This window comes from Hwangdonia sp. (assembly GCF_048381975.1).
In the GTDB taxonomy this organism is placed as follows: Bacteria; Bacteroidota; Bacteroidia; order Flavobacteriales; family Flavobacteriaceae; genus Hwangdonia; species Hwangdonia seohaensis.
Genome location: NZ_JBLWYT010000001.1, coordinates 519,042 through 634,384, shown reverse-complemented (window position 1 = coordinate 634,384; position 115,343 = coordinate 519,042). Strand labels below are relative to the sequence as shown.

The window sequence follows — 115,343 nt, the reverse complement described above, 5'->3', positions numbered from 1 at the left end:
TTGCGTTGAATAGTAATCTTTTAAAATAGCCGTTTTTTTGTAGTACTCCGTAATTCTATTTCTAATAATGGATTCATCGGCGTCGTCTGCTCTTCCGCTAGTTTTACCTCTTTTAAGTAAACGCTCTACCAAAACTTCATCATCTACTTCTAAAGCTACCATGGCATTAATTTGCGAATCTTTACTATCCATTAATTTATCCAATGCTTCGGCTTGTGCATCTGTTCTTGGAAATCCATCAAAAATAAAACCATGTGCATCGGCATTTTTTTCAACCTCGGCCTCCAACATATCTATGGTAATTTGATCTGGAACCAATTCGCCTTTATCCATATAAGATTTGGCAAGCATACCTAAAGCGGTTTCGTTTTTGATATTAAATCTAAAAACATCGCCTGTTGAAATATGTACCAATTGATATTTCTCTTTTAAAAATTCTGCTTGCGTCCCTTTTCCTGCTCCCGGTGGGCCAAATAGCACTAAATTTGTCATGTGTTGGGTTTCTTTTATTTGATATACTTCTGGTATGTCTCTCCCTAATCCATCGTAATCGAGCCCATAGCCCACTATAAATTTATTGGGTATTTCTATACCAACATAATGTAATTTAAAATCCTTTTTATACGCTTCGGGTTTATAAAATAACGTCGCTATTTTAAGTGTCTTTACGTTTTCGTTTTTAAAAATGCGGTGCACTTCTGCCAAGGTGTTTCCCGAGTCAATTATATCTTCTAAAATAACCACGGTTCGTCCCGACAAATCTTGGGTTAACCCAATTAAACGCTGAATATCTTCGGTAGATTTAACACCTTCGTAAGACGCCAATTTTATAAACGTAACCTCGCAGGGTTTCGGGTATTTTTTTACAAAATCGCTCACTACCATAAACGAGCCATTTAAAATACCCACAAATACAGGGATTTCGTCTCCTAAATCATTAGAAATCTCGTCGACTAAACGCGCAATAGCAGCATCAATTTCTTTCGCAGAAATAAACGGTTTAAAATATTTATCGTGTAACTTTATCACGGTTATTTTATTTTGAAAGGTGCAAAGATAATCAATAGATTACCGATTACCGATTTTTTGATTTACGATTTGCAAAGTAATTTGATATTAAAATGTATTTTTGCCTAAATTGAATGCATTATAAGAAATAAAACAACATGAATTATTTTTCTTCAAATTTCAAACTCGGCATTCTTGGTGGCGGACAATTAGGTAAAATGCTGCTCAACGATACCCGAAAGTTTGATATTTACACTTGTGTTTTAGATGCGAGCGACGAAGCGCCTTGTAAAATTGCCAGTAACGAGTTCCATTTGGGCGATTTAATGGATTATAATGCTGTTTATAATTTTGGAAAGCAAGTTGATGTTTTAACCATTGAAATTGAAAACGTAAATATTGATGCGCTTGAAACGCTTGAAAAAGAAGGCGTAACGGTATATCCATCTTCAAAAACATTGCGCACTATTCAAAATAAAGCCGTACAAAAATTGTTTTATGTAGATAACGATTTACCAACGGCGACGTTTTCCCGTTTTGCCTATCTCTCAGAAATTGAAGATGCCATTAGTAATGGCGGTTTAGATTTTCCGTTTGTTTGGAAAGCGGCTCAATTTGGTTATGATGGCAATGGCGTAAAAGTAGTGAGAACACTATCCGATTTAGAAGGCCTGCCCAAAGGGGAATGCATTGTAGAAACCTTAGTGCCTTTTAAAAACGAATTGGCGGTTATTGTGGCCAGAAACGCATCGGGCGAAACCAAAACATTTCCGGTGGTTGAAATGGAATTCCACCCCGAAGCCAATCAGGTTGAATACGTAATTTGCCCCGCAAGAATCGATGGGCACGTTGCAAAAAAAGCAGAAGATGTTGCTTTAAAAGTATCAAAAGCTTTTAACCACGTAGGGCTTTTAGCCGTTGAAATGTTTCAAACCAAAAACGACGAAATTTTAATCAACGAAGTAGCTCCGAGGCCGCACAATTCAGGGCATCAAACCATTGAGGCAAGCTACACATCGCAATTTGAACAGCATCTCAGGGCGATTTTAAATTTACCTTTGGGAAGAACCGATAGTAAAGTAGGTGGCGTTATGGTGAATTTGGTTGGTGCCGAAGGACATACGGGTAACGTGATTTACCAAAACATTGAAACCATTATGCAAATGGATGGTGTTACACCCCATATATACGGTAAAAAACAAACCAGACCATTCCGAAAAATGGGACATGTAACCATTGTTAACGCAGATTTAAGTGAAGCACGTAGAGTTGCCGAAAACGTTAAGAAAACGATTAAAGTAATTTCAGAATAAGTTTTGTATTTTTGATTTAAACATCATTATTATGTCTGTTATAGAAAAAAAGAAGCGAATAAAACAATTGATTGATAAGATTTCTGATGACAATTTAGATGAAGTATTTGCTGCAATTCAAGAGTTGGCTTCTAAAGATGATAAGCGGAAAAATATCCTTTCGGACTTATTAAAAAATGAAAAAGCTTTATTTGAAAAGTTAGCTCAATGATTTCAAAAAATTTAGCAATTGAACTTAATAAAATTATTTCTGAAGCTTCTGGAGGCACAAGCGGATTAAGAGACGAATCTCTATTACTTTCTGCATTAAACAGACCGTTTCAAACCTTTGACGATAAAGAATTATATCCATCTATTATAGTTAAAGCGTCGGCACTTTTCCAAAGCATAATAATAAACCATCCTTTTATTGATGGAAATAAAAGAATGGCATACGCATTTATGCGAATTTTATTAAGTGAAGAAGGTTTTACAATAACAGCAAACGAAGACGAAAAATACAACTTTGTTATAGAAGCCTCCAGAGGAAACATGGACTTTGAGGCCATAAAAAATTGGATTTTAAAATATTTGAAAACAATAGAACAATGAATAAAGTAGGAATAATTATGGGAAGCAAAAGCGACCTTCCTGTTATGCAGCAAGCCATTGATATTTTAAAAGGATTCGATATAGAAATTGAAGTCGATATTGTTTCGGCACACCGCACGCCCGAAAAACTATTCGATTATGGCAAAAATGCACACACCAAAGGATTTGCCGTAATAATTGCCGGTGCTGGTGGAGCCGCACATTTACCCGGAATGATAGCATCTTTATCGCCACTTCCCGTTATTGGCGTTCCTATTAAAAGCAGTAACTCTATTGATGGTTGGGACTCTGTGTTGTCCATTCTTCAAATGCCCGGTGGCGTACCCGTGGCAACGGTAGCTTTAAATGGTGCCAAAAATGCTGGCATACTGGCCGCTCAAATAATAGGCTCTAACGATACCTGTGTTTTAGATAAAATTATAGCCTACAAAGAAGGATTAAAACAAATGGTTCACGAATCTGCCAAAGGTTTAAAGTAAAAAAACCTCGAATAAATCCGAGGTTTTTACAGCTATTAACAATAATTCTTACGAGTTAAAGATAACTCACTTGAAAAATCTGGTGCAAACATATAAAAATTTTATTATGTATGCATAATAATTCTTACTTTTTAACATAAAATTAAAGAATGCGTAAAAATATACTAAACAACGTTTTTGACACCCCGTATAATACAGCTCCTTTTTCTAAAATAAACGACCACGATTTTCTTCCAGCTTTTAAAACAGCCATTAAAAATGCTAAAGCAGAAATTGATGCGATTACTAAAAACTCAGAAGCTCCCAATTTTAAAAACACCATTGAAGCTCTCGATTTTTCCGGTGAACAATTAGATAGAATTTCGAGCCTTTTTTTTAATTTGAATTCTGCCGAAACCAACGACGATATTCAAAAAATAGCCCAAGAAGTATCGCCATTATTGTCTGAGTTTAGCAACGACATTACTTTAAACGAAGCGTTATTCAAACGTGTAAAAACGGTTTATAATAAAAAAGACGAACTCGATTTAAACGTTGAACAGCAAACACTTTTAGAAAAAAAATACAAAAGTTTTTCGCGCAATGGCGCTAATTTGTCAGAAGACAAAAAAGAAAAACTTCGAGATATTGACAAGCAATTAAGTCAGTTAAAATTAAAATTCGGAGAAAATGTTTTAGCCGAAACCAATACCTTCGAAATGCTAATTGCCAACGAAGATGATTTGTCCGGATTGCCGGAAGGCGCAAAAGAAGCTGCTGCTCAATTGGCGGAATCCAAAAACAAAAAAGGTTGGTTGTTTACTTTAGATTACCCCAGTTATATCCCCTTTATGACGTATGCCGACAACCGAAAACTCAGAAAAAAACTGGCCATTGCTTCGGGTGCCAGAGCCTTTAAAAATGATGCTTTAGACAATCAAAATAACGTTTTAAAAATCACAAGATTAAGGCACGAACGCGCTAATCTTTTAGGATACAAAACCCATGCCCATTTTGTTTTAGAAGAACGCATGGCAGAAACACCGGAAAAGGTAGAACAATTTTTAAACGAACTTTTAGAAAAAGCTAAACCTGCTGCCAAAAGTGAGTTTGAAAATCTTGAAGATTTTGCTAAAAAACTAGACGCTATTGATAAATTGCAAAAATGGGATTCCTCATATTATTCAGAAAAACTAAAACAAAAATTGTTTGATTTAGATGATGAAAAACTAAAACCGTATTTCAAATTAGAAAATGTTATAAACGGCGCTTTTACAGTGGCCAATAAATTATTCGATTTACATTTTGAAGAAATCCATAACATCGACACTTATCACGACGATGTTTTAACCTACAAAGTAACCGATAACAAAGGCGATTTAGTCTCCATATTTTATGCCGATTTCTTCCCAAGAAAAGGAAAACGCAACGGTGCGTGGATGACATCCTTTAAACCCCAGTCTATAAAAGATGGTGTTAATGAAAGACCGCACATATCCATAGTTTGTAACTTTACAAAACCTACCAAAAGCAAACCATCGCTGTTAACTTTTAACGAAGTCACCACGCTGTTCCATGAGTTTGGGCACGCGCTACACGGCATGCTTGCCAACACAACCTACCCTAGTTTATCGGGTACCAGTGTGTATTGGGATTTTGTTGAATTACCAAGCCAGATTTTAGAAAATTGGTGCTACCAAAAAGAAGCTTTAGAGTTATTTGCAAAACATTATGAAACGGGCGAAGTGATTCCGATGGATTTAATTGAAAAAATAAAAGCATCGGCAACCTTTCACGAAGGTATGCAAACGCTGCGCCAAATTAGTTTTGGTTTATTGGATATGAGTTGGCATGCTAGCGATTCGCCAGAGACCATAAAGGATGTAAAAGCCCACGAAACTAAAGCTTTTAAAAACACCCATTTGTTTCCTGACGTTGCAGAAAACTGTATGAGCACATCGTTTTCGCATATTTTTCAAGGTGGTTATTCTTCAGGTTATTACAGTTACAAATGGGCAGAAGTTTTAGATGCCGATGCTTTTGAGTATTTTGAAGAAGCCGGTATTTTCAATAAAACGGTGGCTACCAAATTTAAAGACCATGTGTTGAGCAAAGGTGGAACCGAAAGCCCCATGACACTTTACAAACGCTTTCGCGGAAAAGCACCGGAACCCGAAGCGTTATTAAGACGCGCTGGATTGTTAAAATAAGTTGATTTTATTCCCGTTTAGATGTTTATGAAGTTTATTAAGCTTTTTGGGCATCTAATAACCATTTTAGTATTAACCGTTTTAACCCAAGTTGGTGGTTTAATTTGGGTGTTGACTTTGTTAATTTCATTTAAATTCAGAAAGAAGAAGCGGTTTGTTTTCCCCTTTCTGTATTTGGCTTTTAATATTTTAATCATTCCTCCTATCGCCAAAAACTTTGGAAGAGAACAATTACCCATTTTCAATGATTATTTAAAACCAAAAAACTGGGTTTATCCTTTATTTTTTAGAAATTATGTAACGTCCGATTTAAAAAAAGTTTTAAAAGATTCTGCAAAAAACTTAAAATCTTCTAATATTTCCATCACTTATTTAGACGCCAACTTTCCATTTTACAATGGCTTTCCGTTGTTGCCACATTTAAGTCATAATGATGGAAAAAAGATTGATATTTCGTTTATGTATACAGATAAATACGGAAAATCAACAAACAAAAAACCTTCTGTTTCTGGTTATGGCGCATTTGTTAGTTCAAAAAACAAAACAGCGGAATACTGTTTAAACAAAGGTTATTGGCAATACGACTATACCAAATATGTAACCTTCGGAATAATCAATGATTTAAAATTTGACAAATCGAAGACAAGTCTTTTAATTGAAGAGTTATCAAATTCCAGACTCACCCAAAAAATATTCATTGAACCTTATTTAAAAGCATCATTAAACCTAAAAAACGAAACCAAAATTCGTTTTCATGGTTGTGGTGCTGTTCGTCACGATGATCACATTCATTTGCAAATAAAATAAACTTTCAATAATTATTGAAAGTTTGAAAATATTTATATATTTGCACTATGGATTACGAAGAAGCCAAAATAAAATTTATAAGCACTTGGGGAAGTTTGGGCACACTTTGGGGCATAAATAAAGCGATGGCTCAAATACAGGCGCTGCTTTTTATTTCTACCAAACCACTTTCAATGGAAGACATCATGGAAGATTTAAAAATTTCTCGCGGTAATACAAGTATGAATCTTCGTCAGTTAATAGATTGGGGAATAGTTACCAAAGAATTAATTCCTGGAGAGCGGAAAGAGTATTTTTCAACCGAAAAAGATGTACAAGAATTAGCGCGACATATTGCAAAAGAACGCAGTCGAAGAGAAATAAAACCCGTTATAAAAATTTTAAAAGATGTGAGTACTATTAAAGACGATGGCACCGAAAAAACCAAAGAACTCATTAAACAAACCCAAGCCTTACATGATTTGGCAGAAACAGCCGATGCGATGCTAAATAAAATTGTCAACCAAGAACAAAACTGGATTACCAAATCTTTACTTAAACTCATCAAATAAAAAAATTTAAAATATACTTTCAATATTTTCTGAAAGTTTAAAATAATTAAAAAATGAAAACACTACACTATATTAACTGCTTTTTTTATTTGATTACAATAGTCCCTTATATAACTATACATTACTTTCTATATGGCATGTATGCTCAATTTATTCTTGGTATAGCACAAATAGTTATTGCCTTAATCATTTCACTTTACTTTAAAAAACATAGTAGAATTAATAAAAAACATGTTTCAAATTATTGGATAGCGACTTTCACCAATCTGTTGGCAATCCCTATTCTTTTTAAAACAAACTTTACTAACAACTACACGATAACCATACTGTTTCTATTTATAATTCCTATGCTAATTGCAAGCTACTTTGATTATATAACTTATTCAATTCAAAAACAATGAAAAAAATTATTATCGCCGGAGGAAGCGGATTTCTAGGTCAGGTTTTAGAAAATTATTTTAACGCAAAAGAATACAAAATCAAAATACTTACAAGACATCCTAAAAGGGAAAACGATGTGTTTTGGAATGCTAAAGATTTGGGTAATTGGACAAATGAACTCGAAAATGCAGAAGTTTTAATAAACCTAACGGGGAAATCTGTTGATTGCAGATATAATGAAAAGAACAAAAAACTCATTTATCACTCACGAATAGATGCTACAAATATTCTGGGTTTGGCGATTAATCGCTCTGAAAATCCACCTCATATTTGGATTAACGCTTCAACGGCAACTATTTATAAACATTCCTTAAATAAAGAAATGACAGAAGATGATGGAGAAACTGGGAACGATTTTTCTATGAATATTGCTAAATCTTGGGAAGAAGCATTCTATGGCATTTCAAATATCAAAACCCGAAAAATAGCATTGAGAACCTCGATTGTTTTGGGCAGACATGGTGGCGCTTTAATTCCGCTTAAAAATTTAACCAAATTTGGATTAGGCGGTAAACAAGGTCATGGCAATCAGAAAGTAAGTTGGATACACGAATTGGATTTTGCAAGAGCTGTTGAGTTTTTAATTATAAACGAAAATTTAAAAGGAGACTTTAATTTATCTGTCCCAAAACCAACAGACAACAAGACGCTAATGAAAACATTGAGGGAAATAATGAAAATACCCATTGGAATGCCCCACCCAAAATGGTTACTCTGCTTTGGCGCAAAATTAATAGGAACAGAAACCGAATTGGTTTTAAAAAGCAGAAACGTTATCCCAAAAAGACTGTTAGATTCCGGCTTTGGTTTTAAGTATAAAAATATTAGCAATGCTTTACAGGATTTAATTAAAAATTAATTATTCGTTTTTTTACCTTATTTTTGGTATTCAAAAAAAACAATTGCATCAATAATGCCCAACCACCAAATAGATCCGAATAAGTGGATTGACTTATACGCAGACTACTTATTTAACTACACCATTACTAGAGTTAGCGACCGGGAAATTGCTCAAGACTTGGTGCAGGATACTTTTTTGGCAGCTTTAAAATCGATGAAAAACTTTAAAGGTGAAGCGAGCGAGCGCACATGGCTAATTTCAATTTTAAAACGAAAAATTATTGATCACTATCGTAAAATAAATTCTAAAAAAGGAAAGGCCGAAGTGCGTATTACCTATAACGACGACTCCGAAACCGAAGGCGATTGGTTAGAAGAACGCGTAGCCGACCCTTATGATAAAACGGCCGAAGACACCCTGCAAAATGCCGAATTGGGCAATGCGATACACAACTGTTTGGGCAAGTTGCCACCAAAACAAGCCGAAGTTTTTAAAATGAAAACCATTCAGGGTTTTGAAACTGAAGTTATTTGTAATGAACTTAACATTACAGCGTCTAACCTTTGGGTAATCATTCATAGAGCACGTACGGCTATGGCAGATTGCTTAAAAGAAAATTGGTTTTAAATATGAGTACTAAGAAGATGAAGATTATGATGCCTTGCGAGGAGGCAAACCACGTGTGTGACAAAACACAATATAAAGAGGCTACCTTATGGGAAAAGATAATACTTAATATCCATTTAATATATTGCAGAGCCTGTAGAAAATACACAAAAAATAATAGCAAACTTACCAAAAAAATCAAAGAATCGAAGGTAGAGTGCTTGGACAGAAAATGTAAAGAATCCATGAAAAAAGAGTTAAACAACGCTATAAACCAAGATTTAAACTAGGTATTTAAGAGCATGAGTATGAGCCATAAAATAGGCACAGCTTCAACCCAAAAAGCACTGTAATACGGTTTTTGTTCTACTTTCGAGCATACTAAAAAAACGCCGGTAATTATGGTTATTACCAGTAGTATAATCGTATTTACTGAAGCGATTTCATCTTTAAAAAACTCTATAAAAAAGAATGCAAGCAACAGCAAAACACCGATGGCTTTAGTTTGTTTTACTCCTATTTTTTGCGGGATGGTGGAGAGTTTCAAACTATCGTATTGCAAATCCCTAATTTCAAAAGGCAACATTAAAACAATAATGAACATATAGCGCTGAATGCCTGTTAACACCACATTGATATCAATCGTGAAATGCTGATTTACTAACGGCAAAAAAACAGTTACGCCAGCCCAAACCAATGCTATTAAATAAATTTTTAAACCCCCAATACTTCTTAGGTTTTGGTGTTTATCCAAAAACAAGTGTCTGGGTAAAAAAGGAATAGCGTACAAAAACGTTATCCCGCCAAAAACAGCGATGCAAATCAATGTGTTTTCTTCTAACTGAAACGCGTAATAGCACATTAAAATAAAGCAGAAAAACGAGAGTATTTCGATGGCTTTTAGCTTCCTGATAGCTTTCGGGAATACCAAACTCCAATGATGAAATTTCGCAAGCCCAAAATACTTAACAAAATTGTAGCCTACAATGCTAGCAAAAAACACAAAGCACAATACCTGTTTATCAAACAAAACCTGATGTTCAATTAAGGTAATCCATGTTAACGAAAACACCGATAATGCCACATGAATACTGCTATTAAGATAAAAATTAAAAAGTTGCTTTGCCAGCTTCATGGCACAAAAATAAGCAAACTGTTAATAACGTTTTTAAATGGTTAAAAACTTTCGGTTTTAACCATTTATCCATCCTTTTTATTACGTATTTTTGCATTTTATATTTTCAAAATTCTTTCAATGAATACAAAAGCTTTTGCACTGCGCCATATTGGTCCGAGAGAAGACGACCAAAACTTGATGTTAAAAACTATAGGTGTCGACTCTTTAGACCAATTAATTTACGAAACGGTTCCAGACGATATCCGATTAAAAATCGGACTAAATCTAGACGAACCTATGACCGAACATGAGTATTTACTTCATATTCACGATTTATCTAAATTAAACAAAGCGCGCAAAACCTATATTGGTTTGGGCTATCACCCTACGGTTATGCCAGCGGTTATTCAACGAAATATTCTTGAAAATCCAGGTTGGTACACAGCATACACGCCGTATCAAGCCGAAATTGCCCAAGGCAGATTGGAAGCCCTTTTAAACTTCCAAACCATGGTTATCGACTTAACGGGCATGGAAATTGCAAACGCTTCTTTATTGGACGAAAGCACTGCAGCTGCGGAAGCGATGAGTTTATTATTTGCCGTTCGCGAACGCAGTCAGAAAAAAGATGGTATTAACAAGTTTTTTGTTTCTGAAAATATACTGCCCCAAACCTTATCATTATTACAAACAAGATCTGCCCCAATTGGTATTGAATTAGTAGTTGGGAATGAAGACACCTTCGATTTTTCAAAGGAATTTTTCGGGGCTTTATTGCAGTATCCCGGTAAAGATGGTCAAATTACAGACATCAAAACTTTTATCCACAAAGCCAATAATGCCGATATTAAAGTGGCAGTAGCTGCCGATATTTTAAGTTTGGTAAAATTAGAAGCTCCAGGTAAGTTTGGTGCCGATGTCGTGGTTGGAACGACACAACGATTTGGAATACCAATGGGTTATGGCGGTCCTCATGCAGCATTTTTCGCTACCAAAGAAGCTTACAAACGTGATCTTCCTGGGCGTATTATTGGCGTAACAAAAGATGCCAACGGCAACAGAGCCTTACGTATGGCATTGCAAACACGCGAGCAGCATATTAAACGAGACAAAGCCACATCAAATATTTGCACAGCGCAAGTTCTTTTAGCCGTAATGGCTAGTATGTACGCGGTGTATCACGGGCCAAAAGGCTTAAAGTTTATTGCTAATAATGTACATAACAAAGCGGCAACTTTAGCCAATGCCTTAACAAAATTAGGCTACGAACAAGTAAATACTTCCTATTTTGACACGCTTCAAATTAAAACGAAAGCCAAAAAAATAAAGAAAATTGCTTCGGAGAAAAAAGTAAATCTATATTACCCGGATAAAAACACCGTTACCATTTCCATCAACGAAACTACAGCCACTAGGGATATTAACTATTTAATTTCCATTTTTGCTGAAGCGGCTCAAAAAGAAACTATTGAAATTTCTTCGGTTGAAAAAGCCAATAATATCGAGCAATCAGTTCAAAGAGATTCAGAGTTTTTAACCGATGTCGTGTTTAACACCTATCATTCTGAAACCGAATTGATGCGTTACATAAAATCCTTAGAACGCAAAGATTTATCATTAAACCACTCCATGATTTCTTTAGGGTCTTGTACCATGAAGCTAAACGCTGCTGCGGAATTGTTGCCATTAAGTTGGTTTAAATGGGGGAATATCCATCCGTTTGCACCATTAAAACAGGCCAAAGGATACTTAACGGTTTTAAAGGAATTAGAAGACCAATTAACCGAAATTACCGGTTTTGCAGCAACGTCATTACAACCAAATTCTGGTGCACAAGGCGAGTTTGCAGGACTCATGGTTATAAAAGCGTACCATGAATCGCGCGGCGACCATCATAGGAATATTTGTTTAATTCCGTCGTCCGCTCACGGTACAAACCCTGCAAGTGCTGTTATGGCGGGCATGAAAGTGGTAGTAACCAAATCGACCGAAGAAGGCAATATTGATGTAGACGATTTACGCGAAAAAGCCGAATTGCACAAAGATAATTTATCTTGTATCATGGTAACCTATCCATCAACGCACGGGGTTTACGAATCGGCTATTAAAGAAATCACTCAGATTATTCACGATAATGGCGGACAGGTTTATATGGACGGCGCCAATATGAATGCGCAAGTGGGCCTAACAAACCCGGGCAATATTGGAGCAGATGTTTGTCATTTAAACTTACATAAAACCTTTGCTATTCCACATGGTGGCGGTGGTCCCGGTGTTGGCCCTATCTGTGTTGCCAAACAGCTCGTTCCGTTTTTACCCGGAAATCCAATCGTAAAAACCGGTGGGGATAAAGCCATTACGGCCATTTCAGCAGCGCCATTTGGCTCTGCCTTGGTGTGCTTAATTTCCTATGGTTACATTAAAATGCTCGGTGCAGAAGGTTTAACACAAGCCACTAAAATCGCCATATTAAATGCCAATTATATAAAGCAACGTTTACAAGGTAGTTTTGATACGTTATACTCTGGCGAGCGCGGTCGTGCAGCACATGAGATGATTGTAGATTGCAGAGCTTTTAAAGAACACGGAATAGAAGTGAGCGACATTGCAAAACGATTGATGGATTATGGATTTCATGCGCCAACCGTATCATTCCCAGTGGCAGGAACCTTGATGATAGAGCCTACCGAAAGTGAGAGTAAAGCTGAAATGGATCGGTTTTGTGATGCTATGATTTCAATTAAAAAAGAAATCGACCAAGCCTCGAAAGATGATACTAACAATGTACTTAAAAATGCACCGCATACTTTAGAGATGATTACCAATGATGAATGGCATTTTCCGTACACAAGACAAGAAGCTGCCTTTCCGTTGGAATATGTAAAAGACAATAAGTTTTGGCCAAGTGTAAGGCGTGTTGACGATGCTTACGGCGACAGAAATTTAATTTGTTCTTGTACGCCTATCGAGGCTTATGCCGAAGCCTAATTAAGCTTTTGAACATCGTAAATTAAAACAAAACCAAATATCATTTTAATGATAAACCAGTATCTTGGTTTTTAGTTTTTTATTAAAGGTAATTTTTTATTTTATGACTATAAAAATCACAGGAACTGGAAGTTACATTCCAAATAACGTTGAAAAGAATGAAGATTTTTATCAACATGAATTTTTAAACAGTGATGGTTCAACCATAAATGCTCCCAATGAGGTTATTGTTGAAAAATTTAAGGCAATTACTGGGATTGATGAACGTAGGTATGCCGAGAAAAAATTAAACACTTCCGATATCGCTTTTTTTGCAGCCGAAAAAGCCATTGAAAACGCAAAAATAAATCGGGAAGACATTGATTACATTATTGTGGCCCATAATTATGGCGATGTAAAACACAGCACCGAACAAAGCGACACGGTACCAAGTATAGCCTCAAGAGTTAAGCATCTTTTAAAAATTGAAAACCCAAAATGTGTGGGTTACGATGTGCTTTTTGGATGCCCGGGCTGGATAGAAGGTGTAATTCAAGCCAATGCGTTTATAAAATCTGGAATTGCAAAAACATGTTTGGTTATTGGTGCCGAAACCTTGTCGCGTGTTATCGATCCGCACGATAGGGATTCCATGATTTACAGTGATGGCGCAGGTGCGGTTATTGTAGAATCTTCAAATGAAGACGGCGGTATAATAGCCCACGAAACAGCAACCTTTGCTTTCGATGAAGCTCATTTTATCTTTTTTGGGGAAACCAATCACCCTGAGATAAACGATAAACGCCGTTACATAAAAATGTATGGCAGGAAAATTTACGAATTCGCCATTAGCAACGTTCCAAAAGCCATGAAATCTTGTTTGGACAAAAGCGGTGTGGACATTAAAGACCTAAAGAAAGTCCTTATCCATCAAGCCAACGAAAAAATGGACGAAGCCATTGTAAAGCGCTTTTACAAGCTTTACAATATGCAAATGCCAGAAAACATTATGCCCATGACCATTGGCAAATTAGGCAATTCCAGTGTGGCAACTGTTCCTACGTTATACGATATGATATTGAGGGGCGATTTGGACAATCAGCAGATAAATAAAGGGGATATTATTATGTTTGCCAGTGTTGGTGCGGGCATGAACATTAATGCTATTGTTTATAAAGTTTAGTCTATTTATTTAACGCTTTAAATTGCCGGATATTTCCGTGTTTGCGGAAATGAAAAAAATTATTGCATGTACGAAAAAAGCTATCCTAACAAACGCTTTAAGCACACCATTGAATTTTTAAAAAAACACGTTTCAACTTCTGAGGCTATTTTAGATTTAGGCGTTGTAAATCCGTTTACAAAAATCATGCAAGACCATGGTTACAGCGTTGAAAACACGAAAGGCGAAGATTTGGATATCGACACATCAACCATTATAAATTCAAAAGCCCAAGTTGTTACCGCTTTCGAAATATGCGAGCATTTGCTCTCTCCTTTCACGGTTTTAAAATCTATAAAAGCCGATAAACTGGTGGCCAGTGTACCGCTTAAATTATGGTTTTCTTCGGCTTATCGAAGCAAAACGGATATGTTGGACAGACATTACCACGAGTTTGAAGATTGGCAATTCGATTGGCTATTGGAAAAAGCCGGTTGGAAAATTATGGATAGACAAAAATGGACCAACCCCACAAAAAAGATTGGCATCCGCCCTATTTTACGTTGGTTTATCCCAAGGTATTATATAGTTTATGCGGAAAGAATCAGAAATCCAAAAACATAAATTCCAAAAGGTTTAACTTTGAATATTAAATTTTAAACTTTGAATTTCTACATCATTATTCCAGCGCACAACGAAGCGCCTTCAATAAAACTGACTTTAGATTCGTTGGTAAATCAAACCCATTTACCCAAAAAAGTGGTTGTGGTTAATGATAATTCTACCGATAACACTCAAAATATTGTTGCAGCTTTCGTTGAAAAGCACCCTTGGATTTCATTGGTAAACGCTTCGTCCTCAAATCAACATTTACCGGGTTCAAAAATCATCAATGCGTTTTACAAGGGTTATGAAACTTTAGATGACAATTATGATGTGATCTGTAAATTTGATGCAGATTTAATTTTTCCCGACAACTATTTAAAACAACTCACCTATCATTTTAACAACAATGAAAAACTAGGTATGGTTTCGGGGTTTTGCTATATTGAAAAAAACGGCGATTGGGTTTTAGAAAATCTAACCAATAAAGACCACATTCGGGGCGCATTAAAAACCTATAGAAAACAATGTTTTTTAGATATTGGCAAACTCAAACCATCTATGGGTTGGGATACGGTTGATGAACTGCTCGCCCAATTTTACGGGTGGACTATTTCAACCGACGAAACCCTTAAAGTAAAACACTTAAAACCCACAGGTATTAGTTATAATAAAGCCTCAAAATATTTGCAGGGCGAAGCCATGTATAAAATGCGTTATGGTTTTGTAATCACATTTATTTCGGCTTTAAAATTGGCTTTTAAAAAGAATAGTTTCGGATTATTTATAGATTATTTAGCGGGTTATTTTAAAGCTAAAAAGCAAAAATTAGAGCATTTGGTTTCTGAAAAAGAAGGTGAATTTATTAGGGATTTACGGTGGAAAGGCATGCTTAATAAACTAAAATAAGCACCATCTCGACACTTGATTTGTCAGAAAAAAAACGATACCTTCGTTTACTTGTGCTGAACTTGTTTCAGTAACGACCGATAAAGTTCATTGAAACGGAACTTTATCTTAGCATTAAACGAACCATTCTGCTAATTAAAACTCCAACCTTTATAAGTGCTCGACGCTTCTAATTGGTTTTCAATGGCATCATCCAATTCTGGAAAAAAATCAATACCCGTTAGGTTTTCAATAGTATCCACAGAAACCACAAACTCATATAGTGGTTTATCGGAATCTTCGTGTGGCATCAAAAAAGCTATCATTTTTGGTTTGCCGCTATTGTTATCAATCAACACTTTGTAAAATTGATTGGGTACTGAAACAGCCTCGTCACCAATGGTTTTCATTTTGCCGTTTAAAACGCCGCCCGTAATTACAAAAACGCCATCGTACTTGCTTGCCCAATAGCGTACTTTCTGTTCTAAAGCATTCCAAATACCCGCATTGAAATCGTGTTTTTGCGGACTAATATTACTGGTTAAAAACGTTTCGTCGTGCGCCGATTTACTGTATCGTCTATCGCCGGCAGGACACAAATGTCCGCGGTCGTAACCTGAATTTTTATAGTTGCGCCAATGGGCTGCTCCGGTTTTTACAGCTTCGTCAATCTCAAAATAAGGGCGGGTAAAATTCGAATTTGAAAGATGTGATTTCTTCAACTCGTAAGCCACCCATTCCGCTTGTTCGTGTGGCTCGCTATACGATAACGAATAGCCTTCGTGATGGATGATTTGCCCCGTGGTACTTGTTGGTAAAAAATAGGCGTTGGTATCGTTTTTAGCTGATTTACCTTCAGAAACAACCTCGGCTTTTTCTTCTTCATTTAAAAAATATTCATAGCCATAAACACCCAATAAAATTAAGATGGCTATGATGGAATATAATGTGCGCTTGTTCAAATTATTCTAAAACAATTTCCAATGGTTTACCAATGGCGCCGTTTGGTAAACTAATACCCAACAATGCCGACATGGTTGGTGCAATATCGGTGATTTCTGTTTTTTGCAAGGTTTGCCCGTGCTTAATCCCGTTTCCAAAAAACAATAGAGGCACATGGGTATCGTAATTCAAGCCGCTGCCGTGTGTTGAACCTGTTTTATGATAGGAAATAAAAGCGGGTTCTGGAACTATAATAACATCGCCCGAGCGTTTTTGGTTAAACCCTTTTTGCAATAAGGCTTCAATACCTATGGTAAATTGTGTTGAGCGCATTGTGGTTGCAGCGTAAACCTTATCGATATGGTCGTAAGTAATAAGCTCGTTTACAATAGCGTTTTGCACATCAGTTAAATTCAATCCCAATGCTTTAATCTTTTCGCGGTTTAAGAAAATTTGATTGTTGCTTACGTTTTCAATTAAATCCGAATCTTTATAAGTGATTTCCATAAAAGCTTCAAACTGCTTTTTTGTTTTCCTATTATCTAAATATCCTGACGGAATCTTTACCGATTTTAAATACGCCGGCACATCAATGGCTGCATGATCGGCGGTTAAAAACACCGTGTAATTACCTTTACCAACCTGAGCATCTAAAGCATTAAACAAACGCTCTAAATCTTTATCCAATCGAATGTAAGTGTCTTGAACTTCTTTAGAGTTTACCCCAAAATTATGCCCCACATAATCGGTACTTGAATAGCTTACGGCTAACACATCGGTATCGTTGTCTTGTCCTAATTGTTCGCCTTTTAAAGCTGCCAGGGCAAAATCGGTCGTTAAGCTGTTTCCATAAGCCGTAGCTTTTAATAAATCGTAACCTCCGTTTTCATCTTTTAAAACATCCAATTGATACGGAAACGTTGCGGTTTCCTTTCCTTTAAAGCCACCTTCGAAGGTATTTAAATCGCTACCGCTTTCGGTGTACGTGTTAATATCGTAAAGGGTATTCCATTCGGTTAAATATTTTGAAACCGATTTTTCAGCATTAAAATCCTTTACCCATTTTGGCAAATCATTCATATAAAACGTACTGGAAATCCAGTTGCCTTCATCTTTTCCTTGAAACCAATAAGCTGCATTTGCCGTATGTCCCGCAGGTAAAACCGCCCCTCTGTCTTTAATGGAAACTCCAATGGTTTTTCCGCGCATTTGCGTAAAAAGCCTATTCTCGTCTCCAAAAGTTGTGGTTTTCATGCGGTGCGGAGACATTTGCCCCGAGCTGGCCGAAGTTCCAACAGATTGCACCTCATCATCGCCAGCACAATACACACTTGTTTTAATTTCTTTATCGTACCAGTTATTGCCAATAATACCGTGATATTTGGGCGTTGTGCCCGTATAAACCGAAGCATGACCAGGTCCCGTGTAGGTTGGCACGTAATTGAAGTGATTGTTTTTACAGTTAAAACCCTCGTTAATCATGCGCATAAATCCGCCAGTTCCAAACTTGTTTTCAAAACGGGTTAAATAATCATAACGCATTTGGTCGACTACAATACCAACCACCAATTTAGGTTTTGCGCTAAGCGTTTCTGTTTTAGCTTGTTGCCTTTTTACTTGCGGTCTTTGGGCTTGGGAAATATTGAACAAAAAAATAATTAAAAGAAAAGGGACTGTGTTATTTAGCATGATAAATTATTTATAAGCTCAAAAATACATATTTTAAAATATGATATTTTAAAATTAAGGTTAAATTCTATAACTTTTTTTACTTTAGCAGTTACAAAATTTTATATGACTTACCTTCATAATATTGGATTATATTTTTTGATGATTGTTGAGATGTTTCGCAAGCCAACTAAATGGTCTGTAATGAAAACATTGATCCTTAAGGATATTGACGATTTAATTATTGGATCACTCGGTATTATTGCTTTTATCTCGTTTTTTGTTGGTGGGGTAATTACCATTCAAACGGCATTGAATATAGACAATCCCTTAATTCCAAAATACTTGGTAGGTTTTGCTACTAGGCAATCTGTTATCTTAGAATTTGCACCAACTTTCACCTCTATTATTATGGCGGGTAAAGTAGGTTCGTTTATTACATCAAGCATAGGCACAATGCGTGTTACAGAGCAAATTGATGCCTTGGAGGTTATGGGAATAAATTCACTTAACTATTTGGTTTTCCCTAAAACAGTAGCTTTATTGCTGTACCCTTTTGCCATTGCCATTGGTATGTTTTTGGGCATTTTAGGCGGTATGGCCGCTTGTGTTTTTGGTGGCTACACCTCGTTGGCAGATTACATACTTGGGCTGCAAACAGATTTCGACACCTTTCATGTGGCCTATTCGTTTGTTAAAACTTTTATTTTTGCTTTTGTTTTGGCAACCATTCCGTCGTTTCATGGTTATTATATGAAAGGCGGCGCACTGGAAGTTGGTAAAGCGAGTACAACCTCGTTTGTATGGACTGCCGTAGTTATTATTTTATTGAATTATATATTAACGGATATGATGTTAGGACAATGATAGAAGTTAAAAATTTACATAAATCGTTTGGTGATGTTAAAGTTTTAAAAGGCATTAGCACCACTTTTGAAAAAGGCATAACCAATCTTATAATTGGGCAAAGTGGCTCGGGTAAAACGGTGTTTTTAAAGTGTTTATTAGGACTGTTTGATTACGAAGAAGGCACAATAGCTTATGGGGGCAAAATATTTTCTCAATTAACCGAAGACCAAAAACGTAATTTACGTGCCGAAATTGGCATGGTTTTTCAAGGCAGTGCTTTGTTTGATTCGATGACCATTGCACAGAACGTCATGTTTCCGTTACGCATGTTTACCAATCAGAGTAAAAGCGAAATGGAAGATCGTGTAGACTTTGTATTAAAACGCGTAAACCTTGATGGTGCACATAACAAAATGCCGAGTGAAGCTTCTGGTGGTATGCAAAAACGTGTTGCCATTGCTCGTGCTATTGTAAATAAGCCAAAATATTTGTTTTGCGACGAACCCAATTCTGGATTAGACCCTAAAACAGCCATTGTTATTGATAATTTGATCCAGGAGATTACAGACGAATACCAAATCATTACGGTAATTAACTCCCACGATATGAACTCGGTTATGGAAATTGGTGAAAAAATCGTGTTTTTAAAAGACGGTGTAAAAGCTTGGGAAGGCTCAAATAAAACCATTTTTAAAACCGATAACGAAGCCGTTACAAATTTTGTTTACTCTTCAGAATTGTTTAAAAAAGTTCGTAAAATGTATATTGAGGAGAACGAGTGATTCCAGTATTCCGTGTTCCGTGTTCCGTGTTCAAAATTAATTCACCCGTTTAACTTCCAATTTATTGGTGTTCAATTTTAGTTTCAACCATTTTTCAAGTTTTTCCCGTTCTTTTGCCCTAACAGATTCATTGGTCAAGGAATCAATCCACTTTACTGAAAACACCGATAAGGTATCCGTTTTTTTAAAGTTGGTGTTTATAACCTTAGCATACGAAAACTCATCTATGTTTTCATAATTAATTTCCACTTCATTCGTTAAGCCTTCAAACGGAATATAATTTTGTTCATATTGAGAGAGCTGTTTTACTTTATTTTCTAAATACCTTATTTTTTCAGATTGCGATAATAAATCTAAAGAATCCCGTGTACGGAGCTCTTCCATGTATTTAAAGTTGTCCAAACCTTGGCTTCTGCTCTGGTTAAACTTAAGCTTGGTATTGTACTTGCTTAATGCCGGATACGATGCCATTCGGTTTTGTAAGACTGAAATGGTGCTTTCCGGAATTTCATCCAATCCAAAAGAATTCAACTCAATCACACTATTTTCAGCCCCTCCGTATTTATACAAGGAGTTTTTCTTGATATATTCTGAATGCGGAAGCGCATCCAATTCCTTGTTTATAAATGCCTGTGCATCAACCTCAAAAGTACTTTCTTGATAAACGCTAAAAAAGGTAAAGCCCGCAGGAACCATAACAACTATGGCCAACAGCATCGCCATTCTTGAAATAAACCGACGCTTTTTTGAATTGGCGTATTTAAGCATAGGAAACCGTAACACTTTCAGCACCAAAAAGGTTGCCAAAGCAATAAATATAGTGTTGATGGTAAACAAATACATAGCTCCGAAAAAGTACTCCCAATTGCCTTTTGCCAAACCGTAACCCGCAGTACACAGCGGTGGCATTAATGCCGTGGCAATGGCAACGCCAAATATTACCGAGGCTATGGTGCCACGTTTTGTACGTGCAATAATAAGTGCCAAACCACCAAAAAAGGCTATTAAAACATCGCGAATGTCGGGTTGCACCCTGCCTAAAAGCTCTGAAGTATCTTCGCTCAACGGAAAAAACCTAAAAAACAAAAATGCGGTTATTAAACTTAGCGCAATCATTATCGCCAAATTTATAAGCGACCTCTTTAGGGTATCAATATCGTTAATGGCAATAGAAAGCCCAACGCCCAAAATAGGTCCCATTAACGGCGAAATTAACATGGCACCAATTACCACAGCTGTCGAGTTGGCATTTAATCCAACCGATGCCACAAAAATGGAACAAATTAAAATCCAAGCCGTTGCGCCTTTAAACGAAATGTCGCCTTTTATGGCATTAACGGTAGCATCTCTATCGGTATCCTCACGAAAATCCAATAGCTCGCTAAAAAAGGTATTAATGCTTTGCCATAGCCCTTTAGCATCTTTTCTAACCGCATCTTTAGATTGCTCTACGGCTTTCTCTTTGTTGTTTTCTTCCTCCGAAAAGTTAAATTTATTTTCTTCCATACGCTTTAAATTCCAAAATTGAAATTCCAAATTCTCTTTTTCAGAAAATAGAAATCAATATTACACGAATATATAAAAAATTCTAGGCTATTTATTTCAAAAAAATAAGCACAAATTTAAATCCGTGGTTTTTAGCCCAAATGATTGCCAAATTTATGCTTTACTTTTTGAAGTACTTTTTTAATATCCTGCTCTTTCGATTTTGGATAAATGAGCAAAACCTCATCTTTATCAACTATAATGTAATCCTGTAAACCATCAACCACAACCACTTTATCATTTTTGGTGCGTATCATATTTCCAGAGGCTTCTTCGGTTAAAGTCCTGGAGTTTACAACGGCATTTCCTGCCTTGTCTTTATCTAATTTATCATACAAACTGCCCCAGGTTCCTAAATCGTTCCAATCAAATTCCGCAGCAATTACAAATACATTATTGGATTTTTCCATAATGGCATAATCCACCGAAATGTTTTCAGCTTTTTCGTAATTGATTCTAATAAAATCGTCTTCAGCATCGGTATTATAAGCGCTTATTCCATTTTCGAATAAGGCATACAATGCAGGTTGGTTGTTTTTAAATGCTTCAACAACGCTTTTAACGCTCCACATAAAAATACCGGCATTCCATAAAAAATTACCCTGTGCAATAAAGGTTTTTGCGGTTTCGTAATCTGGTTTTTCCCTAAACTGATTTACCGATTTTATCGCTTCCGCGGAAGCGTTATCAAACTCAATATACCCATAGCCGGTATTGGGGAATGTTGGCGTGATGCCCAACGTCATTAATGCGTTATTTTCGGCACAATAATCGAAGGCCTGTTGTACGTTTTTAGCAAAAATATTTTCGTCCTCAATCCAATGATCGCTTGGTGCCACAATCATTACCGCGTCTGGGTTTTCTTTTTGGATTTTTAACGAAGCGTACAAAATACAAGGTGCCGTGTTTCGCATTGCCGGTTCTAAAACCACTTGGCGTTTTGTTACCTCTGGAAGCTGTTCGAAAACCAAATCGTTATAGCGCTCGTTTGTTAAAATGAAAATATTTTCCTTTGGAATTAAATGCGCTAAGCGATTAAATGTTTTTTGAATGAGCGTATCACCGGTGCCCAACATATCGTGAAATTGTTTGGGGAACGCTTCTGTACTTACGGGCCAAAATCTTGAGCCTACACCTCCAGCCATCAATATGGCATAATAATTTTTGTTCATTAAAATTTAGTTTTTATTTATGTGATTCCTGCCTTCGCAGAAATGATAATCAATTTAATAATTCTACCTCTGCATTCGGGTTGAAAAGATACAACTTTCCTGTTTTAAGCTCAACGCATTCATAGCGTTTTACACGTTTATTCCCTTTTTTAAATATTTTTCCGTTATACAATTTAAAGGCTTGTCCCAAAGGCACTTCAAATACATAGGTTTTATTATTTGGCGCGTCAAATTGCTTTAATGCCAAAGCTAATTTTACATCGGTATCGCTCGATGCTTTTGGGTTTTTAAAATGATTTGCCAAAAGGGGCAACAAGTCATTCGGGAAAATATCAGGATTTAAAAAGGGTAACATTAAATGCTGAAAACTACGTTTCCACTCCAAACCGTGTGGTTTAATAAATCTGCCATGTGTGTTGTAGGCTTCAAAATGGGCAATTTCGTGTAATAAGGTAATTAAAAATCGGTAGGCATTTAAATTGGAGTTTATTGTAATTTGATGCTTCCCGTTTGGCAATTGCTTATAATCGCCATGGCGGGTTTTACGCTCGTTTTTAATTTTTACCGTTAGATTATCGTGCTCCAAAAGTTTTATAACTTGCGGTATCGCCCCTTGTGGAATGTAATCTTTTAACTGATTTTGCATTATACGAAAATAGTTAAATCTTATGCAATTAATTTTATTGGTTTTCCTTTTTTCAAATGAATTTATCACATCCTTTCCGGAACCTCAATCCCTAAAACACGAAAGGCATTTTTAATGGTTAAAGCGACTTTGTTTGAAAGCTGCACCCTAAATAGTTTATCCAACGCATTATCTGCGCCTAAAATGGACACGTTTTGGTAGAACGAATTGAACGACTTTACCAACTCGTAGGTGTAATTGGCAACCAATGCCGGACTATGCTGTGTTGCGGCATTTTGGATTACTTCCGGAAATAACTGAAGTTGCTTTAAAAGCTCTTTTTCTTTGCTGTGCAAAGGTCTTTCAATAATATCGTTTTTTGGTTTTGAATAATCAAAATTTGCTTTTCTTATTATCGATTGAATTCTGGCATAGGTATATTGAATAAACGGCCCCGTATTGCCTTGAAAATCTATAGATTCCTTTGGGTCGAATAAAATACGCTTTTTAGGGTCTACCTTTAAAATGTAATATTTTAATGCGCCCAAACCAATGATTTTGTAAAGCTCTTGTTTCTCGGTTTCGGAATAGCCATCGAGTTTCCCCAATTCTTCTGAAATCTCGCCAGCAGTTTTTGCCATGTCATCGATTAAATCGTCGGCATCAACAACAGTGCCTTCTCTACTTTTCATTTTCCCCGAAGGTAAATCTACCATGCCGTAGCTTAAATGGTAGAGGTTTTTTGCCCAATCGAACCCTAGTTTTTTCAGAATTAAAAACAAGACTTGAAAATGGTAATCTTGCTCGTTACCAACGGTGTAAACCATACCGCCAACATCTGGAAAATCCTTAATACGTTGTATGGCCGTACCAATATCCTGCGTCATGTAAACCGCAGTACCATCAGCACGTTGTACTATTTTTTTATCTAAACCATCTTCGGTTAAATCACACCAAACCGAGCCATCCTCTTCTTCTTCAAAAACACCAGTTCTTAAACCTTCTTCAACAAATTCCTTACCCAATAAATAGGTGTTGCTTTCGTAGTACAAAGTATCAAAATCGACGCCTAAATTTTTATAGGTTACATCAAACCCATCATAAACCCAGCCGTTCATTTTTTTCCAAAGTGCAACGGTTTCTGCATCACCGGCTTCCCATTTTAACAGCATGTTTTGGGCTTCCAATAAAATTGGCGCATTCTTTTTTGCTTCCTCGGTACTTATGCCATTGGCTATTAGTTTTTCGACCTCTTTCTTATATTCTTGATCGAATTTTACATAGTAATTACCTACCAGTTTATCACCTTTTAAACCTGTGCTTTCTGGCGTTTCACCAATACCCAAACGTTTCCAAGCCAACATACTTTTACAAATATGGATGCCTCTATCGTTTATAATTTGTGTTTTATACACTTTTTTGCCCGATGCTTTTAAGATTTCGGCAACGCTGTAACCCAATAAATTGTTTCGTACGTGCCCTAAGTGCAACGGCTTGTTGGTGTTTGGCGAAGAATACTCAACCATTACCGCTTTTTCATCTTTATTTATAGCTGAAAATCCGTAAGTTTCATCTTCAAGAATAGCGTTAAAAAAACGCGTAAAATACACATCGCTAATTTCTATATTCAAAAAGCCTTTCACAACATTAAATGCTTTAACATCATCAACATGTTCAACCAAATAGTTACCAACGGTCTCACCAATTTGCACGGGGTTTCCTTTAATAAAACGCAGCATGGGAAAAATGACAACGGTAATATCGCCGGCAAATTCTTTTCTGGTGGCTTGAAATTCTACGGCATCAATTTCTAAACTATATGCTGTTTGTATGGCTTGTTTTACGTGCTTGGATAATATCTCCTGAGGGCTCATTTACTATAACTTTTTAAGTGAGCAAAGATAGGATATTTATTAATTTTTAAAGTTCAAAATAATTCCAATAAATAAAAAGTTTAATTACGTTTAGAGCAATTAAACCTATATCCAATTATTTATAACCTAAATTACTTTTTTCCTCCTAAAAAACTTAATGCTATTGCAACCAAACCTAGGGCTATTGTAATATAAGAATTTGTATTGTCTTGTGCTTCTACACTAAACCCGCCAATGCTTACAGATGCTTCAGGAGCAATTAACGTATAAATACCGTAACCAATTAGCACAATACCCACTATTAAAAGAATCATTTTTACACTTTTGTTCATACACCCATTAGTTTAATTATCTAGTAATATAACAAAATTTTTAATCTTAAATTATAATTGGCGATTTAAACACCTTTGATAACACAAAAAACAAAGGACGCATTTCGTCGATAAACACACCGTTTTTCTATTTTTTTTGCCGTTAATCTATTCGTCGATTTTAACAATAATTTTCAGTGTTCTTTTTATCTGATTTTTTGGTATTAAAACGCAGAAATTAGCATTATGCATCTCTTTTTACAACTTTTGTTTTGTAAAGCTATTAAATTCAACATTAAAAGACAATTTAAAACAAATATTACAACTTAATAGAGTAATCTTTATTTCCCTCAAATAAGGCACCTTTATATCATTATCACTGCTTTGTTATTGGTGTAATTTAGATATTGTATGAGGAAAATAATTACGTTATTTTTATTTATGTCTGTCTGCTCTGGGTTTTCTCAATCCGAAGAGTTGGATAGTCTTTCCATACAATTGGCTTTCCAAAATCAAGACAGTTTAAAAGTTGACACTTCCCTTAAGCTTATAAAACTACTTTACGAAACAAACGATTTTGATCGCGCTATTAAATATATTATTGAAAGCGAAAAACTATCAAACCAACTTAACTACCATAAAGGTATTGCCGAAGTGGCATATTACAAAGCCTTAATTTATGCGAACAAAAACGATTATATAAATGCGGTTAACGGCTACAACAAATCGAAAGCGCTGTATCGGCAGTTAAACGATGTAGTTGGTGTTGCAAAAGTTAACAACAGTATTGGTTTACTGGAAATTAAACGCGGTAATTATGCCTTGGGCTTGCAATATGCACTATCGGCTATAGAAGAGCTGGAAAAACGAAACCTTACCAACGAGCTTAAACTGTCGTACAGCAATTTAGCCAAAGCGTATTACAACATTAATGCCGTAGACAAGGCCATTGAATACTACCTTAAAGCGGCAGAAATACAGGAACAGTTAAATGACACGAAAGGTATTAACGAATCCAACAGTTATTTGGCTGAATTGTTTTCATCTAGAAAAGAACACAGAAAAGCTATTGAATATTACGAAAAAATACTAAATAGCAAGAATGCAAACAGCGATTCCATCCGAAGAATGGTCTACCCCAAATTAGGCGGCGAATACCTAAAATTCAATGATTTTGACAAAGCTGAAAAATATCTGGTAAAAGGTTATAATTTAAACTTCCGAAATAAAGATAAGTCCAGTTTTTTAACCGTACTAAACAATTTGGGAGAATTAAATTTACAACAGGGGCGGTTGGTTTTAGCCGAAAAACAACTAACGGAAGCGGGCGACATTGCCAAAGAGCTCAACAACAAAAAAGAACTGTTAAGGCATTATAAACTAATGAAGGTTCTGGACTCCATCAAAAAAAGATTTGATAGGGCTTTTGAGTGGCAACGCGAATACTATACATTAAAAAACGAGTTAAGCAAAAACAGTGCAAATGTTAACTTAAAAACCAATAACGTCGCCAAACTTGAATTGGATCCGGATTTTGATAGAGAAGAAACAAAACCCAAAAACGACATAAAACCCGAACCCACAAACAACGCTGTCGTTTCAGAGAGCAAACAAAAGTTCGATAGGTTTAAACTCATTTTTTATGCCTTATTGGCCGCATTAGCTATAGTATCCACTTTTTTAATATTAATTTATTTAAAACGAAATAGCAGAATAAAATACACCCAAGAACTTGAGGAAAAAAACATAAAAATCCAATTGCAAAACGAAGCTTTTCAAGAACAAACAAAGCATCTTGAAAACGTAAACAATGTAAAAGACAAACTATTCTCCATTGTATCGCACGATTTAAAAGATTCGCTATCCTCAATCAACGGCTTTATAGATTTACTAAAAGACGGCTCGCTATCCCGCGAAGAGTTCGATAATTTAATTCCAGAGTTAAGCGAAAACGCCAATAGCGCGTCCTTATTACTGTTCAATTTGCTAAATTGGTCTAAATCCCAAATGCATTCATTGGAGCCCAAACCAAGCTTGTTTGATGTGCAGGAGGTTTTTGAGGACAAAATTAAGCTCATCGAACAACGCATGGAAAACAAAGGCATCACACTCGTAGACCGTTCCATGCGCGACTTTGCTTATGCCGATAGAAGCATGTTCGAAATTGTTGTCCAAAATTTGCTGGCAAATGCCCTAAAATTCAGTAATACCGGCGATACCATTACCATTTCAAACCGCATTAGCAATGGCAGTTGCATTATTAGCATTGCCGATACCGGCGTTGGTATTTCTAAACAAAACCTAGACAAGCTTTTTAAAAGCAACACCTTTACAACCTTGGGCACAAATAACGAAAAAGGAACAGGTTTAGGGCTTTCAATTTGTAAAGAGCTAATAGAACTCAACAATGGAAAAATTTGGGTAGAAAGCACCCCAGATGTTGGCAGCACATTTTATGTAAAATTACCAAAATCGAAACCAACAGCTTAAATTTAGCAAAGCAAACATTTTTAAGTATTTGGGCGTTACCCCACTTGTTCGCTGAGGCTCTCGAAGCGGCGTCGGGCTTTACATTACAATCTTTTTGTTCGTGCCTTACAAAAAGGATTTCCACTGCAATCCCTAACGCATCTCTTTGCCCAATTACTTTTTAGGCAAAAACACCTCGGCCATCATGCAACGGGCACTACCGCCACCACAAGCCTCAATAGTGTTTAAAGAACTCGACAATATTTTAGTATGCTTTTCCAACTTTTCAATTTGGGATTTTGTTAGCGAATCATAAGCCGATTGGCTCATTATTAAATATAACACATCGTCAGTTCCTTTTACCTGCAGCATATTACCCGCAAAATTGGCAACTTGCTCTTCGCTAATATCTACAATCTCTTTGCCGTTTTCCTTTAAGTGCTTAATGACGTTTTTACGTTCTTTTTTATCATCAATACTAGCTAAGCAAATTACGGCAAAAGTTTCACCCAAACACATCATAACATTGGTATGATAAATGGCCTTACGCTTATTATCAACGGTTTGGTATGCTGTAAAAATTACCGGTGTATATTCAAAATCCTCACAAAATTCTATTAACAAATCTTCATCGGCACGAGGCGATAGCGCACAATAGGCTTTACGGTTTGCACGGTCCAAAATCACGCTACCAGTGCCTTCAAGAAACACATTTTCTTCTTCGGCACTCGTATAATCCACTATGTGATTGATTACAAAACCTTCCTTTTCAAGCTCTGTTAAAACATCTTCGCGTCGTTCCAAACGCCTGTTTTCTGCAAACATGGGATATAGCCCTACGTTTCCATTTTCATGAAACGAGATCCAGTTGTTCGGAAAAATGGAGTCTGGTGTATCAAACTCTGCAGTATCGTTTACCACCACCACATGCACACCAATGCCTCTTAGTTTATCAACATAGGCATCAAACTCTTTTTGCGCTTTGGTATTAATAGTTTCGGGCAAAACACCATCAATGGGTTCTTGATAATAATTGTTTACAGCCGTTTGCTCGTTCATCCTAAAATTTATAGGACGAATCATTAATATGGTATTTGTGGTTTGTTGCATTTGCTTAGTCATTTTCGTTGTAAAAGTATAACTATTTTACATTATAGTATACCATTTGAATAATATTTAAGCCACCAAAAAAACTGGATTTTGTCAGAAAAAAAACGACACCTTCGTTTAACAACCGATAAAGTTCATTAAAACGGAACTTTATCTTTGCATTACAGGTCATTAAAAAAAACACTAAATTACATCAGAGCAATTAGTATTTCTTATTCGTATCTCTTTTTTCTTAAGGTAAGAACAAAGAAAAAATAGAACTTAATAAAGCGGTGAAAACCCTGCTATAGAGCATGTATCAATAAAATGGTTAACGATTTATCTGTTTGCCTATTGCACGGACAATTCGCAGCAAATGCTCTTTGCTTTCTAAGTGACTGGTATGCTTCCAATTTGCCATGAAAACTATGGCGATTTCGTTCTTGTAATCCGCAAAAATAAACTGGCCAAATGAACCTATCGTATGCATCAACCCATCGTCTCGCAGCATCCAGACTTGATTTCTGTAATCCTCTTGTTGTCCAAGTACAAAATAAGGCGATAGGGGCTCTGTAGGTGGTTGGTCAAAAGTTGATTCAAAATAACCCTCAGGGATTACCCTCTTACCTTTAAAACTGCCTCTATTTAACATCATTTGGCCAAATCTAGCAGCATCCCTTAATGTTATTGCCATACCCCAGCTAGCGCCTGCATTGCCGTCTTCATCAATTGAAACAGCTGCATCATAACGGGCTTGTAAGGGGCGCCAGAAATTTTCTTCTATCAACTGGGCATATTGCTTACCTGTGACCTGTTCAGCAACCATAGCCAAGACCTGAGTATTCATATCATTATATGAAAATTTGTTGCCCGCAACGAAAGATGGTTTTTGAAACTGCTGAATAAATGACAAAGTTGAACGATGTTCAACACCTAGCGCCTTTGGCTTTAGGCCCATATGAACTTCACTCATAAAGCCAAAATCATATGCGTTGTGGTAACTACCAAAGTTAGGAAAACCCACTTCCATATCAAGCATATTTTGCAGGGTAGAACCTTTGAAAACATCGGCATTCAAGTCAGGTAAATATTCGTCCACATTAGCGCCTAAATCTAATAGACCCTCGCTTGCTAACTTATGGATTAACATACCGGTGAACGTTTTTGAACTAGATTGTAAAATTTGAATATCATGTTTTTGCATGCCTTGGTCGTAGGTTTCAAAAACTAGTTTTCCTTCATACATCACAGCAAAGCCTTTCATTTGTATTGACTTCAGAAGGTCTAGTAATGGAACATCTTTTTCTGTATCAACAGAAACTTTTAGCTCCATGAGATTAAATGGGTCATTTATTATTTCTTCAAGTGCTGCTGCTTCAGGGTCAGCGTGGATGGTAGCCATTGGTATAAACTCTCGTGGGTGATGACTTGCATAACGGCTATAAGGCCAATACTGCCAATTAAGGAGATTGATATCACTTCGCTCGAACGGCATATCAAATGGATTGTTGCGTATCTCATCAAGCTTTTCATTAATGCTTATTGCTTCATTATCTTGGGCGCTGGCTTGTGAGCTGAGAAATGAAAAGCAGAACATAATTAACAGTTGAATTGCTTGATAGCCGGCTTTCGAGTTTATTGTCATTTTTATTTTTATTTTTATTAAAGATAGCGAAACTATATGGCATTAATTGTCTACCTTATGATAAAAAAGAATAACGTCCTGTAACACAACCTATAAACAATACGAGCTTCGTGCTAAATCGAAAGGTTTGTGTATTTTTATGAAGACCGCAAAATCTTTTGTCACGAACCGTCGGGATTGCTTTAGAACAAAAAAAAGAATAAATAAAACACAAAGATTTTGCTATGTGCGTGGCGGAAAACAAACGCTAGTTTGCCCCCGTACTGTTCAAAGCTCAAGCGTTAAACGAACATTTCAAAAATTCAATCCCGAATTAAAGGCAATGTAGAGCATCGCAGTAGACCTTCCTGTTTTGCTATTTCGGCATAGGGGACTTCTTCAACCGTAAACCCTTGTTGGCGCAACCAGGTATTTAATCGGGTAAAGTTTTGTTCGGAAATAATAACCTTTTCAGAAATTGAAAACACGTTACTGTTCATGTGGTACATTTCGTCTTTGGTAATTTCAAACACATTTTCTTTTCCGAAAAAATTCAATAACCATTCGTATTCGCTTTCTACTAAAAACCCGTTTTTATGTAAAATGGCTTTATTGGTTCCAATGGGCTGAAAACAGCAATCTAAATGCAATGCGTTTTCTTTGGGATTGGTATTTGATTTTCTGAGTTCGAAAGACTTCACCATCTTGTTTGGAAACAATTCTTGTATCGTCGTTACAGCATCCGTATTGGTGCGGGCCGTGATATAATCCGGGTAATCGGCACCCGAATACGTGCCTATAAAAATATAGTCGTTCCAAGGCATAACATCGCCACCTTCCACATGGCATGCTACGGGTAAAATGATTCTGTTTTTTTCCGGAACTTGATCCCAGATATAATCAATGGCGTGTACTTCTTCTTCCCGATTTGGAAGAATATTGGCGCGTATCATTTTATCTTCAATAACAAAGGCGATATCGCGCGAGAATATTTGATTGCAGTTTTTTATGACTTTTGGTCGGTATACCTGTACGTCGTATTTTATAAAAACGGCAGCCACAGCCTCCATTTCCTTAAGCATATCGGCTTCCTTGGGATAGGTGCCCGCCAAAACATGCTCGATGCTTTTAGGGTCGTAACAATCCTCAACTTTAGGTGTTGGCCCGTTGCTTTCTGCCGTTCCTAAAACAACGGCTCGCAATCGAGAGGTTTCATTTTTAATATTCAGTTTCAACATGATGCAAACGTAAAAAATATATTCTTTTTTTTCGATATTCCCATTAAAAATATTATTCTATTATTTATTCTTCAAAAAAATAAAAAAGCTCCATAAAAAATTATGAAGCTTTAATATAATAAAATATGTGTATCTATCTATTATCAATAGTTTTAAAAGGCCTTTGCGTTTCGCCAATATACAATTGTCTTGGCCTGCCAATAGGTTCTTTTCTCAATCGCATTTCGCGCCATTGTGCAATCCATCCCGGTAAACGTCCCATGGCAAACATAACCGTAAACATTTCTACCGGAATGCCCATAGCCCTATAAATAATCCCTGAGTAAAAATCGACGTTTGGATACAGCTTTCTCTCCACAAAATACGGATCTTCCAAGGCTTCTTTGGCCAAACCTTTGGCGATGTCTAAAATTGGATCGTCTATACCCAAATCGGCTAAGACTTCATCCGCCGCTTGTTTAATTATAAGTGCTCTCGGGTCAAAGTTTTTGTAAACCCTATGCCCAAAGCCCATTAAACGGAAAGGGTCGTTTTTATCTTTGGCTTTCGCCATGTATCTTTTAGTGTCTCCGCCATCTGCCCTTATGGCTTCAAGCATTTCTAAAACGGCTTGGTTTGCACCGCCATGAAGTGGTCCCCATAGTGCAGAAATACCAGAGGCGAGCGACACAAATAAACCTACATGGGATGACCCTGCAATCCTTACGGTTGACGTTGAACAGTTTTGCTCATGATCGGCATGTAAAATTAAAAGTTTGTCTAATGCGTTAACCAAAATTGGGTTTTGTTCGTAATCATCACTTGGGCTTTTAAACATCATCTTCAATAAATTCTCTACATAGCCCAATTTATTGCTTCCATAATCTAAAGGTAAGCCATTCTTTTTACGTAAAGTCCAAGCCACCAACACCGGGAATTTCGCCATTATCCTCACGATAGCATTGTACATTTGTTCTTCTGAGTTTACATCTACAGAAGATGGGTAAAATGCTGTAAGTGCACTGGTTAACGAAGACAAAACACCCATGGGGTGTGCCGATTTTGGAAATGCATCTAAAATCTTTTTAATATCATCGTCTACAACAGAATGCGATCTAATATCGTTTCTAAACTTATCCAATTGCTCTTTTGTTGGTAATTCTCCAAAAATCAACAGATACGATACTTCTAAGAAGCTTGCTTTTTCGGCCAGTTCTTCAATGGCATATCCTCTATATCTTAAAATGCCTTTTTCGCCATCTAAAAAGGTAATTGCGCTTTCACAACTTCCTGTATTTTTATAACCCGGATCTAATGTGATTACTCCACCCGTTGCATTTCGTAATGTTTCAATATCTATTGCAACTTCATTTTCTGCTCCAATAACAATTGGGAATTCGTGTTTATTACCGTTAATTTCTAACGTAGCTTTATCTGACATATAGTAAATTTTTCTTATTGAATTGTAATCGAAACCGACTCCACGAATTTACAAAATATCTCCTTATTTTTAAAGCTTATTGCAAACGATTTCGCTGATATGCGAATTATTAAAATTGATGGCAACAAAAAAAGGGTGGTTATTATTTTTAATAACCGCCCTTTTAAAATATTTAAATTGTATTTATTTTATTTTGAAAGCCTTTTCTTGAGGAAAATAAGCAACTTCACCCAGCTCTTCTTCTATACGAAGTAATTGATTGTACTTTGCCATACGATCGCTTCGAGATGCCGAACCTGTTTTAATTTGCCCCGTATTTAAAGCTACGGCCAAATCTGCAATGGTATTATCTTCAGTCTCTCCAGAACGGTGGGACATAACCGATGTGTAACCTGCATTATGCGCCATATTAACGGCTGCAATGGTTTCGGTTAAGGTACCAATTTGGTTTACCTTAATAAGGATTGAATTGGCTATGCCTTCATTTATACCTCTTGATAAACGCTCTACGTTGGTTACAAATAAATCGTCGCCTACCAATTGCACTGTATCTCCAACCAATTCGGTTAAATGTTTCCAGCCATCCCAATCGTTTTCATCCATACCATCTTCAATTGAGATGATTGGGTATTTAGAAGCTAATTCAGCTAAGTATTCAGCTTGTTCTTTTGATGTTCTTACAACACCCGAATCGCCTTCAAACTTTTTATAATCGTATTGTCCGTTTTCGTAAAACTCCGCCGCCGCACAATCTAAAGCGATTTTTACTTCGTCTCCAAATTTATAACCAGCATTTTCTACTGCTTTTGCGATTGTATCCAAAGCATCTTCAGTCCCTCCCGGTAAGTTTGGTGCAAATCCACCTTCATCGCCTACAGCCGTACTTAAATTCCTGTCGTGCAATACTTTTTTAAGGTTATGGAAAATCTCGGTTCCCATTTGCATCGCATGTGAAAAGCTTTTAGCTTTTACCGGCATAATCATAAACTCTTGAAATGCAATGGGTGCATCACTATGCGATCCTCCGTTAATAATATTCATCATTGGTAAAGGTAAGGTGTTTGCAGAAACCCCGCCCACATAACGATACAATGGCATATTCAATTCGTTGGCAGCTGCTTTTGCAACCGCTAAAGAAACGCCTAAAATAGCATTAGCGCCTAATTTTGATTTGTTTGGTGTACCATCTAAATCAATCATTATTTTATCAATAAGGTTTTGTTCGAAAACCGAAACTCCTATAAGCTCTTCAGCAATACTGGTATTCACGTTTTCAACCGCTTTTAAAACACCTTTACCCATATAAGTATTTCCGCCATCACGTAACTCAACTGCTTCGTGCTCTCCGGTTGATGCGCCTGAAGGTACGGCAGCTCTACCTAATATGTTATTTTCTGTTACTACATCAACTTCTACTGTTGGATTTCCTCTAGAATCTAGAATTTGTCTTGCGTGGATATTAATTATTATACTCATAATTGGTTTACTTTTAATCGTTTAACTATTTCAAATTTACGTTTAAATATCGTCTTATTTTAGATGTTTTTGAAGAATTTCACAAAATTACATCTATAACGTTTTAGTGGATTCCCGTATTTACGGGAAAGGCTCCCAATGCTTCGAGACAAACGAAACCGCGATGTTACACATCGGGGAATTCACTTGTAATAAACCCCAAAAACAGCGTTCTATTTTTGGGGTTTATTTAGGTTTTATTTCTTTATGTTTTCGATAAACTGATCGAAAAGATAGGATGAGTCATGTGGCCCAGGGCTGGCTTCGGGATGGTACTGTACCGAAAAACAGTTTTTGTTTTTCATGGCTAAACCAGCAACCGTATGGTCGTTTAAGTGCACATGGGTTATTTCCAAATCTGGGTTTGCTTCGGCCTCTTCCCGGTTTACTGCAAATCCGTGGTTTTGAGATGTTATTTCGCCCTTCCCTGTTTTAAGGTTTTTTACCGGGTGATTAATACCTCGATGCCCATTGTGCATTTTATAAGTAGATACGCCATTTGCCAAGGCAATAACTTGATGCCCCAAACAGATGCCGAAAAGCGGCAAATCCCTTTTAATGATTTCTTTAGCGACTTCTTGGGCTTCAACCAATGGCTCGGGATCTCCAGGGCCGTTTGACAAGAAATATCCGTCGGGTTTAAAGGCTTCTAAATCTTCAAACTTTGCATTGTACGGAAATACTTTTATGTATGCATCGCGTTTGGCAATGTTTCGAAGAATATTCTTTTTAATTCCAATATCCAAAGCCGCTACTTTATAGGTGGCGTTTTCATCACCAAAATAATACGGTTCTTTAGTGGATACTTTTGATGCCAGTTCCAATCCGTTCATTTCGGGCACTTCACTCAACTGCTTTTTTAAGCCTTCAATATTATCAACCTCTGTTGAAATAACAGCGTTCATAGCGCCGTGGTCTCTAATATAACTCACCAAAGCTCTGGTGTCTACATCTGAAATAGCCAGTAAATTATTATCGTCTAAAAACTCTTCCAACGATTTATCTGCAATGTCCCTTGAGTATTCGTAACTAAAGTTTTTTACGATTAAACCTGCAATTTTTATGGAGTCGGATTCTACTTCATCTTTATTCGTGCCATAGTTGCCAATATGTGCATTGGTGGCCACCATAAGCTGACCGTAGTACGACGGGTCTGTAAAAATTTCTTGATAGCCCGTCATGCCCGTATTAAAACATACTTCGCCAAATGCAGTGCCTTGTTTGTTGCCTACAGCTTTACCGTAAAAAATAGTACCATCGGCCAGAAGTACGATGCCTTTTTGTCTTTTTTGATATTTCATCTAATACTTAAATTCATAAGATTTCCGCATGCGCGGAAACAGGGTTTTACAAAATTGCATAAAAAAAAGGATAAACTAAAATAGTTTATCCTTTATATTTAAAATGCTTATTAACATTTATTCTTCTTCCTCGTTTGTTGTTTTGTTTTCTGCAACTGGAGCAACAACAGGTTTTGAACCTCCTCTTCTGCTTCTACGAGTTGTTTTCTTCTCTTTCTTGCCAGCGTTATAAATTTCGTTATAATCTACAAGTTCAATCATAGCCATATCAGCATTATCACCTAAACGATTACCAAGCTTTATAATTCTTGTGTAACCTCCCGGTCTGTCACCAACCTTAGTCGCTACATCTCTAAACAATTCCGCAACAGCGTCTTTTTGTCTTAAGCGTGCCATAACGATACGTCTGTTATGTGTTGTATCTTCTTTAGATTTAGTAATCATGGGCTCAACAAATTGCTTTAATGCTTTTGCTTTAGCTACTGTTGTGTTAATACGCTTGTGCTCGATTAAAGAGCAAGCCATATTTGCCAACATTGATTTTCTGTGTGCAGTTTTTCTGCCTAAGTGATTGAATTTTTTTCCGTGTCTCATGACATTTGTTTTATCATCTTGCTACCATACTCGACTAGCGAGGAGCAAAATATGATTAATTAATCTTTATCTAATTTGTATTTTGATAAGTCCATTCCGAAGTTTAAACCTTTAACGTTTACAAGCTCTTCAAGCTCTGTTAATGATTTTTTACCAAAGTTACGGAACTTCATTAAATCGTTTTTGTTAAATGACACCAAGTCGCCTAAAGTATCAACCTCTGCGGCTTTTAAACAGTTAAGTGCACGTACCGATAAATCCATATCGATCAATTTCGTTTTTAATAACTGACGCATATGTAATGATTCTTCATCATACGTTTCGGTTTGTGCAATTTCATCAGCTTCAAGCGTGATACGCTCATCAGAGAATAACATGAAGTGGTGAATTAACGTTTTAGCACCTTCGGTTAAAGCATCTTGTGGTGTAATTGAACCATCGGTTATGATTTCAAAAACCAATTTTTCATAATCGGTTTTTTGCTCTACACGGTAGTTCTCAATACTGTACTTTACGTTTTTTATTGGTGTGTAAATTGAATCTGTAAAGATGGTACCTATTGGTGCAGAAGACTTTTTGTTTTCTTCGGCAGGCACGTAACCTCTACCTTTTTCAATTGTAATTTCCATGTTAAAGTTAACCTTAGGATCTAAGTTACAGATAACCAACTCTGTATTTAACACTTGGAATCCTGAGATGAATTTTTGGAAATCGCCAGCTGTAATTTGTTCTTGTCCTGAAATTGAAATTGAAATTGATTCGTTATCAATATCTTCAATCTGTCTTTTAAAACGAACTTGTTTTAGGTTTAAGATGATTTCCGTTACATCTTCAACCACTCCAGCGATTGCTGAAAACTCATGATCTACACCTTCTATCCTAACCGATGTAATAGCAAATCCTTCTAAAGAAGATAATAAAACTCTTCTTAATGCATTACCAACTGTTAATCCGTAACCAGGTTCTAGTGGTCTGAATTCGAATTTTCCTTCGAAATCAGTAGAATCAATCATGATTACCTTATCAGGCTTTTGAAAATTAAATACTGCCATATTGTTCTTCGTTTTAATTGTTATTTGGTTGCGCGGTTTATAAGTTTGAAGAAGACTAATAAACCCTTTGGCCAAATACCAATGTGATTAATTTATTATTTAGAATATAATTCGACGATGAATTGTTCGTTTATGTTTTCCGGGATTTGGATTCTAGCAGGAACAGAAACGTATGTTCCAGATTTAGTTTCGTTGTTCCAGGTAATCCATTCGTAAACAGCACTTGAGTTTGAAAGCGATCTTTCAATAGCATCGAGTGATTTTGATTTTTCCCTTACAGCAACTACATCACCGGCTTTTAATTGGTAAGAAGGTATGTTTACCAACTCGCCGTTTACCGTAATGTGTCTGTGAGACACCAATTGTCTTGCACCACTTCTTGAAGGAGAAATTCCCATTCTGTAAACTACATTGTCTAATCTAGACTCGCAAAGTTGTAATAAAACCTCACCAGTAATTCCTTGTGCTGCTCTTGCTTTTTTAAACAAACCTCTAAATTGACGCTCTAAAATACCATAGGTATATTTAGCTTTTTGTTTTTCCATTAATTGGATTGCGTATTCAGATTTTTTTCCACGACGTCTTGCGTTTCCGTGTTGACCTGGAGGATAATTTCTTTTCTCGAAAGATTTATCTTCTCCAAAAATAGCTTCACCGAACTTTCGGGCTATTTTAGTTTTAGGACCAGTATATCTTGCCATTTTAAATTGTTTTTAAGAGTGATTATGAATTAAGGTCTTAATCTTATCCTTCGATAATCATTTTATCTCTTGATTGATACTTGATTATTATTTTTTTTCAGTTTGCAAATGTATGCAAAAAATTAACACCATTAGAGTTTCTAATGGCATTAATTTTTAAATTCAAAATTCTGAATTTAGAACTATTAAACCCTTCTACGTTTTGGAGGACGACAACCATTGTGCGGTAATGGTGTAACATCAATAATTTCTGTTACCTCGATACCTGCGTTGTGGATAGAACGGATAGCAGATTCTCTACCGTTTCCTGGTCCTTTTACGTATACTTTTACTTTCTTTAATCCAGCCTCTAACGCTACTGCAGCAGCATCTTCAGCGGCTAATTGTGCAGCGTAAGGTGTGTTCTTTTTTGAACCTCTAAATCCCATTTTACCCGCAGACGACCATGAAATTACGTCGCCTTTTTTGTTGGTAAGTGAAATAATGATGTTGTTAAAAGAAGCGGTTACGTGAGCTTCTCCAACAGCATCTACAATAACTTTACGTTTTTTTGTGCTTGTTTTTGCCATATTGTTTTAGTTCTCAGTTATTAGTTGATAGTCGCTAGAATCCTAAACCTTTTAAATTTCAAACAGATTCCTTCCAACGTCTAAATACTAAAGACTAATTAATTATTTAGTTGCTTTCTTTTTATTGGCAACTGTTTTTCTTCTACCTTTTCTTGTTCTGGAGTTGTTTTTAGTACGTTGCCCTCTTAACGGAAGACTAGATCTGTGACGAATACCTCTGTAACATCCAATATCCATTAATCGCTTAATGTTTAATTGTGTTTCAGAACGTAATTCACCTTCAATGGTAAATGCTCCAACAGCTTCACGAATGCCCGCTATTTGATCATCTGTCCAATCTTGAACTTTAATACTTTCATCAACTTTAGCTTCAGCTAAAATTTCTTTTGCTCTACTTCTACCTACTCCGTAGATATAAGTTAAAGAGATAACTCCTCTTTTGTTTTTTGGTATGTCTACACCTGCAATTCTTGCCATAGCTTATCCTTGTCTTTGTTTGAATCTAGGATTCTTTTTGTTAATTACGTAAAGTCTACCTTTTCTGCGCACGATTTTACAATCTGCACTTCTTTTTTTAACTGATGCTCTTACTTTCATCTTTATTCAGTTTTAAATTCAAGGTTCAATATTCAAAATTCAAAATTCAAGTTCAGTTTAACTTTAAACTTTGAATTTCTAACTTTGAACTTTGAACTTTTAATATCTATAAGTTATTCGAGCCTTCGTTAAATCGTAAGGACTCATTTCTAATTTAACCTTATCTCCTGGCAATAATTTAATGTAATGCATACGCATTTTACCAGAAATATGTGCTGTCACTATGTGACCGTTTTCTAATTCTACACGAAACATCGCATTTGATAATGCTTCAATAATGGTTCCGTCTTGTTCTATTGCTGCTTGTTTTGCCATAGTTTATAATATTAAGCTACCGCTTTTCTATTTTTACCTGTTTTCATCAAGCCATCATAATGCCTATTTAACAGATAAGAATTTATCTGTTGCATGGTATCAATTGCTACACCAACCATAATTAATAGTGATGTTCCTCCAAAAAACAATGCCCAACCTTGACTTACGCCCATAAGCTTAACTATAAATGCTGGAAAAACAGCAATAAGCGCTAAAAATATAGAACCTGGCAAGGTAATTTGAGACATGATTTTATCGAGGTATTCTGAGGTTTCAGATCCCGGACGAATGCCTGGTATAAAACCACCACTACGTTTTAGATCGTCTGCCATTTTATTGGTTGGTACCGTGATTGCCGTATAAAAATAAGTAAATACAATAATCAACAATGCAAAAGTTACATTGTACCAAAATCCAAATAAATCGGAATAATTTGCTTGCATCCAAGCGCCAACCGTTGAGTCTTTTAACAAGGCTGAGCCTCCAATCCAACTTGGTACAAACATAATAGCTTGTGCAAATATAATTGGCATTACCCCAGAAGCGTTAAGCTTTAATGGAATGTATTGTCTTGAACCTGCCATGGCACTTTTCTCGTAACCGCCAGATGCTGTACGTCTTGCGTACTGTACAGCAATTCTTCTAACGCCCATTACCAACATAATTGAGGCTAAAATAATTACAAACCAAATTACCAATTCAAAAAGAATTAACATCACGTTATTACCTTCTAATCTTGTTGCTGCGTTTTGTATAAACGACTGTGGTAATGTAGCGATAATACCTACCATGATTAATAATGAAATACCATTACCAATACCTTTATCGGTAATTTTTTCACCTAACCACATCGCAAAAATACAACCTGTTACCAAAATAGTAACCGATGAGAAATAGAACAAAAAGCCAGTGCCTAATAAAAATGCACTTGGTGGAATGCCCAACTGCGGTAAAGCAGCTAAGTATCCTGGTGCTTGTAATAAACAGATGGCGATGGTTAACCAACGCGTAATTTGCGTTATTTTCTTTTGCCCACTAGCGCCTTCTTTCTGTAATTTTTGAAGGTAAGGAATGGCAATACCCATTAATTGTACCACAATAGAAGCAGAAATATATGGCATGATACCCAACGCAAATACCGAGGCATTAGCAAAAGCTCCACCGGTAAAGGCATTAAGTAAACCTAATAAACCACCATCGGCTGAATCGGCTAAACCTCCTAATTGGCTAGCGTCAATACCTGGTAAAACCACTTGTGCACCAAAACGATAAACTAACAACAGACCCAGCGTAACTATGATCCGGTTTCTTAGTTCCTCTATTTTCCAAACATTTTTTAATGATTCTATAAATTTCATACTTATAATAAAATATTATAATGTTACAGCTTCTCCGCCTGCAGCTTCGATAGCAGCTTTTGCTGAAGCAGTAAACTTATGAGCAGATACTTTTAATTTTGCTTTTAATTCGCCACGGCCCATAATTTTAACTAGATCGTTCTTTCCAGCTAAACGGTTAGCAAATAGCGTTTCAAAATCAACGGTATCTTTTATTTTCTTATCATCAACCAATTGTTGCAACGTATCTAAATTGATACCTTGGTACTCCACGCGGTTAATGTTAGTAAAACCAAATTTAGGAACACGTCTTTGAAGTGGCATTTGCCCACCTTCAAATCCTAGTTTCTTAGAATAACCAGAACGCGACTTAGCACCTTTGTGACCACGGGTTGCCGTACCACCTTTACCAGAACCTTGTCCTCTACCTACTCGTTTTCCTTGGTTTTTTACTGAACCCTCTGCAGGTTTTAAATTACTTAAATCCATTTTTCAGTTTATATTTTTAAGCTTCTTCAACAGAAACTAAATGTGAAACTTTAGCAACCATACCTAATATGTTAGGTGTAGCTTCGTGCTCTTTTACTTGACCAATCTTTTTAAGACCCAGAGCTTCTAAAGTTCTTTTTTGTCTTTGCGTACGATTGATTGCGCTTTTAACTTTTGTTACTTTAATTTTTGCCATTTCTGTCTGTATTAAGCGTTAAAAACTTGTTCAAGTGTAATTCCTCTGTCTCTTGCTATGGCGTTGGCATCTCTTAATTGCAATAAAGCATCAAAGGTTGCTTTAACCACGTTATGAGGGTTTGACGAGCCTTGGGATTTTGATAATACATCGTGTACACCAACAGCCTCTAAAACCGTTCTAACTGCTCCGCCAGCAATAACTCCGGTACCGGGAGCAGCAGGAATAATGTTTACTCTTGCTCCACCGTATTTACCTTTTTGTTCGTGTGGCAATGTTCCTTTTATAATAGGAATGCGCACTAGGTTTTTCTTGGCATCTTCAACAGCTTTTGCAATTGCACTAGCAACGTCTTTAGATTTTCCTAAACCTTGTCCTACAACACCAGCTTCATCACCAACCACAACGATTGCCGAAAAACCAAATGCTCTACCACCTTTAGTTACTTTTGTAACTCTTTGTACACCAACCAAACGATCTTTAAGATCTAATCCACCTGGTTTTACTAATTCTGCACTTTTATATTTTTTAAACATAATTTCTTAGAATTTAAGTCCTGCTTCTCTAGCGCCTTCGGCTAATGATTTTACTCTACCGTGGTATAAATATCCACCTCTATCGAAAGCAATAGTTTCAACGCCTGCTTTTAAAGCTTTTTCAGCAACAGCTTTACCTACTAGGTTTGCTACTTCTGATTTGTTTCCTTTTGCAGAACTAATATCTTTATCTCTTGAAGATGCTGCGCTAATGGTTTTACCATTTACATCATCGACTACTTGAGCATAAATTTCTTTATTACTTCTAAAAACAGTTAATCGTGGTCTTGCTTCTGTACCAGAAACAACCTTACGGATTCTGTTTTTTATTCTTGTTCTTCTTTGGTTCTTTGTTAATGCCATAACTTAATTATTAAGCTGATTTACCTGCTTTTCTTCTTAATTCTTCACCAACAAACTTAATTCCTTTTCCTTTATAAGGTTCTGGTCTTCTAAAACCACGGATTTTTGCGGCTACTTGACCAACAAGTTGTTTATCGAATGATGTTAATTTTACGATTGGATTTTTTCCTTTTTCAGAAATAGTTTCCACTTTTACTTCTGGAGCAACATCTAAAACTATATTATGGGAAAAGCCTAAAGCCAAATCCAATTTTTGTCCTTGGTTTGATGCTCTATAACCTACACCAACCAATTCCAGTTCTTTTGTCCATCCCTTTGATACACCTTCAATCATATTGTGCATTAATGATCTGTATAAACCATGTTTTGCTTTTTGATCTTTAGAATCTGAAGAACGTGTTACCATTACATTACCATCCTCGACTTTAATATCTACAGAATCGAAATTTTGGGTTAATTCTCCCAATTTTCCTTTTACTGTAACTACGCCGTCTTTTATATCAACTGTAACGCCTTCTGGAATTACTACTGGGTTATTACCTATTCTTGACATGTTTTTCTTCTTTTTAGATTAGTAAACGTAACACAATACTTCGCCACCTACATTATCTCTTTTGGCTTGTTTACCAGTCATTACTCCGTGAGAAGTAGAAACTATGGCAATACCAAGGCCGTTAAGGATTCTAGGTAACTCGTTAGAACCAGCATACTTACGTAAACCTGGTTTACTAATTCTTTGCAATTTCTTAATTACAGGTTCTTTGGTTTCTTTGTTGTACTTAAGCGCTATTTTTATGGTGCCCTGTACCGTTGAATCGTCGAACTTGTAGCTTAAAATATATCCTTGTTCGAATAATATTTTAGTGATGTCTTTCTTTAAATTAGATGCCGGTATCTCAACAACCCTATGGTTGGCACGCACTGCGTTTCTAATTCTTGTAAGATAATCCGCTATTGGATCTGTATACATATTTATTAATTTGCGGTAATGGTTTTCAAACGAACTCTTCCTTTGAACCTAATACCAATTTATAATTCTTTTTTTTTTACCAACTTGCTTTTCTAACACCTGGTATTAAACCTTGGTTAGCCAATTCTCTGAATGTTACACGAGACACTCCGAAAGTTCTCATATAACCTTTAGGTCTTCCAGTAAGTTTACATCTGTTATGCATACGTACGGGAGAAGCGTTTTTAGGTAACTTTTGTAATGCTTCGTAATCGCCGGCTTCTTTTAAAGCTTTGCGTTTTTCGGCATATTTAGCTACTGTTTTTGCTCTTTTCACCTCGCGGGCTTTCATTGATTCTTTAGCCATATCTTAGTTCTTTTGAAAAGGTAACCCTAGTTCAGTTAATAATGATTTTGCTTCTTTATCGGTATCTGCGGTTGTTACAAATGTAATATCCATACCAGAAATCTTGTTCACTTTATCAATGTTGATTTCTGGGAATATAATTTGTTCGGTAATTCCTAAATTGTAATTACCTCTACCGTCAAATCCTGTAGCTTTAATTCCGTTAAAATCCCTAACACGTGGAAGTGCCGAAGTAACCAATCGATCTAAAAACTCGTACATGCGCTCGCCACGTAAAGTTACTTTTGCCCCAATTGGCATGCCTTTACGCAATTTAAACGATGCAACATCTTTTTTAGACAATGTTGAAATAGCTTTTTGTCCAGATATAGTTGTTAATTCTTCCACAGCGTGATCGATTAACTTTTTGTCTGCAACGGCCGCCCCTACACCTTTAGATATTACTATCTTGGTAAGTTTAGGAACTTGCATTACATTCTTATATCCAAATTCGTCTGTAAGAGCTGCAATTACTCTGCTTTTATACTCTTCTTTAAGTCTTGGTGAATATGCCATAACTATATTACTTCATTAGATTTTGTTGAAAATCTTACTTTTTTATCGCCTTCCATTCTATAGCCAATTCTTGTTGTTTCGCCTTTTGAGGTTAACAACGATAAATTGGATATGTGAATAGCAGCTTCTTTCTCTACGATTCCTCCTTGAGGATTTTGTGCACTTGGTTTAGTATGTTTCTTAACCATGTTTACTCCCTCAACAATCGCTTTGTTCTTTGCTATAAATACCTTTTGTACCTTGCCTTCAGACCCTTTGTGGTCTCCAGCAATTACTTTTACGGTATCTCCAGTTTTTATTTTAAGCTTTCCCATCTTAATATTTATGTATTAAAGCACCTCTGGTGCTAATGATACAATCTTCATGAATTGTTTGTCACGAAGTTCTCTAGCAACAGGACCAAATACACGTGTACCTCTCATCTCACCGGTTGGGTTTAACAAAACACAGGCGTTATCGTCAAATCTTATATAAGATCCGTCTGGTCGTCTTACTTCTTTTTTAGTACGCACAACAACTGCAGTTGAAACCGCACCTTTTTTAATGCTTCCATTAGGTGTTGCGTCTTTAACAGAAACAACTATTTTGTCTCCTACAGAAGCATACCTTCTTTTAGTACCACCTAAAACACGGATAGTTAAAACTTCCTTTGCCCCAGTGTTGTCTGCTACTTTTAATCTTGATTCTTGTTGTACCATAATTACTTAGCTCTTTCTAGGATTTCTACTAATCTCCAACATTTAGATTTGCTTAAAGGTCGTGTTTCCATGATCTTTACCTTATCGCCAATGTTGCAATCGTTTGTTTCGTCGTGTGCTACGTACTTTTTCGTTTTTAATACGAATTTTCCATACATAGGATGTTTTACTTTTTTAACTTCTGCAACAACTATTGATTTTTGCATTTTGTTACTAGTAACAACTCCTATACGTTCTTTTCTTAAATTTCTTGTTTCCATCTTTCAGCAGAATTATTGTAATTCTCTTTTAGTTAATTCGGTCGCAATTCTGGCTACGGTTCTTCTTATTGAACGTAATTGAATTGGATTTTCTAAAGGAGATATTGCATGAGCCAATTTTAGGTCTGAATAACTCTTTTTTGTTTCACCAAGTTTTTCTTGTAACTCAGCTACAGATAATTCTTTAATTTCTGATTGTTTCATAATATCAAATAAATTATGCTTCGTAATCTCTAGCGATTAAAAACTTAGTTTTTACCGGTAGCTTTTGTGCTGCTAAACGCAATGCTTCTTTTGCAACGTCTAATGGCACACCACCAATTTCAAATAAAACCCGTCCTGGTTTAACAACGGCCACCCAATATTCTACGGCACCTTTACCTTTACCCATACGTACTTCAAGAGGCTTTTTTGTAATAGGCTTGTCTGGAAAAATTTTAATCCAAAGTTGTCCTTCTCTTTTCATGTAACGTGTAGCGGCAATACGTGCTGCTTCTATTTGACGCGATGTTAAAAAATTCGAGTCTAATGCTTTTATTCCAAAAGTTCCGTTTGATAATTGGTGACCTCTACCTGAGTTCCCCTTCATACGTCCTTTTTGTTGCTTACGAAATTTTGTTCTTTTAGGCTGTAACATTTTTCTTTACTTTATAAAAAATTACTTTCTACGACGAGGTCCTTTGTTGCCACCTCTTCCGGGGCCACCTTTTCCTTGCTTTTTGGACAATCCAACAAGCGGAGAAAGCTCTCTTTTACCATATACTTCACCTTTCATGATCCATACTTTAACACCCAATCTACCGTAAGTAGTGTGTGCCTCAACTAAAGCATAATCAATATCGGCTCTAAAGGTTGATAAAGGAATACGTCCTTCTTTGTAATGTTCGCTACGTGCCATTTCTGCCCCGTTTAAACGACCACTAATTTGAATTTTAATGCCTTCAGCATTCATTCGCATTGTTGCAGCAATAGCCATCTTGATTGCACGACGGTATGAAATTCTGTTTTCAATTTGACGAGCGATGCTTGATGCTACTAAAAATGCATCCAGTTCAGGTCTCTTAATTTCAAAGATGTTAATCTGAACTTCTTTTCCGGTAATCTTTTTAAGCTCTTCTTTTAACTTGTCTACCTCTTGTCCGCCTTTCCCAATAATAATACCTGGTCTTGCAGTAGTGATAGTAACGGTTACAAGTTTTAAAGTTCTCTCGATGATTACCCTACTTACACTAGCTTTAGATAAACGCGCGTGAACGTATTTTCTAATCTTATCGTCTTCGGCAAGTTTATCACCATAATCGTTTCCTCCGTACCAGTTAGACTCCCATCCTCTGATAATTCCTAAGCGATTTCCGATTGGATTTGTTTTTTGTCCCATACTCTTATTAAGCTTGTGTGTTATTGTTGGCTCCTACCACTAATGTTACGTGGTTTGAACGTTTTCTAATTCTGTGTGCACGACCTTGAGGTGCTGGACGCAATCTTTTTAACATAGATCCGCCATCAACTCTTATCTCTTTTACAAATAATTCTGCAGTTTCAACATCGGCATCCTCGTTTTTTGCTTGCCAGTTAGCGATAGCTGATAATAACAACTTCTCTAAACGGCCAGATGCTTCCTTATTGTTAAACTTTAAGATATTAAGTGCATGTTCTACCTTTTCGCCTCTTACTAAATCGGCTACTAAACGCATTTTTCTTGGTGATGTAGGACAGTTATTAAGTTTTGCAAAAGCAACGTGCTTTTTTGCTTCCTTAATAGCGTCTGCCATTTGTTTTTTACGACTTCCCATAGCTTACTACTTTTTACCTTTGTTTTTAGCACCTGCATGTCCACGGAATGAACGTGTTGGTGAAAATTCTCCTAATTTATGGCCTACCATGTTTTCAGTAACATATACTGGAACAAATTGTCGGCCATTGTGTACCGCTATGGTTTGTCCAACAAAATCTGGTGTAATCATACTGGCACGAGACCAAGTTTTGATTACCGTTTTTTTGTTAGCTTCAACATTTGCAGCTACTTTTCTTTCTAATTTATAATGAACGTAAGGTCCTTTTTTTAATGATCTTGCCATGTCTTATTTCTTTCTACGTTCTACAATATATTTATTACTCGCTTTGTTTCTAGAACGGGTTCTGTAGCCTTTAGCTGGAATACCGTTTCTAGAACGAGGATGTCCACCTGAAGATTTACCTTCACCACCACCCATTGGGTGATCAACTGGATTCATTACTACCGGTCTGGTACGTGGTCTTCTTCCTAACCAGCGTGTTCTACCTGCTTTACCGCCAACTAATAACTGGTGGTCTGAGTTAGATACTACACCTATTGTAGCCATACAGTTAACAAGAATTAATCTTGTTTCTCCTGAAGGCAATTTGATAGATGCAAACTTTCCGTCTCTTGCCATTAACTGCGCAAAAGCGCCTGCACTACGCGCCATAATGGCACCTTGTCCCGGACGTAACTCTACACAAGAAATAATGGTTCCTAATGGAATTTCACTTAACGGCATCGCGTTCCCAATTTCTGGAGCCACATCTGTTGCACCAGATACTACATTTTGCCCAACCTGAAGTCCATTTTGAGCGATAATGTATCTTTTCTCACCATCTTGATAATTCAATAATGCGATAAAAGCGGTTCTGTTTGGATCGTATTCTATTGAAGCTACTTCAGCAGGAATACCCGCTTTGTCTCTTTTAAAATCGATAATACGATACTTTTTCTTATGACCGCCACCTATGTAGCGCATGGTCATTTTTCCCTGACTGTTTCTACCACCAGACCTTTTGTTCGGAACGAGTAAACTCTTTTCCGGCTTATCAGTAGTTATGGCGTCATACCCATTTACTACTCTAAATCGCTGTCCTGGTGTGATTGGTTTTAATTTTCTTACTGACATTTGTCTTTAATTACATGTTACTGTATAAATCAATCATTTCACCTTCCGCCAGCTGTACAATTGCTTTTTTAACAGCATTTGTTTTACCATTTTGAATACCTGTTTTTGTGTGCTTGGTATTACGATCTGGACGGACATTTATAGTACGAACTTTTTCAACAGAAACGCCATAAGCAGCTTCAACCGCTTTTTTGATTTCTATCTTGTTCGCCTTCGTATTCACTGAGAATGTATAGCAGTTTCTCAACTCGCTTTGAGCTGTCGCTTTTTCTGTGATTATAGGTTTAATTAAGATACTCATGGTTTCTATTTACTTAAATTTGTTTCAATTCCTTCTAAAGCACCTTCTAAAAGCACCACTTGATTGGCGTTTAAGATTTTATAAGTGCTTAATTCTGAGGCTGTTATAACTTCTGAAGTTTTTAAATTGCGCGATGACAAATATACGTTATTATTTGAGCCACCCAACACAAACAGCGTTTTTTTCTTTTCAAGCTCTAAAGCTTTTAAAACGGCTGTAAAATTCTTGGTCTTTGGAGCATCAAAATTAAAGTCTTCTAAAACCGTAATTGATTTCTCTCCTGCTTTGATACTTAAGGCAGATTTACGTGCTAAACGCTTTAGGTTTTTATTAAGTTTTATGCTGTAATTTCTTGGTCTTGGACCGAACATACGACCACCGCCCTTAAAAATACCAGACTTAATACTACCTGCTCTTGCCGTACCAGTTCCTTTTTGCTTTTTAATCTTACGTGTACTTCCAGAAATCTCAGCACGTTCTTTCGATTTGTGAGTTCCCTGACGTTGGTTTGCCAGATATTGTTTAACATCCAAATACACTGCGTGATTATTAGGCTCAATAGCGAACACTTCGTTAGAAAGGTCTGCCTTTCTACCTGTGTCTTTTCCGTTTATATCTAAAACTGCTACTTTCATTATTTTCTAATAATTACATAAGCGTTTTTGTGACCAGGAACACATCCTTTAACCACAAGTAGATTCTTTTCAGCAACTACTTTTAAAACTCTTAAATTTTGAACTTTCACTTTTTCACCGCCCATGCGTCCTGCCATTTTCATGCCTTTAAAAACACGAGCAGGGTACGATGCAGCTCCAATAGATCCCGGTGCTCTTAAACGGTTATGTTGACCGTGGGTAGCTTGACCTACACCACCGAAACCATGACGTTTTACAACCCCTTGAAATCCTTTTCCTTTAGATGTTCCTGCGATATCAACGAATTCTCCTTCGTTGAAATGCTCAACAGTGATTGCATCTCCTAATTTGTACTCCTCATCAAAACCTTTGAATTCGACGATTTTGCGTTTTACAGAAGTACCCGCTTTTTTAGCATGACCTAAGTCTGCTTTAGTAGCGCTTTTTTCTGTCGCGTCATCGAAACCTAATTGAACAGCTTTATAGCCGTCAACCTCTTCAGTTCTGACTTGGGTAACGATACATGGTCCAGCTTCGATTACTGTACAAGGAATGTTTTTCCCGTTTTCATCGAAGATGCTGGTCATACCGATTTTTTTTCCAATTAACCCAGACATATTTATTATTTATTAATTATTATTATTTCGCTGAAACCTCCCTTCAACTTTGCTCAGGGCAAAAATTCAACATACTTATTTAAAAAAACTCAGGGTCGAAATACGCTCAACCCTGAATGTATTTTTACCGTTTTTCCCGCGACCGCATCGGTGGGACATGTTTGCAATTCTGAATTCAGAATTCTGAACTTGCAATTACACCTTTATCTCTACTTCAACACCACTTGGTAATTCAAGCTTCATTAACGCATCAATGGTTTTTGATGACGACGAGTAAATATCCAATAACCTCTTATAAGACGATAATTGAAATTGTTCTCTTGATTTCTTGTTTACGTGTGGCGAACGCAATACAGTGAAAATTTTCTTGTGTGTTGGTAATGGTATTGGTCCCGTTACAACAGCGCCAGTACTTTTTACTGTTTTTACAATCTTTTCAGCAGACTTATCCACTAAGTTGTGATCGTAAGATTTTAATTTTATTCTGATTTTTTGACTCATTTTCTTAAGATTTACGATTCAACGCCTTTTGCTGCTTTAATTACTTCTTCAGATATGTTTGAAGGCGTTTCAGCATAGTGTGAAAATTCCATTGTTGATGTTGCACGACCAGAAGATAATGTTCTTAATGTAGTTACATAACCAAACATTTCTGATAATGGCACAGTTGCTTTCACTGTTTTTGCTCCGGCTCTATCGCCCATATCACTTACTTGTCCTCTTCGTCTGTTCAAATCTCCAACAATGTCACCCATGTTTTCTTCAGGTGTAATTACCTCAAGTTTCATAATTGGTTCCATGATTACAGCTTTGGCAGCTTTAGCGGCATTTTTAAATCCTATTTTTGCAGCTAATTCGAAAGATAATTGATCAGAATCCACATCGTGGTAAGATCCATCCGTTAATGTTACTTTCATAGCATCAACTTCATATCCTGCCAATGGTCCATTTACCATGGCCATTTTGAATCCTTTTTCAATTGAAGGGATAAATTCTTTTGGAACGTTACCACCTTTAATTTCAGACACAAAATCCAATCCAACTTTGCCTTCTTCTGCTGGCTCTAAAGTAAATACGATATCGGCAAATTTACCACGTCCACCAGATTGTTTCTTATAAACCTCTCTGTGTTCTGCACGCTGAGTAATTGCTTCTTTGTACTCTACTTGAGGTTGCCCTTGGTTTACTTCAACTTTAAACTCACGCTTCAAACGGTCAACAATAATATCTAAGTGAAGCTCTCCCATTCCAGAAATAATAGTCTGCCCTGAAGCTTCATCAGTTCTCGCTGTAAATGTTGGATCTTCTTCAGATAATTTGGCTAAGGCCATACCTAATTTATCAACATCTGCTTTGGTTTTAGGCTCCACCGCGATACCAATTACCGGATCTGGAAAGTCCATAGATTCCAAAACAATTGGGTGTTTTTCATCAGACATCGTGTCACCAGTCTTGATGTCTTTAAACCCGACTGCTGCTCCAATATCTCCTGCTTCGATAAAATCGATAGCGTTTTGCTTATTAGAGTGCATTTGGTAAATACGGGAAATACGTTCTTTTTTACCTGAACGGTTATTCAAGATGTAAGACCCTGCCTCTAAACGACCCGAGTATGCTCTAAAAAATGCCAAACGCCCTACGAAAGGATCGGTAGCAATTTTAAAAGCTAATGCTGCAAACGGGTCTTTAACACTAGGCTTACGTATTTCTTCTGATCCTGTATCTGGATTTGTACCTATTATACTTTCTCTATCCATTGGAGAAGGCAAATAACGACACACGGCATCTAATAAGAACTGTACACCTTTATTTTTAAATGAAGAACCACATACCATTGGTATAATAGCCATATCCATTACAGCAGCCCTAAGTGCAGCGTGCACTTCATCTTCTGTAATAGAATCTTCATCTTCCATGAATTTTTCCAATAAGTTTTCATCGTAGGTTGCCACCTCTTCAATCAATAAAGCACGATACTTACGTACTTCATCTTTCATGTCTTCAGGAATTGGCACAACATCGAAAGTAGATCCGAAATTGTCATCATGCCATACAATAGCTCTGTTTTTAACTAAATCTACGATACCTTTAAAATCCATCTCATCACCAATGTTCAATACAATTGGTACCGCGTTGGACTTCAACATATCTTTGACTTGCTGGCAAACACCTAAAAAGTTAGACCCTTGACGATCCATTTTATTAACGAAACCAATTCTTGGTACTTTATAGTTATCTGCAAGTCTCCAGTTAGTTTCAGATTGTGGCTCAACACCATCAACTGCACTAAATAAGAATACTAAACCATCTAATACACGTAACGAACGGTTTACTTCAACCGTAAAATCTACGTGACCAGGGGTGTCAATAATATTAAAATGGTAATCTTGAGCATCTGCGGTTGGCTCACCATTTTCTTTAGGGAAGGTCCAATCGCAAGTTGTAGCTGCCGAAGTAATAGTAATACCTCTTTCTGCTTCTTGCTCCATCCAGTCCATTGTAGAAGCACCATCGTGAACTTCTCCAATTTTGTGTGAGACTCCCGTATAAAATAGAATTCGCTCTGTTGTGGTTGTTTTACCAGCATCAATATGAGCTGCAATTCCTATGTTTCTTGTAAGTTTTAAATCTCTTGCCATATCGTAAATTAGAATCTAAAGTGAGAGAATGCTTTGTTAGCTTCAGCCATTTTATGAGTATCTACTCTTTTCTTAACTGCTGCCCCTTCTTCTTTAGCTGCTGCCAAAACCTCTGAAGCTAAGCGTAAAGCCATTGATTTTTCGTTTCTTTTTCTCGAATAGGTTATTAACCATTTCATGGCTGTAGATACTTTGCGATCTGGACGAATTTGCATTGGGATTTGGAATGTGGCACCACCAACACGACGGCTACGTACTTCTACGTGAGGCATCACATTTGATAACGCGTCTTTCCAGATTTCCAAAGCTGTTTTTTCTTCGTCAGTTTTTTTCGAATCTACAATATCAATTGCATCGTAGAATACTTTAAAAGCGACAGACTTTTTTCCGTCCCACATCATCATATTAACGAAACGTGTTACTAACTGGTCGTTAAATCGTGGATCCGGTAAAAGCGGTCTCTTTTTTGCTGCTCTTTTTCTCATGTCTTCTTCTTAAAGTTTTTTAATTACTTTTTAGGGCGTTTTGCACCATACTTAGATCTACGTTGCGTTCTGCCAGAAACACCTGCTGTGTCTAAAGCACCACGTACAATGTGATATCTAACTCCTGGTAAATCTTTTACCCTTCCACCTCTAACCAATACTATCGAGTGCTCTTGCAGATTGTGTCCTTCACCACCGATGTATGCGTTAACCTCGTTACCGTTTGTTAAACGAACCCTTGCTACCTTACGCATTGCTGAGTTAGGTTTTTTAGGAGTTGTTGTGTAAACACGAGTACACACACCACGTCTTTGCGGACAAGAATCTAAAGCAGCCGATTTACTCTTCTTGGTTATTTTGGCTCTTCCTTTTCTTACTAATTGCGAAATTGTTGGCATATATATTTAATATAAATTTTATTATCCTCTTTTAAGAGGGGTGCAAATGTAGAAATTAAAATTTATAATTCAAACCCTAATTCATTAATTTTTAAGAGATTTCAAAAATTATTGCCTTAGCTATATTATAAGCGTAGATTTTCCGTTAGATTTACACTGAAAAGTTGGAAGCTGGAAGTTAGCAATCCGAAGCCTAAAACTGCTCTATCGAATCATTTTAGCAATCTTTAATCTGTGCAAAAAAACACCTTTTTACTCCTTATTATATATGCGATTTTGTCTTTGGAAGGATTTTGTCAAAATTTAAGTTTAAAGGTATATGGCGAAACCAAAGTTGAAACCCGCGTTATCGATTCTTTAAATTACTTAAACCGGCATAACGATTATGCATCTGTACTGCTTGAAGTCGATTCGATTCAAAACGCCCTTTTTAAAATGGGCTATATTGCGAATAAACGAATAGGCATCAACAAAAAAAACGATTCTGTTTACACCGCCCAATTTCATCTTAAAAAAAAATACAATACCATATATATATACTACAATAATCTGGCTGTTGACCCATCTGTTTTAAAATTGATATCACAGGATGTTTTTGACGACTATTTTATCCTTCCGTTTACCGCTGTAGAACGTAGTTTGGTTTTTATCAACCAAAAAGCTTCAGAACAAGGCAACCCGTTTTCAACATTAAAATTAGCAAACATCCGAACGGATAAAACCAATTTAAAAGCTGACTTGATAATTGATTCAAAAGAACAAAAAAGAACTATTGACCATATTGTAATAAAAGGCTACGAGAAATTCCCGAAATCGTACCTAAAACATTATTTAAAAATTAAGCCCCAGCAAACATTCAACTTAAACCGTATTAAGCAAAAAACAGACTTGCTCAACGATTTAAAATTTGCGAATCAAATAAAAGCGCCGGAAGTTCTGTTTTCAAAAGTTTCGACCACACTATATATTTATGCCGAAAAAACAAAAAGCAATTCGTTTGATGGGTTTTTGGGCTTTGGAACAAACGAGGACACCAACAAATTGGTGTTTGACGGGTATTTGAATTTAAACCTTACCAACAACTTAAACTTTGGCGAGTCGTTTAGCTTGCTTTACAAAAGCGATGAAAACGACCAAAAAACCTTTAGAACAGATGTAACCTTACCTTATTTATTTAAGTCGCCCATTGGGGTAGATTTGCGTTTACAGATTTTTAAAAAGGACTCCACTTTTACTACCGTAAACCAATCTGCTAAAATGCATTATCAAATAAATTCGAAACATAAGGTTTTTGTTGGTGTTACAACTACCACTTCAAATAACTTATTGTCTTCAAATAATTTTCAGAACATTGCAGATTACGATTCAAATTTTTACACCCTTGCTTATCAATTTTTAAAACGGCAAAACACCAATTTATTATTTCCCATAAAATCAGACCTATATCTTGAAACCGGATTTGGCCATAGAGAAGCAACAAACAACAAAGAAAAGCAATCGCAATACACCATTGATGCATTTACAATTTTTAACCTTAACGATAAAAACAGCTTTTATTTTAGGGTTAATGGCTCTAATTTAATGTCCGATACGTATTTTGAAAACGAACTCTTTCGATTTGGCGGCATAAACTCCATTCGCGGTTTTGAGGAAAACAGTTTGTTGGCCTCATTATTTGGCGTTTTAAACACAGAATACAGATACCAACTTAACCATGCCATATTTATTCACAGCATAACAGATTTGGCCTATTTTGAAAACCAAATGACAAATGACAAAGAAAAACTTTTTGGCTACGGCTTTGGGTTTGGTATTTTAACAAAAGCCGGTCTTTTTAAGTTTAATTATGCCAATGGAAAAACCGAGAATTTACCTTTTAAGTTCTCAAATTCCAAGATACATTTAAGTTTAATAGCCGACTTTTAGTAGACCTAAATTAATTGATTTTGTTTTTTTAACTATCATTACGCTATCCAAAAAGATTTGTGCAAACGCCATCTAATATACCAAATCCCTGTACATTCAAAAATTGTCAATTTTATTTCATGGGTAGTTTTTAATAACATGATGTTATACCAGCTTTATTTTAAGCGGTTTAAAAGAAGTCTTCTGTAACCGCATTACCCAAACAGCTAATTTTCCTGCTTATACTTTGAGCAAAATAAATAATTTTCGGGGCAAGCATTGGGAAATTCTAACGATTAAACACTCTTAAAATTCAACCCGAGCAAATGATGTGGTAACTCAACTCATATATTATGCCTTTTTATAAGACAAAAAATTAAGCTTTAATTGGAAACAGCGTTAATTAATTAACGCTGTTTCCAATTATTATCTTATGCACAATAATTATATAGGATTCTGCTCAATTAAAGGATTTGCATCAATCTCATCCTGAGGTATTGGCCATGTCCATCTGTTATCTCCTACAGGAACTTGCATAATACCGTTAGTATATGTAGAACTTTGGTTTGAACCTGTCCTATCCAACGGTAAGTTTAATCGTTTTAAATCGTACCATCTAAAACCCTCGCCCCATAATTCAACACGTCGCTGCACCATAATTTCATCAATTAACGCCTGCCCCGTATTGGTAGATAACGTATATGCACTATCTCTTGTAATAACCATATCGTACAATGCTTGAGCTGCTAATCCGTCCTGATTATTTCTAGCTAAAGCCTCTGCTTCTATCAAGTACATTTCCGCTGCGCGCATTAAAGGCACATCAACACGACTGTCGCCATTGCTTACCGCTATAAATTTTTGATTGGTATAAGGAAATCTTTTATGGCTAGACAACAAAGAAACCCCAGGAGGTAAATTTAGATGCTCTCCAGTTGGGTCCCAAAGTGTTTTACGCACATCGGTAGCAGAAATCATATCATATAACAAATTACTGATTGACCTAGGATTACCACGAATTGCCGATGAACTAAAATTTCTTGAAATATAAGCGCCATAATTTCCAAATGTGTCTGTTTGGTCTTCTACTATTTGGCTTGCCCACATAAACTCACTATTGTTTTCTGAAAACACCTGAAAACCATTGGCATAAGTTGCTTCGTCCATTAAAGCAAATCCTACTCTAGCTTCAGCGGCAAATTGTGCTGCCATAGCCCATTTACCTTGTGTTAAAGCCACTCTTGCTTTTAATCCTTTTGCAACATTTGCATTAAAATGTGATTTGTTATTTCTAACATATCCATCTAATAAAACAATAGCATCATCTAAGTCTTTATTAATTTGAGTATACACTTCTTCAACTGTGTTTCGTGCAATAGGATCGATAGAGTTATCTGTTTTAATTGGAACTCCTAATTGCGAGTTTCCGCCTCCAGGTTCATATCTATCGCCCCATAATCGTACTAAATGAAAATGAGAAAACGCTCTATAAAGTAAGGCTTGTCCTTTTATAGCATCTCTATCTGCTTGTTCTCCCGATGCGTTATCAACACCATTAATTAATACATTGGCATTTGCAATCCATTGATAAAACATGCCCCAATTGGCTGTATTGTATGCATTGTCTGGCTCAGAATTTGGTCTCCATCTGTAAGAATGTGTCCAATTACTTCTGTTAAAAACGTGGTCTTCGCCAGCTTCGTCTATATGCATATTAAATGCTCCTATACCACCTCTACCTTGGCTTCCGTATCTTACATACAAGGCTCTATGTATACCGTTTAATGCCGTTAAGGCATTATCTGTAGTTAAAACTGCTGCTGAAGACGACACTTGGTCTGTAGGGAAAGTATCTAAGTAGTCTTTTTCGCAAGCCGTAAAACAAAAGGATACAGCCAAAATTCCGATAAAAGAAATTATTGTTTTTTTCATTGTTTTTTTTTTAAAATTTAACATTTAATCCTAAAGAAACTATTCTTGATGGTGTATAAACATTGGATGTTGTTCCGCTAAAATTCTGTTGTATGTTTAAACCTTTTCTCGCATTAATTGAAAACACATTCTCCGCACTTAAATAAAGTTCTGCTGTATTTATGCCTATTGCACTTATAAAGTCCGATGGCAAGTTATATGAAAAATTAATACGTTTCATGTTTAGAAAAGAGGCATCAACCAACCACCTGTCTGATGTGGCATTAAAGTTAGTAGTTTGCGAAGCATCTAACCTAGGTACATTTGTTATGTCCCCCGGTTGTTGCCAACGATCTAGAATATCAACACTTTTTGCAGTTCCGTATCCTCCAGAGCTCATGATACCTTGATAGTTGTAATCAATACTTTCACCGCCTATTTGATAAGTAAACAAGAAACTTAAATTAAAATTTTTGTATCTAAACGAATTGTTAATAGCTCCTGTTAAATCTGGAATCGCTGTACCTGCATAATGAAATTCTGCATTAGATTGGTTTGTTGTTAATGTATTGCCATCAACAACTCTGATGTCTGATCCATTAGCATCAATAGCATCTTGAGTTGGGGTATATAATGCTGAACCATCTGCAGGATCTACGCCATACCAATCTTTTAACCAATAATCATAAATTGAGCGGCCTACCATTAATTTTTTAGACCCATTTATAATTTCATCTTGAGGTAGTTTTGTAAACTCGTTTTTAATGGTTGTAGCATTTACGCCAATATTCCAATTAAAATTGTCGCTTTTTACAACATCATAATCTAAACTTACCTCAAAACCTCTGTTAAATAAAGTACCTATGTTTCTTGGGATATCTTCACTCCCACTAGACAATGGTAATGGCACATCAAAAAGTAAATTTGCAGACTCACGGTTATAATATTCAACCGTTCCGTTTAATCTATTCCATAATCCAAATTCTATGGCTACATCATAGCTTTCACTAGCTTCCCATTCCAATAAAGGAGCCTCCAGTGACGCTTGTAAAAAACCTGATTCTGACTGGTTGTTAAAGTCTAAATCATATAACCCTTGGTAAGCATACCACCCAATTCCAGAGTTGTTTCCTAACTCACCATACGATGCTCTAAATTTTAATAGGTTTATAGCTTCTATGTTTTCAATAAAAGACTCTCTTTCTAACCTCCAAGCAAGACCTAAAGACCAGAATTCACCCCAACGAACATCTGATGCAAATTTAGAAGTCCCATCTGTTCTATAAGATGCACTCAAGAAATATTTACCATCGTAATCGTAATTAAAACGGCCAAAGTAACTTTCATCTCTTAATAAATCTGTAGCAGATTCTAAGTTTGTGGTGGTAACAAAATTTATTAATTCGGTATTACCATCAGCAATTAACTGTCTTCTTGTCCCGCTAAAGTCATTTACTTTTAGTTGTAAAGATTCGTGCGCAGCTAATAATTTAAAGTTATGATCGCCAAACGATTTAGTATAATTTAAAAGTTGGTTAAACCCTAAAGTGGTTCTTCTGTTGTATCGTCTTGAAGCTCTACCTCCCGGAGCACCGTCACCAACCAATTTGTTTTCAAAATCCGTGGTGTACCAATGCCTTTGATTCCAACTCGCATTTACGGTTAACATTAAATCTTGAGTGAAATTAATATCAAAATACGTTTTTCCGCTTACAGAAGTGATTTCATCTATATCGTCATTATAATCTATTTCTGCAAGAATATGTCTTCCTCCACTTGCACCACTAGGTCTGTTATCATCCAAATCATAAAGACGGTTTCCGTTATCATCTAAAATAAAGTTTCCAGCGGCATCATGCTGATAAATAGGATAAATAGGTGCTACGCCTCTTGCAAAACGCACTGGATTAACAAACGAGTTACTTTGTGTACTTCCTGTTTGAGCCTGATTACCTTTAGAAGTTGTAACCGCAATATTCAATCCTGTTTTAAGCCAATTATTTGCTTGATAATTTGCATTAATACGTCCTGAAAATCTTTCAAAATCAGATTTTTTGATATATCCTTCTTCATCTAAATACCCTAATGACACATAAAAATCGCTTTCTTCTGTACCGCCCTGGTAGTTAATATCATAATTATGGCGAATCCCTACTCTGGTAATGGCATCAACCCAGTCTACGTCGTTATATAAAAGCCTAGCGTTTGGATTAATTTTTCCGTCTGGCCCCACAATTTGGTCATCAGCAACATTATATGGATTGTTTAGTAGCTCATTAATAATATTGGACGAAGCAAATGCATTGGCTGCGGTAACATCTGCTGCTGAATCTACACCTGGGATAGCCTGACTGTTTCGCATAGACTCCCACATGATTTCATAATACTCATCAGAATCTAATCGATCATACTCTGGTATAGCTCGGTCTACAATACTCGTTGATGCATTTAAAGAAAATTGTCCTTTTTTATTTTTTCCTTTTTTTGTTGTGATTAAAACCACTCCATTTGCAGCCTTATTTCCGTAAAGTGCTGTTGATGATGCATCTTTTAAAATGGTTAAACTTTCAATATCCGCAGGGTTAATTGAGTTTATTGAGGCATAAAACGGAATACCATCTACAACGTACAAAGGATCGCTGTCTGCACTAAAAGAACCAAATCCTCTAATACGTATATCTTGCCCTTGCCCCGGTTGTCCACCAGCAGCTGTTACCGAAACTCCTGCTGAGGCGCCTTCAATAGCTGCTGAAACATTAGCTACAGTTATTTTAGAAAGTGCTTCACTGTTAAGTTGTGTGGCAGATCCTGTAAAATCTGCTTTTTTGGCAGTTCCATAGGCAACAACTATAACTTCGTCAAGAATGGCGGTATCTACATCCATTTTAACATTAATTGTATTTGATGTTCCTACCTGTATTTCCTTGGTAGTCATTCCTACATAACTAAATATAAGGATGTCACCTTGGTTAGCTTCAATAGAATAATTTCCATCAAAGTCTGTTTGTGTACCAATTTGTGTTCCTTTTATTATTACACTTGCTCCTGGCAATGGCAATTGCCCATCGGTAACCACACCTTTTACAACCTTTGTTTGCACACTTGTAATTACGGGCTCTTCTTTGGTTTTAATAATAATAGTATTATTTGCCGCAATTGAAAAAATAAAATCACCTTCTTTTAGGCTTTTATCAAGTAATTGGTTTGCCTGAATAACCCCCTTTTTAATAAAAACTTTAGGAAAGTTTTTAAACATATCTTCCTGATAAATGAACCTGTAATCGGTTTGTCTTTTAATAATTTTAAAGACTTCGTCTACAGTTAATGTAGTATCATCTGAGATTTCAATTTTGGTATTTTGCGAAAAAATATCAACGGATGAAAACCCAAATGATAATGAACACAATAAGAATATAAAAGTTCTCATAATGATAGTTAGAATCCTTTTTCTAAATAAGAAAAAGAAAGTAGTTGGTTTAATTTTCATAAATTTACATGTTTTAGTTGATTAACTATTAATTGATTACTACAGACTTAAGAGGTGCAAAGTTTGATACCGCCAAATGTCTACTTTAGCCCTCTTTTTTTATTTTAAAATTATTTGTTTGTTTTTAATTGCATATGCATTTATAAACCCAGATTCTTTAATGCTTATCAAAACATCTTCAATATTTTGATTTTTGCTAAGAACACCAATAAACTTAATGTTTTGAATTTTATCATTAGCAAATACGACATCCATATCGTACCATCTCGAAAGCACTTTCATAATATCTTTTAATGGCTTGCCTTCAAAACTAAAAACACCTTTCACCCAAGAGGTTGCATTATAAACATCAATATCTTTTAAAATTATATTTTTATTTAACAAACTAACTTGAGATTGCTGATTAGGTTTTAAATAAACATTTTCTGATTGATTAGAAACTTTTACCTTACCTTCAACCAAAGTGGTGTAAACCATATTTTCATCTTTATATGATTTAATGTTGAATTTAGTTCCCAACACTTCAACCGTCTGCATCCGGCTTGCTACCCTAAACAAAGCACCGTTATGTCGTGAGCTGGGAGATACATCAAAAAAAGCTTCACCGTAAACTAATTCTACTTCACGGTTTTCTCCTTCAATAAAATTAACAGGATATTTAAGTTTAGACTCTGAGTTTAACCACACCTTAGTTCCGTCTGATAATTGTAAAAAAAACTGCCCACCTCTTGGCACCGTTAAATAATTGTATACTAATTTAGGCTTTAAGTTAATTCTATTGTTGTAAAATAATTTGTCCCCTGTGCTTTTTACGTTTTTAGTAGCATAAACCTGTCCTTTTTCAAGATCAACATATTGCCCGTCCTCTAGCGTTAATGTCGCTTTATCGGTACCTACTTTAATTTTATTTGTTGATATCTTAACATCGGCTCCTTCATATTCACTACTATTATATTTCCAGACAAATGCTATAGAAATTAACACTAAAGCAGTTGCCGCATATTTTAAAGCGTTGTTTTTATAAAACGATGTAAGTTTTATATTTTTTTGAGACTCTTCATTTACTTTTGATGTAACACTATTAAAAATTTTGTTTTTTAACTCGTTTTTAAGTGCATCGTCAAATGGCCATTCCTTGTTTTTGTTTTGATTTGAAAAGAAATTGGATAAAAACTTAATCTCATCATCTGAAATATCTCCAGACTGAAGTTTTTTAATTAATTGTTGTAAATAATTTTTATCTTTAACACTCACTAGTTAGCCTCTTTATATTAATGACGCAAAAAAGATGTGCATCCCTAACAAAAAACAGTATTATTTTTATTTTTTATTTTTCTGGAGTTAATCTGGGGCTAACAAACCTTTACAAAAAAAACAAAAAAATGATGGTGTAGGGTATGTTAACCAAGGAAGGTCTAATTATTTTTAAAGCTTTAGTAATGTATGCCTCTACTGATTTTGTAGAAATGTTTAGTTGTGAAGAAATTTCCTTATGGCTTAATTGGTTCTCTCTACTTAGGTTGAATACTTTTTTACATTTTTCGGGCAATGTGTTTACAACTGTATTTATTTGTGCTTCAAGCTCTTTATAAATCAGCTTTGACTCTGGAGTTGTTGTTTGAATTTTTACATCAAAATTTTCCAGCAACTCTTCAGAAAAGGCATTTTTATCTTTTCTAAAAATATCATAAACTTTATGAAGAACACAAGTGTATAAATAGCCTTTTAATGTGGTTTTAATTAAAAGTGCATCTCGTTTTTCCCAAATTTTAATAAATATTTCTTGGATAACATCCTCAGAAATTTCACGTTTTTTCAAGAGGCTGAATGCATAAATAAACAGTTGCTCCCAATATAAATTATAAATTAGTTTTAAGGCGTCTTCATCATTGCGCTTTAGACGCTCAATTAATTTTTGATCTTTAATTTTATTAAAACTCATTTGTTAGTTTTCATTCGAACCATAACAAATGTAATAAAATATTTTATTCAATATCTCCCGAATACAAAAAAAGAAAGCCTCTCATTTGAGAACCTGACTTTTTAAATTTTCAAACCCAAATACAACACTGGCAAGCCAAAATTAAACATCAACTATTTTGTTATTATAAGAGGTTATCTTTTTTAGATGGTCTCTTTTTTTAATATATTCAAATAGCAGAATCAAACTAAAAATTTGTCAGCAATTTTCAATCACCTGTTAAATTCGATAACTTTAATTCTAGTTCACGCTTATACTACAATTCCCAAGACATGCTTTATGGCAACATGAAAACACATACGCCAATTTGGGTTCAATCATATGTTTTGAAAATAAAATTAGTGGTTTCATTTAAAAATTTTTTGGCCAAAATTTTGGGTTTGGTATGTTAGCAAAAACTAGTCTTTTAAAGCTTACTCATGCCAATTGAAAAACCGAGGGTTTGCCTTTTAAATTTTCAAACTTCAAAATACATTCCAATTTAATAGCTGTTTTTCAGGCGACTGAAATTATTGTTTTCTTAATTTTTTGTACAAAAAATTAAATTTTAACCATTATTTATTGTTTTATTAACTTTTTATTATGACTTTTGGCTCTGACTAATTCAAATAAATCATAAAATGAAAACAAAGTTTAGTGGAATTCTAACGCTATTACTAGCGTTAGTTGTGCAACTTTCTTTTGCACAAGAAAAAACAATTTCAGGTACGGTTGCAGACAATTCTGGCATGCCGCTTCCTGGGGTTAACATTATCGTAAAAAACACTACTAACGGTACACAATCCGATTTTGACGGAAGGTATACCATTAATGCTAAAGTAGGAGACGTTCTCGTATTTAGTTATGTAGGTTTAAAAACGAAAGAGGCAACAGTTGGAGCTTCTAATACGCTTAACGTCACTATGGAAGAAGACGCAGCTGTATTGGACGAAGTTGTTGTAACGGCACTTGGTATTAAAAGAGATAAAAAGAGTTTGGGTTATGCCACTCAAGAAGTTAAAGGTGAAGCTGTATCTGCAGTAAAAAGCCAAAACTTTGTAAACTCTTTATCTGGAAAAGTAGCAGGTTTACAAATTAAACCTTCTGGTACAATGGGTGGTTCTACCCAAGTAATTATTAGAGGTAATGCTTCTGTAATTGGAAACAACCAAGCTTTATTTGTTATTGATGGTGTACCGTTAGACAACGGTATTAACAACCAAATAACTGCTGCTATTGCTTCGGAGAGTAGATCTCAAACAAGTGGTAGAGGTGGTTACGATTACGGTAATGCTGCTTCAGACATTAACCCTGACGACATCGAATCTATTAACGTATTAAAAGGTGCAGCTGCATCTGCTTTATACGGTTCTCGTGCTGCAAATGGTGTAATTATGATTACAACTAAAAAAGGTACTAAAAGAAAAGGACTTGGAGTTACTATAAATTCAAGCATTACAGTTGGTGAGGCAGATAAGTCTACACTACCTGTTTACCAAAAGAAGTACGGTGCTGGTTATGGTCCATTCTACGGATCAACAGGTTATTTTGATGATGTTGATGTTGATGGTGATGGAACGGTTGATTTAGCAACGCCATTTACCGAAGATGCGTCTTATGGAGGTGAGTTTGATCCTAACCTATTAGTGTATCAATGGAATAGTATTTTCCCTCAACTTGACACATACTTACAACCAACTCCTTGGTTAGCGGGTAAACATGACCCAAATTATGTATGGGGAACTTCAAGTACACTAGTTAACTCTGTTGCATTAGACGGCGGAAGCGAAACCGGCTCTTTTAGGGTAGGTTTTACAAACATGTTACAAGAAGGTAACTTACCTAACAGTGAGATTAAAAGAAACAGTATTAATTTTAACGGTAGTCAAGACTTAAGTGATAAATTAACGGTATCGACTGCTTTCACTTTTACTAAAACTGATGGTAGAGGTCGTTACGGTACGGGTTACGATTCTAACAACGTTATGCAACAATTTAGACAATGGTGGCAAGTAAATGTTGATGTTAAAGAACAACAAGAAGCTTATTTGTCTACGCGTGAAAACATAACTTGGAACACTAACTCTTATACAAATTTAACTCCTATTTATTCAGACAACCCGTATTGGACTTTCTATGAAAATTTTGAAACTGATACGCGTTCTAGATTTTTTGGTAACGTAGTTTTAAACTACGACATCAATGATTGGTTAGATGTTATTGGTAGATTTACATATGACACCTATACTGAGTTACAAGAAGAAAGAACAAACGTAGGCAGCTCAAACGTGCCATTATACACAAGATTCAATAACGCGGTTGCAGAATACAACTACGATGCTTTCCTTAACTTTAATAAAGATTTAACTGAGAAGATAAATTTAGAAGGAAGTATAGGTATGAATTTAAGTAGAAAAGATTGGAATAGTATTTATGCGCTTACCAATGGTGGTTTAAATTTAGCAGGTGTTTATACTTTAGCAAATAGCGTTAGTCCAATTAATGCGCCTACCGAATTTGATGCAACTCAAATGGTTGATGGTGTTTTTGGTCGTGCTAGTTTTGGTTTTGACAATACAGCTTTTGTTGAAGGTACTTTTAGAAGAGACCGTAACTCAAGTTTACCAAGATCAAAAAACACATACAACTATTGGTCTGTTACCGGTAGTTTTATCTTTTCTAACCTTTTGGAAGCCGATTGGTTGAATTTTGGTAAATTAAGAGCTAACTATGGTACCGTAGGTAATGGAACAACACCATACCAAGTATTTAACACATTTGGTATTAACCCACCATTTGGTGGTTCCGGTAGTGCGTCTAACCCAACTAATAAGCAAAACCCAAATCTAAAGCCAGAAGAACAAGTTAACTGGGAAGTTGGTTTAGAAATGAAAACATTAAATAACCGATTTGGTTTTGATGTTACTTACTACAACACTGAAAACCGCGACCAAATTACGCAAGTACCTGTAACAAGATCTACCGGTTACGCGAGAGTGCTTTTAAATGCAGGTACTATTGAGAACAAAGGTATTGAGTTACAACTTAATGCAACACCATTAAAAAGTGAGAACTTCAGTTGGGATGTTAACATCAACTGGGATAAAAACAAAAGTAAAGTATTGTCTTTACTTGATGGCATTGAAGCTTTGGAGTTAGCTAACTTTCAAACTGGTTTAACAATTAACGCAGTTGTTGGCGAGCCTTACGGAATTATTAGAGGTCGTGATTTTGTTTATACAAATGGTCAAAAAACCATTGGTACAAATGGTCGTTATTTAAGAACAGCCACTAGTAACAACAACATTGGTGATATTAACCCAGATTGGAAAGCTGGTATTCGTAATAGCTTTACCTACAAAAACTTTAACTTAAGTTTCTTAATTGATATTCAAAAAGGTGGTGATGTATTCTCACTTGATACTTACTATGGTTTTGGTACTGGTATATATGATTTTACTGCTGGTAACAATGAGTTAGGAAATCCTTATAGAGACCCTGTAACTGGTACACCAGGAAACTATGGTGCTGATAGTGGCGGTGTTCTTTTTGAAGGTGTTCAGGCCGATGGTTCTCCTAACAACGTAAGAGCTCATTTACTTGATGCTGGTACTTGGGGATATCGTCAACCACAAGCAAACCACGTTTATGATGCAGGTTATGTAAAATTACGTGAAGCTACTTTATCTTATAGTTTTGATTCTAAAATCTTAGATAAATTACCATTTACTTCTGCTTCAGTATCTCTTATTGGACGTAACTTATGGATTATAGATAAAAGTGTTCCTTACGCTGATCCAGAAGCTGGTTTAAGTGCTGGTAATGCTCAAGGAAATCAATCAGGTGCTTATCCTGCTATTAAAGAAATAGGGGCTAGTATTAAATTACAATTTTAAAAAAAATAGAAAATGAAAAAAATATTTTTAACAGCAGTGCTCTCTGTAGTTGTTGTATTAACATCTTGTAAAACTGATGAACAATACGAAAACTTAAATAGAGATCCTAAAAATCCAACTCAAGTTGCAGCAGACTTTTTATTTAATTCTGCAACCAAGAGTTTAATTGATCAAATGACGCAAATAAACGTTAATCGTAATAGTTTTAGGTTTTTTGCGCAATACAGTACAACTACGACTTATACGGAAGAACCAAACTTTGATTTAGTTACTAGAACAATTCCAGGTTACCATTGGTCTGAAATGTACAGAGATGTATTATTAGATTTACAAACATCTAAAGAAAATGCTTTAGCAGACACCGAATTAAGCGGTGCAGAACAAACTGCAAGAGCATCTCAAGCCGAAGTTTTAATGGTGTACACCTTTCAACAAATGGTTGATACTTGGGGAGATATTCCTTACAGCGAAGCGCTTAGTGATGTAACATTACCTAAGTATGATGACGCAGCAACAATCTATTCTGATTTAATCAGCCGTTTAACTGCAGCTATCCCAGGTCTAAGCGGGTCTGGTTATAGTTCAGCCGATCAGCTTTACGGAGGAAACTCTGCAGCTTGGGTTAAATTTGCAAACTCGTTATTGATTCGTATAGGAAATCGCCTTGTAGATGTTAATCCGTCATTAGCTCAATCTACTATTGAAGCTGGTTATAGCGGAGGTGCATTTACATCAAATGCTGATAATGCAACCGTTCAATATGAAGGTACCACACCTAACACAAATCCTGTTTGGGTTGATATTGTTCAATCTGGCCGTGCCGATCACCTTCCTGCAAATACTATTGTTGACTTTATGAATAATCTTGATGACCCTAGAAGGGCTCAATATTTCGATGACAATTTAGGAGCTGGAGTTTACATGGGTGGAAACTTCGGAACTATAGCAAGTTTTCCGTTACACTCACATTTTGGAGATGCTATTTACGAGCCAACAAATCCTGCAAGTTTATTAGACTTTGCCGAGGTTTCATTTTATTTGGCAGAAGCAGCCGTTGAAGGTTGGTCTGTAGGTGGTACAGCAGAAGAGCATTACAATAATGGTATTGCCGCATCTTTTGATTATTGGGGAGCAAGCGATTTAGCTGCTTTTATGGCTAATCCAGATGTTGCTTGGGCTACGGCTCCTGGCACAGATAAAGAGAAAATTGGAAACCAATTATGGGTAGCCATGTACAACAGAGGATTTGAAGGGTTTACAGCGTGGAGAAGATACGATACGCCAACCTTACAACTTCCAGTTGACTCAGGTAACCCACTACCATACAGATATACTTATCCTATTGATGAGCAAAACTTAAATGGTACTAATTGGGAAGCTGCATCAGCTGCAATTGGTGGAGATTCACAACAAACCAAAGTATTCTGGGATGTAAACTAAGTTTTAAATTCCATTATAATATTAAAGCCTTATAAGTTTAAACTTATAAGGCTTTTTTTGTAAGATGCCCATTCAATTACCGACCTAAAATTAAATACACTCAAAAATGAAACGGCTAATTATAATAACTTTAATTTTGCTAGTAAGTTGTTCAACAGAAAACACTGCCGTAAAAGATAACAGTGATGAAGTTTCAGATAATTTATGGTGTGTGCCTAAAACCGACATTGCAGGTGGAGGGTCATATGCCGTAAAGGAAAACCCAGATTACAAAACAGTTTCAGAAATTGACGCTACTGGTTTTTTAAATGACAATTCAAGACTTGCGCTTTTAAAAATAAACGGACAAGTTTATGCCTATCCGTACGACTACACGAATAACTTTGAAGTTATAAACGACACCTTTGGAGATGTTCCCTTAGCCATAACATATTGCCCTATCACCGAAAGTGCACTTTCCTTTGATAGAAGGCTAACCAACGGTGAAATTATTACCATGAAAGCTTCAGGGTTCTTATATAAAGATAATCTTATTACTACTGATGTAGATTTAAAATATTATTGGTCTCAAATGGCAATACGTGGTCTTAGGGACGCAAGCAAGGAAATAAGACTCAACACCTATAACATAATCGAATCTTACTGGCTTGGTGTTAAAACACATTTCCCTAATGCTTTAGTATTTAATCATCCTGATGTAACAGACTGCAATTGCGATGAAACTCCTGTTCCTATTGATTTCAGCAATCTATTGGGCGTGATACACGAACATGTATTTGACGATATTGTGCACCTATTCAACTATAATAATTTTAAAAACGGAATAGAATTAGATTATACTTCTGTAAATAGTAAAGATGTAATAATAGTTGGAAGTAAAGAAAACGTATATTTTAATGCCTTTTATTTACCTGGTAATTTAACATTTACGGCATTAAGTGTGAATGAATTCCCCAATGTGTTAACAGATAATGAAGGTAATATTTGGGATGCTTTTGGTTATGCGGTTTCAGGTAGCAGACAAGGCACAAAACTTGATAGCCCAAAATCTTATGTTGCTGCAGAGTGGGCTTTTAGGGATATCTTTGAAACCATAGTTTTTCACGATTAACTTATCAAATCAATAGATCTATTTATCTTATTAATGAAAAATGCCCCCTGTACTCCTCTCCACTGGGAAGCTTTAAGCAATACCAATAATCATCATCGCTCAAAAGGTTTCCGTTAAAGGTGCCATTCCAACCATTGGATAGATTGGGATTAAAGGTTTTCAACAATTTTCCATACCGATTAAAAATCTCCACCGTTAATAGCTGAGAATCAAATATGGCTGGATCTAAGCCTGCAACATTCCATGTATCATTAGCACTATCATTGTTTGGGGTGAAATATTTAGGAAATCCTAAAATGTAAAAATCTTTTGATATACGCTCACAATTTAGAGCATCCATAATATAGAGCGTATGCTTTCCGTAAGTTAAATTTAAAAACGAATTACTGCCTTGATATGCACCAAACTCATCATCAATAGCATACACAAAATCCTTGGTCGAATTATTAAGTACAACGGTTAAATCCCGATCATCAATAAGCAAATCCTGTATTACGGGGATTTCATTCTGATTCACTGTGATGGTTACCGTGTCTTCACAATTAAGTAAGGGGTCAATAACACTAACGGTATAAACTCCTGCTTCTGAAATTAAAATCTCATTTAAAACCTCATTGGTACTCCAATCGTAATTATAATTGCTTATCTGGCTTGTATGAAGCCCTGAATTAATAGTTATCGGAAAATCCGAAAGGCAAACATTTATAACTTGATCTTCCAATTGAGGAAAAGATTTTACTTCCAAATTTAAAATGCCAGTACCATAGCACGCATTATCACTTTCGGCTCTAATATATACTGTATTATTGGTTGATGTGTATATATTTGGCAACGGATTGATACCAATGGCAGCATCATTTTCATCTTCGTAAAATGATATATCAACATTTGTTGGAAGGTTTAAAACTGTAGCTATTCTAATCCCTTCAGACTCTAAATCGAAATCTGCAAGATTATCTTCATCGGGGTCACAAGCTCCCAAATCATGTGTGCTAATATCTACGCCTTGTGTGGTATTTAATCTTACTGTAGCCATACTAAAACAATCGGTATTGGCCTTAAACACTTTGGCATATACTATTTCGCCATTGGATTGATTGGTGTAAATTTCATCAATAGAATTAGAATTATCAGTGTCATTAATAGCATCCGCCATGGTATGGTAATAATACACTTGAATAGCATCCTGAGTAAATAAACTTAAAGGCGCATTGGCCAATTGTAAGTTAAAAGGTGCAATACCATCATTGGGATTATTATCTGCAGAGTCGCATTGCACTAAATCAAAAGTGGTTTGCAAAACATCTGGCGGTTGGGAAATAATGACTTGTTTTAAAAAAGGCCCTTGCTCTACCCCATTTAAATACATGGTTAAACTTACGGTATAGGCACCTGCTTGCGCATAGGTATGTAACGGCTCGTCGAGCGTTGAAGTTTGACCGTCACCAAAATCCCAAAGGACACTGTCGTAGGGCTCTTCAGAGGTAATAAAAAAACGGGTTTGGTCTCCCAAACAAATATCTTCATAGTCGAAAGTGTACAAAAACAGTGATTGCACAAACGGAGGAAGCCCCAATTGAACCGCTTTACCACCCAAACTAACAGAGTTCTCCGAATAATCAGCAGCATTACCAATTTCATTTGGATTGTTTATAACCGAAAGGTTTAAGCCAACCGAAGAAGACCTAAATCCTGCCCTGTAAATTTTTCCGTTTATAGCTAATTGTAAAGCGCCGGCAACATTTTGAGAGTTACTAATTGTTTCTCTAGTTCCAACAATATCAGAACTTTCTAAATTATATTGATAAATATGACTGTGATTAAAAATATTATCGTCATCAAACACATTGTTTGTGATATACAATACTTTTGAATTTGGTGAAAACTCCACACCGTAAGGATAAGTATTATCCATGATAATTTTATCGTTGGCCACAACACCGGTTGCGTTATCAAAATCGTATAACAAAACCCTCCCCGATTCCCGTCTCGGAGACCTTGGCCCACCGCCGCCAATATTAGTAGAGCTATGGGCAATAGCAATTTTCTTTCCGTCTGGCGATGCTTTTAAATAGCCAATTGCCGTAATATTGGCCCCATCGCTGTTAAACACGGGGCGAACCATTTGCGATACCGTAGATATTATTGGCGTTTCGTTAACCCCATTTCCATCAATTAGAAAAACATAAAACTTATCCATAAACTGAGTGATAACCCACACCGAACTTCCATCGCTATGTGAAACAGCCGTTATTTTTTCTGAAGATTTATACTCGTTTTGAACAGCATCATTGGTGTCATAAGTAACCAAATGACTGTTTTTAGCCCCAGGCACCACATCGCCAAAACTACCGTTTAAAGACAAATCGATTTCTGAATAGTTAACGCCATCAATGGGTTCTGCCTCGGTTAAATAATAACTTGGCTTATCTATGGTAAATAAATAATATTTGGATGTGCTTCCTGGTTTTGGTACAATTAACGCAGATTCGGTACTCGAACTGTGGCCTAAAAGCCCTTGTCCGTTAGGCATAATTTGATGTCGCCTATCCCAAATGGTTACACCATCGGTATAAAATAAAAGATTTCCATTTGGGTCTGATATTGTCGCGCAGCCTTCTTTTGTAATTAATTGACCATCTGTAAGTGGCGTTGGGTTTGGTGTATTAAAATTAAGACCTGCATATTCGCCAAAATACCAATTGGCCGATTGTTTTTGTGAAAAAGCAAAACAAACAGAAAGGGCAAATATTAAAAGTAATATCTTGGTTTTCAATGGTGATGGATTTTGATTGATTGATTTACCGTAAATATAATCATATTTACGCTGATTATAAACCATTTATAGGTTTTAACACAACTTATAAGTTCTAAATTTATGATTAAAAAGTGCCAAATAAAATTAGTTTAATGAGGCAAAAACACAAAATAAACTCTTTGTAGGTTAAACTTCTTAGACCAATAACTTTTTTATACATTTACCCCATGCAAGATGAAACTCAAATTTTTGGTATTAGGGCCGTTATAGAAGCTGTAAATGCGGGCGAGAATGTAGATAAGGTATTTCTTCAAAAAGGATTAAAAGGTGAACTTTTTAGTGAACTTGAATCTTTATTAAACAGAAATTCGATTAACAAATCCTATGTGCCTGTTGAGAAACTAAACCGGCTTACAAAGAAAAACCACCAAGGTGTTGTGGCGCAAATATCGCCTATTGAATTTCACGATTTAGAGACGCTTGTAATGTCTGTTATAGAAACTGGTAAAACACCCTTGTTTTTGTTGTTGGACCAAATTAGCGATGTTCGTAATTTTGGTGCTATCATACGTACTGCGGAATGCACCGGTGTTGATGGCATTATTATTCAGAAAAAAGGTGGCGCGCCCGTAACCGGAGACACCATTAAAACAAGTGCCGGAGCGGTTTTTAAAATCCCGATTTGTAAAGTAGACCATATAAAAGATGCCGTGTTTTACATGCAAGCCTCTGGTATAAAAGTGATTGCCGCTACCGAAAAAACCAACGACACGCTATACGACGTATCTTTCACAGAACCGTGTGCTATTATTATGGGATCGGAAGGCAGAGGCATAAATCCATCCACATTAAAGGTGGTTGATGCCAAAGCGAAACTACCTATTTTGGGCGATATTGAGTCGTTAAACGTATCGGTGGCTTGCGGTGCTTTTCTATACGAAGTTGTGCGGCAACGTTTGCAGTAAGCGGTACCTGTTTTCAGTTACAGTTGTCCTCATCTAAATTTGAACCTAACACCTTTATTCTTTTTCAGGGTTTTCTTTTTTGAAATGGTAATTTATATGGAATTGCCCCTGCTCTTCTTCGGGTTCTTCCGGAGTTTCTATAAAGTTTCCATCGGCATCAAAATGTTTTAAAAAGGGGTCGTCGGCTTCGTTAAAATCGTCGCGTTCCCAAGCATATTTTTTCGGCTTTGCAATTTCTTTTCTAAAGAACAAAGCAAATACCAAACCCGTAATCAACCCGGATAAATGCCCTTCCCAAGAGATACCTTCTTCACTGGGAATAGCGTACCAAATCATACTTCCGTAAAGAAACACAACCCCGAGCGATAGTGCAATGAGTCTGTAATGTTTGGCAAATACACCTTTGAAAAAGGTAAAACTGACCAACACATAAATAAGTCCGCTGGCACCAATATGGTACGACGGCCTGCCAATGCACCAAGTGAGGAACCCCGAAATTAGAATACCGAAGAACAACACTTTCCAAGCTATTGGCCGGTAGAAATAAAACAAGGCTGTTGACAATACAAACAACGGAACGGTATTGTGGTAAATATGCTGAATATCGCCGTGAATAAACGGACTAAAAACAACACCGCGCAACCCTTTTAAAGTCTGTGGGTAAACGCCGTATTTACTAAAGTTTACGCCAAAACGCACCTCGAACCAAAATACCAACCATATAATTAGTACAAATACTACCGGATAGGCAATAACACCCGTTGAGAATTTAAAATGTTCTTTAGTGTCCATGGCTCTAAATATAGCAAATACTTAACCACGATTTATTGGGGTGCTAAAATGGCAGATATGCCCGCGTGAGGGATTGCAGTGGTTAGCTTTTGGCGAGGCGCGCATCGAGCCAAAACTAGTAACGTAAAGCCCGACCCCGATTTTTATCGGGGGCACGCCCTAAAAATAAAATTTATTAGTGTAGAGATTCCTTTTTGCAAAGGAATTGTTTTAATTTTACAGTTATGAATGAGCCTTTAGCCGAACGTTTACGACCGAAAACCTTGGATGATTATGTGAGCCAAACGCATTTGGTGGGCAAAAACGGTGCGTTAACGCAGCATATTAAGCAGGGTTTGATACCGTCGATGATTTTTTGGGGCCCGCCGGGAACCGGAAAAACCACTTTGGCCAACATTATTGCGACCGAATCTGGCCGACCGTTTTATACGCTTAGCGCGATAAACTCAGGGGTTAAGGATATTCGTGACGTGATCGATAATGCAAAACAAAGTGGTGGTTTGTTTACCACGAAAAACCCTATTTTGTTTATTGACGAAATTCATAGGTTTAGTAAATCGCAGCAAGATTCGTTGCTACAAGCGGTTGAAAAAGGTTGGATTACCTTAATTGGGGCGACCACCGAAAACCCGAGTTTTGAGGTAATTTCGGCACTTTTATCGCGGTGCCAAGTGTATATTTTAAATGCTTTTGATAAAAACGATTTGGAAACGCTTTTAAAGCGCGCGATTGAAAAGGACGTATTGATTTCTAAAAAAACCATTGATTTAAAGGAAACCAACTCGCTTTTAAAACTCTCTGGTGGTGATGCCCGGAAACTGCTTAATATTTTTGAGCTTATTGTAAATTCGTACGACTCGGACACGGTTACCATTACCGATGAGGACGTTTTAAAGAAGATACAAAACAATACGGTACGCTACGATAAAACGGGCGAGCAGCATTACGATATTACTTCGGCGTTTATAAAATCCATTCGTGGCAGCGACCCCAATGCGGCGGTATATTGGCTGGCGCGTATGGTCGAGGGTGGCGAAGATGTTAAGTTTATTGCGCGCCGCTTGCTTATTTTGGCCAGTGAGGATATTGGCAACGCTAACCCAACGGCCTTGGTGATTGCCAACAACACATTTCAGGCGGTAACGACTATTGGTTATCCAGAGTCTAGAATTATTTTAAGCCAGTGCGCTACGTATTTGGCTTGTTCTCCAAAAAGCAATGCTGCTTACAAAGCCATTGGCAACGCCCAACAATTGGTAAAGGAAACCGGCGATTTAAGTGTGCCTTTGGAGGTGAGAAATGCGCCTACAAAACTGATGAAAGAACTCGGTTATGGCGATAATTACAAGTATGCGCACAACTACGAGGCTAACTTTGCCAATCAGGAATTTATGCCGGACGAGATAAAAAACACCAAGCTTTACGACCCCGGAAATAACGCCCGGGAAAACGCACATCGGGAATTTTTAAAACAACGATGGAAAGACAAATATGGATATTGAATCCTTTGTGATTTTCAGGGTTTGTTGTGCTAAATGTTTTTAATTGATTTTGAGTATTTGAGCGTTGCGCTAACTTTTTTAATTTTTTTTACAAAATTGAAACCTATTTATTCAGGAAACTTAGCCCTAATGTCATCTAAACACAAATTATGAATACTGCCAATGTGCGAGTGTTCTTTGCTCATATCTGGCTTATAAGTTCCCGCTTGTACTTGTCCGCCAATTTTCTGGTAAGCCTCCCTAAAACTCATGCCATCAACTACCAAATTATTGATATTATCAACCGTAAACAAATACTTGTATTTATCGTCGTTCAAATCAATATCCTTTACAACAATTTGCTGAATGGCGTAATTAAAAATGTCTAAAATGGTTTTTAACTCTTCAAAAGCAGCAATAGTATTTTCTTTTAATAACTGAAAATCCCTGTGGTAACCACTCGGTAAATTATTGGTAATTAAAATCATTTCGGTTTGTAAAGCTTGTATTTTATTGCACTTGCCACGAATGAGTTCGAACACGTCCGGATTCTTTTTGTGTGGCATAATGCTACTGCCCGTTGTTAGTTCGTCTGGGAAAGTGATAAAACCAAAATTCTGACTCATATACAAACACACATCCATGGCAAAACGGCTCATGGTATTGGCTAAACTGCCTAAAGTAGCGGCAATGGTGCGCTCACTTTTACCCCGGCTCATTTGCGCGGCAACCACGTTGTATTTTAAGGTTTCAAAACCCATCTCTTGGGTTGTAATATTTCTATCTATCGGAAAAGAACTGCCGTAACCCGCAGCCGAACCTAAAGGATTTTGGTCTACCGTTTTAATGGCGGCGTTTAATAAATAGACATCGTCAATCAGCAATTCGGCATAAGCTGAAAACCACAACCCAAACGATGATGGCATAGCCACTTGCAAATGCGTATAACCTGGTAATAATTTTTCTTTATGCGTATCGGCCAATTGCAAAAGGGTTTCAAAAAATGTTTTTGTTTTTGCCTTTACATCCAATAAATTGTCTTTAAAATACAAATGAAGCGCCACTAAAACCTGATCGTTTCTCGAGCGCGCGGTATGGATTTTTTTGCCCACCTCTCCCAATTGTTTGGTGAGCTCGAATTCTATTTTTGAATGTACATCTTCAAATTGGGCGTCAATAACAAAAGTGCCGTTTTCAATCTGATCTTCCAAAACTTTTAATCCGCCTAATAATTCAACCAATTCATCCACGGTAATAATGCCAATTTTTTGAAGCATTTTGGCATGCGCTTTCGATGCAATAACATCGTATTTTGCAATATGAATATCTATTTCCCTATCGTTGCCAACCGTAAATTGCTCAATTTGTTTGTCTATTGTAAATCCTTTATCCCAGAGTTTCATTTTGTCTATTTTTGTCATTCCCGCAAAGGCGGGAATCTTTTTAAATTTTACTTTTACTTTAATGGATTCCTGCCTTCGCAGGAATGACAGCATCGTTAAACAATCACTTTATTCAACAATTCAATATAAATTTTGATGCCTTCTTCGATTTCATTCAAATATATGAATTCATCGGCCGAATGCGAGCGTGTGCTATCGCCCGGACCTAATTTTAAACTTGGGCAACTAAGTACCGCTTGATCTGATAATGTTGGCGATCCATAGGTTGTTCGCCCAATAGAAAGTCCTGCTTTTACTAAATCGTGATCTAGCGGAATGGATGAGGAATTCAGCCTCAAACTTCGTGGTATTATACTATCGCAGGGTGCATTGGCCACTAATAAATCGGCAATTTCTTGATTTGAATATTTATCGTTTACACGAACATCGATAACCAATTTTACATCGGCAGGAACTGCGTTGTGCTGTTGTCCTGCGTTAATTTGAGTTACCGTCATTTTTACGTCTCCCAAGGCTTTTGAGGTTTCTTTAAAACTAAAATCCCTAAACCATTTTAAAACGTCTATCGTATTGTAAATGGCATTATCGTTGTTAGGATGTGCGGCATGACTTGGTGTGCCTTTTACTACGGCATCAAAAACCACAAGGCCTTTTTCGGCAACGGCCAAATGCATTAAAGTGGGTTCGCCCACAATGGCGACATCCACTTTGGGAATAATGGACAACATGCTATTTAAACCATTTGGTCCGCTGCTTTCTTCTTCCGCGGAAGCGACAATAACCAAGTTGTATTTTAAGTTTTTTTGCGCATAAAAATGCGTGAACGTTGCAATTAAAGATACCAAACAACCACCGGCATCATTACTGCCCAAACCGTAGAGTTTACCATCTTCAACAATGGCTTTAAACGGGTCTTTGGTGTAGCCGTTATTGGGTTTTACGGTGTCGTGATGCGAGTTTAGCAATAGTGTAGGTTTGCTTTTATCGAAATACTTATTGATGGCCCAAACATTGTTTTTGGTGCGTGTGTAATCAATATTTTTAGTTTTGAACCAATCTTCAATTAGTGCAGCCGTTTGGTCTTCTTCTGATGAAAAAGATTCGGTTTCAATAAGATTTTTAAGAAGCTCTATCGCTTCGTTTGTTAGTTTTTCCATGGCACTTTTTAAGCTTGAATTGTAGTGTGTTTTGTGTTTAAACTGAAAAGCATTTCTGGTTTCCCGATGCAAACTTTATGCACGTTGTGTTTTATGGCGTGAAAGCAATTATTCAGTTTTGGCAGCATGCCATCTGCAATAATACCTTCGTTGATTAATGTTTTATAATTTTCGGAATTGATGTTTTCGATAACCGAATCATCGTCATTTACATTTTGCAACACGCCGTTTTTCTCAAAGCAATAATACAGTTCGGTTTTAAAAATTTTTGCGAAACCTATGGCCAATTCCGATGCAATAGTATCTGCATTGGTGTTGAAAAGCTGTCCGTTTTCATCGTGGGTAATGGCACAAAAAACGGGTGTTACTTGGTTGTTTAAAAGCACCTCTAAAGTGTTTGTATTTACCTTTAACACATCGCCAACAAATCCGTAATCAATATCCTTTACGGGGCGTTTTTCCGATACGATAGCGTTTCCATCGGCTCCAGAAAACCCAATGGCATTGCACTGATTTGCCTGTAATTTTGCGACTATATTTTTGTTGATTTTACCGGCGTAAACCATGGTAATAATGTCTAAAGTATCGGCATCCGTTATGCGACGGCCATTGGTCATTTTTACTTCAACACCCATTTGATTAGCCAATTTTGTTGCTAATTTTCCGCCACCATGCACCAATATTTTCGGCCCTTTAATTTTTGAGAAGCCTTCCAAAAAATGATGCAATGCCTGCTCGTCATCAATAATATTGCCACCTATTTTTATAACCTTTAGTGTTTGCATTTTTTTAATTTTCGTCAAGCTGAACTTGTTTCAGCTTCTCATTACTTTTTTATGTGATTCTGAAATAAATTCAGAATAACGGATTACTATAAATCTTCCAAAATACTCTTCAAAACCCATTGCGCCGCATAGGTTCGGTTATTTGCTTGCTGTATTACCAATGAGTTTTCACTATCTAAAACCGCATCTTCAACCACCACATTTCGCCTTACGGGTAAGCAATGCATAAATTTGGCATCGCCTAATTTTTCTTTGGTAATCATCCAATCCGAATCTATTTTTAACACCTTACCGTAATCGTTATACGAGCTCCAGTTTTTTGTATAAACAAAATCGGCATCTTTTAAAGCCTCTTCTTGATTGTAATTCACCAGCGTATTGTCTACGATTTCGGGATTCAAATCGTAACCTTTAGGATGGGTAATTACAAAATCGACATCCATATTTTGCATCGCATTAACAAAACTATTTGCAACGGCGTGCGGCAATGCTTTAATATGTGGCGCCCAACTTAACACCACTTTGGGTCTGTTGTTTTTTTTGTGTTCGGTTATGGTAATCGCATCGGTAAAACCTTGTAACGGGTGCGCTGTGGCACTTTCCATGTTTACTATAGGCACCATGGCGTATTTTGCAAACGATTTAAGCACCTGTTCGCTCTCATCTTTAACCTTATCTGTTAATGTTGGAAATGCCCTAACGGCAATAATATCGCAATATTGAGACACCACAGCTGCAGCTTCTTTTATATGCTCGGCAGTTGTGCCGTTCATAACACTGCCATCTTCAAACTCGATGCCCCAAGCGTCACCGGAAACATTCATCACTATAGGATTCATTCCCAAATTCAAAGCGGCTTTTTGAGTGCTTAACCGCGTGCGTAAACTGGAATTGAAGAATAACAATCCTAAAGTTTTGTGTTTTCCTAAGTCTGAAAACTCTAACGGATTTTTTTTAAGTTGAATGGCTTCCTCGATGGCTTTAGGGAAGTTTTTAATGTCTGAAATGTTGGTGTACTTTTTCATTTATAATACTTTTTTTAAAGCTTCAAAAAACACATCAACATGCTCTTTTTGAAGCGTTAAAGGCGGAAGAATTCTCAGTAAATTAAGATTTTTAGCGCTTCCTGTAAAAATATGGTGTTTAAAAATCAAATCTTTTCTTAGGGCGGCTATGGAAGAATCAAATTCCAGTCCCAACATCAACCCTCTTCCTTTTACGGCTTTTATTTGCGGAATGGTGTTGGCTTTTTCGATAAAATATTCCGAAACTGTTTTCGCATTCTCCATTAAACCTTCGCATCGCATCACTTTTAAAACGGCCAATGATGCGGCACAGGCTAAATGATTACCGCCAAAGGTTGTTCCCAACAAGCCGTAAGAGGCTTTTATGGACGGATGAATTAAAATACCGCCAATCGGGAACCCGTTACCCATACCTTTTGCCATCGAAATAATATCTGGCGTAATGCCGTGCTTTTGATAGGCAAAAAAATCGCCGGTTCGTCCAAATCCACATTGAATTTCATCGGCAATTAAAAGGGTATTATACTGTTTCGATAAGCGTTCCAATCCCTTTAAAAACTCGGTTGTAACTTCATCCAATCCGCCAATACCTTGAATGGTTTCAATAATAATGGCACAAACATCGTTTTTTGCCAAGGCCTTTTCAACGCCCTTTAAATTACCAAATTCGAAAAGCTCGACCTCTTGTTGCGCATTAATTGGGGCAATAATTTTAGCGTTATCGGTTGCTGCAACGGCTGCCGATGTACGTCCGTGAAAGCCATTTTTAAAAGCAATCACTTTAGATTTTCCTGTTTGAAACGAGGCTAATTTTAAAGCATTCTCGTTAGCTTCGGCACCAGAATTGCATAAAAACAATTGGTAATCCTTACAACCCGAAAGCGCTTCAATTGCTTCAGCTAATTCAACCTGTAACGGGTTTTGAATGGAGTTGCTGTAAAATCCAATGTTATTTAATTGATTGCTCAACGAACACACATATTCCGGATGCGAATGCCCTATGGATATCACGGCATGTCCGCCATAAAGGTCTAAATATTCAATCCCGTTTTCGTCGTAAACAAAAACGTCTTTTGCTTTAACGGGAGTAATATCAAACAACGGATAGACATCAAATAGACTCATAACTGTTCTGTTTTTATAGTGTTGATTTTATTAAACGAGGTTACCATACCTTGAATTAACGAGGAGCTCAATCCTTTGTGTTCCATTTCATTCAACCCTTCAATCGTACAGCCTTTTGGCGTGGTTACTTTATCAATTTCCTGTTCTGGGTGGTTGCCCGTTGCAATTAGTAAACTCGCCGCACCTTCGCAGGTATGCATAGCCAAATCTTGAGCCGTTTCGGCCTCAAAACCCAACTGAATGGCCGCTTGTGTAGTGGCTCTAATCAGTCGCATCCAAAAGGCAATACCGCTTGCACAAACCACGGTTGCCGCTTGCATTTGGTTTTCCGGAATCGCAATCGATGTGCCTAAACGGTTAAAAATGGCCTCGGCAATTTTAATGCGCTCCCCCCCTTTTTCGTTACTACATAAACAGGTTATCGATTTCCCAACGGCAATGGCCGTGTTTGGCATAGCGCGAATAATAAATTGGTCCGAACCAACAATAGCTTCCATTTTCGGAATTAAAAATCCGGTAATGGTCGAAATCAGCACATGTTTCTCAGTTAGCAAAGGTTTAATATCCCTTAAAATGGTTTCAAAATGCGCCGGTTGTACCGCAAAAATAATGATGTCCGATTGTTTAACCGCCTCAGCATTATCCGATGTTAAATACACATTTTGGTAGCCCTCAAATTCTTGAATAGCGTCCAAATTTCGTTTTGTTAAGTACAAAGTGGTAATCGCATTGCTCGTAATTAAACCCTTTGCAATCGATTTTCCTAAGTTCCCTGTTCCTATTATGGCTATTTTCATATTTATGTTTTTTTGCCACGAATTCACGAATATTTTTTAGACAACAAAGTCTTTAAATTAATGGCTTATTCTTATGATTTTTCATTTTCCAGACCTGTCAGGTTTTTAAAACCCGACAGGTCTAAGTTTATTTTAAAAGAAATTTGCTTTTAGTTGAATGCCTTCGGTTTCATCAAAACCAAACATTAAATTCATGTTTTGAACCGCTTGACCCGATGCGCCTTTTAATAAATTATCGGTACAGCTGGTAATCAGTAATTTATTGTCGTGTTTATGTAAATGGATTAAACATTTGTTGGTGTTTACCACTTGCTTTAAGTGCAACTCGTTATCCGACACAAAGGTGAATTTTGCATCTTTATAATAATCCTTGTAAAGCGCTTTTGCTTCCTCTAAACTGCCATTAAAATGGGTGTAAAGTGTAGCAAAAATACCTCTTGAAAAATTCCCACGATTGGGCATAAAAATAAGCTCTGACGAAAAATTATTTTGCAATTGCTTTACCGATTGGTTGATTTCCCCCAAATGCTGGTGCGTAAACGGTTTGTAATACGAAAAGTTATTATCACGCCATGTAAAATGTGTGGTTTTAGATAACGATGTTCCTGCGCCTGTGGCTCCCGTTACGGCGTTAATATGTACATCGTTTTGCAGCAATCCATTTTTGGCCAAAGGCAATAATGCCAATTGGATGGTGGTTGCAAAACAACCGGGATTGGCAATATATTCTGCCTTTTTAATGGCTTCTTTTTGCAATTCGGGCAAACCGTAAACAAATGTTTTTCCGTTAAAGACTTTATCTTTTTCCAATCTAAAATCATTACCTAAATCGATGATTTTTGTATGGTCTGAAAAAGTATTGTTTTCTAAAAACTTAACTGAATTTCCGTGGCCCAAACACAAAAACAAGACATCGACATTTGGATTGATGGTATCGGTAAATTTAAGCTCTAAATCGCCCACCAAATCTTGATGAACATCACTAATTTTATTCCCGGCATTCGATGTGCTATACACAAAATCAATCTCAGCTTTGCCGTGATGCATCAACAACCTAATCAATTCGCCTGCGGTGTATCCCGCGCCTCCAATAATTCCTACTTGTAACATAATTAATTATTTACTTGTTGATATATTTTATTCTGATTGCCTAAAATTTTAATAAACCCTTTGGCGTCATCGGCAGTCCACGCTTTGTTTTCCTCACCATAACTTCCAAATTTAGCAGACATTAAATCGTGTTTTGACACAATCCCGTATAAAGTAAAGTGATAGGGTTTTAAAGTGACCGTTACCTCGCCCGAAACCTTGTCCTGACTACTTTGCAAAAAGGCTTCAATGTTTCGCATTACAGGGTCTAAATATTGGCCTTCGTGCAAATGCATCCCGTAAAAACTAGACAAATATTCTTTGTGCTGCAATTGCCATTTGGTAAGCGTATGTTTTTCTAATAAATGGTGTGCTTTAATGGTAATTAACGCTGCTGCAGCCTCGAAACCAACGCGACCTTTAATACCAACAATCGTGTCTCCAACGTGGATATCTCTGCCAATGGCATAAGGCGATGCCAAATTATGCAACACTTCAATATTAATTTCAGGGTCGTTTTCTACACCGTTAACGGCTACCAATTCGCCTTGTAAAAAACTTAAGGTAACTTTTTCGTCCTTGGCATGTTTTAATTGCGACGGATACGCTTCTTCGGGTAATGGTTTTTCTGAGGTTAAAGTTTCTTCGCCACCAACGCTCGTGCCCCAAAGTCCTTTATTAACCGAGTATTTTGCTTTGTCCCAGGACATATCGATACCGTTACTTTTTAGGTACTCAATCTCTTCTTGTCGCGATAATTTTTGGTCTCTAATGGGTGTTATGATTTTAATATTTGGCGCCAATGTTTGAAAAATCATATCGAAACGCACTTGGTCGTTTCCTGCGCCCGTACTGCCGTGGGCAATATATTCGGCGCCGATACTTTTAGCGTACTCCACAATTTCAATGGCTTGAATAATACGTTCGGCACTTACCGATAATGGGTAAGTATTGTTTTTAAGTACATTGCCAAAAATTAAATACTTGACTACTTTTTGGTAAAACGTGGCAATGGCATCAATATTTTTATAGGTTGTAACGCCCATTTTATATGCGTTACTTTCAATGGTTTTTATTTCTTCTTGGGTAAATCCGCCCGTATTTACACTTACGGCATGTACGTCGTATTCTTTTGATAAACTTACCGCACAATACGAGGTGTCCAACCCGCCACTATATGCTATTACTAATTTTTTCATTTTAAATTATTTTATAATGTCCGCCTTTCGGCAACCGCCGTAGTTAAGCTTCGGCGTTAATTTATTTTTTATTCTTTTTTAAAAGCAAGGTTTCTTTAATCTTTTTTAATCGTTTAAAAGTCTTTTCCTTGACTCGTTTGGTTACCTTGTTTTTAGCTTTTTCCGGATCGTACAACATGCCCGTGCACAAACACAATTTCCTGTTGGTTCTTGTTAAAACATCGTAGTTTTTACAGGTTTGACAACCATCCCAAAACGATTGGTCGTCGGTTAATTCAGAAAACGGCACCGGTTTGTAACCTAAATCGCTATTCATTTTCATTACTGCCAATCCTGTGGTAATACTGAAAACTTTAGCCTCTGGGAATTTTTTTCTGGAATGCTCAAAGATTTTGTGTTTAATTTTCTTGGCTAAACCCGCGCCCCTATAATTTGGGTGCACAATCAAGCCCGAATTGGCAACATATTTGCCATGTCCCCATTTCTCAATATAGCAAAAACCCGCAAAGTTATTACCGTCTAAAGCAATAACGGCGTTACCGTTTTCCATTTTGGTCATAATATATTCAGGAGTTCGTCTGGCGATTCCCGTGCCTCTAACATTTGCGGACTCCGCAATGGTGTCGCATATTATTTGAGCGTAAATACTATGAGATTTATCAGCAATAATGACTTTCATTATTTTGATTTATTTGATTTGATTTTAAAATTATTTTGGTTTTTTGAAAAGCTGAACCGGACTCACCTAAGTTCAATAATTTATAGCATACCCTTACGGGCGACGTGGAAAGTTACGGCGTACAACGTTTCTATTATTTAAAGAAATAATTGTTTTTTGAAGTTGTAATGTGGAATTTGATATAAACATGATAAAAAATAAAATTAAACGTATACGGCTATTAAGGCTAAATAGAAGAATTAGCGGCGGCGGTTGCGCAAGCGCAAACTGGGGGAAAACGTACGTATTTTATTTTTCTTTGAATTCATTGGTGTAAAACTAAAAATTAAATTTTATTAATGGCTTAAAGTTTTATGTTTTTTAAAATAATTATGAAATTTTATTCAAATGATGCTTTTTGCTTTTAATTCTTCATTTGTAAGCGATTATATTTAAAATATCTTTTTTTATTGACTACAGTTTGAGTGTATAACAAAAATGGTTAGAATATGGGATGTCAGTCTGAGCGCAGTCGAAGACATTGAAAATATCTTATTTAATAGCATTTCGACTGCGCTCAATGTGACACTTTTAATTTTTATCATTTCCCATGGCTACAAGATATAATCAGTGCTTATAAAATTAGAGGCTTTTTTGTCTAACAATCCTTTTAAAATGGCATTGTTATAAGGGTTGTCTTTCGATGCCACAAAGGTTCTTATTGAAAACGAACGTAGCGCATCGTGCACACTTAATGTCCCGTAGGCCGAATCTTTTCTTCCGGTAAAAGGGTATACGTCGGGTCCGCGTTGGCAAGAACTATTCAAATTCACCCTACAAACTAAATTAACCAAAGTATCAATTAACGGCGAAAGTGTATCGATATCTTTACCGAACAAGCTCACTTGTTGGCCGTAATTAGACTCTGCCATATCATCTAAAGGAGTTTCAATATCGGTGAACGGTACAATAGGAATTACAGGGCCAAATTGCTCCTCTTTAAACACTCTCATAGTTTTTGATACTGGATATAATACCGCTGGAAAAATAAAATTATCAGATGTTTCGCCCCCTTTTTCATTAAGCTTTTTAGCTCCTTTTTCTAATGCATCATCAATTAATTCTTGGATATAACCTGGTTTTTCAACCTCTGGAAGCGGTGTTAATTTCGCGCCGGCTTCCCAAGGATTCCCAAATTTAAGGGCATCTACTTTTTCTGAAAAACGCTTGTTAAACGCATCCACTATAGATTCGTGAACGTACAGCACTTTTAAAGCCGTACAACGTTGCCCGTTAAACGATAGCGTTCCTGCAATGCATTCTTCAACAGTTAAATCCAAATCGGCATCGGGCAGCACAATGGCTGGGTTTTTCGCTTCCAAACCTAAAACCATACGCAATCTATTTCCTTTCGGGTGTTGCGCTTGCAATGCGTTGGCAGATTTACTGTTACCAATTAAAGCCAACACATCTATTTTTCCAGATTGCATTATGGGCGTTGCCAAAACACGACCGCGGCCATAAACTACATTTACCGCACCTTTTGGAAAGCTGTTTTGAAACGCTTCCAACAATGGGGAAATTAATAAAACACCAATTTTTGCCGGTTTAAAAATTACGGGGTTTCCCATAATTAAAGCCGGAATTAACAAAGTAAACGTTTCGTTAAGCGGATAATTATAAGGCCCCAAACACAACACGACACCTAAAGGGCCACGGCGAATGTGCGCATTAACACCTGAATTTTTTTCAAACTTTGCCGAGCTTCTATCTATTTGTTTATAAGCTTCAATGGTATCGTAAATATAATCGACGGTTCTATCAAATTCCTTTTCAGAATCCGGTAGATTTTTGCCTATTTCCCACATTAAAAGCTTAACCACTTCCTCGCGTTTGGTTTTCATTTGCTCCACAAACTTTTCCATGCACGCAATGCGATCTATCACCTTCATGGTTGGCCATAAACCTTGACCTTTATCGTAAGCTAAACAAGCAGAATTCAAAGCATCTAAAGCTTCCTTTTCGCCCAACTGCGGAATGGTGCCTAAAAGCGTTGGGCTATAGTTTTCTGTTGAAGAAATCGTGGAATAAACTTCTGCCGTATCGCCATGCCATTGTTTTAATTTGCCATCAACCAAATACGTTTTTTGATGTAAAAGGGATTCGATTTTATAGGCGTCCGGAATTTCTGAAAAAGTCGTTTTCATCTGTTTATGTTTTTTTGTTTTTCATCCGTCAGAGGTCATTTGCCAGTAAACATTTTTATTAGTTTTAAGAATGATTCATGGCTATTTTCAAGTCCAACTTTTAGTTTTAAACTACTGCTAAGATATTTATTTTTCAGCTTAAAGACTTTTAAAAACAAGGGTTTGTTTTAAGAAATACGATATTCTTAACAGTTTAATTACATGTTGGTAAAATATTTATGGCTCAAACGTTTTCGGCTGTTTATTTTATGGCAATCCGATTTATTAATAAAAGAACAATGAAAGATATTCAGTGATTTTAACAAAAAACTTCTTTTAATTCAAAAAAGCGTGGCAATTAATTATAAATACTTATATTTTTATAAAATTAAACACGCTATAAAAACCAACCATGAAAATAAAAAAAATATTAGTTGCCAATAGAAGTGAAATTGCCATTAGGGTTTTAAGAGCCTGTAGCGAAATAAACGTGGATACGGTTGCCATTTACACTTACGAAGACCGCTACTCGCAACATCGATACAAAGCCGATGAATCGTATCAAATTGGAGAGAACAACCAACCTTTAAAGCCGTATTTGGATATTGATGCCATCATCCGATTGGCAAAATCAAAAAACGTTGATGCCATTCATCCGGGTTATGGTTTTTTATCCGAAAACTCAACATTTGCGAGAAGATGTGCCGAAAACGGCATTGTTTTTATTGGTCCAAACCCTGAAGTTATGGATGCTTTGGGCGACAAAATTATGGCTAAAAAAATAGCGGTAAAATGCAATGTTCCTATTATTGAAAGCAATAAAAAGAAATTATCCTCTTTAAAAATCGCTTTGTCGGAAGCCGAAACCATTGGTTATCCGTTAATGCTAAAAGCTGCTTCGGGCGGTGGTGGTCGCGGTATGCGAATTGTTAGAACTGCAGAAGATTTAGAGCAGAATTTTGATTCAGCAAAAAACGAAGCCTTAAACGCTTTTGGTGATGATACCATGTTTTTGGAAAAATATGTTGAAGACCCAAAGCACATTGAAGTGCAAATAGTTGCCGATAACCATGGTAATATTCGCCATTTATTTGAGCGTGATTGCTCGGTGCAGCGTCGCCATCAAAAAGTAGTCGAGGTCGCGCCCTCGTTTGGGTTACCGGAGCGGGTAAAACAAGAGCTATACAATTACGCCGTTACTATTGCCCGAGAAGTGAGCTATAATAATATTGGCACCGTTGAGTTTTTATTGGATAAAAACCATAACATTTATTTTATTGAAGTTAACCCACGAATACAAGTGGAGCACACCGTTACCGAAATGGTAACCGGCATCGATTTGGTAAAAACCCAAATATTCGTGGCAGGTGGCTATAAATTATCCGACAAACAAATTAAGATATTTGACCAAGAAAGTCTATCTACAAATGGTTTTGCGTTGCAATGTCGACTTACAACCGAGGACCCTGAAAATAATTTCACCCCAGATTACGGCACGATTTCAACCTACCGCAGTGCCTCTGGCATGGGTATTCGTTTGGATGCGGGGAGCATTTACCAATCATACAGTGTAAGTCCGTTTTTCGATTCCATGCTCGTAAAAGTTTCAGCGCAGGGCAGAACTTTAGATGGTGCGGTTAGAAAAATGACACGCGCTTTAAGGGAGTTCCGTATTCGTGGTGTAAAAACCAATATTCATTTTCTTCAAAACGTAATTCAGCACAAAACCTTTAAAGCCGGTAAAGCTTCCGTTAATTTTATTCAAAATACACCGGCTTTATTTAAAATAAAATTACCGCAGGATCGTACCACAAAAATCACTCAATATTTGGGCGATGTTACCGTAAACGGAAACCCAGATGTGAAGTTTACCGATGCCTCAAAAGTGTTTAGAGACCCCAAAGTGCCAAAATTCAATCATATTGATGCATACCCAAAAGGCACCAAAAACCTGTTGACCGAATTGGGTCCTGAAAAATTTTGCGAATGGTTAAAAAACGACACTAAAATCCATTATACCGATACCACCATGCGCGATGCGCACCAATCGCTATTGGCAACCCGAATGCGGACTTACGACATGCTGAAGGTGACCGAAAGTTTTGCGAAAAACCACCCAAACACCTTTAGTATGGAAGTTTGGGGAGGCGCCACTTTTGATGTGTGTTTACGGTTTTTACACGAAAACCCATGGGGCCGACTAAGAGAACTTCGTGCCGCAGCCCCAAACATTTTATTGCAAATGCTGCTTCGGGGTTCAAATGGTGTAGGCTACAAAGCTTATCCTGACAATTTAATTGAAGCTTTTGTTGAAATGGCATGGGGAAATGGGGTTGATGTTTTCAGGATTTTCGATTCACTCAATTGGGTTACCGCCATGGAGCCCAGTATATCTTATGTGCGTAAAAAAACAGACGGTATAGCCCAAGCTGCAATAAGTTATACAGGTGATATTTTAAACCCCAAACAAACCAAATACGACTTAAAATATTACATGCAACTCGCCAAGGATTTAGAAAATGCCGGCGCCCACATGATTGCCATTAAAGATATGGCGGGCTTATTAAAACCTTATGCCGTAACAGAGTTGGTCGCCGCTTTAAAAGACACCGTTAATTTGCCCATTCAATTACATACGCACGACACCTCATCTTTACAAACAGCCACCTATTTAAAAGCCATTGAAGCGGGTGTTGATGTGGTTGATGTTGCCCTTGGCGGATTATCGGGGTTAACCTCGCAACCCAATTTTAACGCCATTGTTGAAATGATGAGATATGAAAAACGAGCCCATCATTTTGATATGGGAACGCTTAATCAATTTTCAAATTTCTGGGAAGATACCCGCGAACTATACTATCCGTTTGAATCTGGTTTAAAATCTGGAACTGCCGAGGTTTTTCAGCATGAAATCCCTGGTGGACAATATTCAAATTTACGTCCGCAAGCTACAGCTTTAGGATTGGCAGACCGGTTTGATGATGTTAAGAAAATGTACGGAGAGGTAAATACCATGTTTGGCGATTTAATAAAAGTCACCCCTAGCTCTAAAGTGGTTGGTGACATGGCTATTTTTATGGTGACAAATAATTTAACCCCCGAAGAAGTTATGGCGCGCGGGCATGAAATTTCGTTCCCGGAATCCGTTATAAATTTCTTTAAGGGCGATTTAGGGCAGCCTGTTGGTGGCTTTCCCAAAAAACTTCAAAAGATTATTCTAAAAGACAAAAAACCTTATAAAGACAGGCCTAACGCCCATTTAAAACCCATAGATTTTGATACGGAATTTAAGGCATTCGCAAAAAAATTCCAAAAAGGGTTTACACGACCCATCGAGTTCGAAGACTTTTTGTCGTACTGCTTATATCCCAAGGTTTTTGAAGAAGCACATAACAAATACAAGCGCTACGGCAGCTTAAGCCGACTCCCAACTAAAAGCTTCTTTTATGGCTTAACCAGCGGCGAAGAAATATTGGTTACGCTGCAACCGGGTAAAACCCTTATTGTAAAACTTCTCTCGGTAAGCGAACCCAATGAAGATGGCATCAGACTCGTGTTTTTTAGAGTGAATGGGGAAAACAGATATGTTGAGGTTCACGATAATAAATTAAACATCGTAAAACAGGAAAATAAAAAGATAGACCCTGAAAACGCAAATGAAATAGGTGCGCCCTTACAAGGTTCGTTATACAAAGTTTTGGTTAAAAAAGGTCAGGAAGTTAAAGAAAACGAACCGCTATTTATTATTGAAGCCATGAAAATGGAAACCACCATTGTTGCATCTCATGCAGGTAAAATAAAATCGATAACTTTAAATTCTGGCACCATGGTTAAACAAGATGATTTGGTTCTTACTATGGAGTAATTCAAATTAATACTATATTTACCTAAAATTTTTATTAAACATGAAAAAAGCAATTTTAGCATTATCTATCGGACTCATAATTCTAGCTTGTAAAGGAGAGAAAAAAAGTGAAAAATTAGAATCAAACACAGAAAACAATACAGTAAACAACGAATGGATTCATCTTTTTGATGGCTCCAGTTTAGATGGGTGGCGAGCTTACAATGGAGATTCTTTGCCCCCGGGCTGGGTTATAAAAGATGGTGAATTGACTTTTGATACCGAAATACGTACAGAAGCCAATCGTAAAGGTGGCAAAGACATTATTTATGCTGCGGAAGAATTCGATAATTTTGAACTGTATTGGGAATGGAAGATTCCTGAAGGCGGAAATAGCGGTGTAATGTATCATATACAAGAAGGCGATTGGCCACCGTACGAAGTGGCTCCAGAATATCAAATGTTAGATGATTTAAAATGGGAAGAAATCAATGATGCTACCTTAGAAGAATGGCAGAAAACAGGAGCTGACTATGCCATGTATGTACCGGATTTAAGTCAAAAAATAGTTAAACCAGCTATGGAATGGAACACTTCCCGCATCATTTTCACAACAGAAAAAGTAGAACATTGGCTAAATGGCAAAAAACTGCTTGAATTTGTGCCCTGGTCTGAAGATTGGGAAAGTCGAAAAAAAGAAGGTAAATGGAAAGATTTTCCAAAATATGGTACTTTTAAGTCTGGCTACATTGCTATTCAAGACCACGATAGCCCCTTATGGTTACGAAACATAAAAATTAAAAAATTATAACTGAACATACACGAAAATGAATAAAAGAGACTTTTTAAAAAAGAGCGGATTAGGCGTGGCAGGTTTGGCCATTGCACCTACGTTATTAATGAGTGCTGCCAAAACTAAAAATGGCCGTCTTAGAACCGCACATATTGGCGTTGGCAACATGGGACTGGCCGACCTTAAAGATACCGCTTCGCATCCTTTGGTTGATGTTACCGCATTATGTGATGTTGATTCAAATTTTCTTAACGAAGCCAAAAAACTTTACCCGAACGCAAAAACGTTTTCAGATTATAGGGTTATGCTAAAGGAGATGGAAGACGAAATTGATGCCGTAATTGTTTCAACTCCAGACCACACCCACGCTCCAGCTTCTATGCTTGCCATGAACATGAATAAACCCGTGTATTGCCAAAAACCATTGACGCACCACGTCTCTGAAGCTCGTGCGATGAGCCAGCTCGCCAAAGAGAAAAACTTGGTGACACAAATGGGTATTCAAGTACATTCTTTTTATGATTATAAATTGGCGACTTTATTAATCCAATCCGGGATAATAGGAAAAGTACATACTGTACATGCTTGGTCGCCAAAAAACTGGGGATACGATGGTCCGGCACCTGAAGGCAACGACCCCATTCCCGACACTTTAGATTGGAATTTATGGTTAGGCACATCGGCTAAACGCTCCTACAAAGAAGGGGTTTATCACCCAGGAAATTGGCGTAAATTAATGGATTACGGCTGTGGGACTTTAGGCGATATGGGTGTTCATATTTTTGATACGCCGTACAACGCTCTTGAACTCGACGTCCCTAAAACCATAAAAAACGAATGCCGTGAACCCAACGGTTTCGGTTTTCCGGAAAAAAACACGGTAACCTATGTATTTCCTAAAACAAAGTACACTACCGAGACCTTAAAATGGATTTGGTACGACGGCCCAGGAGCGCCAAAAGAACATGAAGATTTAATATTACCGGGCGCAAAAAAAGAGACTTCTTCAGCGACAAAAGACAAAAGTTTAGAAGACAAAATGTCCCTTGATACCAAAGTTGCTTCAGAAGGTGTTTTACCCGAACAAGGCGCCATGTTTGTTGGCGAAAAAGGACGCTTGCTTTTACCTCATTTTATGCAATTACCACAAAAAATTGTAAACGGGGAGTATGTTGATATATCCTCGGAAATTGAAGCGGTTGAAAAAGCAAACAATATGGGCAAACCTATACGCAATTATGCTTCCGAAGGGCCAAAACATTACCATCAGTTTGTTGATGCCTGCCTAGGAAAAGATGAATGTACGGCGCCGTTTTCGTATGCCTCAAAATTAACAGAAACCATTCTTTTAGGTGTTATTGCGGGTCGTTTTCCTAATCAAACACTGCATTGGGATAGTGAAAATGCAAAGTTTTCTGAGGAAAAAGCCAATCAGTATTTAGATGGGGATTATCGTGAATTTTAAAATGTCAACATTTAAACTATACTTTTTAATTTGTGCCTTAACAATAGGCTTTGGTAACTATGATGTATGTGCGCAAGCATTTAGCGATGAATGGATAGCCCTTTTTAACGGTAAAGATTTAACGGGTTGGAAACAGCTAAACGGTACGGCAAAATACCGTGTTGAAAACGGAGAAATAATAGGAACCACCAAAACCAAAATCCCAAATAGTTTTTTAGCTACTGAAAAAAATTATAGCGATTTTATTTTGGAATTTGAGGTTTTAGTCGATCCAACAATTAATTCCGGTGTACAATTTAGGTCCAACAGTATTGAAGCGTATAACAACGGAAGGGTTCATGGCTATCAATTCGAGTTGGACCCCAGCGATCGTGCTTTTAGTGGCGGCATTTACGACGAAGGCAGAAGAGGCTGGTTGTACCCATTATCCTTAAACCAAAAAGGCCGAAAGGCTTTTAAAAATGGGATATGGAACCACTGTAGAATTGAGGCCATTGGCAAGTCTGTTAAAACTTGGATAAATGGTGTACCATGTTCAAACTTGGTGGACGATTTAACACCTTCAGGTTTCATTGCATTGCAGGTTCACGGTATCGGCACCAATGAAAATCTTGCCGGAAAAGAAATTAAATGGAGGAATATTAGAATTAAAACAAATAACTTAAATGAGGCGCGTTTGCCCTCGAATCCAGAAGTTAAGGAAATGAGTTATTTGGTAAACACGCTAACCCAAAACGAAATAGATAAAGGTTGGCGTTTGCTTTGGGACGGTAAAACCAACAAAGGTTGGCGTGGCGCAAAACTGGATCATTTCCCAGAATCTGGGTGGGAAATTAAGAATGGTGAATTAGCTATTTTGGCTACGGACGGAGGCGAATCGACAGGTCCCGGAGACCTGGTTACCGAAAAACAATTCAGCAGTTTTGAGTTAGAACTAGAATTCAAAATTACTGAAGGTGCGAATAGTGGCATTAAATATTTCGTCGATGCCCAACTTAATAAAGAAACGGGGTCTGCCATTGGCTGTGAATTTCAAATTTTAGATGATAAAAACCATCCCGATGCAAAAGCGGGTATAAATGGAAACAGAACCCTTGGGTCGCTATACGATTTAATTAAAGCAGAAAACCTCTCGATACCAGAAAGAAATAAGACATTTAAAGGTGTTGGCAGCTGGAACAAAGCACGAATAATCGTTAAAGGCTCGCATGTAGAGCATTGGTTAAACAATGAAAAAGTGATTGAATACGATAGGCATTCACAAATGTTTAAAACCCTTGTAGCTTATAGCAAATTCAATAAATGGGAGGGGTTTGGGCAATGGCAAGGTGGTCATATTTTATTGCAAGACCATGGCGATACCGTGTATTTTAGAAGCATCAAAATCAGGGAATTTTAGTCAATCGATAACACATTTACCCATAAAAATCTTTTAATTTTTTGAATAATAAAAAATCAGTTTTAGGCATCTTATCAACTATTGCGCTTGCGCTTATTATGGCAGGATGCAACACCGTTTCGTATGATGAGCCCATCATATCATTGGACAATTACCATATTGAACCAGGTTTTAAGCTTGATGTTATAGCCTCAGAACCTTTTATTGAAGCCCCCGTAGCCATGGACTTTGACAACAAAGGTAGAATGTGGGTGGTTGAAATGAAAGGCTATATGCAAAATTTAGAAGATAGTGGTGCCGACATGCCAAACGGCACTATTTCTATTTTGGAGGATTTAGACAATGACGGAATCACCGACCATTCAAAGGTGTTTATTGATGGGCTTATACTTCCAAGAGCTATTGCCCATGTTTATGGCGGTTTATTGTATGCCGAACCACCAAATCTGTGGTTTGTAAATATAAAAAATGACAAGCCTGTTAATAAGGTCTTAGTGGATTCTTTATATGCCGATGGCGGAAATGTTGAGCATCAACCCAATGGATTAATGATGCACATTGATAATTGGATTTACAATGCCAAATCGAATTTTCGTTATCAAATGAAAAATGGGAAGTGGATTAAAGAACCCACCTCGTTTAGAGGGCAATGGGGAATAACCAAAGATAATTTTGGAAGACTGTATTACAACAACAACTCCACACAATTAATAGGCGATTATGTGCTACCCAATACCGTGATAAAAAACCCTTATTACAAACCAAATGCAACGTTAAACAAAACCTTAACCCCAGACCAGCGCGTGTATCCCTTGCATGCAACCTCTGTGAATAGAGGCTATCAAAAAGGGGTATTAGATAAAGATAGTATTTTGGTTAATGTTACTTCGGCCTGTGGCCCCTTGGTTTATCGAGGTGGTCAGTTCCCAGAAAATTATTTTGAAAACGCCTTTGTTTGTGCTCCAGAAGCTAATCTTGTGAAGCGTAATATCTTAACCTTTTCAGATTATAAAATAACCGCTAATCAAGCCATTCCAGAGAAAGAATTTATAGCCTCTACTGATGAAGGATTTCGGCCCGTAAATCTATTTAACGGTCCCGATGGCCATATGTATATAGTAGACATGCACCGCGGAATCATACAGGACAAAGCCTTTTTAACCCCTTATTTACAAAAACATTATGCCGACAAAAAGCTTGACACGATTATAGGCATGGGACGCATACTAAAGGTAAGCCACCAAAACAGCACTTTTAAAGAAACCATTAAAATTGAAGAATTAAAAAGCAAAGCACTAGTTGATTTACTTAAAAATTCCAATGGATGGTTAAGAGACCGCGCACAACAATTGCTTGTATTTAAAAACGACAAAAAGACCATACCTCTTATAAAAGAAATAACTGCGGATATAGCGAATCCCATTTCTCAAATACATGCCATACATACTTTAAATGGGCTGCAGGCTCTCGATTACAATATATTGGAAAACATATTGTATTCAAACAGTGACAGTGCCGTTATAAATCATGCTTTAACATTGTTAGAACAATTTGCTTCGGCTGATAACTTGGTTTCAACTGAAAAAATAATAAGCCATTTGCTTCAAAAAAACGATAAAGAAATCGATTTGTATATAGCAAGCACTTTAGGGGAATGGATCCCGTTTTCAACCGAAACGTTTTTTCCTTTATTTATGGAATTATCACACAAATATAAAACCGAAAAAGCATATCAAGAAGGTATCATAAATAGTTTAAGAAGTGTTGAGGAAGATTTTCTTATGTTTTTAAATCAGCTTGAAAAAGATTCTTCCGAGACTATGTTATTCGATTTATTAACTCAAACCATAAACAATAAAAACAAAGATGTAAAAAATGCCATATTTACCGAAACAACGGTGGGCACCGATGCCCGAACAGCTGGATATAAGCTTTATAAAAACACATGTGCTGCGTGCCATGGAATAAACGGTAATGGCGTTGATGGACTTGCGCCGCCTTTAAAAGATTCGGAGTACGTAACAGAATCAGCCGAAAGATTGGCATTAATTATTTTACATGGTTTATCGGGTCCTATCCACGTTAACGGCAAGTTATATGATTTAAATGCAACGATGCCCGGTTTAGCTGGAAATCCAGAATTCACCGATAAAGATTTACAAGATATTATTAGTTATTTAAACAATGCCTTTGCCAAAAAGCCCAATAACATCAGTATTGAAAAAATAAAATCCTTACGAGAAATAAAGCCAAAAGATGGAGGCACTTTTAGTGAAAAGGAATTGCTCGAATTAAAGTACTGATTTGTTTACGATGCATGTTTACACCAAAAACTGAAACAAATCGGGTTTGTTATTCAAGTAATCGCCGTAAAAATTTTGCGCTTTCATTTTAGTGATTAACGGCTCTAAATCTGATGACGATTTTAACTCAATTCCAACCACGGCAGACCCGTTTTCACGATTGGTTTTTTTAGCATATTGAAAATAGGTAATATCGTCGTTTTCGCCCAAAATATCAACTACAAATTCTTTTAAAGCTCCGGCACGTTGCGGAAATTTAATGATGAAATAATGCTTTAAATTGGCATAAAGCAAAGCGCGCTCCTTAATTTCAGAGGTTCGTGTAATATCGTTATTGCTTCCACTTACAACGCAAACTACGTGCTTGCCTTTTATTTCTTCGGCATAAAAATCCAACGCCGATATACTTAAAGCACCCGCAGGTTCCACTACAATGGCATCTCTGTTGTACAAGTCTAAAATAGACTGACAAACCTTACCCTCTGGAATGCTAATCATATCATCGAGATTCTGTTTACATATCGGGAAAGTTAAATCGCCAACGCGTTTAACCGCAGCACCGTCAATGAATTTTTCAATGCTTTCTAAAGTGGTGTTTTTATTGTTTTTGATTGAAACCGACATAGATGGCGCGCCTTTAGGCTCAACACCAATAATTTTGGTTTTTGGAGACAGTTGCTTAAAAACCGTTGATAAACCTGCAGCTAATCCGCCACCGCCAACGGCTATAAACACATAATCGATAGGTTCTGTAGCCTGCTCTAAAATCTCCAATGCTATGGTGGCCTGTCCTTCAATAACCTTTTTATCGTTAAAAGGATGAATAAAGGTTTTGTGCAATTGTTCACATTCGGCAATGGCCAATTGATTGGCATCATCAAATGTGTCGCCTTCCAAAACAATAGAAACATATGCCCCACCAAACATTTTAACCTGTTCTACTTTCTGCTTTGGCGTTGGTGCAGGCATAAAAATTGTGCCCTTGATTTTTAATAGTTTACAAGATAGCGCAACACCCTGAGCATGATTTCCGGCGCTGGCACAAACCACGCCTTTTTCAGCTTCTTCTTTTGACAATGCACTTATTTTATTATAAGCCCCTCTAATTTTATACGAACGGACTTGTTGCAAATCTTCGCGTTTAAAATAAACTTGTGCATTATGCGTATCGGAATATCTAAAACTAAGGCTTAAAGGCGTAACTGCCGATACGTTTTTAATGGTATCGGCAGCTAGCTTTATATCATTAAGATTAGGAAAATATATGGTTTTCTCCTTATTCATTAATTGTATTTTAAAAATACCTACAAGGTTTTTGAAACCTTGCAGGATGAATTTTCATATTAAACTATAGGCTTCATAGCCGTCATTGAGGCTCTTAAAAATTCACCTACTTTTTCAACCGGGTGATTTCTTAAAGCTGCATTAACTTCAATTAATCGAGCGTTATCAACACCGTCACCATTATCGGCAGCATAAGTTTTACCGATAACATCAGTATCTACGTTTTTCATAAAATCGGCTAATAAAGGCTTACAAGCATGATCGAACAAATAACATCCGTACTCCGCAGTATCGGAGATTACACTGTTCATTTCGTATAATTTTCTTCTGGCAATGGTATTTGCAATAAGCGGTGTTTCGTGCAGCGACTCGTAGTAAGCGGAAGCATCGATAATTCCAGACTCTGTCATGGCCTCAAAAGCCAATTCTACTCCGGCTCTAACCATAGCGACCATTAACACGCCATTATCGTAATATTCTTGCTCGGAAATCTCAACATCACCCGCCGGTGTTTTTTCAAAAGCAGTTTCAGCAGTTTCAGCTCGCCATCCTAATAAATCTTTATCATCGTTAGCCCAATCTGCCATCATACCTGCAGAGAAACGACCTTCAATAATATCGTCCATGTGCTTTTGGAACAACGGACGCATAATCTCTTTTAATTCTTCTGACAATTCAAAAGCCTTAATTTTTGCTGGATTTGAAAGTCTGTCCATCATATTGGTAATACCGCCATATTTAAGACCTTCGGTAATGGTTTCCCACCCGTATTGAATGAGTTTTGAAGCATAACCAGCATCTACGCCTTTTTCAATCATTTTATCAAAACACAGGATAGAACCAGTTTGCAACAAACCACACAAAATGGTTTGCTCACCCATTAAATCACTCTTAACCTCAGCAATAAAAGACGATGCCAACACACCTGCTCTATCGCCACCGGTAGCTACGGCGTAAGCCTTTGCTTGTGCCCAACCTTTACCTTCTGGATCGTTTTCATCGTGCACCGCAATTAAGGTTGGTACGCCAAATCCTCTTTTGTATTCTTCTCTCACCTCGGTACCTGGGCATTTTGGCGCCACCATAATTACGGTAAGGTCTTTACGGATTTGCATGCCTTCTTCAACAATATTAAAACCGTGAGAATACGATAATGTAGCCCCTTGTTTCATTAAAGGCATTACGGTATTTACCACATTGGTGTGCTGCTTATCCGGTGTTAAATTTAGCACCAAATCTGCTGATGGAATCAACTCTTTGTATGTACCAACTGTAAATCCGTTTTCGGTGGCATTTACAAAAGATGCACGTTTTTCCGCAATGGCAGCATCACGTAAGGCATACGAAATATCCAATCCGGAATCCCGCATGTTCAAACCTTGGTTTAAACCTTGAGCGCCACAGCCTACAATCACTATTTTTTTACCTTTTAGCGCATTTACACCATCTTGGAATTCTGAAGAATCCATAAATCTACACTTTGCCAATTGGCTTAATTTGTCTCTTAATGAAAGGGTGTTAAAATAATTTCCCATTTTTAATTTTATTGTTAATTATTGGTTATTGAATGCTTTTAGCATTTCAGTTATTTTCATTTCTTCTTTAGTAACGGCTATTCGGCCAGAACGCACAAATTGCATGATGCCAAACGCGTTCAGTTCGCGTCGTAACAGTTCTATTTCTTGTCGTCTTCCAGATTTTTCCAGCACAAAAAACTCTTTATTTACCGTTACAATTCTAGCGTTACTTTCTTTAATTATATTTTGAATTTGAGGCTCTTCAAACAGTAAATCGGACTTTATTTTAAACATACCGGATTCTTGATAAATCGTTTCATCCTCGGTATGATAATAGGCACGAATCACCTCCACTTGCTTTTCAAATTGTCCGATTATTTTTTTTGCTTGATGCTCGGTAATATTTACAACTATTACAAATCTATTTACACCTTCAATTTCAGATTGCGATGTGGTTAAACTTTCAATATTCATGTGTCTGCGCTGAAAAATGGCAGAGATACGGTTTAACAACCCGATGGTATTTTCAGTATATATTGAAAATGTGAATGTTTTTATGTCTTCGTTCATGTTCTTTAAGATGATAGAAAATAGATGCTAGAAAATAGACTGATTCAACAATGCTACAAGTTTATTTTCATTCATTAAACATCTTTTTTCTTTGTTCTATTTCTTTATTCTTTATTCTTCATTTAACTTAAACGGATATCTGAAACCGATGCGCCCGAAGGAATCATAGGAAACACGTTATCTTCTTTTTCTACGCAAACTTCTAAGAAGTAAGGCTCTTTTGATGCCATCATTTCCTTTACGGCTTCGGCCAAATCTTCGCGCTTAACAACTTTTCTGGCTTTTAAGTAATAACCTTCTGCAATGGCCACAAAGTTTGGGTTTATCATTTCGGTAGAGGCGTATCGCTTATCGAAAAACAACTGTTGCCACTGGCGTACCATGCCTAAAAATTCGTTATTTAAAACCACGATTTTAACAGCGGCTTTTTGCTGGAAGATAGTCCCCAATTCTTGAATATTCATTTGATAACCACCATCGCCGATAATGGCTACTACTTCCCGCTCTGGTGCAGCCATTTTTGCACCTATGGCAGCAGGTAAAGCAAAGCCCATGGTACCTAAACCACCTGAGGTAATATTGCTTTTGGTTTTGTTGAATTCTGAATAGCGACATGCAATCATTTGATGCTGGCCCACATCTGAAACAATGGCCGCATTACCTTCGCTTTGTATATTTATTTCCTTTAAAACCTCACCCATAGTTAGGCCTTCTTTGGTTGGATGAAGATCGTCTTTTATAACTTTTTCGTATTCAATAGTATATAAATCCTTAAATTCTTGATGCCATGACTCGTGCGAATTTTTGTTTAATAGCGGCAATAACTGCGCTAAACTATCTTTGGAATTACCCAAAACAGCCACGTCTGCAAATACGTTTTTATTAATTTCGGCAGGGTCTATTTCAAAGTGAATAACTTTAGCTTGTTTGGCATAGGTATCTAAACTCCCCGTAACACGGTCATCAAAACGCATCCCAATGGCAATTAACACATCGCACTCATTGGTTAACCTATTTGGCGCATAATTACCGTGCATCCCAACCATACCAATATTTAATGGATGTGAGGTTGGTAAGGCCGAAGCACCCATAATAGTCCACGCTGCAGGAATTCCCGCTTTCTCAACAACCGCTTTCAGTTCTGCCTCGGCTTGTCCTAAAATAACACCTTGCCCCCAAACAATCATGGGTTTTTTAGCGGCATTGATTAATTCGGCAGCAGCTTTAACCGCCTCTAAATTCGTTTTAGGCACCGGAATATAACTACGTACCCCTGTACATTTTTTATATTTAAAATCGAGTTCTCCAAATTGGGCATCTTTTGTAATATCGACTAAAACGGGTCCCGGTCTTCCGCTTCTTGCAATAAAAAATGCTTTGGCTAAAACCTCGGGAATATCCGCGGCTTTTGTAACCTGACAATTCCATTTAGTAACCGGTGTAGAAATACCAACAATATCTGTTTCTTGAAAGGCATCGCTACCTAATAAGTGCGATGGCACTTGCCCTGTAATACAAACCAACGGTGTGGAGTCTATTTGCGCATCGGCGATTCCGGTAATTAAATTTGTTGCTCCCGGGCCGGAAGTTGCCATGGCCACTCCTACACGTCCGGAAATTCTAGCAAACCCTTGGGCCGCATGTGCTGCACCTTGTTCGTGACGTGTTAATACATGATGGATTTCATCTCTGTATTTAAACAATTCATCATAAACTGGCATAATAGCACCTCCGGGATATCCGTAAAGAATATCAACACCTTCGGCTATTAAACTTCTAACTATCGCTTCACTACCTGTAATGCGTTCGCTTGGTTGCTCTAAGTATTTTGCTTTTGTCATGGTTTTTGTTTCCATAAATTTCAATTAAAACGCATCAGTTACACAGCCTTGAGATGCCGATGCCACTGTTTTAGCGTATTTATACAATATTCCTTTTTTATGTTTTAATTCGGGTTCAACCCATTGCGATTTTCTTTCAGCTATTTCTTCTTCTGATAACAACACATTTATAGAGTTGTCTTCAGCGCTAATTCTAATTTTGTCGCCTGTTTTAATCAATCCGATTGTGCCACCAGATTGTGCCTCAGGTGTAATATGCCCAACCACAAAACCGTGTGTTCCTCCAGAAAAACGTCCGTCGGTTATTAAAGCCACCGACTTTCCTAAGCCTGCTCCCATAATCAGTGAGGTTGGTTTTAACATTTCCGGCATGCCCGGACCTCCTTTTGGGCCGACATAGCGAATAACAACCACATCGCCTTTTTCTACTTCGCCATTTGAAATACCCGTATTCGCAGCCTGTTCGCCATCGTAAACCACCGCTTTTCCTTCAAACAACAAACCTTCATTTCCTGATATTTTGGCAACAGCACCTTCAGTGGCTAAGTTTCCATAAAGAATTTGTAGGTTTCCTGAAGATTTCAAAGCTTTGTCCTTTGGATAGATAACATCTTGGTCGTCTTCAAATTTAAGTGGTTCAACATCTGCTAAATTTTCAGCTAAAGTTTTACCCGTAACGGTTAAACAATCGCCATGTAAATAACCGTTGTCCAACAGATACTTCATAACCGCGGGCGTACCACCAATGCCGTGAACATCTTCCATTAAATATTTTCCGGATGGTTTTAAATCTGCAATCAACGGTGTTTTATCGCTAACACGTTGAAAATCTTCTAAAGTAAATTCAATATCCGCAGCATGTGCAATAGCCAAAAAGTGCAGCACCGCATTGGTTGATCCACCTAAGGCGTTAACAAGTGCAACGGCATTTTCAATAGATTTTTTAGAAATGATATCCAAAGGTTTTAAATCTAATTCCAATAAGTTTTTAATGGCTCTTGCTGTTCTTTCGCTTTCCGATAATTTATTTGGATTTTCAGCCGGAATAGATGAGTTATAAGGCAACGAAAAGCCCATACATTCAATAGCCGAAGCCATGGTATTTGCGGTGTACATACCGCCGCAAGCTCCTGCGCCCGGGATGGCTCTTTTTATAATGTCTCTATATTCTTCCTCATCAATTTCGCCTGCCACTTTTTGTCCCAACGCTTCAAAAGCCGAAACGATATTTAGTTTTCTACCTTTGTAACTTCCCGAAGCTATGGTACCGCCATACATCATTATCGATGGGCGATTTAAACGCAGCATCGCAATAACGGCTCCGGGCATATTTTTATCGCAACCCACCACAGAAACCAGCGCATCGTAACTTTGGGCATTCATTACCGTTTCAATAGAATCTGCAATAATATCTCTTGACGCCAACGAATAGTTCATACCCGAAGTACCCATTGAAATACCATCGCTCACCCCAATGGTATTAAAGCCCAAACCAACCATGTTGGCTATTTTGCATTCTATTTTTACTTCTGCGGCCAAATTGTTTAAGTGCATGTTGCACGGGTTGCCATCGTACCCTGTACTTGCAATGCCCACTTGGGCTTTTTGCATATCTTCATCAGATAAACCCACGGCATACAACATGGCTTGTGATGCTGGCTGAGATTCATCTTGTGTTAATCTCCTACTATGTTTATTAAGTTTATTCATATTTATTGCAAAATTTTTTGCTTTACTTTGTTTTCAGTATAAATATTCTTGCGATTTAAGATTTTGATTAAAAAATCAACAAAATTCCTAAAACGGCTACGAAATTAAATTATTACATTTTTAAATCTGTTTTTCGCTGGATTTTATGGTTAAATCCAGTACCCATAAAACCAATTTATTAGATTGATTATCAATGTTTTAGAGCGTATTTTTTATGACGTTCAAAAACCTTTAAAATATGCAATAAAAAAAGCCTTCCGTTTAGGGAAGGCTTTTAAAATTATTTTAAGTTTTAATATAGCATTCCCTAGCGTTGTGAAATAATCACAATGATAATAATTGAAATGATATTTAAAATTTGCTTTTTCATTTGTTGCCACAAATATTGTAAATAATATTTACATGACAATTCTTTTTCTTAAAAAAAGAAAAATCGGCTCGCATATTCTTTTATTTTTTTACTTTTGCCAACACAAATAACAGAGGAAAGATTTGACTGATTGCAACCTCTTTGTGCAGACCTAGTTTTACAAATAATTATGCAAAAAACCTGAATAAATACAGGTGAAGCGGGTTAAGCACAAGTAAAAATGCTAAAGGCAGTGTAAACTTCCTTCGACGCTATCGTCAAATCTGTAATAAAATTTAAAATATGGCTTATTTATTTACTTCGGAAAGTGTTTCTGAGGGACACCCGGATAAGGTAGCAGACCAAATTAGTGATGCTTTAATCGATAACTTTATAGCGTTCGACAAAGACTCGAAAGTAGCTTGCGAAACCTTAGTAACTACGGGACAAGTTGTTTTGGCTGGCGAGGTAAAATCGTCCACCTATTTAGATGTTCAGAAAATAGCGAGAGAGACCATCAATAAAATCGGCTACACCAAAGGCGAGTATATGTTTGATGGCAATTCGTGTGGTGTTTTATCGGCCATTCACGAGCAATCTGATGATATAAACCGTGGCGTGGATAGAGCGAATAAAGAAGAGCAAGGTGCCGGCGACCAAGGTATGATGTTTGGTTATGCCACGCGAGAAACTGAAAACTTTATGCCTTTGGCTTTAGATTTGTCGCACCGGATTTTAAAAGAACTTGCCGAATTGCGCAGAGAAAACAAAGACATCACCTATTTAAGGCCAGATTCTAAAAGTCAGGTTACCATTGAATATAGCGATGATAATGTCCCGCAACGTATTGACGCCATTGTTGTGTCGACACAGCACGACGAGTTTGATGAAGACGAGGCTATGCTCGCCAAAATAAGAAAGGACATCGTAGAGATTTTAATACCGCGGGTAATTGCCAAAATACCAGAGCAAATACAAGTGTTGTTTAATGATGGTATTACCTATCATATTAACCCAACCGGGAAATTTGTTATTGGCGGGCCGCATGGCGATACAGGATTAACCGGACGTAAAATAGTTGTTGATACTTATGGCGGTAAAGGCGCTCACGGTGGTGGTGCGTTTTCTGGAAAAGACCCAAGTAAGGTAGACCGAAGTGCCGCTTATGCCACACGCCATATTGCTAAAAACTTGGTTGCCGCAGGTGTTGCCGATGAAATCTTGGTACAGGTAAGTTACGCTATTGGGGTGGTTGAGCCTATGGGTGTTTTTATTGACACGTATGGCACTTGCCCTTTTAATATGACCGATGGCGAAATTGCAGAAAAGGTTTCTAAATTATTTGATTTACGCCCATTTGCCATTGAAGAACGCTTAAAATTACGCGCGCCAATGTACAGCGAAACCGCTGCTTACGGACACATGGGACGCGAAAATGAAACCGTTACCAAAACCTTTACCCAACCCAATGGTGAAAGCGTAACCTTAGACGTTGAGTTATTTACTTGGGAAAAACTGGATTATGTTGACAAAGTAAAAAAAGCCTTTGGTTTGTAACACCAAAACGTTTTATAATATTTAAAAAGCCTTGTAATTTGTTTTACAAGGCTTTTTGTTTTTTGTAAAACTTGATTTCGTCAGAAACTTTTTCTAAATTCGTAAGGAGCAATTTCTAAGCGAAAGCTAAAAAGCGTCATGGAAAAAGGTCAAATCATATTCGAGATAATCAAATTTACTCTAATTGTATTAGCAGCTCTTTTTACATACTATAAATTTTTTCGAGAAGGAACACATAAGCAACGTATTGAATTTGATATTGATTTTTATAATCTGGGAGTACTGAACACTGATAGAATTATAGAAATTGGAGCGTTAGCAGAAAATAAAGGTAATGTAGAGCAAAAATTTGATAGTATGCTACTTCGAATTCGAGGAATTGATAAAAACAGTGAATTGAATGAGCTAAAAAAACATAAACCCCGACTTGTTTTTCCATTAAATTCCAAAAACAAGTGGGAAATGATACCTAAAAAGTATATACCCTATTTTGTAAGACCTGGAGTAAAACAAAGATTTCCAATTGTCCTAAAGATTCCTAAAAATTGGACTCACATACTAGTAAAAATCACTTTTAAATATAGAGGAACGAAAGATGTACATGTTTCGGAAAGAGCATTTCAAACGAACGTTGAAAATTGACACTTTTAAAATCCCTACGATTAAAATGTAATAGCAAGACCAACAATCAAACCTTTGTTTCCGTGTTAGCGATTGCAGTAGAAATCTTTTTGTGAGGCACGAACACAAAGATTGTAGCCCTTAGACTGCGCCCAAGATAAATTACAAGCGCGGTATGAGGATTGTGTTACGTCCAATCAATTAAAACCAAAATCCAGCTTCTTTTAACTTCATTGCGATAAAAAATGTAAATTGTACCATAAAACTCTAAACTTTAAGGTGCAAAATGGTTGCCAATACAATTGATGAAGTCATAGACATTTTAGGAGATATTATTGAATCTTCCCGAAATGACGAAAGTACTTTAGGGTATTTTGCTTGCTTGTACCAAAAAGTAACCATTAGCGTAAAAGACAAACTGCACACCAATTATTTTGATGATGACGCAAGAATGGAACAGCTGGATGTTCTGTTCGCTAACCGGTATTTGTTGGCATATGCCGATTATAAACAAGGCAAACCCATTACAAAATCCTGGGACATGGCTTTTCAGGCCTCAAGCAACAACAGTTTAATTGTGCTTCAACACTTATTACTTGGTATGAATGCCCATATTAATTTGGATTTAGGCATTGCTGCTGCTGAAATATCGGATGCTTCATCCATTAATACATTACACTCCGATTTTAACAAAATCAATGCGGTATTGGCTTCTTTAGTAGAGGAAGTGCAAGAAGATTTATCGAAGATTTGGCCCACTTTAGTCAAAATCTTGAAGTTTGCAAACAAGGTGGATGACTTTTTTATAAACTTTAGCATGAGCATAGCCCGAGATGGCGCATGGAAATTTGCCAATGAGTTGGTGGCGCAAAAAGAATTAAAAAGTAGAGAACACTATATGGCTTTACGGGACGATAAAATAGCAGCCTTATCAAAATCTATAACCGTTCATAAAATTGTGGTGCGCCTTATATTTTTTATAGTAAGGATTGGAGAGCGTGGAAAACCATCGGATAAAATAAAAGCGTTGGAAAGGGTAGTTAAAAACCGTACGAAATGACTATGAAAAAACTTGTAGCTTTAATATTGACAAGTCTCTTATATACTCATTGTTCAATAGACAGAAATATTCTGCCTTTGAACAACATTGAGCTTGAAAGGTTAGAAACATTCAAAGATTTTGAACCAAATAACCGGGTTCAAATAAGTGATGAAAACGAGGTTGGACAAAAATTATGGTTATGTCTTACGTTCGAGTCAAAAGAAAACAATGAGCCTCTAATAAACCAAAAGATTCAAATGTACCATACGTCTTCAAAAGGGGAATATGAACCTTCAAACCCCAATGATGAATCTACTGCTCGTTTAAATGGCGAGGTTTTTACAAATGAAAAGGGGCAGGTATTTGTTCAAACTATATTGCCAGGTGATTATGGAAGTTCAGCCGATAATAGACATATTCATACCACTGTTGAAAATGCCAAACCTGAAGCTTACGATATACACTTCAAACAATTTACGGGACACATGGGGAAAAACTTCGTTTCAGGAAGTGACCAACATTTCCTTGCAGATTTGAGAAAAACGGATGATAGTACACTTGTTACTTTTCTAACCATTGCGGTTAAACAGCCTCGAGTAGAGCGCACAACAACCCATCAAAAAACACCAAACTGTGAATGGTGCGGAGCCGGTGAAGCACCTGCAAACATAAGTTGGGAAACAAGCATTGCTGATGAAAGTACAGAGGAGGAACGCCTAATTTTGGAAGGGACAATTTTTGAAGCCGATGGTAAAAGCCCTGCTAAAAATGTAATCGTTTATGCTTATCACACCAATGCCAAAGGACGCTATGAAAAGAAAGGAAATGAAACAGGAAATGGCGTACGACACGGGTATTTACGAGCATGGACTAAAACGAACCATTTAGGCAAGTATAGATTTCACACCATTAAACCAGCGCCCTATCCAAACAATGCAGAACCCGCCCATGTGCACATGACCCTCATGCGGGAAGATTTTAAAGAATATTGGATAAATGCCACTTGGTTTAAGGGAGACAAGATAATTACGAGAGAAATGACCGAAAAACTAAATCGGACGGGAGGGTTTTCGAATATCATTGAACTTTCAAGAAATGAAGAAAACATTTGGGTAGGAAAAAGAGATATTATCTTGAATCCACCAAAGGAACAATAACGCGCTACAACTAAAACATAATAGGCCTTAGCGCCTAACGTGACGCTACCCATGGTACACAAAATGGCTAATTGAACCCCTACAAAAATAAAACAATCCTCGGTTTAAAAACTTAATCAAGCACATATGTGCGTTAGGGATTGAGGCATTTGTTGGAGCTCGCCGACGTAGGAGGAAGCGACTGCCGAAAGCCCGACCCTTGTGGTAACGCCCAAATAAAAAGTGTTAAACTTAAAGAAATTAATATAATTGTATTATAACTCGTAACGCACCCGCAATGTTATAAAGCGCGGTTGTATAAAGGTTTCGGAATTATAAACGGCGAGGTTGCTGGCACTGTTTTGCACGCGCGAGTCGATATCCAATAGGTTTGTGGCCTTAATTTCGTATTCCCATTTGGCATCTTTATCTTTTCGGTAAGCCAACGACGCATCCCAGGTTTTAAAGGATTGCGATGGCTGTGAACCGCTGTTTTGATTGGTATAGGTATATTCGGTTCTGAAAGTAACCGATTGCCAGATGTAAGCATCAAAATCTACCGATGGCGCCTTGGTAATAAACTTGGTTGTGCTTGTGCCCAAATTGTTGTTGGAAACGCTGTAACGATACCTAAACCTTAGGTTTGGTGCCTCCCTGAAATTAGTGCGCAACTCGGGGTTGTAACTCTGGGTAAACCGCTCGCTTAACGATTGCCTGCCTTGTACAAATTGATTGATTTTACTGTAGTTGAAATTGGCGGATAAACCAGCTCTTAATTTACCAAAGGTGCGCTGTATGCGTCCGTTTGCCGATACACTTTCGTCGGCAAAATTTGAGTTGAAAAAGGTGCTGGTTCTAATCACGTTTTCAAAATCTGTTAAGCCTCTAATCTGGTCGATATTTTTTGAATAGGAAAGACGCCCAAAAACATTGGTGTAATTAAACATATTGAAGCTGCTGTAAAACAAGCTTACATTGTGCGATAGGGCATTTTGCAAATCGGGTTCGCCAAACTGAATGCTGTTGTAATTGTTAAACACCAAGCCCTGTGCTAATCGCGTAACATCGGTAAATTGATTTTGCATAGTATAACGCAGGGTTAAGCTTTCGCTCTTTTTAAATTGAATACGGGTTTCGAAATCTGGTAAAAACTTCAAAAAGTTGTTTTTAAAGGTTTCTCCAAACTGACTGTTTTTATTACCGTAAGCATGCACGGAAAACCCTGGAGTTATGGTGAACTTACCGGTTTTTAATGTATAATGAACGCCTAAATACACATCGGTAAAATTGTAATCGGTATCGTTTGTGGCGCGACCGTTATTAAAGGTTGGCGTGGGTTTAAATTGTGTATTATCGTCTAAAAATTGAAAAATACTGGAGTTGAATTCCTGTCGGCTCAAAATTGTTCCCAAAGTAAAATTGATATTGCTTTTTGCATTGAGGATATTGTAATAATCCAATTTGGCATCAAGCTGATTGGATTTTATGTGTCTATCTTGGGCCAAATCGTAATTATTTAACATGGTATTAAAACCCATGGCTTGTGCCGTTGTATCAAAGGCATCTCTATCGTTTGGATCTATTTCATCGTTATTATTGGGGTCGTTAACCAGTAATGCATTGTAAAATGGGTCTTCGTTTTTTATTAAATGCTGTGCTTCAAAAGCAAAAATATTGGTATCGTTAAGTGTGTAATAATAATTCAGGTTTTGATTTATACTGAATGGCGTAACCTCATCCAACTGATTTGTATTGCCCACAACCGAAGAAAACAGGTTTTGATTTTGTTCATCTTTAGAAAAACGCGCCAAAATATCGTAATCCAATTGGTTGTTTAAATTGGGTTTGTAAGACGCACTTAATTTGGCTAATCCTTGATTGGAACGTTCTTTACTACTTTGCTCGGTGGCCTCATCAGGAATGCCCAAATCGGCATCGGTGTATTGTACAAAACTTGTTTCTTTCGATGATATTCGGCTACTGTTGTAAATTGCAAAACCGCTTAAATCGAGTGTTTTTTTAGGTGAATAGCTAAAGTTTGAAGCCGCTAATTTGTTTTCGATTTCGAGCGCATTGTTTTGGCTTGTTAAAAAATTAAGTCCGTTATCACCCAAATTAATGCTGGTTCCGCTGCCTCTGCTCGGAGCCCTAAAACCACCTCCAAATCCGCGAAGGTCGCGACGTGTTAATGCCAAATCTCCCGTGTTATTTAAATCGCCAATAAAATTAAGACTGAACTCGGGACTGTAATAAAACAGTTTGGGCTGCACTAAATAGAGTTCGTTGTCTGGCGATTCGCCACCGCCAGCTGTAATATTACCAAACCAAAAATTTTCTTTACCTTCTTTAAGTTTGATATTTATAGCGACATTATCTTGATTATTTGTAACGCTTCTTAACTGACCAACCTCGGAATAATTTCGTAATACCTGCACTTTATCCACAGCATTTGACGGGATATTTTTGGTGGCCAATTTAGTGTCGCCATCAAAGAAATCCTTTCCGTTAACCATAAGTTTATTAACCACTTTACCTTCTACTTCTACTTGCCCATCGTCATTAATTTCTACACCTGGTAATTTTTCCAAAACATCTTCTAGTTTTCGTTCCGTGCCCGTTTTAAACGAATCAGCATTGTAAATTAAAGTATCCCCTTTTACCGTTACCGGCATTTCGTAAGTGAGCTCAACAGCGTCCAAAGCATTGTCCGGCATCATGGAAACATTTTTAACAAGATCCGCTTCTTTGGTGGAAATGGTTTCCTTAAAAGCCTTCATGCCTATATAACTTACTTGTAAACTATAGGTCGTATTTTTTTCTAAATTTAATTTATAACGCCCGTCATCATTGGTAATACCGTAAGATTCCAAAGCTTGGGTTTCTTGATTTATGGCTATCACATTGGCCAATTCAAGCGGATTGCCTATACTGTCTTTTACAACGCCTTCTAATTTTATCTGGGCAAAAGCTGAGCTTGCTATTAAAATAAATAGCGTGGTTATTTTTAATTTCATTAAGTGTTTCTTGATTGGTTAATTTATGATGTTACCCTCTTCTTCCGCCTCGACCTCGTCCTCTAAAGTTTTCGCGTAATTCCTCCATTTTCTTTTCTAAGATTTCCTGATATTCCACCTTGGTGACTTCCTTTCCTTTTGAAGGTTTTTTAATGGCATCTTTTTCACTGGGATTCATCACTATTTTTGAACATAAAACGGTGGTTCTCCCTGCGCTTACTTCTAAAATTAAACCGGGAAGTCCCCAATATTCACCTGGGCCTTGGCTGATTGGAATTTGAAGTGTATACCATGCTTCAACCTGAATTAACTTCTCAGAATCGTTGGTTTCTGGCTCTTTGGTTTGGGTTGAATCTTGCGCATTGGTTCTGCTTTCCCGCGGTCTTCTAAATCTTGTAAAATCGAAACTTGAATCTGCAATTGTCGCCGTGGCCTTAAAACACATGTACTGTCCTATTTGTTTTGTTTCGCTACCCGTTACCCAATTTATTTGGGGTAAAGAATCTTTTATTAAAAACTGTTTCCCGAACAATTCTTGATCTTGAAAAAACGCTTTTTCCTTAACGTTTTTGTATTGGTCGCCACCTGTAAAACTTGACATCATCCCTCTAAATCGGCCTCCTTGACCTTGACCGGGAGCTTCCAACTTTTCTTCTTCTTTATAAATGGATTCTGTTTTATTAAAGGTTAATACGTATGTTCTTTCAAGCATGCTTTTCATGCGTTCTGCTATTTGCTTTTTTTGTTCTTCGCTCATTCCGGGTCGCCCAAAATTATCCATATCGATAGAGGTTTTCGACATGTAGTACGCCTTACCTTGAAAGTCGTTTTGGGCAAAAGCGAAAACGCCAACAAACAGGATTAAACTAGAAATAGCATATTTAAAAAAATCAGTGATTTTCATTTTATAAAGTCTTTTGGTTAGATATTAAATAACATCTATAAGACTACTAAAAATCACTATGGTTTAATACGGCCATCCGTTTATTTATCCGCCAACTCTAATCATAACTCTTTCGCCATCGTCCCTACCTCTTCTGGACCGAAATTGCTCCAACATTTCTTTGGATTTTTTCTCCATAATCTCTTCAAATTTTGCTTGGGTGACTTCTTTTCCCTTTGTGGGTTCTTCAATTTTTAGAGGCGTTTTTGGGTTTATTACAATCTTGCTGCAAACCAAGGTTAGATCGCCATCGTTAACTTCTAAAATCAACCCGGGAAGCCCATAAAAATCATCTGGCCCATTATTAATGGGAATTTGCGGTGTGTACCAAACCGTGGTGGTCCGGTCTTTGGTTACTTCTTCTGTTTCACCTTTCTCATTAAATGTTTGTGTGGTATAATCATCTTTAAAAACCGCCTTAAAACAAGTGTAATCGCCAATGTTTTTGGTTTCGTTTACCAATTCCCATTTTCGGTTGCTTAGCGTGTCTTTTATTAAAAACTGCTTTCCGTAAATTTCTGTTTTATTGGTGTATCTGTTTTCTTTTACGTTTTTGTACATAACATCGGATCCCTGGGAAATTTTAATTTTAAATTGAGCCCCAGAATTTGCCAACGATGGTGCCTCTAACTTTTCATTACGCTTATAAATCGATTCGTTTTTATTAAACGTTAATGTGTATTCTTGCTGAAACTGTTTTCGCAATTGCTCTTGAATTTGCTTTTGCATTTCTGCATTCGTGTTCTCGTCGTTCATTTTTAAGTCCACTTTTCTGTGCGATTTGTAGGTGGCCACACCCTGAAAATCTTGCGCATTTCCTTTTGCTACCACCAAAGTAAATACCATAAAAATGCATTTCATAATTGTTTTCATATAATATCTTTTTTTAATAAAATTGATTACTGTTCGTTTTTTGATTGATGAAGTACAAATATGAAAACTATATGGGCTTTTTATAGTTAACGAGTGTTAACGTGTGTTAACCCATTGGTTTTGTAACGGTTTAACTCTTACTTTTGAAATATGAATGAGAAGAAATATAAATGGATTTTATATTTAATTGTTACCACTATATTGCTAACCATAGTTGTGCAATGTTATTGGAATTACAAAAATTATTTACAGAACAAACAGAATTTTATAAATCAAGTACAGGTTGGTTTTGATAACGCTTTGGACACCTATTATTCCGATCTTGCCGAAGCGAACCAAATGACTTTTATAGACATTGAAACGGATAGCTTAAATTTTAAAAACCGGTTGAATGGGTTACACAACGATTCTATTTTCAGAAAAATACAAGAAGATTATAGAGGCGACAGTGATAAAGAAATTTCGGGCTTTACACAAATTAAAGGTTCCGATAGCGGTTTTGCTTTTTCGAAAGCCGAAAACCACATCAAACAAATTAAGGTTATAAAAGGCAAAAAAGCCGCCGATAGCCTAAAACTCGTAAAAGGCATTACTTCTATTTTTATATCCATTCAAAATGATACTTTAGATTTTAAAAAGCTCAATCCCATTATAAAAAATGAGTTTGAAAGAAAACAGTTAAACATCAATTTTGCATTAAAACATTATAAAAACGACCGTGTTTTTAACACCTTTAATACCGCAATTGAAAGCCCCGATTATTTAAAAACAAATTCTAAATCGACCTTTTTAAAGCAAAATGAAAGTTTAGAAATTGCTTATCCGAACGCCACAAAAATCATATTAAAAAGAAGCGCACTTAGTATCTTAATATCTACCTTTCTTGTTTTGGCCGTTATTGGTTGCTTGCTGTATCTTTTAAAAATCATTAAAAACCAAAAGCAATTGGCCGAAGTAAAAAACGATTTAATCAGCAATATTACCCACGAGTTTAAAACCCCAATTGCGACTATTGGTGTTGCCATTGAAAGCATTAAAAACTTTAATGTTATTGATGATAAAGAGAAGACAAAATCCTATTTGGACATGTCTAACAATCAATTGTCCAAACTCAATATTATGGTTGAAAAACTACTGGAAACCGCCACTTTAGATAGCGATAGTTTAACACTTGAAAAAGACCATTGCCATATTGCGGATATATTGCAAACCATAGTTGACAAGCATAAAATACAAACCGAGAAATCGATACATTTTAAAGCGACTTCGGATAAAGTTACCGCCAAAATTGATGCCTTTCATTTTGAAAATGCCATAAACAACGTTTTAGATAACGCCATTAAATACGGTGGAAACACGATTAATATTGATTTATCCCAAAATGCCATTGCTTTTACGGTATCTGTTTCAGATGATGGGAACACGTTAACGAAAGCAAATAAAGAAAAGATTTTTGAAAAATTTTATCGCGTACCAAAAGGCAATACCCACGATGTAAAAGGTTTTGGAATTGGCTTGTATTATGCCAAAAAAATTGCAGAAAAACACGGTGGTACCATTCACTTAAATTTAGAAAACAACCAAACCACTTTTAAAATTACGTTCCCAAATGACTAAGCCCACAACCATACTTTTAGCGGAGGACGAGCAAGCTTTAGGGCAAATTATAAAAGAAAGTTTAGAAACCCGAAACTTTAATGTGCTGTTATGCGAAAATGGCGAAAAGGCTTTCGAGGTGTATAAAAATGAAAGTCCCGAGTTGTTGGTTTTGGATGTAATGATGCCAAAAAAAGACGGGTTTACTTTAGCCAAAGACATTAGAACGATTGACGATAGCATTCCTATTATATTTTTAACCGCAAAATCGCAAACCCAAGATGTGGTTGAAGGCTTTAACATTGGCGGAAACGACTATTTAAAAAAGCCTTTTAGCATAGAAGAGTTAATTGTTAGAATCAATAATTTATTGCGTAGAACCGAGCTTCAAAAAACCGTGGAACTCTTAAAAATTGGGCACTATACCTTTAATTTCCCCAAGCAAATACTGCAATTTAAAAGTGAAGAACCCGTGCAATTAACTCACCGCGAAGCGCACTTATTGTTTCATTTAATAAAAAACCAAAACGCGGTTTTAAATCGGTCTGTAATTCTGAAAAAACTTTGGGGTAATGATGATTTTTTCTCGGCGAGAAGTATGGATGTTTTTATAACCAAACTTCGCAAAAAACTAAATCAAGACGAAAGCATTCAAATTTTAAATGTTCGTGGGTTTGGATATAAACTAATTTGCTGAATGTGGTTTGATTTTTGTATTTTTCCGAATACAATGAAAACCCATAATGGGTATTTAGGATAAAATGCAGAAACGAACTTTACTTCTTTTATGATTGCTTAAGGTTTGTT

The 115,343-nt window shown here is 36.8% G+C and carries 105 protein-coding genes (1 of these 105 only partly in view); 34 read left to right on the top strand and 71 right to left on the bottom strand.

The window, feature by feature from the left end; translation table 11 throughout:
* A protein-coding gene (locus ACN5J7_RS02775) for an adenylate kinase (RefSeq protein ID WP_418602578.1) crosses the window boundary here: on the bottom strand, positions 1–1,029 show its 5' portion. The gene continues 81 nt to the left of window position 1, outside the view; 1,029 of the gene's 1,110 nt are visible here — the first part of the coding sequence; the start codon lies at positions 1,027–1,029; the stop codon falls past the left edge of the window.
* Between the two features lie 137 nt (positions 1,030–1,166).
* On the opposite strand from ACN5J7_RS02775, the gene ACN5J7_RS02770 reads away from it, so the two are divergent.
* The 10 genes from ACN5J7_RS02770 to ACN5J7_RS02725 all read left to right on the top strand — a co-directional run bounded on the left by ACN5J7_RS02770 (position 1,167) and on the right by ACN5J7_RS02725 (position 9,116).
* Positions 1,167–2,321, top strand: coding sequence for a 5-(carboxyamino)imidazole ribonucleotide synthase (locus tag ACN5J7_RS02770; RefSeq protein WP_418602576.1), 1,155 nt, complete (start codon positions 1,167–1,169; stop codon positions 2,319–2,321).
* Between the two features lie 31 nt (positions 2,322–2,352).
* Positions 2,353–2,532, top strand: a complete 180-nt coding sequence (locus ACN5J7_RS02765) for a hypothetical protein (protein WP_418602575.1) — start codon at positions 2,353–2,355, stop codon at positions 2,530–2,532.
* Entirely contained in the window at positions 2,529–2,912 is a 384-nt protein-coding gene (locus ACN5J7_RS02760) for a type II toxin-antitoxin system death-on-curing family toxin (protein ID WP_418602573.1), read from the top strand. Before ACN5J7_RS02765 ends, ACN5J7_RS02760 begins: the two co-directional genes overlap by 4 nt.
* A complete protein-coding gene (purE, locus tag ACN5J7_RS02755; RefSeq protein ID WP_418602571.1) occupies positions 2,909–3,391 on the top strand; it encodes a 5-(carboxyamino)imidazole ribonucleotide mutase in 483 nt (160 codons plus the stop codon). Before ACN5J7_RS02760 ends, purE begins: the two co-directional genes overlap by 4 nt.
* A 149-nt stretch (positions 3,392–3,540) precedes the next feature.
* Positions 3,541–5,580, top strand: coding sequence for a M3 family metallopeptidase (locus ACN5J7_RS02750; RefSeq protein ID WP_418602570.1), 2,040 nt, complete (start codon positions 3,541–3,543; stop codon positions 5,578–5,580).
* A 27-nt stretch (positions 5,581–5,607) separates the two neighbouring features.
* A complete protein-coding gene (locus ACN5J7_RS02745; RefSeq protein ID WP_418602568.1) occupies positions 5,608–6,387 on the top strand; it encodes a hypothetical protein in 780 nt (259 codons plus the stop codon).
* Positions 6,388–6,434: 47 nt separating this feature from the next.
* Positions 6,435–6,938: a GbsR/MarR family transcriptional regulator gene (locus tag ACN5J7_RS02740; RefSeq protein WP_418602566.1), complete on the top strand. Its 504-nt coding sequence runs from the start codon at positions 6,435–6,437 to the stop codon at positions 6,936–6,938.
* Between the two features lie 397 nt (positions 6,939–7,335).
* Positions 7,336–8,238, top strand: coding sequence for a TIGR01777 family oxidoreductase (locus ACN5J7_RS02735; protein WP_418602564.1), 903 nt, complete (start codon positions 7,336–7,338; stop codon positions 8,236–8,238).
* Positions 8,239–8,292: 54 nt separating this feature from the next.
* On the top strand, positions 8,293–8,847 hold the full coding sequence (locus tag ACN5J7_RS02730; protein ID WP_311939344.1) for a sigma-70 family RNA polymerase sigma factor: 555 nt from the start codon (positions 8,293–8,295) through the stop codon (positions 8,845–8,847).
* Positions 8,848–8,849: 2 nt separating this feature from the next.
* Positions 8,850–9,116, top strand: a complete 267-nt coding sequence (locus tag ACN5J7_RS02725) for a hypothetical protein (protein WP_418602562.1) — start codon at positions 8,850–8,852, stop codon at positions 9,114–9,116.
* On the opposite strand, the gene ACN5J7_RS02720 is transcribed toward ACN5J7_RS02725, so the two are convergent.
* On the bottom strand, positions 9,113–9,961 hold the full coding sequence (locus ACN5J7_RS02720) for a hypothetical protein (protein ID WP_418602561.1): 849 nt from the start codon (positions 9,959–9,961) through the stop codon (positions 9,113–9,115). The two genes, ACN5J7_RS02725 and ACN5J7_RS02720, sit on opposite strands and share 4 nt — an antisense overlap.
* A 120-nt stretch (positions 9,962–10,081) precedes the next feature.
* Between ACN5J7_RS02720 and gcvP the strand changes: the two genes are divergently transcribed.
* From gcvP to ACN5J7_RS02700, 4 genes are all read left to right on the top strand, one after another.
* Positions 10,082–12,931, top strand: a complete 2,850-nt coding sequence (gene gcvP, locus ACN5J7_RS02715) for an aminomethyl-transferring glycine dehydrogenase (RefSeq protein ID WP_418602559.1) — start codon at positions 10,082–10,084, stop codon at positions 12,929–12,931.
* Positions 12,932–13,034: 103 nt separating this feature from the next.
* The gene (locus ACN5J7_RS02710) at positions 13,035–14,093 is read left to right on the top strand and encodes a 3-oxoacyl-ACP synthase III family protein (protein WP_418602558.1); all 1,059 of its coding nucleotides are present in this window, start codon (positions 13,035–13,037) and stop codon (positions 14,091–14,093) included.
* A gap of 66 nt (positions 14,094–14,159) precedes the next feature.
* Positions 14,160–14,696: a methyltransferase gene (locus ACN5J7_RS02705; protein WP_418602556.1), complete on the top strand. Its 537-nt coding sequence runs from the start codon at positions 14,160–14,162 to the stop codon at positions 14,694–14,696.
* Between the two features lie 39 nt (positions 14,697–14,735).
* Complete coding sequence (locus ACN5J7_RS02700; protein WP_418602555.1) at positions 14,736–15,584, top strand: glycosyltransferase; 849 nt, start codon at positions 14,736–14,738, stop codon at positions 15,582–15,584.
* Between the two features lie 131 nt (positions 15,585–15,715).
* Here ACN5J7_RS02700 and ACN5J7_RS02695 read toward each other — a convergent pair whose 3' ends face one another.
* Complete coding sequence (locus ACN5J7_RS02695) at positions 15,716–16,525, bottom strand: DNA/RNA non-specific endonuclease (RefSeq protein WP_418602554.1); 810 nt, start codon at positions 16,523–16,525, stop codon at positions 15,716–15,718.
* 1 nt (position 16,526) lies between these two features.
* Positions 16,527–18,194, bottom strand: a complete 1,668-nt coding sequence (pafA, locus tag ACN5J7_RS02690) for an alkaline phosphatase PafA (protein WP_418602552.1) — start codon at positions 18,192–18,194, stop codon at positions 16,527–16,529.
* 105 nt (positions 18,195–18,299) lie between these two features.
* Between pafA and ACN5J7_RS02685 the strand changes: the two genes are divergently transcribed.
* A complete protein-coding gene (locus tag ACN5J7_RS02685) occupies positions 18,300–19,040 on the top strand; it encodes an ABC transporter permease (protein ID WP_311939310.1) in 741 nt (246 codons plus the stop codon).
* Positions 19,037–19,804 (top strand): ABC transporter ATP-binding protein, encoded by a 768-nt coding sequence (locus ACN5J7_RS02680; protein WP_311939307.1) that lies wholly within the window; start codon positions 19,037–19,039, stop codon positions 19,802–19,804. Before ACN5J7_RS02685 ends, ACN5J7_RS02680 begins: the two co-directional genes overlap by 4 nt.
* Positions 19,805–19,840: 36 nt before the next feature.
* Here ACN5J7_RS02680 and ACN5J7_RS02675 read toward each other — a convergent pair whose 3' ends face one another.
* The 5 genes from ACN5J7_RS02675 to ACN5J7_RS02655 all read right to left on the bottom strand — a co-directional run bounded on the left by ACN5J7_RS02675 (position 19,841) and on the right by ACN5J7_RS02655 (position 25,352).
* A complete protein-coding gene (locus tag ACN5J7_RS02675) occupies positions 19,841–21,310 on the bottom strand; it encodes a TIGR00341 family protein (RefSeq protein ID WP_311940561.1) in 1,470 nt (489 codons plus the stop codon).
* 131 nt (positions 21,311–21,441) lie between these two features.
* Positions 21,442–22,521 (bottom strand): mannose-1-phosphate guanylyltransferase, encoded by a 1,080-nt coding sequence (locus ACN5J7_RS02670; RefSeq protein ID WP_418602550.1) that lies wholly within the window; start codon positions 22,519–22,521, stop codon positions 21,442–21,444.
* Between the two features lie 49 nt (positions 22,522–22,570).
* Positions 22,571–23,167 carry a SprT-like domain-containing protein gene (locus ACN5J7_RS02665; RefSeq protein WP_311939302.1) on the bottom strand — a complete coding sequence of 199 codons (597 nt, stop codon included), beginning with the start codon at positions 23,165–23,167 and terminating at the stop codon, positions 22,571–22,573.
* Positions 23,168–23,232: 65 nt separating this feature from the next.
* On the bottom strand, positions 23,233–25,020 hold the full coding sequence (argS, locus tag ACN5J7_RS02660) for an arginine--tRNA ligase (protein WP_418602548.1): 1,788 nt from the start codon (positions 25,018–25,020) through the stop codon (positions 23,233–23,235).
* Positions 25,021–25,151: 131 nt separating this feature from the next.
* Positions 25,152–25,352 carry a hypothetical protein gene (locus ACN5J7_RS02655; RefSeq protein ID WP_418602547.1) on the bottom strand — a complete coding sequence of 67 codons (201 nt, stop codon included), beginning with the start codon at positions 25,350–25,352 and terminating at the stop codon, positions 25,152–25,154.
* A gap of 390 nt (positions 25,353–25,742) precedes the next feature.
* On the opposite strand from ACN5J7_RS02655, the gene ACN5J7_RS02650 reads away from it, so the two are divergent.
* The gene (locus tag ACN5J7_RS02650) at positions 25,743–27,821 is read left to right on the top strand and encodes an ATP-binding protein (RefSeq protein WP_418602546.1); all 2,079 of its coding nucleotides are present in this window, start codon (positions 25,743–25,745) and stop codon (positions 27,819–27,821) included.
* Between the two features lie 153 nt (positions 27,822–27,974).
* On the opposite strand, the gene ctlX is transcribed toward ACN5J7_RS02650, so the two are convergent.
* The 38 genes from ctlX to rpsL form a co-directional block, all read right to left on the bottom strand.
* Positions 27,975–28,910, bottom strand: a complete 936-nt coding sequence (ctlX, locus tag ACN5J7_RS02645) for a citrulline utilization hydrolase CtlX (protein ID WP_311939291.1) — start codon at positions 28,908–28,910, stop codon at positions 27,975–27,977.
* A 310-nt stretch (positions 28,911–29,220) separates the two neighbouring features.
* Entirely contained in the window at positions 29,221–30,534 is a 1,314-nt protein-coding gene (locus ACN5J7_RS02640; protein WP_418602543.1) for a serine hydrolase domain-containing protein, read from the bottom strand.
* Between the two features lie 302 nt (positions 30,535–30,836).
* A complete protein-coding gene (locus ACN5J7_RS02635; protein ID WP_418602541.1) occupies positions 30,837–31,751 on the bottom strand; it encodes a dimethylarginine dimethylaminohydrolase family protein in 915 nt (304 codons plus the stop codon).
* Between the two features lie 133 nt (positions 31,752–31,884).
* The gene (locus tag ACN5J7_RS02630) at positions 31,885–33,171 is read right to left on the bottom strand and encodes a citrate synthase (RefSeq protein WP_418602540.1); all 1,287 of its coding nucleotides are present in this window, start codon (positions 33,169–33,171) and stop codon (positions 31,885–31,887) included.
* 183 nt (positions 33,172–33,354) lie between these two features.
* A complete protein-coding gene (gene eno / locus ACN5J7_RS02625) occupies positions 33,355–34,647 on the bottom strand; it encodes a phosphopyruvate hydratase (RefSeq protein WP_418602539.1) in 1,293 nt (430 codons plus the stop codon).
* 236 nt (positions 34,648–34,883) lie between these two features.
* Positions 34,884–35,987: a glutamine-hydrolyzing carbamoyl-phosphate synthase small subunit gene (carA, locus tag ACN5J7_RS02620; protein WP_418602537.1), complete on the bottom strand. Its 1,104-nt coding sequence runs from the start codon at positions 35,985–35,987 to the stop codon at positions 34,884–34,886.
* A gap of 117 nt (positions 35,988–36,104) precedes the next feature.
* A complete protein-coding gene (gene rplQ / locus ACN5J7_RS02615) occupies positions 36,105–36,581 on the bottom strand; it encodes a 50S ribosomal protein L17 (protein WP_418602536.1) in 477 nt (158 codons plus the stop codon).
* Between the two features lie 59 nt (positions 36,582–36,640).
* Positions 36,641–37,633 (bottom strand): DNA-directed RNA polymerase subunit alpha, encoded by a 993-nt coding sequence (locus ACN5J7_RS02610; protein ID WP_311939269.1) that lies wholly within the window; start codon positions 37,631–37,633, stop codon positions 36,641–36,643.
* Between the two features lie 95 nt (positions 37,634–37,728).
* Positions 37,729–38,334 (bottom strand): 30S ribosomal protein S4, encoded by a 606-nt coding sequence (gene rpsD, locus ACN5J7_RS02605; RefSeq protein WP_311939266.1) that lies wholly within the window; start codon positions 38,332–38,334, stop codon positions 37,729–37,731.
* A 185-nt stretch (positions 38,335–38,519) separates the two neighbouring features.
* Positions 38,520–38,903, bottom strand: a complete 384-nt coding sequence (rpsK, locus tag ACN5J7_RS02600; RefSeq protein ID WP_311939263.1) for a 30S ribosomal protein S11 — start codon at positions 38,901–38,903, stop codon at positions 38,520–38,522.
* Positions 38,904–39,005: 102 nt separating this feature from the next.
* On the bottom strand, positions 39,006–39,380 hold the full coding sequence (gene rpsM / locus ACN5J7_RS02595) for a 30S ribosomal protein S13 (RefSeq protein ID WP_311939262.1): 375 nt from the start codon (positions 39,378–39,380) through the stop codon (positions 39,006–39,008).
* A gap of 3 nt (positions 39,381–39,383) precedes the next feature.
* On the bottom strand, positions 39,384–39,500 hold the full coding sequence (gene ykgO / locus ACN5J7_RS02590) for a type B 50S ribosomal protein L36 (protein ID WP_013305171.1): 117 nt from the start codon (positions 39,498–39,500) through the stop codon (positions 39,384–39,386).
* A 99-nt stretch (positions 39,501–39,599) separates the two neighbouring features.
* Entirely contained in the window at positions 39,600–39,815 is a 216-nt protein-coding gene (gene infA / locus ACN5J7_RS02585) for a translation initiation factor IF-1 (RefSeq protein ID WP_007094967.1), read from the bottom strand.
* Between the two features lie 11 nt (positions 39,816–39,826).
* The gene (secY, locus tag ACN5J7_RS02580) at positions 39,827–41,173 is read right to left on the bottom strand and encodes a preprotein translocase subunit SecY (RefSeq protein WP_418602535.1); all 1,347 of its coding nucleotides are present in this window, start codon (positions 41,171–41,173) and stop codon (positions 39,827–39,829) included.
* A 15-nt stretch (positions 41,174–41,188) separates the two neighbouring features.
* The gene (gene rplO, locus ACN5J7_RS02575) at positions 41,189–41,641 is read right to left on the bottom strand and encodes a 50S ribosomal protein L15 (RefSeq protein WP_311939237.1); all 453 of its coding nucleotides are present in this window, start codon (positions 41,639–41,641) and stop codon (positions 41,189–41,191) included.
* A 16-nt stretch (positions 41,642–41,657) separates the two neighbouring features.
* Positions 41,658–41,837 (bottom strand): 50S ribosomal protein L30, encoded by a 180-nt coding sequence (gene rpmD / locus ACN5J7_RS02570; RefSeq protein ID WP_099563536.1) that lies wholly within the window; start codon positions 41,835–41,837, stop codon positions 41,658–41,660.
* Between the two features lie 11 nt (positions 41,838–41,848).
* Complete coding sequence (rpsE, locus tag ACN5J7_RS02565) at positions 41,849–42,373, bottom strand: 30S ribosomal protein S5 (RefSeq protein ID WP_092847729.1); 525 nt, start codon at positions 42,371–42,373, stop codon at positions 41,849–41,851.
* Positions 42,374–42,379: 6 nt separating this feature from the next.
* Entirely contained in the window at positions 42,380–42,736 is a 357-nt protein-coding gene (gene rplR / locus ACN5J7_RS02560) for a 50S ribosomal protein L18 (protein WP_311939229.1), read from the bottom strand.
* A 10-nt stretch (positions 42,737–42,746) separates the two neighbouring features.
* Positions 42,747–43,289, bottom strand: coding sequence for a 50S ribosomal protein L6 (gene rplF, locus ACN5J7_RS02555; RefSeq protein WP_311939227.1), 543 nt, complete (start codon positions 43,287–43,289; stop codon positions 42,747–42,749).
* Positions 43,290–43,307: 18 nt separating this feature from the next.
* Positions 43,308–43,706, bottom strand: a complete 399-nt coding sequence (gene rpsH, locus ACN5J7_RS02550) for a 30S ribosomal protein S8 (RefSeq protein ID WP_311939225.1) — start codon at positions 43,704–43,706, stop codon at positions 43,308–43,310.
* Between the two features lie 76 nt (positions 43,707–43,782).
* On the bottom strand, positions 43,783–44,052 hold the full coding sequence (gene rpsN, locus ACN5J7_RS02545) for a 30S ribosomal protein S14 (protein ID WP_311939222.1): 270 nt from the start codon (positions 44,050–44,052) through the stop codon (positions 43,783–43,785).
* A gap of 3 nt (positions 44,053–44,055) precedes the next feature.
* Positions 44,056–44,607: a 50S ribosomal protein L5 gene (gene rplE / locus ACN5J7_RS02540; RefSeq protein ID WP_311939219.1), complete on the bottom strand. Its 552-nt coding sequence runs from the start codon at positions 44,605–44,607 to the stop codon at positions 44,056–44,058.
* Positions 44,608–44,609: 2 nt separating this feature from the next.
* Entirely contained in the window at positions 44,610–44,921 is a 312-nt protein-coding gene (gene rplX / locus ACN5J7_RS02535) for a 50S ribosomal protein L24 (RefSeq protein ID WP_311939216.1), read from the bottom strand.
* A 15-nt stretch (positions 44,922–44,936) separates the two neighbouring features.
* A complete protein-coding gene (gene rplN, locus ACN5J7_RS02530; RefSeq protein ID WP_311939213.1) occupies positions 44,937–45,305 on the bottom strand; it encodes a 50S ribosomal protein L14 in 369 nt (122 codons plus the stop codon).
* A gap of 2 nt (positions 45,306–45,307) precedes the next feature.
* Positions 45,308–45,565 (bottom strand): 30S ribosomal protein S17, encoded by a 258-nt coding sequence (gene rpsQ, locus ACN5J7_RS02525; RefSeq protein ID WP_034043311.1) that lies wholly within the window; start codon positions 45,563–45,565, stop codon positions 45,308–45,310.
* A 12-nt stretch (positions 45,566–45,577) separates the two neighbouring features.
* Positions 45,578–45,769, bottom strand: a complete 192-nt coding sequence (rpmC, locus tag ACN5J7_RS02520) for a 50S ribosomal protein L29 (protein WP_034043309.1) — start codon at positions 45,767–45,769, stop codon at positions 45,578–45,580.
* A gap of 13 nt (positions 45,770–45,782) precedes the next feature.
* Positions 45,783–46,202, bottom strand: coding sequence for a 50S ribosomal protein L16 (gene rplP / locus ACN5J7_RS02515; RefSeq protein ID WP_034043306.1), 420 nt, complete (start codon positions 46,200–46,202; stop codon positions 45,783–45,785).
* A gap of 21 nt (positions 46,203–46,223) precedes the next feature.
* Complete coding sequence (gene rpsC, locus ACN5J7_RS02510; RefSeq protein WP_311939205.1) at positions 46,224–46,943, bottom strand: 30S ribosomal protein S3; 720 nt, start codon at positions 46,941–46,943, stop codon at positions 46,224–46,226.
* Positions 46,944–46,950: 7 nt separating this feature from the next.
* Positions 46,951–47,358, bottom strand: coding sequence for a 50S ribosomal protein L22 (rplV, locus tag ACN5J7_RS02505; protein ID WP_311939202.1), 408 nt, complete (start codon positions 47,356–47,358; stop codon positions 46,951–46,953).
* A gap of 6 nt (positions 47,359–47,364) precedes the next feature.
* Positions 47,365–47,643, bottom strand: a complete 279-nt coding sequence (gene rpsS, locus ACN5J7_RS02500) for a 30S ribosomal protein S19 (RefSeq protein ID WP_013869040.1) — start codon at positions 47,641–47,643, stop codon at positions 47,365–47,367.
* Positions 47,644–47,646: 3 nt separating this feature from the next.
* Entirely contained in the window at positions 47,647–48,474 is an 828-nt protein-coding gene (rplB, locus tag ACN5J7_RS02495; RefSeq protein WP_311939197.1) for a 50S ribosomal protein L2, read from the bottom strand.
* Between the two features lie 10 nt (positions 48,475–48,484).
* Positions 48,485–48,775 (bottom strand): 50S ribosomal protein L23, encoded by a 291-nt coding sequence (gene rplW / locus ACN5J7_RS02490; RefSeq protein ID WP_311939194.1) that lies wholly within the window; start codon positions 48,773–48,775, stop codon positions 48,485–48,487.
* A 5-nt stretch (positions 48,776–48,780) separates the two neighbouring features.
* Positions 48,781–49,410: a 50S ribosomal protein L4 gene (gene rplD, locus ACN5J7_RS02485; protein ID WP_418602532.1), complete on the bottom strand. Its 630-nt coding sequence runs from the start codon at positions 49,408–49,410 to the stop codon at positions 48,781–48,783.
* The gene (gene rplC / locus ACN5J7_RS02480) at positions 49,410–50,027 is read right to left on the bottom strand and encodes a 50S ribosomal protein L3 (RefSeq protein WP_418602531.1); all 618 of its coding nucleotides are present in this window, start codon (positions 50,025–50,027) and stop codon (positions 49,410–49,412) included. Before rplC ends, rplD begins: the two co-directional genes overlap by 1 nt.
* 195 nt (positions 50,028–50,222) lie before the next feature.
* The gene (gene rpsJ, locus ACN5J7_RS02475; RefSeq protein WP_010181931.1) at positions 50,223–50,528 is read right to left on the bottom strand and encodes a 30S ribosomal protein S10; all 306 of its coding nucleotides are present in this window, start codon (positions 50,526–50,528) and stop codon (positions 50,223–50,225) included.
* An 11-nt stretch (positions 50,529–50,539) separates the two neighbouring features.
* Positions 50,540–52,666 carry an elongation factor G gene (fusA, locus tag ACN5J7_RS02470; RefSeq protein ID WP_418602529.1) on the bottom strand — a complete coding sequence of 709 codons (2,127 nt, stop codon included), beginning with the start codon at positions 52,664–52,666 and terminating at the stop codon, positions 50,540–50,542.
* An 8-nt stretch (positions 52,667–52,674) separates the two neighbouring features.
* Positions 52,675–53,151 (bottom strand): 30S ribosomal protein S7, encoded by a 477-nt coding sequence (rpsG, locus tag ACN5J7_RS02465; protein WP_311939173.1) that lies wholly within the window; start codon positions 53,149–53,151, stop codon positions 52,675–52,677.
* A 23-nt stretch (positions 53,152–53,174) separates the two neighbouring features.
* Positions 53,175–53,549 (bottom strand): 30S ribosomal protein S12, encoded by a 375-nt coding sequence (rpsL, locus tag ACN5J7_RS02460; RefSeq protein WP_019386263.1) that lies wholly within the window; start codon positions 53,547–53,549, stop codon positions 53,175–53,177.
* A 234-nt stretch (positions 53,550–53,783) separates the two neighbouring features.
* Here rpsL and ACN5J7_RS02455 point away from each other — a divergent pair, with 234 nt between their 5' ends.
* The gene (locus ACN5J7_RS02455) at positions 53,784–55,475 is read left to right on the top strand and encodes a POTRA domain-containing protein (protein ID WP_418602527.1); all 1,692 of its coding nucleotides are present in this window, start codon (positions 53,784–53,786) and stop codon (positions 55,473–55,475) included.
* 423 nt (positions 55,476–55,898) lie between these two features.
* Here ACN5J7_RS02455 and ACN5J7_RS02450 read toward each other — a convergent pair whose 3' ends face one another.
* From ACN5J7_RS02450 to ACN5J7_RS02435, 4 genes are all read right to left on the bottom strand, one after another.
* Complete coding sequence (locus tag ACN5J7_RS02450) at positions 55,899–57,386, bottom strand: RagB/SusD family nutrient uptake outer membrane protein (protein ID WP_311939169.1); 1,488 nt, start codon at positions 57,384–57,386, stop codon at positions 55,899–55,901.
* 10 nt (positions 57,387–57,396) lie between these two features.
* Positions 57,397–60,792 (bottom strand): SusC/RagA family TonB-linked outer membrane protein, encoded by a 3,396-nt coding sequence (locus tag ACN5J7_RS02445; protein ID WP_418602526.1) that lies wholly within the window; start codon positions 60,790–60,792, stop codon positions 57,397–57,399.
* 159 nt (positions 60,793–60,951) lie between these two features.
* Positions 60,952–62,106 (bottom strand): FecR family protein, encoded by a 1,155-nt coding sequence (locus ACN5J7_RS02440; protein ID WP_311939164.1) that lies wholly within the window; start codon positions 62,104–62,106, stop codon positions 60,952–60,954.
* 109 nt (positions 62,107–62,215) lie between these two features.
* Entirely contained in the window at positions 62,216–62,794 is a 579-nt protein-coding gene (locus ACN5J7_RS02435; protein WP_418602525.1) for an RNA polymerase sigma-70 factor, read from the bottom strand.
* Positions 62,795–63,453: 659 nt separating this feature from the next.
* Between ACN5J7_RS02435 and ACN5J7_RS02430 the strand changes: the two genes are divergently transcribed.
* The 3 genes from ACN5J7_RS02430 (at position 63,454) to ACN5J7_RS02420 (ending at position 69,259) form a co-directional block, all read left to right on the top strand.
* The gene (locus ACN5J7_RS02430) at positions 63,454–66,708 is read left to right on the top strand and encodes a SusC/RagA family TonB-linked outer membrane protein (RefSeq protein ID WP_418602523.1); all 3,255 of its coding nucleotides are present in this window, start codon (positions 63,454–63,456) and stop codon (positions 66,706–66,708) included.
* Positions 66,709–66,720: 12 nt separating this feature from the next.
* Entirely contained in the window at positions 66,721–68,148 is a 1,428-nt protein-coding gene (locus ACN5J7_RS02425; protein ID WP_311939158.1) for a SusD/RagB family nutrient-binding outer membrane lipoprotein, read from the top strand.
* Positions 68,149–68,254: 106 nt separating this feature from the next.
* Positions 68,255–69,259, top strand: a complete 1,005-nt coding sequence (locus ACN5J7_RS02420) for a DUF3179 domain-containing (seleno)protein (RefSeq protein ID WP_418602522.1) — start codon at positions 68,255–68,257, stop codon at positions 69,257–69,259.
* Between the two features lie 22 nt (positions 69,260–69,281).
* Here the strand turns inward: ACN5J7_RS02420 and ACN5J7_RS02415 are convergent, their stop codons facing one another.
* Positions 69,282–72,101 (bottom strand): T9SS type B sorting domain-containing protein, encoded by a 2,820-nt coding sequence (locus ACN5J7_RS02415; RefSeq protein WP_418602521.1) that lies wholly within the window; start codon positions 72,099–72,101, stop codon positions 69,282–69,284.
* A gap of 143 nt (positions 72,102–72,244) precedes the next feature.
* On the opposite strand from ACN5J7_RS02415, the gene rlmB reads away from it, so the two are divergent.
* Complete coding sequence (rlmB, locus tag ACN5J7_RS02410) at positions 72,245–72,982, top strand: 23S rRNA (guanosine(2251)-2'-O)-methyltransferase RlmB (RefSeq protein WP_418602520.1); 738 nt, start codon at positions 72,245–72,247, stop codon at positions 72,980–72,982.
* A gap of 54 nt (positions 72,983–73,036) precedes the next feature.
* Here the strand turns inward: rlmB and ACN5J7_RS02405 are convergent, their stop codons facing one another.
* Complete coding sequence (locus tag ACN5J7_RS02405) at positions 73,037–73,774, bottom strand: rhomboid family intramembrane serine protease (protein WP_311939150.1); 738 nt, start codon at positions 73,772–73,774, stop codon at positions 73,037–73,039.
* 224 nt (positions 73,775–73,998) lie between these two features.
* Between ACN5J7_RS02405 and ACN5J7_RS02400 the strand changes: the two genes are divergently transcribed.
* Positions 73,999–75,276, top strand: a complete 1,278-nt coding sequence (locus ACN5J7_RS02400) for a replication-associated recombination protein A (protein ID WP_311939147.1) — start codon at positions 73,999–74,001, stop codon at positions 75,274–75,276.
* A gap of 107 nt (positions 75,277–75,383) precedes the next feature.
* Here the strand turns inward: ACN5J7_RS02400 and argH are convergent, their stop codons facing one another.
* The 10 genes from argH to ACN5J7_RS02350 form a co-directional block, all read right to left on the bottom strand.
* Positions 75,384–76,658, bottom strand: coding sequence for an argininosuccinate lyase (argH, locus tag ACN5J7_RS02395; protein ID WP_418602519.1), 1,275 nt, complete (start codon positions 76,656–76,658; stop codon positions 75,384–75,386).
* Between the two features lie 95 nt (positions 76,659–76,753).
* Positions 76,754–77,815, bottom strand: coding sequence for a M20 family metallo-hydrolase (locus ACN5J7_RS02390; RefSeq protein WP_311939144.1), 1,062 nt, complete (start codon positions 77,813–77,815; stop codon positions 76,754–76,756).
* Positions 77,816–77,823: 8 nt separating this feature from the next.
* The gene (argB, locus tag ACN5J7_RS02385; RefSeq protein WP_311939142.1) at positions 77,824–78,600 is read right to left on the bottom strand and encodes an acetylglutamate kinase; all 777 of its coding nucleotides are present in this window, start codon (positions 78,598–78,600) and stop codon (positions 77,824–77,826) included.
* Between the two features lie 86 nt (positions 78,601–78,686).
* On the bottom strand, positions 78,687–79,625 hold the full coding sequence (locus ACN5J7_RS02380) for an N-acetylornithine carbamoyltransferase (RefSeq protein WP_418602518.1): 939 nt from the start codon (positions 79,623–79,625) through the stop codon (positions 78,687–78,689).
* Positions 79,626–80,750: an aspartate aminotransferase family protein gene (locus tag ACN5J7_RS02375; RefSeq protein ID WP_311939138.1), complete on the bottom strand. Its 1,125-nt coding sequence runs from the start codon at positions 80,748–80,750 to the stop codon at positions 79,626–79,628.
* A complete protein-coding gene (proC, locus tag ACN5J7_RS02370) occupies positions 80,747–81,547 on the bottom strand; it encodes a pyrroline-5-carboxylate reductase (RefSeq protein WP_418602517.1) in 801 nt (266 codons plus the stop codon). Before proC ends, ACN5J7_RS02375 begins: the two co-directional genes overlap by 4 nt.
* 132 nt (positions 81,548–81,679) lie before the next feature.
* Complete coding sequence (gene argC / locus ACN5J7_RS02365; protein ID WP_418602515.1) at positions 81,680–82,657, bottom strand: N-acetyl-gamma-glutamyl-phosphate reductase; 978 nt, start codon at positions 82,655–82,657, stop codon at positions 81,680–81,682.
* Between the two features lie 2 nt (positions 82,658–82,659).
* On the bottom strand, positions 82,660–83,835 hold the full coding sequence (locus ACN5J7_RS02360; RefSeq protein WP_418602514.1) for an argininosuccinate synthase: 1,176 nt from the start codon (positions 83,833–83,835) through the stop codon (positions 82,660–82,662).
* Positions 83,836–83,896: 61 nt separating this feature from the next.
* The gene (locus tag ACN5J7_RS02355; RefSeq protein ID WP_418602512.1) at positions 83,897–84,514 is read right to left on the bottom strand and encodes a GNAT family N-acetyltransferase; all 618 of its coding nucleotides are present in this window, start codon (positions 84,512–84,514) and stop codon (positions 83,897–83,899) included.
* 593 nt (positions 84,515–85,107) lie between these two features.
* The gene (locus tag ACN5J7_RS02350) at positions 85,108–86,700 is read right to left on the bottom strand and encodes an NADP-dependent glyceraldehyde-3-phosphate dehydrogenase (protein ID WP_418602511.1); all 1,593 of its coding nucleotides are present in this window, start codon (positions 86,698–86,700) and stop codon (positions 85,108–85,110) included.
* 391 nt (positions 86,701–87,091) lie between these two features.
* Between ACN5J7_RS02350 and ACN5J7_RS02345 the strand changes: the two genes are divergently transcribed.
* Genes ACN5J7_RS02345 through ACN5J7_RS02325 form a run of 5 tightly spaced genes read left to right on the top strand, consistent with a single transcriptional unit; the run spans position 87,092 to position 96,483 of the window.
* A complete protein-coding gene (locus ACN5J7_RS02345; RefSeq protein WP_418602510.1) occupies positions 87,092–90,544 on the top strand; it encodes a pyruvate carboxylase in 3,453 nt (1,150 codons plus the stop codon).
* Positions 90,545–90,584: 40 nt separating this feature from the next.
* Entirely contained in the window at positions 90,585–91,334 is a 750-nt protein-coding gene (locus tag ACN5J7_RS02340; protein WP_418602508.1) for a 3-keto-disaccharide hydrolase, read from the top strand.
* Between the two features lie 16 nt (positions 91,335–91,350).
* Complete coding sequence (locus tag ACN5J7_RS02335; protein ID WP_418602507.1) at positions 91,351–92,781, top strand: Gfo/Idh/MocA family protein; 1,431 nt, start codon at positions 91,351–91,353, stop codon at positions 92,779–92,781.
* A gap of 1 nt (position 92,782) precedes the next feature.
* A complete protein-coding gene (locus ACN5J7_RS02330; RefSeq protein WP_311939121.1) occupies positions 92,783–94,180 on the top strand; it encodes a DUF1080 domain-containing protein in 1,398 nt (465 codons plus the stop codon).
* Between the two features lie 41 nt (positions 94,181–94,221).
* On the top strand, positions 94,222–96,483 hold the full coding sequence (locus ACN5J7_RS02325) for a DUF7133 domain-containing protein (RefSeq protein ID WP_418602506.1): 2,262 nt from the start codon (positions 94,222–94,224) through the stop codon (positions 96,481–96,483).
* Between the two features lie 18 nt (positions 96,484–96,501).
* On the opposite strand, the gene ilvA is transcribed toward ACN5J7_RS02325, so the two are convergent.
* The 5 genes from ilvA to ilvD form a co-directional block, all read right to left on the bottom strand.
* Positions 96,502–97,767, bottom strand: coding sequence for a threonine ammonia-lyase IlvA (ilvA, locus tag ACN5J7_RS02320; protein ID WP_418602505.1), 1,266 nt, complete (start codon positions 97,765–97,767; stop codon positions 96,502–96,504).
* Positions 97,768–97,826: 59 nt separating this feature from the next.
* Positions 97,827–99,302, bottom strand: coding sequence for a ketol-acid reductoisomerase (gene ilvC / locus ACN5J7_RS02315; RefSeq protein ID WP_311939114.1), 1,476 nt, complete (start codon positions 99,300–99,302; stop codon positions 97,827–97,829).
* Between the two features lie 18 nt (positions 99,303–99,320).
* Positions 99,321–99,854: an acetolactate synthase small subunit gene (ilvN, locus tag ACN5J7_RS02310; RefSeq protein WP_311939112.1), complete on the bottom strand. Its 534-nt coding sequence runs from the start codon at positions 99,852–99,854 to the stop codon at positions 99,321–99,323.
* 122 nt (positions 99,855–99,976) lie between these two features.
* Positions 99,977–101,710 (bottom strand): biosynthetic-type acetolactate synthase large subunit, encoded by a 1,734-nt coding sequence (gene ilvB, locus ACN5J7_RS02305; RefSeq protein WP_418602504.1) that lies wholly within the window; start codon positions 101,708–101,710, stop codon positions 99,977–99,979.
* 9 nt (positions 101,711–101,719) lie between these two features.
* Positions 101,720–103,405, bottom strand: coding sequence for a dihydroxy-acid dehydratase (ilvD, locus tag ACN5J7_RS02300; protein WP_418602502.1), 1,686 nt, complete (start codon positions 103,403–103,405; stop codon positions 101,720–101,722).
* 652 nt (positions 103,406–104,057) lie between these two features.
* Here ilvD and metK point away from each other — a divergent pair.
* From metK to ACN5J7_RS02280, 4 genes are all read left to right on the top strand, one after another.
* A complete protein-coding gene (metK, locus tag ACN5J7_RS02295) occupies positions 104,058–105,311 on the top strand; it encodes a methionine adenosyltransferase (protein WP_311939106.1) in 1,254 nt (417 codons plus the stop codon).
* 138 nt (positions 105,312–105,449) lie between these two features.
* Complete coding sequence (locus ACN5J7_RS02290) at positions 105,450–105,953, top strand: hypothetical protein (protein ID WP_311939104.1); 504 nt, start codon at positions 105,450–105,452, stop codon at positions 105,951–105,953.
* A 265-nt stretch (positions 105,954–106,218) separates the two neighbouring features.
* Entirely contained in the window at positions 106,219–106,992 is a 774-nt protein-coding gene (locus tag ACN5J7_RS02285; RefSeq protein WP_418602501.1) for a DUF5995 family protein, read from the top strand.
* 2 nt (positions 106,993–106,994) lie between these two features.
* The gene (locus ACN5J7_RS02280; protein ID WP_418602500.1) at positions 106,995–108,131 is read left to right on the top strand and encodes a hypothetical protein; all 1,137 of its coding nucleotides are present in this window, start codon (positions 106,995–106,997) and stop codon (positions 108,129–108,131) included.
* A gap of 254 nt (positions 108,132–108,385) precedes the next feature.
* Here the strand turns inward: ACN5J7_RS02280 and ACN5J7_RS02275 are convergent, their stop codons facing one another.
* The 3 genes from ACN5J7_RS02275 to ACN5J7_RS02265 form a co-directional block, all read right to left on the bottom strand.
* Positions 108,386–111,124, bottom strand: a complete 2,739-nt coding sequence (locus ACN5J7_RS02275; RefSeq protein ID WP_418602499.1) for a carboxypeptidase regulatory-like domain-containing protein — start codon at positions 111,122–111,124, stop codon at positions 108,386–108,388.
* A 31-nt stretch (positions 111,125–111,155) separates the two neighbouring features.
* A complete protein-coding gene (locus tag ACN5J7_RS02270; RefSeq protein WP_418602498.1) occupies positions 111,156–112,028 on the bottom strand; it encodes a GLPGLI family protein in 873 nt (290 codons plus the stop codon).
* An 84-nt stretch (positions 112,029–112,112) separates the two neighbouring features.
* The gene (locus ACN5J7_RS02265; protein ID WP_311939095.1) at positions 112,113–112,940 is read right to left on the bottom strand and encodes a GLPGLI family protein; all 828 of its coding nucleotides are present in this window, start codon (positions 112,938–112,940) and stop codon (positions 112,113–112,115) included.
* Positions 112,941–113,090: 150 nt separating this feature from the next.
* Between ACN5J7_RS02265 and ACN5J7_RS02260 the strand changes: the two genes are divergently transcribed.
* Together ACN5J7_RS02260 and ACN5J7_RS02255 are read left to right on the top strand one after the other, a co-directional pair.
* The gene (locus tag ACN5J7_RS02260; protein ID WP_418602497.1) at positions 113,091–114,557 is read left to right on the top strand and encodes a sensor histidine kinase; all 1,467 of its coding nucleotides are present in this window, start codon (positions 113,091–113,093) and stop codon (positions 114,555–114,557) included.
* Entirely contained in the window at positions 114,550–115,233 is a 684-nt protein-coding gene (locus ACN5J7_RS02255) for a response regulator transcription factor (RefSeq protein WP_418602496.1), read from the top strand. Before ACN5J7_RS02260 ends, ACN5J7_RS02255 begins: the two co-directional genes overlap by 8 nt.
* The last annotated feature ends 110 nt before the right edge of the window (positions 115,234–115,343 follow it).

Coding starts and splice junctions, on each gene's coding strand:
- ACN5J7_RS02770 (WP_418602576.1), top strand. CDS start 1,167: ATGAATTATTTTTCTTCAAATTTCAAACTCGGCATTCTTGGTGGCGGA.
- ACN5J7_RS02765 (WP_418602575.1), top strand. CDS start 2,353: ATGTCTGTTATAGAAAAAAAGAAGCGAATAAAACAATTGATTGATAAG.
- ACN5J7_RS02760 (WP_418602573.1), top strand. CDS start 2,529: ATGATTTCAAAAAATTTAGCAATTGAACTTAATAAAATTATTTCTGAA.
- purE (WP_418602571.1), top strand. CDS start 2,909: ATGAATAAAGTAGGAATAATTATGGGAAGCAAAAGCGACCTTCCTGTT.
- ACN5J7_RS02750 (WP_418602570.1), top strand. CDS start 3,541: ATGCGTAAAAATATACTAAACAACGTTTTTGACACCCCGTATAATACA.
- ACN5J7_RS02745 (WP_418602568.1), top strand. CDS start 5,608: ATGAAGTTTATTAAGCTTTTTGGGCATCTAATAACCATTTTAGTATTA.
- ACN5J7_RS02740 (WP_418602566.1), top strand. CDS start 6,435: ATGGATTACGAAGAAGCCAAAATAAAATTTATAAGCACTTGGGGAAGT.
- ACN5J7_RS02735 (WP_418602564.1), top strand. CDS start 7,336: ATGAAAAAAATTATTATCGCCGGAGGAAGCGGATTTCTAGGTCAGGTT.
- ACN5J7_RS02730 (WP_311939344.1), top strand. CDS start 8,293: ATGCCCAACCACCAAATAGATCCGAATAAGTGGATTGACTTATACGCA.
- ACN5J7_RS02725 (WP_418602562.1), top strand. CDS start 8,850: ATGAGTACTAAGAAGATGAAGATTATGATGCCTTGCGAGGAGGCAAAC.
- ACN5J7_RS02720 (WP_418602561.1), bottom strand. CDS start 9,961: ATGAAGCTGGCAAAGCAACTTTTTAATTTTTATCTTAATAGCAGTATT.
- gcvP (WP_418602559.1), top strand. CDS start 10,082: ATGAATACAAAAGCTTTTGCACTGCGCCATATTGGTCCGAGAGAAGAC.
- ACN5J7_RS02710 (WP_418602558.1), top strand. CDS start 13,035: ATGACTATAAAAATCACAGGAACTGGAAGTTACATTCCAAATAACGTT.
- ACN5J7_RS02705 (WP_418602556.1), top strand. CDS start 14,160: ATGTACGAAAAAAGCTATCCTAACAAACGCTTTAAGCACACCATTGAA.
- pafA (WP_418602552.1), bottom strand. CDS start 18,194: ATGCTAAATAACACAGTCCCTTTTCTTTTAATTATTTTTTTGTTCAAT.
- ACN5J7_RS02685 (WP_311939310.1), top strand. CDS start 18,300: ATGACTTACCTTCATAATATTGGATTATATTTTTTGATGATTGTTGAG.
- ACN5J7_RS02680 (WP_311939307.1), top strand. CDS start 19,037: ATGATAGAAGTTAAAAATTTACATAAATCGTTTGGTGATGTTAAAGTT.
- ACN5J7_RS02675 (WP_311940561.1), bottom strand. CDS start 21,310: ATGGAAGAAAATAAATTTAACTTTTCGGAGGAAGAAAACAACAAAGAG.
- ACN5J7_RS02670 (WP_418602550.1), bottom strand. CDS start 22,521: ATGAACAAAAATTATTATGCCATATTGATGGCTGGAGGTGTAGGCTCA.
- ACN5J7_RS02665 (WP_311939302.1), bottom strand. CDS start 23,167: ATGCAAAATCAGTTAAAAGATTACATTCCACAAGGGGCGATACCGCAA.
- argS (WP_418602548.1), bottom strand. CDS start 25,020: ATGAGCCCTCAGGAGATATTATCCAAGCACGTAAAACAAGCCATACAA.
- ACN5J7_RS02655 (WP_418602547.1), bottom strand. CDS start 25,352: ATGAACAAAAGTGTAAAAATGATTCTTTTAATAGTGGGTATTGTGCTA.
- ACN5J7_RS02650 (WP_418602546.1), top strand. CDS start 25,743: ATGAGGAAAATAATTACGTTATTTTTATTTATGTCTGTCTGCTCTGGG.
- ctlX (WP_311939291.1), bottom strand. CDS start 28,910: ATGCAACAAACCACAAATACCATATTAATGATTCGTCCTATAAATTTT.
- ACN5J7_RS02640 (WP_418602543.1), bottom strand. CDS start 30,534: ATGACAATAAACTCGAAAGCCGGCTATCAAGCAATTCAACTGTTAATT.
- ACN5J7_RS02635 (WP_418602541.1), bottom strand. CDS start 31,751: ATGTTGAAACTGAATATTAAAAATGAAACCTCTCGATTGCGAGCCGTT.
- ACN5J7_RS02630 (WP_418602540.1), bottom strand. CDS start 33,171: ATGTCAGATAAAGCTACGTTAGAAATTAACGGTAATAAACACGAATTC.
- eno (WP_418602539.1), bottom strand. CDS start 34,647: ATGAGTATAATAATTAATATCCACGCAAGACAAATTCTAGATTCTAGA.
- carA (WP_418602537.1), bottom strand. CDS start 35,987: ATGAAATATCAAAAAAGACAAAAAGGCATCGTACTTCTGGCCGATGGT.
- rplQ (WP_418602536.1), bottom strand. CDS start 36,581: ATGAGACACGGAAAAAAATTCAATCACTTAGGCAGAAAAACTGCACAC.
- ACN5J7_RS02610 (WP_311939269.1), bottom strand. CDS start 37,633: ATGGCAGTATTTAATTTTCAAAAGCCTGATAAGGTAATCATGATTGAT.
- rpsD (WP_311939266.1), bottom strand. CDS start 38,334: ATGGCAAGATATACTGGTCCTAAAACTAAAATAGCCCGAAAGTTCGGT.
- rpsK (WP_311939263.1), bottom strand. CDS start 38,903: ATGGCAAAAACAAGCACAAAAAAACGTAAAGTTATTGTAGATGCTGTT.
- rpsM (WP_311939262.1), bottom strand. CDS start 39,380: ATGGCAAGAATTGCAGGTGTAGACATACCAAAAAACAAAAGAGGAGTT.
- ykgO (WP_013305171.1), bottom strand. CDS start 39,500: ATGAAAGTAAGAGCATCAGTTAAAAAAAGAAGTGCAGATTGTAAAATC.
- infA (WP_007094967.1), bottom strand. CDS start 39,815: ATGGCAAAACAAGCAGCAATAGAACAAGACGGAACCATTATTGAAGCA.
- secY (WP_418602535.1), bottom strand. CDS start 41,173: ATGAAATTTATAGAATCATTAAAAAATGTTTGGAAAATAGAGGAACTA.
- rplO (WP_311939237.1), bottom strand. CDS start 41,641: ATGGATTTAAGTAATTTAAAACCTGCAGAGGGTTCAGTAAAAAACCAA.
- rpmD (WP_099563536.1), bottom strand. CDS start 41,837: ATGGCAAAAATTAAAGTAACAAAAGTTAAAAGCGCAATCAATCGTACG.
- rpsE (WP_092847729.1), bottom strand. CDS start 42,373: ATGTTTAAAAAATATAAAAGTGCAGAATTAGTAAAACCAGGTGGATTA.
- rplR (WP_311939229.1), bottom strand. CDS start 42,736: ATGGCATTAACAAAGAACCAAAGAAGAACAAGAATAAAAAACAGAATC.
- rplF (WP_311939227.1), bottom strand. CDS start 43,289: ATGTCAAGAATAGGTAATAACCCAGTAGTAATTCCAGAAGGCGTTACA.
- rpsH (WP_311939225.1), bottom strand. CDS start 43,706: ATGTATACAGATCCAATAGCGGATTATCTTACAAGAATTAGAAACGCA.
- rpsN (WP_311939222.1), bottom strand. CDS start 44,052: ATGGCTAAAGAATCAATGAAAGCCCGCGAGGTGAAAAGAGCAAAAACA.
- rplE (WP_311939219.1), bottom strand. CDS start 44,607: ATGGCATATTCACCAAGACTTAAAGAAGAGTATAAAAGCAGAGTAATT.
- rplX (WP_311939216.1), bottom strand. CDS start 44,921: ATGGGAAAGCTTAAAATAAAAACTGGAGATACCGTAAAAGTAATTGCT.
- rplN (WP_311939213.1), bottom strand. CDS start 45,305: ATGGTACAACAAGAATCAAGATTAAAAGTAGCAGACAACACTGGGGCA.
- rpsQ (WP_034043311.1), bottom strand. CDS start 45,565: ATGGAAACAAGAAATTTAAGAAAAGAACGTATAGGAGTTGTTACTAGT.
- rpmC (WP_034043309.1), bottom strand. CDS start 45,769: ATGAAACAATCAGAAATTAAAGAATTATCTGTAGCTGAGTTACAAGAA.
- rplP (WP_034043306.1), bottom strand. CDS start 46,202: ATGTTACAGCCTAAAAGAACAAAATTTCGTAAGCAACAAAAAGGACGT.
- rpsC (WP_311939205.1), bottom strand. CDS start 46,943: ATGGGACAAAAAACAAATCCAATCGGAAATCGCTTAGGAATTATCAGA.
- rplV (WP_311939202.1), bottom strand. CDS start 47,358: ATGGGAAGTCGTAAAAAACAAATGGCAGACGCTATTAAGGAAGCAAAA.
- rpsS (WP_013869040.1), bottom strand. CDS start 47,643: ATGGCAAGATCATTAAAAAAAGGACCTTACGTTCATTATAAATTAGAA.
- rplB (WP_311939197.1), bottom strand. CDS start 48,474: ATGTCAGTAAGAAAATTAAAACCAATCACACCAGGACAGCGATTTAGA.
- rplW (WP_311939194.1), bottom strand. CDS start 48,775: ATGAGTATCTTAATTAAACCTATAATCACAGAAAAAGCGACAGCTCAA.
- rplD (WP_418602532.1), bottom strand. CDS start 49,410: ATGAAAGTAGCAGTTTTAGATATAAACGGAAAAGACACAGGTAGAAAG.
- rplC (WP_418602531.1), bottom strand. CDS start 50,027: ATGTCTGGGTTAATTGGAAAAAAAATCGGTATGACCAGCATCTTCGAT.
- rpsJ (WP_010181931.1), bottom strand. CDS start 50,528: ATGAGTCAAAAAATCAGAATAAAATTAAAATCTTACGATCACAACTTA.
- fusA (WP_418602529.1), bottom strand. CDS start 52,666: ATGGCAAGAGATTTAAAACTTACAAGAAACATAGGAATTGCAGCTCAT.
- rpsG (WP_311939173.1), bottom strand. CDS start 53,151: ATGAGAAAAAGAGCAGCAAAAAAGAGACCGCTTTTACCGGATCCACGA.
- rpsL (WP_019386263.1), bottom strand. CDS start 53,549: ATGCCAACAATTTCGCAATTAGTAAGAAAAGGAAGAGCCAAAATAACC.
- ACN5J7_RS02450 (WP_311939169.1), bottom strand. CDS start 57,386: ATGAAAAAAACAATAATTTCTTTTATCGGAATTTTGGCTGTATCCTTT.
- ACN5J7_RS02445 (WP_418602526.1), bottom strand. CDS start 60,792: ATGAGAACTTTTATATTCTTATTGTGTTCATTATCATTTGGGTTTTCA.
- ACN5J7_RS02435 (WP_418602525.1), bottom strand. CDS start 62,794: ATGAGTTTTAATAAAATTAAAGATCAAAAATTAATTGAGCGTCTAAAG.
- ACN5J7_RS02430 (WP_418602523.1), top strand. CDS start 63,454: ATGAAAACAAAGTTTAGTGGAATTCTAACGCTATTACTAGCGTTAGTT.
- ACN5J7_RS02425 (WP_311939158.1), top strand. CDS start 66,721: ATGAAAAAAATATTTTTAACAGCAGTGCTCTCTGTAGTTGTTGTATTA.
- ACN5J7_RS02420 (WP_418602522.1), top strand. CDS start 68,255: ATGAAACGGCTAATTATAATAACTTTAATTTTGCTAGTAAGTTGTTCA.
- ACN5J7_RS02415 (WP_418602521.1), bottom strand. CDS start 72,101: ATGGTTTATAATCAGCGTAAATATGATTATATTTACGGTAAATCAATC.
- rlmB (WP_418602520.1), top strand. CDS start 72,245: ATGCAAGATGAAACTCAAATTTTTGGTATTAGGGCCGTTATAGAAGCT.
- ACN5J7_RS02405 (WP_311939150.1), bottom strand. CDS start 73,774: ATGGACACTAAAGAACATTTTAAATTCTCAACGGGTGTTATTGCCTAT.
- ACN5J7_RS02400 (WP_311939147.1), top strand. CDS start 73,999: ATGAATGAGCCTTTAGCCGAACGTTTACGACCGAAAACCTTGGATGAT.
- argH (WP_418602519.1), bottom strand. CDS start 76,658: ATGAAACTCTGGGATAAAGGATTTACAATAGACAAACAAATTGAGCAA.
- ACN5J7_RS02390 (WP_311939144.1), bottom strand. CDS start 77,815: ATGGAAAAACTAACAAACGAAGCGATAGAGCTTCTTAAAAATCTTATT.
- argB (WP_311939142.1), bottom strand. CDS start 78,600: ATGCAAACACTAAAGGTTATAAAAATAGGTGGCAATATTATTGATGAC.
- ACN5J7_RS02380 (WP_418602518.1), bottom strand. CDS start 79,625: ATGAAAAAGTACACCAACATTTCAGACATTAAAAACTTCCCTAAAGCC.
- ACN5J7_RS02375 (WP_311939138.1), bottom strand. CDS start 80,750: ATGAGTCTATTTGATGTCTATCCGTTGTTTGATATTACTCCCGTTAAA.
- proC (WP_418602517.1), bottom strand. CDS start 81,547: ATGAAAATAGCCATAATAGGAACAGGGAACTTAGGAAAATCGATTGCA.
- argC (WP_418602515.1), bottom strand. CDS start 82,657: ATGTTACAAGTAGGAATTATTGGAGGCGCGGGATACACCGCAGGCGAA.
- ACN5J7_RS02360 (WP_418602514.1), bottom strand. CDS start 83,835: ATGAAAAAATTAGTAATAGCATATAGTGGCGGGTTGGACACCTCGTAT.
- ACN5J7_RS02355 (WP_418602512.1), bottom strand. CDS start 84,514: ATGAAAGTCATTATTGCTGATAAATCTCATAGTATTTACGCTCAAATA.
- ACN5J7_RS02350 (WP_418602511.1), bottom strand. CDS start 86,700: ATGAAAACGACTTTTTCAGAAATTCCGGACGCCTATAAAATCGAATCC.
- ACN5J7_RS02345 (WP_418602510.1), top strand. CDS start 87,092: ATGAAAATAAAAAAAATATTAGTTGCCAATAGAAGTGAAATTGCCATT.
- ACN5J7_RS02340 (WP_418602508.1), top strand. CDS start 90,585: ATGAAAAAAGCAATTTTAGCATTATCTATCGGACTCATAATTCTAGCT.
- ACN5J7_RS02335 (WP_418602507.1), top strand. CDS start 91,351: ATGAATAAAAGAGACTTTTTAAAAAAGAGCGGATTAGGCGTGGCAGGT.
- ACN5J7_RS02330 (WP_311939121.1), top strand. CDS start 92,783: ATGTCAACATTTAAACTATACTTTTTAATTTGTGCCTTAACAATAGGC.
- ilvA (WP_418602505.1), bottom strand. CDS start 97,767: ATGAATAAGGAGAAAACCATATATTTTCCTAATCTTAATGATATAAAG.
- ilvC (WP_311939114.1), bottom strand. CDS start 99,302: ATGGGAAATTATTTTAACACCCTTTCATTAAGAGACAAATTAAGCCAA.
- ilvN (WP_311939112.1), bottom strand. CDS start 99,854: ATGAACGAAGACATAAAAACATTCACATTTTCAATATATACTGAAAAT.
- ilvB (WP_418602504.1), bottom strand. CDS start 101,710: ATGGAAACAAAAACCATGACAAAAGCAAAATACTTAGAGCAACCAAGC.
- ilvD (WP_418602502.1), bottom strand. CDS start 103,405: ATGAATAAACTTAATAAACATAGTAGGAGATTAACACAAGATGAATCT.
- metK (WP_311939106.1), top strand. CDS start 104,058: ATGGCTTATTTATTTACTTCGGAAAGTGTTTCTGAGGGACACCCGGAT.
- ACN5J7_RS02290 (WP_311939104.1), top strand. CDS start 105,450: ATGGAAAAAGGTCAAATCATATTCGAGATAATCAAATTTACTCTAATT.
- ACN5J7_RS02285 (WP_418602501.1), top strand. CDS start 106,219: ATGGTTGCCAATACAATTGATGAAGTCATAGACATTTTAGGAGATATT.
- ACN5J7_RS02280 (WP_418602500.1), top strand. CDS start 106,995: ATGAAAAAACTTGTAGCTTTAATATTGACAAGTCTCTTATATACTCAT.
- ACN5J7_RS02275 (WP_418602499.1), bottom strand. CDS start 111,124: ATGAAATTAAAAATAACCACGCTATTTATTTTAATAGCAAGCTCAGCT.
- ACN5J7_RS02270 (WP_418602498.1), bottom strand. CDS start 112,028: ATGAAAATCACTGATTTTTTTAAATATGCTATTTCTAGTTTAATCCTG.
- ACN5J7_RS02265 (WP_311939095.1), bottom strand. CDS start 112,940: ATGAAAACAATTATGAAATGCATTTTTATGGTATTTACTTTGGTGGTA.
- ACN5J7_RS02260 (WP_418602497.1), top strand. CDS start 113,091: ATGAATGAGAAGAAATATAAATGGATTTTATATTTAATTGTTACCACT.
- ACN5J7_RS02255 (WP_418602496.1), top strand. CDS start 114,550: ATGACTAAGCCCACAACCATACTTTTAGCGGAGGACGAGCAAGCTTTA.